Annotated in this window: 66 protein-coding genes and 4 pseudogenes (1 of these 70 running past the window's edge); 28 read left to right on the forward strand and 42 right to left on the reverse strand. The window is 71.2% G+C overall.

Annotated elements, in window-relative coordinates:
* Window positions 1-90: 90 nt before the first annotated feature.
* Window positions 91-276: a hypothetical protein gene (locus ABIA35_RS36750; protein ID WP_370361035.1), complete on the reverse strand. Its 186-nt coding sequence runs from the start codon at window positions 274-276 to the stop codon at window positions 91-93.
* Here ABIA35_RS36750 and ABIA35_RS36755 point away from each other — a divergent pair.
* Window positions 275-558, forward strand: a pseudogene (locus ABIA35_RS36755) (sensor histidine kinase); the annotation flags it as partial. The gene ABIA35_RS36750 and the pseudogene ABIA35_RS36755 sit on opposite strands and share 2 nt — an antisense overlap.
* Window positions 559-633: 75 nt before the next feature.
* Here ABIA35_RS36755 and ABIA35_RS36760 read toward each other — a convergent pair.
* The 6 genes from ABIA35_RS36760 to ABIA35_RS36785 all read right to left on the reverse strand — a co-directional run bounded on the left by ABIA35_RS36760 (window position 634) and on the right by ABIA35_RS36785 (window position 6731).
* Window positions 634-846, reverse strand: coding sequence for a hypothetical protein (locus tag ABIA35_RS36760; protein ID WP_370361001.1), 213 nt, complete (start codon window positions 844-846; stop codon window positions 634-636).
* A gap of 115 nt (window positions 847-961) precedes the next feature.
* On the reverse strand, window positions 962-2623 hold the full coding sequence (gene kdpA / locus ABIA35_RS36765; RefSeq protein ID WP_370361002.1) for a potassium-transporting ATPase subunit KdpA: 1662 nt from the start codon (window positions 2621-2623) through the stop codon (window positions 962-964).
* 1 nt (window position 2624) lies between these two features.
* Complete coding sequence (locus ABIA35_RS36770) at window positions 2625-3494, reverse strand: potassium-transporting ATPase subunit C (RefSeq protein ID WP_370361003.1); 870 nt, start codon at window positions 3492-3494, stop codon at window positions 2625-2627.
* The gene (gene kdpB / locus ABIA35_RS36775; protein WP_370361004.1) at window positions 3491-5656 is read right to left on the reverse strand and encodes a potassium-transporting ATPase subunit KdpB; all 2166 of its coding nucleotides are present in this window, start codon (window positions 5654-5656) and stop codon (window positions 3491-3493) included. Before kdpB ends, ABIA35_RS36770 begins: the two co-directional genes overlap by 4 nt.
* The gene (kdpF, locus tag ABIA35_RS36780) at window positions 5656-5745 is read right to left on the reverse strand and encodes a K(+)-transporting ATPase subunit F (RefSeq protein WP_370344813.1); all 90 of its coding nucleotides are present in this window, start codon (window positions 5743-5745) and stop codon (window positions 5656-5658) included. The genes kdpB and kdpF overlap by 1 nt, the downstream gene beginning before the upstream one ends.
* Window positions 5746-6017: 272 nt before the next feature.
* A complete protein-coding gene (locus ABIA35_RS36785) occupies window positions 6018-6731 on the reverse strand; it encodes a GNAT family N-acetyltransferase (protein ID WP_370361005.1) in 714 nt (237 codons plus the stop codon).
* 164 nt (window positions 6732-6895) lie between these two features.
* Between ABIA35_RS36785 and ABIA35_RS36790 the strand changes: the two genes are divergently transcribed.
* On the forward strand, window positions 6896-7867 hold the full coding sequence (locus ABIA35_RS36790; protein WP_370344815.1) for a magnesium transporter CorA family protein: 972 nt from the start codon (window positions 6896-6898) through the stop codon (window positions 7865-7867).
* 35 nt (window positions 7868-7902) lie between these two features.
* Here the strand turns inward: ABIA35_RS36790 and ABIA35_RS36795 are convergent, their stop codons facing one another.
* The 6 genes and pseudogenes from ABIA35_RS36795 to ABIA35_RS36820 all read right to left on the reverse strand — a co-directional run.
* Window positions 7903-8538 (reverse strand): hypothetical protein, encoded by a 636-nt coding sequence (locus ABIA35_RS36795; RefSeq protein WP_370361006.1) that lies wholly within the window; start codon window positions 8536-8538, stop codon window positions 7903-7905.
* An 87-nt stretch (window positions 8539-8625) separates the two neighbouring features.
* Window positions 8626-8910, reverse strand: coding sequence for a hypothetical protein (locus ABIA35_RS36800; protein WP_370344817.1), 285 nt, complete (start codon window positions 8908-8910; stop codon window positions 8626-8628).
* Window positions 8898-9998: a nitric oxide synthase oxygenase gene (locus ABIA35_RS36805; protein ID WP_370361007.1), complete on the reverse strand. Its 1101-nt coding sequence runs from the start codon at window positions 9996-9998 to the stop codon at window positions 8898-8900. Before ABIA35_RS36805 ends, ABIA35_RS36800 begins: the two co-directional genes overlap by 13 nt.
* Window positions 9999-10205: 207 nt before the next feature.
* Window positions 10206-10607, reverse strand: coding sequence for a hypothetical protein (locus tag ABIA35_RS36810; protein ID WP_370361008.1), 402 nt, complete (start codon window positions 10605-10607; stop codon window positions 10206-10208).
* Window positions 10608-10618: 11 nt separating this feature from the next.
* Window positions 10619-11293: a cation transporter gene (locus tag ABIA35_RS36815; protein ID WP_370361009.1), complete on the reverse strand. Its 675-nt coding sequence runs from the start codon at window positions 11291-11293 to the stop codon at window positions 10619-10621.
* Between the two features lie 76 nt (window positions 11294-11369).
* Window positions 11370-16016: pseudogene (locus ABIA35_RS36820) on the reverse strand (SDR family NAD(P)-dependent oxidoreductase); the annotation flags it as partial.
* Between the two features lie 299 nt (window positions 16017-16315).
* On the opposite strand from ABIA35_RS36820, the gene ABIA35_RS36825 reads away from it, so the two are divergent.
* The 4 genes from ABIA35_RS36825 to ABIA35_RS36840 all read left to right on the forward strand — a co-directional run bounded on the left by ABIA35_RS36825 (window position 16316) and on the right by ABIA35_RS36840 (window position 47438).
* Window positions 16316-22576 carry a type I polyketide synthase gene (locus tag ABIA35_RS36825; protein ID WP_370361010.1) on the forward strand — a complete coding sequence of 2087 codons (6261 nt, stop codon included), beginning with the start codon at window positions 16316-16318 and terminating at the stop codon, window positions 22574-22576.
* Window positions 22577-22616: 40 nt separating this feature from the next.
* Window positions 22617-27929: a type I polyketide synthase gene (locus ABIA35_RS36830; RefSeq protein WP_370361011.1), complete on the forward strand. Its 5313-nt coding sequence runs from the start codon at window positions 22617-22619 to the stop codon at window positions 27927-27929.
* An 11-nt stretch (window positions 27930-27940) separates the two neighbouring features.
* Entirely contained in the window at window positions 27941-44995 is a 17055-nt protein-coding gene (locus ABIA35_RS36835; protein WP_370361012.1) for an SDR family NAD(P)-dependent oxidoreductase, read from the forward strand.
* A gap of 103 nt (window positions 44996-45098) precedes the next feature.
* On the forward strand, window positions 45099-47438 hold the full coding sequence (locus tag ABIA35_RS36840) for an AAA family ATPase (protein ID WP_370344824.1): 2340 nt from the start codon (window positions 45099-45101) through the stop codon (window positions 47436-47438).
* A 61-nt stretch (window positions 47439-47499) separates the two neighbouring features.
* Here ABIA35_RS36840 and ABIA35_RS36845 read toward each other — a convergent pair whose 3' ends face one another.
* Genes ABIA35_RS36845 through ABIA35_RS36865 form a run of 5 tightly spaced genes read right to left on the reverse strand, consistent with a single transcriptional unit; the run spans window position 47500 to window position 69109 of the window.
* A complete protein-coding gene (locus ABIA35_RS36845) occupies window positions 47500-63063 on the reverse strand; it encodes an SDR family NAD(P)-dependent oxidoreductase (protein WP_370361013.1) in 15564 nt (5187 codons plus the stop codon).
* The gene (locus ABIA35_RS36850) at window positions 63060-64346 is read right to left on the reverse strand and encodes a methylaspartate mutase (protein ID WP_370344826.1); all 1287 of its coding nucleotides are present in this window, start codon (window positions 64344-64346) and stop codon (window positions 63060-63062) included. Before ABIA35_RS36850 ends, ABIA35_RS36845 begins: the two co-directional genes overlap by 4 nt.
* On the reverse strand, window positions 64333-64806 hold the full coding sequence (locus ABIA35_RS36855; protein WP_370344873.1) for a cobalamin B12-binding domain-containing protein: 474 nt from the start codon (window positions 64804-64806) through the stop codon (window positions 64333-64335). The genes ABIA35_RS36850 and ABIA35_RS36855 overlap by 14 nt, the downstream gene beginning before the upstream one ends.
* 2 nt (window positions 64807-64808) lie before the next feature.
* The gene (locus ABIA35_RS36860; protein ID WP_370344827.1) at window positions 64809-66053 is read right to left on the reverse strand and encodes a type III PLP-dependent enzyme; all 1245 of its coding nucleotides are present in this window, start codon (window positions 66051-66053) and stop codon (window positions 64809-64811) included.
* Window positions 66050-69109, reverse strand: a complete 3060-nt coding sequence (locus ABIA35_RS36865) for an AMP-binding protein (RefSeq protein ID WP_370344828.1) — start codon at window positions 69107-69109, stop codon at window positions 66050-66052. The genes ABIA35_RS36860 and ABIA35_RS36865 overlap by 4 nt, the downstream gene beginning before the upstream one ends.
* Before the next feature lie 76 nt (window positions 69110-69185).
* On the opposite strand from ABIA35_RS36865, the gene ABIA35_RS36870 reads away from it, so the two are divergent.
* Window positions 69186-69437, forward strand: a complete 252-nt coding sequence (locus ABIA35_RS36870; RefSeq protein WP_370344829.1) for an acyl carrier protein — start codon at window positions 69186-69188, stop codon at window positions 69435-69437.
* On the opposite strand, the gene ABIA35_RS36875 is transcribed toward ABIA35_RS36870, so the two are convergent.
* The 7 genes and pseudogenes from ABIA35_RS36875 to ABIA35_RS36905 form a co-directional block, all read right to left on the reverse strand.
* Complete coding sequence (locus ABIA35_RS36875; RefSeq protein WP_370344830.1) at window positions 69420-70397, reverse strand: ACP S-malonyltransferase; 978 nt, start codon at window positions 70395-70397, stop codon at window positions 69420-69422. The two genes, ABIA35_RS36870 and ABIA35_RS36875, sit on opposite strands and share 18 nt — an antisense overlap.
* Window positions 70397-71305: a proline iminopeptidase-family hydrolase gene (locus ABIA35_RS36880; protein WP_370344831.1), complete on the reverse strand. Its 909-nt coding sequence runs from the start codon at window positions 71303-71305 to the stop codon at window positions 70397-70399. Before ABIA35_RS36880 ends, ABIA35_RS36875 begins: the two co-directional genes overlap by 1 nt.
* 297 nt (window positions 71306-71602) lie before the next feature.
* Window positions 71603-71797: pseudogene (locus tag ABIA35_RS36885) on the reverse strand (thioesterase II family protein); the annotation flags it as partial.
* Window positions 71788-74973: an amino acid adenylation domain-containing protein gene (locus ABIA35_RS36890; protein WP_370361014.1), complete on the reverse strand. Its 3186-nt coding sequence runs from the start codon at window positions 74971-74973 to the stop codon at window positions 71788-71790. The gene ABIA35_RS36890 and the pseudogene ABIA35_RS36885, both read right to left, overlap by 10 nt.
* Window positions 74974-75103: 130 nt before the next feature.
* Window positions 75104-75520 carry a hypothetical protein gene (locus tag ABIA35_RS36895; protein WP_370361015.1) on the reverse strand — a complete coding sequence of 139 codons (417 nt, stop codon included), beginning with the start codon at window positions 75518-75520 and terminating at the stop codon, window positions 75104-75106.
* Between the two features lie 213 nt (window positions 75521-75733).
* Window positions 75734-76108 (reverse strand): hypothetical protein, encoded by a 375-nt coding sequence (locus ABIA35_RS36900; RefSeq protein ID WP_370361016.1) that lies wholly within the window; start codon window positions 76106-76108, stop codon window positions 75734-75736.
* A gap of 400 nt (window positions 76109-76508) precedes the next feature.
* Complete coding sequence (locus ABIA35_RS36905) at window positions 76509-76895, reverse strand: winged helix-turn-helix transcriptional regulator (RefSeq protein ID WP_370361017.1); 387 nt, start codon at window positions 76893-76895, stop codon at window positions 76509-76511.
* A gap of 110 nt (window positions 76896-77005) precedes the next feature.
* Between ABIA35_RS36905 and ABIA35_RS36910 the strand changes: the two genes are divergently transcribed.
* The 3 genes from ABIA35_RS36910 to ABIA35_RS36920 all read left to right on the forward strand — a co-directional run bounded on the left by ABIA35_RS36910 (window position 77006) and on the right by ABIA35_RS36920 (window position 80674).
* Window positions 77006-77683: an NADPH-dependent F420 reductase gene (locus ABIA35_RS36910; RefSeq protein WP_370361018.1), complete on the forward strand. Its 678-nt coding sequence runs from the start codon at window positions 77006-77008 to the stop codon at window positions 77681-77683.
* 125 nt (window positions 77684-77808) lie between these two features.
* Window positions 77809-79740 carry a Na+/H+ antiporter NhaA gene (gene nhaA / locus ABIA35_RS36915; RefSeq protein ID WP_370361019.1) on the forward strand — a complete coding sequence of 644 codons (1932 nt, stop codon included), beginning with the start codon at window positions 77809-77811 and terminating at the stop codon, window positions 79738-79740.
* Window positions 79741-80419: 679 nt separating this feature from the next.
* The gene (locus ABIA35_RS36920; RefSeq protein ID WP_370344838.1) at window positions 80420-80674 is read left to right on the forward strand and encodes a hypothetical protein; all 255 of its coding nucleotides are present in this window, start codon (window positions 80420-80422) and stop codon (window positions 80672-80674) included.
* Between the two features lie 334 nt (window positions 80675-81008).
* On the opposite strand, the gene steA is transcribed toward ABIA35_RS36920, so the two are convergent.
* On the reverse strand, window positions 81009-82205 hold the full coding sequence (gene steA / locus ABIA35_RS36925) for a putative cytokinetic ring protein SteA (RefSeq protein ID WP_370344839.1): 1197 nt from the start codon (window positions 82203-82205) through the stop codon (window positions 81009-81011).
* 292 nt (window positions 82206-82497) lie between these two features.
* Between steA and ABIA35_RS36930 the strand changes: the two genes are divergently transcribed.
* Both ABIA35_RS36930 and ABIA35_RS36935 read left to right on the forward strand, forming a co-directional pair.
* Entirely contained in the window at window positions 82498-82971 is a 474-nt protein-coding gene (locus tag ABIA35_RS36930) for a hypothetical protein (protein ID WP_370344840.1), read from the forward strand.
* Window positions 82972-82973: 2 nt separating this feature from the next.
* Window positions 82974-84365, forward strand: coding sequence for a sensor histidine kinase (locus ABIA35_RS36935; protein WP_370361020.1), 1392 nt, complete (start codon window positions 82974-82976; stop codon window positions 84363-84365).
* 67 nt (window positions 84366-84432) lie between these two features.
* On the opposite strand, the gene ABIA35_RS36940 is transcribed toward ABIA35_RS36935, so the two are convergent.
* On the reverse strand, window positions 84433-85059 hold the full coding sequence (locus ABIA35_RS36940; RefSeq protein WP_370344842.1) for a response regulator: 627 nt from the start codon (window positions 85057-85059) through the stop codon (window positions 84433-84435).
* A 56-nt stretch (window positions 85060-85115) separates the two neighbouring features.
* On the opposite strand from ABIA35_RS36940, the gene ABIA35_RS36945 reads away from it, so the two are divergent.
* Complete coding sequence (locus ABIA35_RS36945) at window positions 85116-86153, forward strand: LacI family DNA-binding transcriptional regulator (RefSeq protein WP_370344843.1); 1038 nt, start codon at window positions 85116-85118, stop codon at window positions 86151-86153.
* A gap of 63 nt (window positions 86154-86216) precedes the next feature.
* Here ABIA35_RS36945 and recN read toward each other — a convergent pair whose 3' ends face one another.
* From recN to ABIA35_RS36965, 4 genes and pseudogenes are all read right to left on the reverse strand, one after another.
* Window positions 86217-87959 carry a DNA repair protein RecN gene (gene recN / locus ABIA35_RS36950; RefSeq protein WP_370344874.1) on the reverse strand — a complete coding sequence of 581 codons (1743 nt, stop codon included), beginning with the start codon at window positions 87957-87959 and terminating at the stop codon, window positions 86217-86219.
* 181 nt (window positions 87960-88140) lie between these two features.
* Window positions 88141-89046 carry an NAD kinase gene (locus tag ABIA35_RS36955; RefSeq protein WP_370344844.1) on the reverse strand — a complete coding sequence of 302 codons (906 nt, stop codon included), beginning with the start codon at window positions 89044-89046 and terminating at the stop codon, window positions 88141-88143.
* Window positions 89047-89206: 160 nt separating this feature from the next.
* Window positions 89207-90007: pseudogene (locus tag ABIA35_RS36960) on the reverse strand (TlyA family RNA methyltransferase); the annotation flags it as partial.
* Window positions 90004-90318, reverse strand: a complete 315-nt coding sequence (locus tag ABIA35_RS36965) for a hypothetical protein (protein ID WP_370344845.1) — start codon at window positions 90316-90318, stop codon at window positions 90004-90006. The gene ABIA35_RS36965 and the pseudogene ABIA35_RS36960, both read right to left, overlap by 4 nt.
* A 360-nt stretch (window positions 90319-90678) precedes the next feature.
* Here ABIA35_RS36965 and ABIA35_RS36970 point away from each other — a divergent pair, with 360 nt between their 5' ends.
* The 4 genes from ABIA35_RS36970 to ABIA35_RS36985 all read left to right on the forward strand — a co-directional run bounded on the left by ABIA35_RS36970 (window position 90679) and on the right by ABIA35_RS36985 (window position 94231).
* Window positions 90679-92007: a glycosyltransferase 87 family protein gene (locus tag ABIA35_RS36970; protein WP_370344846.1), complete on the forward strand. Its 1329-nt coding sequence runs from the start codon at window positions 90679-90681 to the stop codon at window positions 92005-92007.
* Between the two features lie 10 nt (window positions 92008-92017).
* Window positions 92018-92347, forward strand: a complete 330-nt coding sequence (locus ABIA35_RS36975; RefSeq protein ID WP_370344847.1) for an alkyl sulfatase C-terminal domain-containing protein — start codon at window positions 92018-92020, stop codon at window positions 92345-92347.
* Between the two features lie 84 nt (window positions 92348-92431).
* Window positions 92432-93058, forward strand: coding sequence for a TetR/AcrR family transcriptional regulator (locus ABIA35_RS36980; RefSeq protein WP_370344848.1), 627 nt, complete (start codon window positions 92432-92434; stop codon window positions 93056-93058).
* Window positions 93059-93097: 39 nt separating this feature from the next.
* Window positions 93098-94231, forward strand: coding sequence for a CaiB/BaiF CoA transferase family protein (locus ABIA35_RS36985; protein WP_370344849.1), 1134 nt, complete (start codon window positions 93098-93100; stop codon window positions 94229-94231).
* A 4-nt stretch (window positions 94232-94235) separates the two neighbouring features.
* Here ABIA35_RS36985 and ABIA35_RS36990 read toward each other — a convergent pair whose 3' ends face one another.
* The 3 genes from ABIA35_RS36990 to ABIA35_RS37000 all read right to left on the reverse strand — a co-directional run bounded on the left by ABIA35_RS36990 (window position 94236) and on the right by ABIA35_RS37000 (window position 96101).
* Window positions 94236-94400 (reverse strand): hypothetical protein, encoded by a 165-nt coding sequence (locus ABIA35_RS36990; protein ID WP_370344850.1) that lies wholly within the window; start codon window positions 94398-94400, stop codon window positions 94236-94238.
* A gap of 193 nt (window positions 94401-94593) precedes the next feature.
* A complete protein-coding gene (locus ABIA35_RS36995; protein WP_370344851.1) occupies window positions 94594-95628 on the reverse strand; it encodes an HAD-IIA family hydrolase in 1035 nt (344 codons plus the stop codon).
* Between the two features lie 26 nt (window positions 95629-95654).
* Window positions 95655-96101 carry a tetratricopeptide repeat protein gene (locus ABIA35_RS37000; RefSeq protein WP_370344852.1) on the reverse strand — a complete coding sequence of 149 codons (447 nt, stop codon included), beginning with the start codon at window positions 96099-96101 and terminating at the stop codon, window positions 95655-95657.
* A 175-nt stretch (window positions 96102-96276) separates the two neighbouring features.
* On the opposite strand from ABIA35_RS37000, the gene ABIA35_RS37005 reads away from it, so the two are divergent.
* A complete protein-coding gene (locus ABIA35_RS37005; RefSeq protein ID WP_370344853.1) occupies window positions 96277-97548 on the forward strand; it encodes a DUF1015 family protein in 1272 nt (423 codons plus the stop codon).
* Here the strand turns inward: ABIA35_RS37005 and ABIA35_RS37010 are convergent.
* Entirely contained in the window at window positions 97526-98449 is a 924-nt protein-coding gene (locus ABIA35_RS37010; protein ID WP_370361021.1) for a PmoA family protein, read from the reverse strand. The genes ABIA35_RS37005 and ABIA35_RS37010 overlap by 23 nt on opposite strands.
* Window positions 98450-98528: 79 nt before the next feature.
* On the opposite strand from ABIA35_RS37010, the gene ABIA35_RS37015 reads away from it, so the two are divergent.
* Together ABIA35_RS37015 and ABIA35_RS37020 are read left to right on the forward strand one after the other, a co-directional pair.
* Window positions 98529-99749, forward strand: a complete 1221-nt coding sequence (locus ABIA35_RS37015) for a Gfo/Idh/MocA family protein (RefSeq protein WP_370361022.1) — start codon at window positions 98529-98531, stop codon at window positions 99747-99749.
* Window positions 99750-99792: 43 nt separating this feature from the next.
* Entirely contained in the window at window positions 99793-100989 is a 1197-nt protein-coding gene (locus ABIA35_RS37020; protein WP_370361023.1) for a hypothetical protein, read from the forward strand.
* A gap of 129 nt (window positions 100990-101118) precedes the next feature.
* On the opposite strand, the gene ABIA35_RS37025 is transcribed toward ABIA35_RS37020, so the two are convergent.
* The 5 genes from ABIA35_RS37025 to ABIA35_RS37045 form a co-directional block, all read right to left on the reverse strand.
* Window positions 101119-102159, reverse strand: a complete 1041-nt coding sequence (locus ABIA35_RS37025) for a LacI family DNA-binding transcriptional regulator (RefSeq protein WP_370344857.1) — start codon at window positions 102157-102159, stop codon at window positions 101119-101121.
* Window positions 102160-102224: 65 nt separating this feature from the next.
* Window positions 102225-102656: a VOC family protein gene (locus ABIA35_RS37030; RefSeq protein WP_370344858.1), complete on the reverse strand. Its 432-nt coding sequence runs from the start codon at window positions 102654-102656 to the stop codon at window positions 102225-102227.
* Window positions 102657-102788: 132 nt separating this feature from the next.
* Window positions 102789-105284: a glycoside hydrolase family 3 N-terminal domain-containing protein gene (locus ABIA35_RS37035; RefSeq protein ID WP_370361024.1), complete on the reverse strand. Its 2496-nt coding sequence runs from the start codon at window positions 105282-105284 to the stop codon at window positions 102789-102791.
* A 199-nt stretch (window positions 105285-105483) separates the two neighbouring features.
* Window positions 105484-105930, reverse strand: coding sequence for an SPW repeat protein (locus tag ABIA35_RS37040; RefSeq protein ID WP_370344860.1), 447 nt, complete (start codon window positions 105928-105930; stop codon window positions 105484-105486).
* A gap of 63 nt (window positions 105931-105993) precedes the next feature.
* A complete protein-coding gene (locus ABIA35_RS37045; RefSeq protein ID WP_370344861.1) occupies window positions 105994-106401 on the reverse strand; it encodes a PPOX class F420-dependent oxidoreductase in 408 nt (135 codons plus the stop codon).
* A gap of 62 nt (window positions 106402-106463) precedes the next feature.
* Here ABIA35_RS37045 and ABIA35_RS37050 point away from each other — a divergent pair, with 62 nt between their 5' ends.
* The 5 genes from ABIA35_RS37050 (at window position 106464) to ABIA35_RS37070 (ending at window position 111436) form a co-directional block, all read left to right on the forward strand.
* Window positions 106464-107138: a TetR/AcrR family transcriptional regulator gene (locus ABIA35_RS37050; protein ID WP_370361025.1), complete on the forward strand. Its 675-nt coding sequence runs from the start codon at window positions 106464-106466 to the stop codon at window positions 107136-107138.
* Window positions 107135-108091, forward strand: coding sequence for an NADP-dependent oxidoreductase (locus ABIA35_RS37055; protein ID WP_370361026.1), 957 nt, complete (start codon window positions 107135-107137; stop codon window positions 108089-108091). The genes ABIA35_RS37050 and ABIA35_RS37055 overlap by 4 nt, the downstream gene beginning before the upstream one ends.
* A 99-nt stretch (window positions 108092-108190) precedes the next feature.
* On the forward strand, window positions 108191-109645 hold the full coding sequence (locus ABIA35_RS37060; protein ID WP_370361027.1) for a GDSL-type esterase/lipase family protein: 1455 nt from the start codon (window positions 108191-108193) through the stop codon (window positions 109643-109645).
* A gap of 246 nt (window positions 109646-109891) precedes the next feature.
* Window positions 109892-110908 (forward strand): peptidoglycan-binding protein, encoded by a 1017-nt coding sequence (locus ABIA35_RS37065; RefSeq protein WP_370344865.1) that lies wholly within the window; start codon window positions 109892-109894, stop codon window positions 110906-110908.
* A gap of 90 nt (window positions 110909-110998) precedes the next feature.
* Window positions 110999-111436 (forward strand): hypothetical protein, encoded by a 438-nt coding sequence (locus ABIA35_RS37070; RefSeq protein WP_370361028.1) that lies wholly within the window; start codon window positions 110999-111001, stop codon window positions 111434-111436.
* 4 nt (window positions 111437-111440) lie between these two features.
* Here the strand turns inward: ABIA35_RS37070 and ABIA35_RS37075 are convergent, their stop codons facing one another.
* Window positions 111441-112289: a DMT family transporter gene (locus ABIA35_RS37075; RefSeq protein WP_370344867.1), complete on the reverse strand. Its 849-nt coding sequence runs from the start codon at window positions 112287-112289 to the stop codon at window positions 111441-111443.
* 205 nt (window positions 112290-112494) lie between these two features.
* On the opposite strand from ABIA35_RS37075, the gene ABIA35_RS37080 reads away from it, so the two are divergent.
* Window positions 112495-113478 (forward strand): MBL fold metallo-hydrolase, encoded by a 984-nt coding sequence (locus tag ABIA35_RS37080; protein WP_370361029.1) that lies wholly within the window; start codon window positions 112495-112497, stop codon window positions 113476-113478.
* A gap of 39 nt (window positions 113479-113517) precedes the next feature.
* Here the strand turns inward: ABIA35_RS37080 and ABIA35_RS37085 are convergent, their stop codons facing one another.
* Window positions 113518-114228 carry an HAD family hydrolase gene (locus tag ABIA35_RS37085; RefSeq protein ID WP_370361030.1) on the reverse strand — a complete coding sequence of 237 codons (711 nt, stop codon included), beginning with the start codon at window positions 114226-114228 and terminating at the stop codon, window positions 113518-113520.
* Window positions 114229-114383: 155 nt separating this feature from the next.
* Between ABIA35_RS37085 and ABIA35_RS37090 the strand changes: the two genes are divergently transcribed.
* On the forward strand, window positions 114384-114998 hold the full coding sequence (locus ABIA35_RS37090; protein WP_370361034.1) for a pyridoxamine 5'-phosphate oxidase family protein: 615 nt from the start codon (window positions 114384-114386) through the stop codon (window positions 114996-114998).
* A 56-nt stretch (window positions 114999-115054) separates the two neighbouring features.
* Window positions 115055-115343, forward strand: the 5' portion of a protein-coding gene (locus ABIA35_RS37095; protein WP_370344870.1) for a VOC family protein. 152 nt of this gene lie beyond the right edge of the window; only the first 289 of its 441 coding nucleotides appear in the window; it begins with the start codon at window positions 115055-115057; its stop codon lies off the right edge, out of view.

A 115343-nucleotide genomic window follows, 5' to 3' on the forward strand; every position in this document is an offset into this window, starting at 1 on the left:
CGCTCCAGGACGTCGGCAGCAACCGCAACGTGATCCACACACCGCTAACGAGCAGCAACGCCACACGTCACAACAAGTGCGGCTGCAGTACTAGGCTTCCGCCGAGGCCGAGCCCTTTCCCGAGTTCGCGGTGGCGGTCCCGCGCGGGGACGAGGCGATCGGTGCGCTGTCGAGGCGGTTCCGCGAGACGTTCGGGATGGAGTCGGCGGCGCTGCTGGAGTGCGCCGACCCGGGCGCGTGGCGCCTGGTCGCGGCGACCTCGACGACCGGCGCCATGCTGTGCGCCAGCGCTCACGGCGACACCGTCGATCTGCGCGTCATCGACCGTGGGCCGGGCTTCCCGCCCAAGGACTTCGGACGGATCTTCCCCCGTTCCAGCGCCTCGGCGACCGGGACAACACCACCGGGGTCGTCCTCGGCCCGGCCCTCTCCCGCGGGCTGGTCGAGGCGATGTCGGGGACACTCGTCCCAGAGGAGACGCCCGGCCGCGGACTGACCATGGTGATCACGCTGCCGAGATGGACCGACAGCGCACCAAGCGCACCGGGCGCGACGTAGCCGCCGGCCGGATCGACCCGCGCCGCGCGATCCGAGCGATCAGATCAGCGCGGCGTGGGGACGCGGTCCAAGCCGTCAGCTCACCAGGCGCATCCGGTCGGCCAGCCCGGTCGCGGCGGTCACCGCCTGGACGAGGGCGTCCGGCGAAGACCAGCCGTCGCGGTGCCACACCAGCAGCAGGCGATCCTCCACACGCAGGCTCGGATGCTCCAGGAGGCGCAGCAGCGCGCTGACGCCGTCCACGCTGAACACGCCGTCGGCCTTCCCGCCCCGGTCCGGCTGGTACAACGGCTCACCACGATCAGCGTGGCCAGACACAGCCAGGCGAAATCGCGCCTGAAAGGGAAATGCAAGCCGCCGTGTGGCGAGAGGCAATGAACTCTCGCCACACGGCCGCCCTTCGTTAGTGCATTCCGTCGGCGAGCGGCCCCAGGGAGAGCGCCGGCAGGAAGTTGAGCAGCGCCAGCAGCATCGCCGCGCCTGTGGCGAGCGCGACGAAGTTGAGCCCGGAGGCGCGCAGCGTCCCGGTGGTGACGGCGACCGGCTTCTGCTCGGCCAGCCGGCCGGCCAGCGCCAGGACGAACACCATCGGCAGATAGCGGCCGACGAACATGGTCACGCACATCCCCAAGTTGTAGAACGGCGTGTTGCCGGACAAGCCGCCGAACGCGCTGCCGTTGCTCTGCGTGGTGCTGGTGGCCGCGTACACGATCTCCGACAGACCGTGCGCTCCTGAGTTGCCCATCGCGGCCCGGCCGGCCGGCAGTGCGATCGCCAGGGCCGAGGCCGCGAGGATCAGAGTGGGGGCGACCAGCGCGTAGCACACGACGTACCGCATCTCGCCGACGCCGATCCGCTTGCTGAGGTACTCCGGCGTGCGGCCGATCATCAGGCCGCCGATGAACACCGCGATCAGCACGATCATGATCAGGCCGTACAGCCCCGAGCCGGTGCCGCCGGGCGCGATCTCGCCGAGCATCATCGCGGCCATCAGCGTCCCGCCGCCGAGCGAGGAGAAGCTGTCGTACGAGGCGTTCGCCGCGCCGTCGGCCGATCCGGTGGCCGCCACGCCGAACAGCGTCGAGCCCGGGGTGCCGAAGCGGACTTCCGTTCCCTCGACGTTGCCGCCGACGGCCTGCGCCACGGTGCCGGTGTGCGCGCTCTGCGCCAGGTTCGCGCCGAGCACCAGCAGGCCGAACAGGATCCCGACCACGGTCAGCAGTGTCCAGCTGTGCTTCAGCGAGCCGATCATGCGACCGAAGGTGCGGATGAAAGCTGTCGGGATCAGCAGCATCAGCAGGATCTCGATCGTGTTGCTCCAGGCGCTCGGGTTCTCGAACGGGTGCGCGGAGTTGGCGTTGAAGAACCCGCCGCCGTCGCCGGACATCAGCTTGATCGGCTCCCACGAGCCGATCGGGCCACCGATGATCTTCTGCGAGCCCGCGCCGCCGGTGAGGGTGTTCGACAGCTGCGTCCCGTGGAGGTTCTGCTCGACGCCGAGCCCGATCAGGACCAGGCCCGCGACGATCGACAGCGGGAGCAGGATCCGGACGATCGAGCGGATCAGGTCCACCCAGAAGTTGCCGAGGTCGCGGGTGCCGTGCCGGGTCAGACCGCGGATCAGCGCCAGCCCGACGCACAGACCGACCGCCGCCGAGGCGAAGGCCTGCACGCCCAAGCCGGCCATCACCGACAGGTGGCCCATCGTGGACTCGCCGGCGTAGTTCTGCCAGCTGGTGTTGGTGGTGAAGCTGACCGCGGTGTTCAGCGCCAGCTGCCAGGGCAGTCCGGGGTGGCCGTGGTCCCACGGCAGCCGGTTCTGCAGCATGAACAGAGTGAACAGCGCTGCGATCCCGATGAGGGTGAACGCCATCAGGGCGCCGAAGTACCTGCGCCCGTCCTGCTCACCGTCCGGGTTGACGCCGCAGATCCGGTAGATCGCCTTCTCCACGCGCCAGTGCTTCGTGCCGGTGTAGGCGCGGGCCATGTAGTCGCCGAGCGGCACGTGGACCGCCACCAGCACCGTGATCAGGAAGACGATTTGGAGCCAGCCGTAGACGGTCATGTCAGCTCGCCTTCACCGGGTAGTGACGGTCCAGGTCGACGTTGAGCTCCAGGACGTTGACTGCCGGGTTGCCCAGGAAGCCCAAGGCCCTGCCTGTCGTATGGGTTTTGACCAGGTCCAGAACCGTGGCCAGCGGGAGGTGCCGCGCGTTCGCGACCCGAGGCGCCTGCAGCCGTGCGTAGGCGGGGCTGATGTCCGGGTCCAGGCCGCTGCCGCTGGCCGTCACTGCGTCGGCGGGGACGGCGGGATCGGCCGGGGCGTCGCCGCGGATCGGCGTCACCACTGCCGCGCTGTAGTCCTCGCCGGGCTTGGCGCACTCGACCTTGACGCCTTGGTACGTCGCCAGGAACGGAGTGGCCGGGCACGCCTGATTCAGGCTGACGACCCTGGTCACCGTGCCGGCGTCGCCGCCGGTGTAGTAGACCCCGAGAACGGCGCCGACGCCGTCGGGCGTGCAGTACGGCCGTGCCCCGGACACTCCCTCCAGCGCTCCGGCCTTGAGGCTGCGGGTGCACACCGTCGTCAACAGGCTCGGCTTGCCGGTGTCCGGCTGTCCGGGCGTCGGCAGGGTGTCGACGATGCTCTCCGGGCCCTGGTTGCTCGCGCCGGAGGCGGTCGGGTCCTCACCGTCGGGGCGGGTTTGGAAGTGCTGCTTCAGGGCGTCGCCCTGAGCGTCGGTGAAGCTCTGGCCGATCAGCGAGCTCCCGACCTCGTTGCCCTTGGAATCGGCGATCCGCGATCCCTCGGCCGGATGGTGCAGCCCCGGCGTGTGCGCGAACGCCGTCATGCCCAGCGGGTAGAGCAGCCCGACCACCAAAGTGAGTACTGCGACCACGCGCAGTGCCGCAAAGTATGTACGCACCGTTCTCACATCCCGGGGAGGAACTGGACGAGGCCGAGATCGATCAGTTTGATCGCCAGGAACGGGGCCACCAGGCCGCCGAGCCCGTAGACCCACAGGTTCCGCGACAGCAGGGCCGAGGGGGACGAAGGCCGGTACCGCACCCCGCGCAGGGCGAGCGGAATCAAGGCCACGATGATCAGGGCGTTGAACACCACCGCCGACATGATCGCCGACAGCGGCGAGTGCAGCCCCATGATGTTCAGGGCTTTCAGGCCCGGATACACGCCGCCGAACATGGCCGGCAGGATCGCGAAGTACTTCGCGACGTCGTTGGCGATGGAGAAGGCGGTGAGCGCACCGCGCGTGATGAGCAGCTGCTTGCCGATCTCGACGATCTCGATGATCTTCGTGGGGTCGGAGTCCAGGTCCACCATGTTCCCGGCCTCCTTGGCGGCCGAGGTGCCGGTGTTCATGGCCACGCCGACGTCGGCCTGCGCCAGGGCGGGTGCGTCGTTGGTCCCGTCGCCGGTCATCGCGACCAGCTTGCCACCGGCCTGCTCGGCCTTGATCAGCGCGAGCTTGTCCTCGGGGGTGGCCTCGGCCAGGAAGTCGTCGACCCCGGCCTCGGCGGCGATGGCCCGTGCCGTCACCGGGTTGTCGCCGGTGATCATGACGGTCTTGATGCCCATCGTGCGCAGCTCGGCGAACCGGGCGGCCAGGCCCGGCTTCACCACGTCCTTGAGCTCGATGACGCCGAGGACGCGAGCCGTGCCGTCCACGGCCTCGGCCACGGCCAGCGGGGTGGATCCGTTGGCGGAGACGGCGTCGACCACCGTCTCCAGATCGCGGGGGATCTCCCCTCCGTTCTCGCGTACCCATGCCGCGATCGAACGGGCCGCGCCTTTGCGCAGCTTGCGCTCCTGCGGGTGTTCCAGATCGACCCCTGACATCCGCGTGGTCGCCGAGAACGGAACCAGGATTCCGCCGCTGCGATCCGAGGTGGTCCCGGCGAAGTCATGTCCCTCGCGGGCGTATTCGACGATGGACCGGCCCTCGGGCGTCTCGTCGGCGAGCGAGGCCAGCAACGAGGCTTCGGCCAGGTCACGCTCGCTGGTACCGCCCAGCAGGTGGAAGGCCGAGGCACGGCGATTGCCGAAGGTGATGGTGCCGGTCTTGTCCAACAGCAGGGTGTGCACGTCACCGGCCGCTTCGACAGCCCGTCCGGACATCGCCAGCACATTGCGCTGCACCATACGGTCCATGCCGGCGATGCCGATCGCGGACAGCAGCGCGCCGATGGTCGTCGGGATCAGGCACACCAGCAGGCCCACCAGGACGACGCCGGTGACGCCGTTCGCGCTCAGCGCCGCGGAGTCCGGGGTGGAGCCGACGGCCTGCTTGGAGAAGATCGCCAATGGCTGCAAGGTGATCACGGCGACCAGGAAGACGAACGTCAGCGCGACCAGCAGCAGGTTCAGCGCCAGCTCGTTCGGGGTCTTCTGCCGCTTGGCGCCCTCGACCAGGGCGATCATCCGATCCAGAAAGCTCTGACCGGGATCGGAGGTGACGCGCACGACGATCCGGTCGGACAGGACCCTGGTACCGCCGGTGACCGCCGACCGGTCCCCGCCGGACTCCCGGATCACCGGGGCCGACTCGCCGGTGATCGCCGACTCGTCCACGCTGGCCACGCCCTCGACCACGTCGCCGTCGCCCGGGATCAGCTCGCCGACGTCGCAGACCACGTGGTCGCCGCGGCGCAGGTGCTCAGCGGACACCTCCTCGGCGACCGGGTCGGTACCGGGCCGCCAGTCGACCAGCCGCCGCGCCGTGGTCTGCGTGCGGGTCCGGCGCAGGCTGTCGGCCTGGGCCCGGCCCCGGCTCTCGGCCACCGCCTCGGCCAGGTTGGCGAACACCACGGTCAGCCACAGCCACGCGGTGATCAGGGCCGCGAACCACGACGGGTGCCAGATCGCCAGGCCCGTGGTCAGCGCCGCGCCGACCTCGGTGACGAACATGACGGGGTTGCGGACCTGGATCCTCGGATCCAGTTTGCGCAGCGCCTCCGGCAGCGCGGTGACAAGCTGTTCGGGGCGCAGAGCCCCAGCCCCGACCCGATGAGACCGCCCGATATCAGGCGGTGCGCCGAGAGCCGCAGCCCCGGGTCTGTCAGTGGTCTGGAGGGTCATCAGAACTTCTCCGGATATCGGACGGCCAAGACGAGATAGACGAGCAGGCCGACCCCGACGATCAGCCCCACGACGGTGCCGGCGCTCACCGCGCAGCCCGCCGGAACATGTGTCCGCTCATGTGCTCAGCACAGCACCGCGCGACGGTTCCGGACCCGTCCCCCAACGCGATCCAAGCGTGACCCGGGCAATCGCCAACAGGTCACAAACGCATATCGACGGCCCCGTGACCTGCATCGTGACAGCGTTCACAAGTAACGCTTGCGAGCCGTGCGGATTCGGGCGCCGATGCTCGCGTCGCGGGTCGTGTGTTCCCCGGTCGGCCGTCACCGGCTCCCGGGCGTCGGTGTGCAGCTGGACGTCAAGCAATCTTCAGACGGATCTGCACTCCGAGTTCGGCGAACCCCAAAGCGCGAGCCACCTGCTGCGACGCCGGCACGCGCGCGCGCCACTGCGGCAGCATCCGGGCTGCGACGGCATGCGCGACGGCGCTGGAGGCGGTCACTTTGGCCAGGCCTTGTCCTCGGGCCCTGGGCGCGGTGAGGATGGCCATGTGGGCGGTGGCGCGCAGCCAGGCCACGTAGCCTGCGGCGGCGATGATGTCGCGGCCCTCGCGGATGGCGAACACCGGCGAGGTGAGTTCGCCGATGCTCGCCTCGTGGCGTTCCTCGGGGCTGCACTGGTTTTCCAGAGCCTTGAGGTCGGGGTGGTCGGCGGGAAGCTGTTCGACAGCAGGACCGGATGAGGGGCGGAACGAGTCCGATGCGAGATAAGCCAGGGTCACGGGCCCGAGCATCTCGCCCGCAGGAAGCACCTTGGCGGCCTCCGACGGATCACGGAGCCGTTCCGGCGGGCAGTCGGCGAGTGCCGTGCGGACTGCGTCGGCGGTCGCGTCATCCGGGGCCGTTCCGATTCCGGCGCCGGCCAGCAGCACGAGGCCGACCCATCCCGGCGGGCACATCCGCGACCGAGGGGAGGTCACGATGCTGATTCCGTCGTCCGGGAAGACGACAGGGGATGCGGCGATCTGGGCCCACATTTCCCGTACGCTCGGGAGGATCTGCGAATCCGGCATGGATCGATCTTGGCGAAGCGGCTCCACGGGGGAAAGCGGCGACTCGTGAGCGGTGGGTTTGCGATGCCTTGGCCGACCGCGGGCCGCCGCTGGGACGTCGTCATCCCGGCCGCACGCTGAGCTGCTCGCCGGCCCCGTCCCGGCGCCGGGTTAGGCTGACGCCCATGTCGCGCACCCGTCTGTACCGCAATGGCGTGCTGGAAGCCGAGAACTTCGACCCCGCGCAGATCTCCGAGCACCTGGCCGATCCGTCCTCCGTGGTGTGGTTCGACTTGTGCGAGCCCACCGAAGAAGACCTGGCCGCGGTCAGCGAGGAACTCGGCCTGCACCCGCTGGCGGTGGAGGACGCCGTCCACGAGCACCAGCGGCCCAAACTCGACCGCTACGCCAGCCACCTGTTCCTGACCGCGTACGCCGTCGACCTGGACGAGGTGTCCGGGCAGCTGGTCAAGCACGAGGTCGCCGCGTTCATCACCACCGGCGCCCTGGTCACCGTCCGCAAGACCGAGGGCTTCCGGATCGACAAGGTCGTCGAGCGCTGGGATTCCTCCCCGGACCTGGTCAAGTACGGCGTCGGATTCCTGCTGTACGGGCTGCTGGACTTCGTCGTCGACACGCACTTCGACGCCGTGCAGACCCTCGACACTCAGATCGAGGCGCTGGAGGAGCAGCTGTTCGACGGCGAGCCGAAGGACAGCGAGATGCAGCGGCGCACCTTCGAGCTGCGCAAGTCGCTGGTCACCCTGCGCCGGGTCGTCATGCCGATGCGCGAGGTCGTCAACGCCGTCCTGCGCCGCGACCTGCACATCGTCGACCCCGAGATAGTGCCGTACTTCCAGGACGTCTACGACCACGTCCTGCGCGCCACCGAGTGGACCGAGTCGCTGCGGGACCTGATCACCGCGATCTTCGAGACGCACCTGACGATCCGCTCCAACCGGCTGAACGTCATCATGAAACAGGTCACCAGCTGGGCCGCGATCATCGCGGTGCCGACCGCCGTCACCGGCTTCTACGGCCAGAACGTCCCCTACCCCGGCTTCGGCACGCACACCGGGTTCTGGACCTCCACCGGTGTCACCATCGGACTGTCCGTGATCCTGTTCACCGTGTTCCGCCGCAAGGACTGGATCTGAGGCGCGGCCCGGTCCCGGTGTCCCGCGTCCCGGCGTCAGGCGAGTACGGCCACGGCCGTGGTGACGTCCTCCTCGAGCGCCTCGGGTGACGACCAGCCGGGCGAGCGCCACAACAGCAGGCGTCGGCCTTCGGCCCGCATGCTGAACGGTTCGGCGACCCCGGTGAGCAACGCCGGCGCGTCCGGGGCGAGGACCATGCGGTCGTCGGTGCGGTCCGGCGTGTAGGTCTCGAAGCGCTCGTCGAACGCCGGGGTGCCGGTGCGGATCCGGTGCTGCGGCGGTGCGTCGATGACCCAGGCCGTGGCGAACGCGGGCCCGTCGCGGACCTCGACGCGCTCGACGTCGTGGTCCAGGCTCACGAGCGCCACGCCGTAGCGGTGGGTCTCGCCGTTGTAGTGGCAGGTGTACGAGCCCGTGGACACCGGCATGTCGCGCACTGTGCCGATGAGGTCGTCCTCGAAGTTGTGCGCGGTCCCGTAGTGGAAGGGGGGAGCGTGTTCGGCGGCGATCTCGTGCTCGATGTCGGGCGAGGCGGTGAAGCCCTCGGTCTGGACCAGGTCGCGGGCCAGCGCGTGCGCCTGACGGCGGGCCCGCCAAGGGCCGATGCGCGGGGCCGTGACGATGAGGGTCGCCAGAGCGAGGAACAGGATGATCGGGAGGGCGTATCTCATGTCTCCTCCTGGGAGGATCTCTCCTGCAATAGTACGCGGTATGCCCGGAATCAACGGGTTCGCGCGGCGCTCGAACACTCGACGAGATTACGTGGAATTTCGCGAAATAGACCCGGGCCGATCTCGATCCGGCGCCCTTGAGCGCCCGACCCGGCCGTACAGCAGGCTGACCAGGGAGACGGCGCACCAGACGCCTTCGAGCATCGTGAACCCCCACTGGTGCTGCGCGACCGCGATCTCGCACAGCACCCCCGACCCGGCGGCGTTGAGCACCAGGTAGCCCAGGGACTTCTGGCCTGCCTTCCCGAGCTGGTTCAAGGTGAACGCCGCGAGGATGCACAGCGCCGCGCCGATCTGTATCAGCTCTCCCACGAGGCTTCTCCCACCGAGGGGGCCGTCTGCGGAAAGAAGTTCGGGCACACCAGCGTCGGCTCGTAGCGGCGGTCCCAAACCGGAGTGGCCGATCCGCCGATCGGTGGGACGATGAGCTCCCAGTGCGCCGCGGTGTCCCGGCCGGCAGCCTGCTCGCGCTGTTCGTGCCGGACGAACTGCCGGGTCGCGAAGTGGTGGTCGATCACTGACACACCGGCCTGCTCGAAGGAGTGGATGACGGCCGCGGTCAGCTCGACCAGCGCACGATCCTTCCACAGCGTGCGATCTGTCCTGGTGTCCAGGCCCATCCCCCGGGCCACTTCCGGGAGCATGTCGTAGCGGCCGGTGTCGGACAGGTTGCGAGCCCCGATCTCGGCGGCGGTGTACCAGGCGCTGAACGGCGCCGCGGTGTAGTCGACACCGCCGATGCGCAGGCACTGGTCGCTGATGCTGGGGAAGGCGTGCCACTTCAGGCCCAGGTCGGCGAACCAGTCGAGGGTCGGGTGGGTCAGCGGTATCTCGTGGACGACGTCGGCCGGCAGGTCGAACAGCCTCGGGGGTTCGCCGGGCATCTGGATGACGATCGGCAGGACGTCGAAGCGTCCGGGCTTGCCGCGGTCCCAGCCCATCGCCGTGAACCGCTCGGTGAGGTCGGCGGTCTCCGGGTCGCCGAGCACCGAGCCGTCGGCCTGGCGGTACCCGGCGTACCGGACCAGCTGCGAGTTCCAGATCCGGATGCCCTCGCGACCGGGCTCGCGAGGCGCGAAGACGGTCATCAGCAGGCGCACCCGGCCGCCGTCGAAGGCTTCGCGCAGCTGTTGGACCAGCGCGGCGAAGACCTCCTCGGCGGTGGTCAGATGACGCATGTCGCAGATCGCCAGCGCCTTCCAGTAGAACTTGCCGATACAGCGCGGAGTGTTGCGCCAGGCGATGCGGGCTCCCCAGCGCAGTTCCTCGACCGTGTGCCGGTAGCTGCCGGTGGCCTGGATCTCGGACCGGACCTGGTCGATGCGGTCCGGGGCAAGGCTGATTCCCTCGGAGCGCAGTTGCAGCAGGAAGTCCTCAGCCTCCGTGGTGATGTCGGGCATGGAACCGCGCTGGGGCTTGTGGCCCGCGGCGGGGCAGGACGGCGAAAGAACGTTGTCAGCACTCACGTCAACCTTGCCTTCTTACAGCGAGAGCATTCGGTAACCCGGAAGTTACAAGGAGTTCCGCCCTCGCGGAAGATCGCTCATAGCGATCGCATAGGTCGCATATGACAATCAAAACCCTGCGGGAGTGAGAGTGAGGTCATCTCACGGCAGGGACCAGTACGTGCCGCCCGTTCCGTCGACGTGGACCACGTGCCGACCGACGCGGACGATCTGCGCGCTCGCGCTGAGCCACGCGCCGCCGGCGCAGCCGTCATCCGGCAACGGCCGCCAGACCTCGAAGAACGTACTGCCGTCAGGATTGGTGCCGGTCTCGATGAGGTGGTCTCCGGCCACAGCCAATCGCCCCACGTCCTCCCCCGGCGCGCCGACCTCGTGGCGGAAGCTCACGGCCTCGCCGTCGAAGGCGGTGGTCCCGGCGAAGCCGCGGCTGTCCGCGTAGAACTCGCCGATCTGAAGCCAGACCGCCGGCCCCTCGTCACGCAACGGACCGCCATTGCGGCCTATCCCGAGCCGCGTCCAGGCACCGCGTGCAGGAACGTTCATGTGAGTAAGCCTTATCCACGCATCGTCTTAACACCCTCGCGAACAAGAAAGCACGCGATCACGAGTGCCGCGACCGGGTTGCTCCACCACCACCCCCACCAAGATTGGGCCCCGGCGCCAGCCAGCGCGACGAGCGCCAATGCGGCCCCCGCAGCGCTGAGCACACCATCACCGCGCAGCGCCACGCTTTCCAACTCCCGAGCCAAACGCAACTTGTACACGCCCAACCCGGGCAACACGACCACCGACGCGGCCAGAAGGATCAGCGCGACCGGTTCAGCGCGAGCCGCCGACCCGGCGGCCAACACAGGGATCGCCTGCACCCCCACGTAGGCGGCAGCGGCCACCATCGCCGCTCCCACTGCCTTCGCCGCGACCCGTTCAACGCGAGCCGTGCGCGCAGCACTGCTTGGGTGGCGCAACTCGGTCCGCAGGCGCCAGACCAGCACCGCGGAAGCAGACCCGTCGATCACCGAATCCAGGCCGAAGGCGACCAGCGCCAACGCCCCGCTCGCCAGCCCGGCGACCACCGAAACGGTGCCTGCCAAACCAGCCCAAGCCACGGACAAGGCGCACGCAACCACGGCTCGACCCACCTCGGAGGTTCTCTCGGGTAGCGCAGCAGTCACGGCGGCCCAGCCCAGTGCGAAACGATCAGCGCAGGGAAGCCGGGCCGTGTCCCACACGCCCAGCCCGATCGCAACGCGCGGCAGATCGGCTTCGCTCCCCTGAATTCGTTGATCCAGGCCCGGCGAACGTGCCTCACCGTGCCTCGAGTTCGTCGTCGAGGATGTCGAACAGTTCCTTCGCGGTGGCCTGGTGGAGGTCGCCGGTCCCCGCCGGCCGGTCCGCCGCCGCCCAGACCGCGGCCAGCGAGCGCAGGCGCGCCGCGATCCGGGTGCGTTCGGCCTCGTCCGGTCGTGCCGAGGCCAGGGCGGACTCCAGCGCGGCGAGGTGTTCGTCCACGGACCTCGGTGCCGACTGCGCCAGGAGCTCGGCTCGCAGGTGGTCGGTCAGGGCTCTGGCCGAGGGGTGGTCGAAGATCAGCGTCGCGGGCAGGGGGTGGCCGGTCGTGGCGCTGAGCCGGTTGCGGAGCTCGATCGCGGTCAGCGAGTCGAATCCGAGGTCCAGGAAGCCCTGGTCGGGGTCGATCGCCTCGGCCCGCTCGTGGCCGAGCACGAACGCCGCGGTGCTGCGGACCAGTTCCAGGATGGCTCCGTCCAGTTCCTTTCCGGACAGCCGGGTCAGACGGGACCACGCCGTATCCGGACCGCCTCCGCCGCTGCCGACAGTGCCGTCGTCAGCCTCGGCACGCCGCCCCGGGGCCCGGACGAGCCCGCGCAGCATCGCCGGGATCCCTTCCGGACCGGGTCGCACGGCTGAGGTATCCAGGTGCATCGGCACCGTCATCGGCCGGCCGCTCAGGAGAGCGCGGTCGAACAGTGCCAGCCCCTCCTCGACGGACAAGCCGAGCACGCCGGAACGCGCCATCCGGATGACGTCGGTCTTCGACAGCAGGGCCGCCATCCCGCCGGACGACCACATGCCCCACGCCAAGGACAGGGCTGGAAGACCCCGGGCGCTGCGATAGTGCGCGAGGGCGTCCACGAACACGCTCGCCGCCGCCCAGTTGGCCTGGCCCGGAGCGCCGAGCGTGCCGCCGCCGGAGCCGAACAGCACGAACGCCGTGAGGTCGTAGTCGACAGTGAGCTCGTGCAGGTGCCACGCCACATCGGCCTTGGGCCGCAGCACGTCGTCCATGCGCTGCGGAGTCAGGGCCGTCAGGACGCCGTCGTCCACCACGCCCGCGGTGTGCACGACGCCGCGCAGTGGCGCGGCCGCCGGCACCGAGGCCAGCAACCGCTTCAGCGACTCACGATCGGTCATGTCGCAGGCGGCCACCGTGACGTGCGCGCCGAGTTCGGTCAGTTCCGCGTGCAGGGCGGCCGCGCCGGGGGCTGCGATCCCCCGGCGTCCGGCCAGCAGCAGGTGCCGCACGCCGTGCTCGGTCACCAAGTGCCGGGCGATGTGCCCGCCGAGTACGCCGGTGCCGCCGGTGACCAGGACCGTGCCGGCGTCGTCGAACCGGACCGGCGGCACCGCTTCGGCTTCCGAGGCCTCGCCCCGCGCCAACCGGGGAACAAGGATCCCGCCCTCGCGCACGGCCAGGCCCGGCTCCCCGGCGCGCACGGCGGCGAGCACCGCGGCCACGGGGACGTTCGCACCGTCGATGTCGAGCAGGGCCAGCCGCCCGGGATATTCGAGCTCTGCCGTACGGATGACGCCCCAGACCGGGGACTGGACGAGGTCGGCGATCCCCTCCCCCGGGACTGTCGCGATAGCTCCCTTAGTGACGAACACGAGCCGCGAGGAGGCGAAGCGCTCGGCGGTCACCCAGGACTGTGCCAGTGCCAGTGCCCGATTCGCTGCGGCGCGGGCGGTCGAGGCGACGTCAGGAGGCTGTGCCGGTGAAGTGACGCAGGGGACGAAAACGAACTCCGGCGCCGGTCCGGCTTCGGCGGCCGCGGTCAGCGACGGCCAGTCCGCATGCCGCCGCACGACACCGTTGACCGACTCGATCGCCGCGGCCAGCCCGAGGCCGTCCGTACCCAGGACCGCGCATCCCGGTACCGCCGGAAGCGGGTCGCTCCCGGTCCACGGACTCCAGTCGACGTGAAACAGGTGGTCCTGGTTCGAGGTGGGCTCCAGGCTCTGCGGGCCGACGGACATCCCGACATCGGTCCAGTACCGCTGCCGCTGGAACGCATACGTGGGCAGTCCGACTCGACGCGCACCGCTGCCCGCGTAGAACTCCGACCACCGCACCTCGGCTCCATGGGCGTGCGCGAGCGCGACGGCAGTGGTCACCTGCCCGGCCTCCGCACGATCCCGGCGCAGCACCGGAACGAAGGCGGCGCCATGGGCATCGGCCGCGTCGGCCAGGCAGTCCCGCGCCAACGCGGAGAGCGACCCGTCCGGACCGAGCTCGATGAATCGAGCGACGCCCTCGGCTTCCAGGCTCCGGATGCCCTCGCTGAACCGGACGGTCTCGCGCACGTGCCGGACCCAGTAGTCGGGAGTGCACAGCTCGTCGGCTCCGGCCAGCCTCCCCGTCACATTCGACACGACGGGGGTGTCCGGCGCCGAGTAGGTCAGCTTCTCGGCCACGGCGCGGAAATCGGCGAGCATCGGGTCCATCGAAGGTGAGTGAAAGGCGTGGGAGACCCGCAGTGGCCTGACCCGGTGCCCCTGCTGGACGAGTCGGGCCGTGACGACCTCGACCGCGTCCCGTTCGCCCGAGACGACCACCGACCGCGGGCCGTTCACCGCCGCCACGGCCACATCCGGCGGCAGCACGGCCCGGACCTCGTCCTCGGCGGCGGCGACCGCGCACATCACCCCGCCGGCCGGCAGCGCCTGCATCAGCCGGCCCCGGGCCGCGACGAGCGTGCAGGCGTCGGCAAGCGACCAGACGCCCGCGAGGTGCGCGGCGGCGAGTTCGCCGATCGAGTGCCCCGCGAGGAAGTCCGGCCTCATCCCCCACGATTCCAGCAGCCGGAACAAAGCCACCTGGATGGCGAACAATGCCGGCTGCGTGAAGCCCGTCGCATCGAGCGCGTCCGCATCGGTGTCGATCACTTCCCGGAGCGGGCGGTCCAGATGCCGGTCCAGTTCGGCGCACACCTCGGCGTATGCCCGCGCGAACACGGGATACGTCCCGGCCAGTTCAGCGCCCATACGCGGGTGCTGCGATCCCTGGCCGGAGAACAAGAACGCGGTCAGCCCGGCCGGGCGGGCGACGCCCCGAACCACTGCCGGGGACTCCACGCCCTCGCCGACAGCGCGAAGCCCTGCACGCAATTCGTTCCCATCCGCCCCCAGGATCACCGCGCGATGCGCAAAGGCGGACCGCGTGGTCGCCAGGGAGAAGCCGACATCGACCGGCGCCGGCTCCTGCTCGTCGTCCAGGAACGACGCAAGCCGCGCCGCCTGCGCCCGGAGCGCTTCAGGGCTGTGCCCGGACAACAGCCACGGCACGGTTCCGCCGGGCAGCCCCGTGCGCTCCGCCACCATCGCTTCGGAAGCCGGTGTAGCCACGGCAGCCGATGTGTGTTCGAGGATCACGTGGGCGTTGGTGCCGCTGATCCCGAACGACGACACTCCAGCGCGGCGCGGCTGCCCGGTCTCCGGCCACACGACCGGCTCGGTGAGCAGTCGGACCGCCCCGGCCGACCAGCCCACTTCCGGCGAGGGCTCGTCCACGTGCAACGTCCTGGGCAGCACACCGTGCCGCATCGCGAGGACCGTTTTGATCACCCCGCCGACACCAGCTGCGGCCTGAGCGTGCCCGATGTTCGACTTCAGCGAGCCCAGCCAGAGCGGACGTTCGCGCTCCCGGCCGTAGGCGGCGAGCAGCGCCTGGGCCTCGATCGGGTCGCCGAGCCGGGTGCCGGTGCCGTGCCCTTCCACCGCGTCCACGTCCGCCGGCCGCAACCCCGCGCTCCGCAGAGCCTGCTCGATCACCCGCTGCTGCGACGGACCGTTCGGCACGGTCAGGCCGCTGCTGGCGCCGTCGGAGTTGACCGCCGAGCCCCGCACCACGGCCAGCACCTCGTGGCCGTTGCGGCGCGCGTCGGAGAGCCGCTCCAGCAGCAAGACGCCGGCGCCTTCGGAACAGCCGACGCCGTCGGCCGCGGCCGCGAACGCCTTGCAGCGGCCGTCCGGGGCCAGACCACGCTGCTCGCTGAAGTACACGAACATGTCAGGTGCGGCCATCACCGTCACGCCGCCTGCCAACGCCAGAGAGCACTCGTCCCGGCGCAGCGCCTGCATCGCCAGATGGAGCGCTACCAGGGACGACGAGCACGCAGTGTCCACGCTCACCGCGGGGCCCTCCAGCCCCAGGGTGTAGGCGATCCGTCCGGACACCAGGCTGCCGTCGCTGGTCCCGGCGCCGTAGTCGTGGTACATGACGCCCGCGAACACCCCGGTGCGACTGCCCCGCAGTGAAGCGGGAACGATTCCGGCCCGCTCCACCGCCTCCCACGAGGTCTCCAACAGCAGCCGCTGTTGGGGATCCATGGCAAGGGCCTCTCGCGGAGAGATCCCGAAGAACGCCGGGTCGAAGTCCGCCATCCTGTCGACGAATCCGCCGTGCCGGGAGTAGCTGGTACCTGGTGTACCCGCCTTCGGCTCGTACAGCGAGGCGAGATCCCAGCCTCGGTCGTCCGGGAACAGCGAGATGGCGTCGCCACCGTCACAGACCAGTCGCCACAGGTCCTCCGGCGACGCCACGCCGCCCGGATAGCGGCACGCCATCGCCACGATCGCGATGGGCTCGGTGAACCGATCGTTCTCCCCGCGCAGCCGTTCGTTCTCCAGCAGGCTCCGGCGGAGAGCCTCGACGACCTTGTCCGCGGCAGGGGTCTCACTCATGCTGACCTGTTTCGGAGGGCACATCTGATCGTCGGCCGAGGGCGGACACCGGGACAACCCCTATCGCGGCTGACGGTTCAAGGCGCGATAGGGGCTCTGGAGTGCGGATAGGGGTTGGGAGCGGTACCGGGCGTGCCTAGAGTTCGAAACTGATCTATGGGTTCGGCGAAGGCCGCCCGGCAGATGGTGCCTGGCATTCGATCGAGGTGGCTGTGGCGAACGACGCTGTGTCGGACATCGCTGTATCGAACGACGCTGTATCGAACGACGAAGTGAAGCTTCTGACCTACCTCCGTCGCGCGACGACCGATCTGCGCGAGACGCGGCAGCGGCTGCGCGAGGCCGAGGAGCGGGATCGGGAGCCGATCGCCATCGTCGGCATGGGCTGCCGTTACCCCGGCGGGGTCGACTGCCCGGAGGCGTTGTGGCAGCTGGTGGCCGAGGGCCGCGACGCCACCTCCGAGTTCCCCGCGGACCGGGGGTGGGACCTGGACGCGCTCTATCACCCCGATCCGAGCCGCAGGGGGACGAGCTACACCCGCCGCGGCGGGTTCCTGCTGAACGCTGCCGACTTCGACGCGGCCTTCTTCGGGATCAGCCCCAACGAGGCGATGGCCACGGACTCCCAGCAGCGTCTGATGCTGGAGACCTGCTGGGAGGCCGTGGAGACGGCCGGCATAGATCCAGGCTCGCTGCGCGGCAGCCGCACGGGCGTGTTCGCGGGCGTGGTCTACAACGACTACGAGCTGACCGCCCCCGAGGATCCGGGCGAGCTCGAGGGCTACCTGATCAACGGCAGCTCCCCCAACATCCTGAGCGGGCGGGTGGCCTACGCGCTCGGCCTGCAGGGCCCGGCGATCAGCGTCGACACCGCGTGCTCCTCCTCAATGGTGGCACTGCATCTGGCGGTGCGTTCACTGCGCGGCGGCGAGTGCTCGCTGGCGCTGGCCGGCGGCGTGACCGTCATGTCCACCCCGCAGATCTTCGTCGAGTTCAGCCGGCACCAGGGGCTCTCGCGCGACGGGCGGTGCAAGGCGTTCTCCGACGACGCGGACGGCACCGGCTGGGGTGAGGGCGTCGGGGTCCTGGTCCTGGAGCGGCTCTCCGACGCGCAGCGCAACGGCCACCGGGTGCTGGCCCTCGTCCGGGGCACGGCGGTCAACTCCGACGGCGCGAGCAGCGGCCTGACCGCACCCAGCGGTCCCGCACAGCAGCGGGTGATCCGCGAGGCGCTGGGCGCCGCCGGACTCACCGCCGACGACGTGGACGCGGTGGAGGCACACGGGACCGGCACCCGTCTGGGAGACCCGATCGAGGCTCAGGCGCTGCTGGCCGTCTACGGCCGCGGCCGAGCCGCGGACCGGCCCCTGTTCCTCGGCTCGCTGAAGTCGAACATCGGGCACGCGCAGGCCGCGGCGGGCGTCGGCGGGGTGATCAAGATGGTGCAGGCGATGCGGCACGGACTGCTGCCCCGCACCCTGTATGCCGAGACTCCGTCCACCGCCGTGGACTGGTCGGCAGGACGGGTCCAACTGCTCACGGAGGCGGTGGACTGGCCGCGCTCGGCACGACCGCGGCGGGCGGGGGTCTCGAGCTTCGGCGTCAGCGGAACGAACACGCACGTCGTGCTGGAGGAGGCTCCGGCTTCCACGTCCGCCGACGACGCGCCCGAACCGCGCCGACCGGGCCGACCGGGCCGACTTCGTTTCCCGCTGCCCGTCATCGTGTCGGCGGCGTCCGAAGCGGCGCTGCGCGACCAGGCCACCCGGCTGCGGGCCCGGCTCGATCAGGCCCCTGACACTTCCGACCACCCTGACACCGGCCTGCTGGACGTTGCTTTTTCGCTGGCGACCTCGCGGGCGGCGCTCGCGTACCAGGCCATTGTGATAGGTGAGGACCGGAACGGGATCCACGCCGGGCTGGACGCGCTGTCGAGCGGTGACGATAGTGGCACGGCCGTGGTCCGAGGCACAGTCCGGCCGGGTCTGACGGCGTTCCTCTTTCCCGGCCAAGGGTCCCAGTATCCGGGCATGGGCCGTGACCTGGCCGAAGCGTTCCCCGCGTTCGCTGCGACGCTGGACACGGTCTGCGAGGCTTTCGGCCCGCACCTGGACCTCCCGCTTCGGGAAATCCTGGCCGCCGAGGACGGCTCGGAGCGTTCAGACCTGCTGGACCGGACCGAGTACACCCAGCCCGCGCTGTTCGCGGTGGAGGTGGCGTTGGCCCGGCTGCTGGAAAGCTGGGGCCTGGAGCCGGACCACCTCAGCGGCCACTCCATCGGCGAGATCGCGGCCGCGCAGGTGGCCGAGGTGTGGCCGCTGGAGGACGCCGCCGCGCTGGTCGCCGCTCGCGGACGGCTGATGCAGTCCGTGGTCGCGGACGGGGCGATGGCGGCGTTGCAGGCGAGCGAGTCCGAAGTCAGCACTCTGCTGGACGACCGGGCGACAGGCCGGGTGGCGATCGCGGCGGTCAACGGGCCGTCCTCGGTGGTCGTCTCCGGCGACCGCGCGGAGGTGCTGGAGATCGCCGAGCTTTTGGCGTCACGGGGCCGACGCGTGCGACGGCTGCGGGTCGGCCACGCCTTCCACTCGCCGCACATGGACGCCATCGCCGGGGAGTTCCGCGAGGCGGCGACGAAACTGCGAGCCTCGGCACCCCGGATTCCGGTGGTGTCCACCCTGACGGGACGTCCGCTGTCCGCTGCCGAGCTGGCCGATCCCGACTACTGGGTTCGTCAGGCACGGGAAGCTGTGCGCTTCCACGACAGCATGCTGTATCTGGCCGGTAAGGGAGTCGGCCGCTGGGTCGAGGTGGGGCCAGGTGGTGCGCTCACCGGCATGGTGCACGAGAGCCTCGGAGACGGCAGTTCGCGTCCACTGGCGGTGGACCTGATGCGCAAGGACCGTTCCGAGGCCCGAACGGTGGTCACCGGCCTGGCCCGGTTGCACGTGTCGGGTCTGCGCACGAACTGGTCGGCGTTCTACGCGGGCTCCGGCGCCGAACGGGTATACGACCTGCCGACCTACGCGTTCCAGCGCAGCAGGTTCTGGATGGGCACCGATCGGCGCCGGGGTGGCGGGGCCGAGGCTGGGATCGGAGCCGAGGGGTTCTGGCGGGCCGTCGAGCAGGAGGACACGGCCGGGCTGGCCGAACTGCTGCGGATGGACCGGTCACAGGGGCCTGCGTTGCTTGATGCCGTGCTTCCGGCGCTGTCCCGCTGGCACCGAGAGCAGCAGGCGAACGCGGTGCTCGACGGCCAGCGGTTCCACGTGGCGTGGGAGAAGGTGCCGACCGGTGCCGGCGACGCGCAAGTGCTCGGCCCGGGCTGGTGTGTGCTCGTGCCGGATTCCGTGGTCGGATCCGCGGACGGTCTCATCGCCGGGTTGACCAGTGGCGGCGCCCGGTTGGTGCGGGTCCCAGGGGATGTCTGCGATCCGGTCCGGCTCAGGCAGCAGCTCCGCGAGGGAAACAGCGAGCTGCCATACGCTGTGCTCTCTCTCCTGGCACTGGACGAACGTCCCGCCTCCGACCAGCCCTGGCTCTCAGCGGGCTTCAAGGCGACGTGCACATTGGTGGAAGCGCTGCGCGGCACTACGACCCGCGTCTGGTGCGCGACCATCAGCGACGCACTCTCGCAGGCCACGCTGGGGGGATTGGGCGCCGTACTGGCATCTGAGCAACCCGATCTGTGGGCCGGGTTGGTCGACCTGTCCCCCGAAGCCGACGCCGCGCAGTTGGCCGGGTTGGGCCGGCTCTTGGACGAAGGCACCGCGGAGAACGAGTTGGCGCTGCGGCCCACAGGGCTGTTCGCCCGGCGGCTGCACCGGGCACCGCTGGACTCCGGCGGCCCGCCGGATCGCGCTTGGACCCCGCGCGGGACCGTGCTCGTCACCGGCGGAACCGGAACGGTCGGCGGCCACGTGGCACGGTGGCTGGCCCGGAAAGGCGCCGCGCACATCGTGCTGGCCGGCCGGAGCGGTGACCTGGCGCCCGCTGCCGCGGCTCTGAAGGAGGAGATCACCGCGTCGGGCGCCGAGGTCACCTTTGCCCGGGTCGATGTGACAGACCGCGCGATGCTGAGTGAACTGCTGCGTACTCTGCCGTCGCAGCATCCGCTGACCGCCGTGGTCCACGCGGCGGGGTCACGCGCCGCCGCCAACGACGACGGCTCGGCGATGCGCGGTGCGGTGGTGCTGGACTCGCTCTTGGCGGACCGGGACCTTGACGCGTTCGTGCTCGTCACGGCGGCATCGGCGGTGTGGGGAGGTCCGGGTCGCGCGGCTGAGGCTGTCAGTGGTGCGTTTCTGTCCGCGGTGGCACGGCAGCGGCGGGAACGCGGCCTTCGGGCCTCGACGGTGGCCTGGGGCACTTGGGCGGCCGATGGCGTGCGAGCCGAACCTGACGGAGCGGGTCTGTATCGAGTCGCCTGGGTGCCGACATCGTCGGCCGCCTCCACCGCGTCTCCCGTCGGTCATTGCGCTGTGCTGGGTTCGGGAAGCGGGGTCGCCGATGTCCTGCGCACCGTTGGCATCCCGGTTCAGGAAGTCGTAGATCTCGCTTCGCTGCCGACGGTGCCGGACCTCCTGATACTGCCAGCGCCGATGGCAGGCTACGGACTCGACACGGTGGCGCGCACGCGTAGGTCGGTCGGCGCGCTCCTCGGCGTGCTGCGGCAGTGGCTGGACGACGAGCGGTTCGCCATGTCCAGGCTGGTCGTCGCCTTCCCCTATGACGGCGCCACCGGAGCGGCATCGGATGACGCGGTGGTCACCGGCGCCATGCGCGGCCTGCTGCGCTCGGCGCAGTCGGAGCACCCGGGCCGGATCACGCTGCTGGACTGGGAACAGGACACCACCGCTGCTCAGTGGCAGGCCGCGCTGGCCGACACGGAACCGGAGATCGCGGTACGGCGCGGCGCAGTATCCGTGCCCCGCCTGATACGCGCCGCGGCTGGTAGCGTCGGGAAGTTCTCATTCGCGGCGGGCGGCACGGTGTTGGTGACCGGCGGCACCGGCGGCCTGGGCGCGTTGACAGCGCGTCATCTCGTGCGGCGGCACGGCGTACGGCAGCTGCTGCTGGCCTCACGTCAAGGCCCTGATGCCGCCGGTGCCCGGGAGCTGAGAGCGGAGCTTGCCGCTCTCGGGGCGAACGCCGAGATCGTGGCCTGCGACGTGTCCGACCGTGCCCAGGTGGCCGCCGTGGTGGCGGCCGTCCCCGCCGAGCACCCGCTCATCGGCGTGGTGCACACGGCCGGCATACTGGACGACGCCACGTTCACGTCCTTGGATCCCGCACGGGTGGAGACAGCGTTGGCGCCGAAGGCGTACGCCGCGTGGCATCTGCATGAGCTCACCCGGGACCTATCGCTGTCGGCGTTCGTCATGTTCTCTTCTATGGCTGGCACGCTGGGCAATCCCGGACAGGCCAACTACGCGGCGGCCAACGCGTTCCTGGACGGCCTGGCCCGGTACCGGCAAGCCCACGGCCTCCCGGCGACCTCGCTCGCCTGGGGGGTGTGGGACGTCGACGGCGGCCTGAGCGGAAGGCTTTCAGTGGCCGACATCCAGCGGCTGAGTGCTTCCGGCCTGGTGCCGATGCCCGCCGACGACAACCTGGCGCTGCTGGACCTGGCGTTGACCGATTCCAGCTCCGCGGTCCTGCTGCCGCTGCGCCCGAACGCTGCGGCGCTATCAGCCCTCGGCGCCGATCTGTCCCCGGTCATGTCCGGCTTGCTGTCCGCGACGGCGATCGACAGACCTCTGGTTCCCGCGATCGCGGTCGAGGCGCTGGCCGCCGCAGCTGTGGCGGATGACCGGACTCAGCTGGTGGTCGGCGATCTCAACCCGGCCGCGCTCGCGGCGCGAAGCGCTTTCGGCGCGGGCCCGCTCTTCGCCGCGATCGTCGCCGAACATCACCGCTCGGCCGCGGGCGCCGCGGGATCTCCCGAGGGCCGATCCGCCGAGCCCTCGCTGCGGGAGCGCTTGGCGTCGCTGTCCGGGGACGGCGCGCGCGAGGGAGAACTGCTCAACGTCGTGCGCGGATGGACGGCCAAGGTACTCGGCCATGGGGACTCCGCGGCCGTGGATCCCGACCGCGCCTTCCACGACCTGGGATTCGACTCGCTCGCCGCGATCCAGTTCCGGAATCTGATCTCGGCGGAGACCGGGACAGCCTTTCCCGCATCCATCGTCTTCGACTACGCGACCCCGGCGGCCCTCGCCTCGCACGTGCTGGAGCGGCTGTTCCCGGAGTCGGCAGCGGCAGCGGCGGCGACCGGGGCCGGAGCCGTGCTGGCCGAGGTGGAGCGGCTGGAGGCGCTGGTGGCCGGCCTGCCGTCCGAGACGTTGACCGGTATCGCCGCGGATCCCGCCCGGGTGGCGAGTCGGCTCTCGGCGCTCGCCTCCCGCCTGACGGCGGCCATGAGCGCCGCCCAGCCCACGGCCGCGAACGCCGCGAACCCGTCAGCGGGGCTCGAGGAAGCGGACGCCGACGCGGTCTTCGCGTTCGTCGACAGGCAACTCGGCCGGTCCTGATCCGGAACGGCGTCGATCGGAAATCAGCGAGATGGCGGAAGTGGACAACGAAGCGAAGCTCCTCGACTACCTGAAGCGGGTCAGCACCGAGCTGGACCAGACCCGCGACCGGCTCCGGCAGGCCGAGCAGCGGGCCCGTGAGCCGATCGCCATCATCGGTATGGCCTGCCGGTTCCCCGGCAGGGTCGACAGTCCCGAAGACCTGTGGCGACTCGTCGATCAGGGCACGGATGCGGTGTCGAGTTTCCCCACCGACCGCGGGTGGGATCTGGACGCGCTGTACGACCCGGACCCCGACCACGCGGGGACCAGCTATGTCCGGACCGGCGGATTCATCGACGCCGCCGCGTTCGACGCCGGCTTCTTCGACATCTCACCCCGTGAGGCGACGGCGATCGACCCGCAGCAGCGGCTGCTGTTGGAGACCGCGTGGGAGGCGATCGAGCGCGCCGGTATCCGACCGGAGACGTTGCGAGGCGGCCGTACCGGCGTGTACGTCGGGACGAGCGGTCAGGACTACTGGGACGAGGTGGTCGCCGACGTCCCGGCCGAGTATGAGGGATATCTGGGCTTGAGTACGGCCGCTTCGGTGCTGGCCGGCCGGATCGCGTACACCCTCGGGCTGGAAGGCCCGGCGGTCACGGTGGACACGGCGTGTTCGTCGTCGTTGGTCGCGCTGCACCTGGCCGGGCAGGCCCTGCGCCAGGACGAGTGCGCCCTGGCCCTGGCCGCCGGGGTGAGCGTGCTGGCCACACCGGGGGCGTTCGTCGCCTTCAGCCGGCAGCGCGGCCTGTCCTCCGACGGTCGCTGCCACGCGTTCTCCGACGACGCCGACGGCACCGGCTGGGCCGAAGGAGTCGGAGTCCTCGTCCTGGAACGGCTCTCCGATGCGCAGCGGAACGGTCATCCGGTCCTGGCCGTCATCCGCGGCAGCGCGGTGAACCAGGATGGTGCCAGCAACGGGCTGACCGCACCGAACGGGCCGTCGCAGCAGCGCGTCATCCGACAGGCACTCACCAACGCCGGGCTCACAGCAGCCGACATCGACGCGGTCGAAGCCCACGGGACCGGTACCGCGCTGGGTGACCCCATCGAAGCCCAAGCCTTGATCAACACCTATGGACAGGGCAGGCCGGACGGCCGGCCGCTGTGGCTGGGCACTCTGAAATCCAACATCGGTCACACGCAGGCCGCCGCGGGCATCGCCGGCATCATGAAGATGACCGTGTCCATGCAGCACGGTGTGCTCCCCCGCACCCTCCACGTCACCCGGCCGACGACCAAGATCGACTGGACCGACGGCCACGTCAGGCTGCTGACCGAAGCCCAGCCTTGGCCGGTCGGCGACCGGCCCCGCCGGGCGGGTGTCTCCGCTTTCGGTGTCAGCGGCACGAATGCCCACGTCATCCTCGAGGATCCGCCTGCTCCTCAACCTCAGCTGCGACCGACGCCAGTCCCGACACCGTTCGAGCCCTCTGCGGTGCCGTGGTTGTTGTCGGCCAAGACCGCTGAGGGTTTGCGGGAGCAGGCGGCACGGTTCGCCTCGCACGTCAGCGCCCGCCCGGGATCGACGCCCGCGGACGTCGCCTGGGCTCTGGCCACCACTCGCACCCACTTCACTCATCGCGCCGTGGTGATCGGCCAGGACCGCGAAAGCCTGCTCGACGCCACCACCGCCTTCGCGCAGGGGACGCCCGCACCATCGGCGGTCGCCGGCGTCGCCCGCGCCGGCGGGAAGACCGTGTTCGTCTTCCCCGGTCAGGGTTCGCAGTGGGTTGGTATGGGACTGGATCTGCTCCAGTCCTCCCCGGTGTTCGCTGCTCGCATCGCCGCGTGCGATCAGGCTCTACGTCAGTACACCGACTGGTCCCTGCTCGATGTGCTCCAAGGCACCACCGACGCAGCGCCACTGGAACGCGTCGATGTGCTGCAACCGACCTTGTTCGCGGTCATGGTCGCCCTCGCTGACCTCTGGCAGGCCTGCGGCATCCGCCCCGACGCCGTCATCGGACACTCCCAAGGCGAGATCGCCGCCGCACACGTCGCCGGAGCACTCAGCCTCGATGACGCCACACGAGTCGTGGCCCTACGGGCTCAAGCACTCCAACAACTGTCCGGCCACGGCGGCATGGCATCCATCTCCCTGTCCGCCGACGCCACACGCGAACTCATCGCTGCCTGGAGCAATGATCTCTCCATCGCCGCGTTGAACGGCCCGGCCACCACCATCGTCTCCGGCGAAACCGAAACGCTCGACCAGGTACTCGTGCACTGCGAAACCACCGGCGTCCACGCCCGACGAATCAACGTCGACTACGCCTCACACTCGTCGCACGTCGAGACCATCCAAGAACAGATACTCAAGACGCTCACACCGATCACTCCACGCAATACCGAGATCCCCTGGTACTCCACCCTGCACAGCGCATGGATGACCGGCACCGAAGCCGACGCCACCTACTGGTACGACAACCTCCGCCACCCCGTCGCCTTCCACCCCGCCATACGCACCCTGATAGACACCAACCACCGCTACTTCATCGAGGTCAGCCCACACCCCGTCCTGACCACGTCCATCACCGACGCCGACGCCGCAGCCGTCGAAACCCTCCGCCGCGACCACGGCGACACCACCCAACTCACCACCGCACTCGCGCAGCTCCACATCCACGGCAGACCACTGGACTGGCAACCACTCCTCACGCCCGGACGATCCGCCGACCTCCCCACCTACGCTTTCCAACACCAGAACTACTGGCTCAAGTCTTCTCGCAACGCTCACAGCCTCTCGGCATCAGGGCTCGATCACAGCAGCCACCCGCTTCTGTCGGCGGCGCTGCCGCTGGCCGACTCCACCGGACTGGTCCTCACCGGCCGGCTGTCCACCGAGTCCGCCCCGTGGACCGTGGATCACGTCGTGGGCGGCGCCGTGCTGTTTCCCGGCGCGGGCTTCGCCGAACTCGCCCTCCACGCCGCCGCCCTCACCGGCGATGAGCACACCGTGGAGGAATTGACACTGCTGGCACCACTTGCGCTGCCCGCCCACGGCGGGACTCGGCTGCAGGTCCTGGTCGGCGCCGCTGCCGACGCCGCCCAACGCTCTATCAGCATTCACACGCGCGCCGAGACAGCCGACGCGGAGTGGGAGTGCCACGCCACCGGCTTCCTCGTTCCAGCGACCGAGACGGCTGTTCCCGACGAGCTCAGCACCTGGCCGCCCGTCGGCGCCAAAGCTCTTGACGTGACAGGGCTCTACGACCGACTCGCCGTCCGCGGATACGCCTACGGCGCCGCGTTCCAGGCGCTGCACGCCGCCTGGCGACACGGACAGAGCATCTACGCCGAGATCACGCTCGACGACCAAGCGGCTGATGAGGCCCGCGCCTTCACCATCCACCCCGCGCTCCTGGATGCGGCCCTTCACTCCGTCGCCCTCGACACCGAGACCGCGCACGACGACCCCGCCGGCACGATCCGGCTCCCCTTCGCCTGGAACGGCCTGCGTCTGCACACATCCGGTGCCACGGCTCTGCGCGTCCGCATGACCCCGACCGGCCCCGACGCGGTCACCCTCGAACTCGCCGATCTGGCGACCGGCGAACCGGTCGCCTCGATCGCCTCCCTGGTCACTCGGCCGACCGCCGCCACCACGGGTCCCTTCCGCTTCGACTGGTCCCCCGCGCCGATCGGCAAAGTGGGCGCGCTCGACACCGCCTCCGAGTGGTACGACGACCTGGACACGCTGCGCACCGCCACCGACCACGGCACCCCGGTTCCCACATGGGTGATCGTGCCTACGCACCCCGCGTTAGACGAGGTTCTGGCCACAGCCCAGGCCTGGATCGCAGACCCCCGCTTTGCCGCCTCCCGGCTCGTCCTCGTCACGGAGAACGCCGTCGGACCGCAGAGCGGTTCGTCGACGGACCAGGCGTCCGAACTCGCCGGGGCAGCGGTCTGGGGACTGATCCGCGCGGCCCAGTCCGAGCACCCCGACCGGTTCGTCCTGCTCGATGTCGACGACCGGCAGTCCCTCCCGCTCGCCGACGTCCTCGCCGCAGCAGCCAACGACGAGCCGCAACTCGCCGTGCGCAACGGAATCGTCCTCGCGCCCCGTCTCGTCCCGGTCGATCCGGACCCGGTCTCCACGCCGCCGGCCTGGAATCCTGACGGCACCGTGCTGATCACCGGCGGGACCGGCACCCTCGGCCGCATCGTCGCCCGGCACCTCGTGGACCACCACGGCATCCGCCACCTGCTCCTGGTCAGCCGCAGCGGCCCGCAGGCGGCCGACATCGACACCTTCGCCACAGAGATGGCAGGGGCAGGCGCCCACGTGACCATCGAAGCCTGCGACGTCGCCGACAAGGAAGCACTGGCCCGATTGCTCGGTACTGTGCCCCAAGAGCACCCGCTCACCGGCGTGATCCACGCCGCCGGAGTCCTCGACGACGGCGTCCTGACCGCCCTCACCCCAGAACGACTCCGCACCGTCTTCCGCCCCAAAGCCGACGCAGCCCGGAACCTCCATGCGCTCACACAGCACATGGACCTCACCGCATTCGTCCTGTTCTCCTCCGCTGCCGGCACCCTCGGCAACCCAGGCCAAGCCAACTACGCCGCCGCCAACGCCTACCTCGACGGCCTCGCCCGCCACCGACACACCCTCGGCCTGCCAGCCCTGTCCACCGCGTGGGGTTTGTGGGAACAAACCAGCACCATGACCGCCCACCTCACGGACACCCTCCAGGCCAGGACGACCACAAACGCGCTTCCCGCACTGACGACCGAGCGTGCCCTTAGCCTGCTCGACACCGCGCTCGCGAGCACCGAGCCCACCCTCACCCTCGTCGACCGGGTCCCCGTCAGCCCGCGCCGCACCGCGCGCTCCGGTCGGGCCGTGCCTGCCGGGACCAGCATCGTCACCCGCCTGACCGGTCAGACCACGGCCAGGCAGCACCAGCTCCTGCTCGACCTCGTCCGCACCCAAGCAGCCACCGTCCTCGGCCACACCACCACCGAACACCTCCCACCCGACCGCCCCTTCAAAGACCTCGGCTTCGACTCCCTCACCGCCGTCGACCTCCGCAACAGACTCACCACCGCCACCGGACTACGACTCCCCGCGACACTCGTCTTCGACTATCCGAAACCGCGATCGCTCGCCGACCATCTCGCCGAGCTGCTGCGGGGTGACGAGCCTGCCCCCGCAAGCGATGTCCCCGAGGAATCCGACCCCGACCGCTGGGGCCACATCGACGCCCTGGACGCCGAAAGCCTGATCAACCTGGCGTTGCACGGCGACACCGGCACCGGTACCAGCGCCGGTTTCGACGACGCCAGACGAGAGATGTGAGGCCTGCTCCCATGGCACCCTCCGACGACAACGCCACCAACGCCACCAACGCCCGACTGCTCGATGCGCTGCGCACCTCGGTGAAAGAGGCCGAGCGGCTGCGGGAGCGCAACGACCGGCTGACGGCGGCCCAGCGGGAACCGATCGCGATCATCGGCATGGCATGCCGACTGCCCGGTGGCGTGGACTCGCCGGAGGACCTGTGGCGACTGGTCGACGAAGCGGGCGATGCGATCGTCGCATTCCCCACCGACCGGGGCTGGGACATCGACGCCTTGTACGACCCGTCGGGCGAGCGGCCCGGTTCGACCTACGCGCGCCACGGCGGCTTCCTGCACGACGCGGCCGGGTTCGATCCGACGTTCTTCCATCTGACGCCCCGCGAGGCGGCCTCGATCGATCCGCAGCAACGGCTGCTGCTGGAGGTCTCCTGGGAGGCCATGGAGAACGCCGGAATCGACGCCACCTCACTGAGCGGGTCCAAGACCGGGGTGTTCACCGGGCTGATGCACCACGACTACGCCGAATCAGCGAGCGTCGGCAGCCTGGCCTCGGGCCGGGTCGCATACACCTTCGGGTTGGAGGGCCCGGCGGTCACCGTCGACACGGCGTGTTCGTCCTCACTGGTCGCGCTGCACCTGGCCGCGCAATCGCTGCGCACCGGCGAGTCCACACTCGCCCTGGCAGGCGGCGTCACCGTCATCGCCACACCCGAGGGCTTCATCGAATTCAGCCGTCAACGCGCCCTGTCACCCGACGGACGATGCCGCGCGTTCTCCGAAGACGCCGACGGCACCGGCTGGGCCGAAGGCATCGGCGTCCTCGTCCTGGAACGGTTGTCAGAAGCCCAGCGCAACCGGCATCCGATTCTGGCTGTCATCCGCGGCAGCGCCGTGAACCAAGACGGCGCCAGCAACGGATTGACCGCGCCCAACGGACCGTCGCAGCAGCGCGTCATCCGGCAAGCGCTCGCCAACGCCGGGCTCACCCCGAGCGACATCGATGCCGTAGAGGCGCACGGGACCGCGACCAGGCTGGGCGATCCGATCGAGGCCCAGGCGCTGCTGGCCACCTACGGCCAGAACCGGCCGGACGGACAACCACTCTGGCTCGGCTCGCTGAAGTCGAACATCGGGCACACCCAGGCCGCGGCAGGCGTCGCCGGCGTCATCAAGATGGTGCAGGCCATGCGGCACGGCGCCCTGCCCAAGACCCTTTATGCAGACACGCCCAGCACACACATCGACTGGACCAGCGGACAGGTCCGGCTCCTCACCGAAGCCCAGCCCTGGCCCGCGACTGACCATCCCCGCCGGGCCGGAGTCTCCGCGTTCGGCGTCAGCGGCACCAACGCCCACGTCATCCTGGAGCAGGCGCCCGCCGCGCGACCTGATTCGGAACGCACGTCGGCGGAAGTCAGGCCGGCTGCACTGCCGTGGGTGCTTTCCGCACACACTCCTCAGGCACTGCGAGCACAAGCCGCCCGGTTGCTCGACCACTGCGAACACGCGGGCGCGGACCCGCTTGACGTGGCCTACTCCCTCGCGACCGCCCGCACCGCGCTTCCCCACCGCGCGGCCGTCGTCGGCACCACCCTCGACGAACTCACCGTCGGCCTGCGGGCCCTGGCCGACGGCGCCGACTCCGCCAACCTGCACATCGCCACCAGCAGGTCTCAGCCGACGATCGCTTTCCTGTTCTCCGGCCAAGGCAGCCAACGCCCCGGCGCGGGCCGCGAGCTCTACAGCACGTACCCGGTCTTCGCCCAGGCCATGGACGCCTGCCTGGCGCTCCTCGATCCTGACGGCAGCCAGTTCCTGCGCGAGACCGTCTTCGCCGAGCCCGGTACGTCCCAGGCCTCCCTCCTCGACCACACGCGCTACGCGCAGCCCGCCTTATTCGCCCTCCAGGTCGCGCTGTTCCGGCTCGCCGAATCCTGGGGAATCACGCCCGACTATCTGGCCGGGCACTCCATCGGCGAACTCACCGCCGCTCACGTCGCCGGCGTCCTCTCGCTCGAAGACGCCTGCACCCTCGTCACGATGCGCGCGCGACTCATGGACGCGCTACCGCGAAGCGGCGCCATGTTCAGCCTCACCGCCGACGAAGCCGAGATCGAGCCGCTGCTGACCGCGTACGAGGACCGCCGGGTCGGCATCGCCGCGATCAACAGTTCCCGATCCCTCGTCATCTCCGGCGACGAGGACGCCGTGACCGACCTCGCCGCGCGGTTCGAGGCCACCGGCGCTGGTCGTGCCCGCAGGCTCAAGACGTCCCACGCGTTCCACTCCGCGTTGATGGAGCCGATCCTCGAGGAATTCACGCACGCCGCTGAACGTCTCGACTACGCCGCGCCCGAGATACCCGTCGTGTCCACGGTCACCGGCCAACTGGTCGCCCCGGACACGCTGACCGATCCCCGCTACTGGGCCGATCAGATACGCCGCACGGTCCGCTTCGCCGACGCCGTCCAGACCCTCGCCGCGGAACAGGTCACCGAGTTCTGGGAGCTCGGCCCCGACAGCACGCTCACCGCACTCGTCCAGCCGGAGCTGCCCGCCGGCGGAATCGCAGTACCCGCGCTTCGCCGAAACCAGTCGGAGCAGCACGCGCTCACCACCGCGATCGCCCGACTGCACGTGCACGGCACCTCACCGAACTGGACCGCCGTGTACCACGGAACCGGCGCACGGCGCACGGACAGCCTCCCGACCTACGCCTTCCAGCACGAGCGGTACTGGCTGACCGCACCTGCAGGCGGCGACGTGACCGCAGCGGGGCTTGAGCGAGTCGACCACGCGTTGCTCGGCGCCGGTTTGGAACTGCCGGGTACCGGCGGGTTCGTGTTCACCAGTCGGTTGTCGGAGCGGACGCATCCCTGGCTGGCGGGGCGCGGGGAAATGACAATGCTGCCGGAGACGGCATTCGTCGAGCTCGCACTGAAGGCCGGCGAGGGCGCGGGGACTCCGGTGGTACGGGTGCTGACCGTGGAGGCGCCGCTGCTCTTCTTTCCGGCCGACATCCAGGTCGTCGTCGACGCGTCCGACGCGGCAGGGCACCGAGCGGTGCAGGTGTTCTCCCGGATGACCGGCGACCAGGACGCCGAGTGGGTACGCCACGCCAGCGGTGTGCTCGCCGAGAGCGCAGGCCGTGACGGCCTGAGCGAGGATCTCGCGGACAGCGGCTTCGACGCCACGATCTGGCCGCCGACCGATGCGGAGCCGGTGGAGCTGGACGGGCCCGCGTCCCATGGGCTCACGGCGGTCTGGCGGCGGGACGCGGAGGTGTTCGCCGAGGTCCAGCTGCCGGGCTCGCAACTGGACACCGCCGCACGCTCGCGACTGCACCCGGCGCTGCTCGACGCGGCCTTGCACGCAGCCGCCTTCTCTTCCGGTATCGGCAATGACGCTGTGCTGGCGCCGGTTTCCTGGGGCGACGTCACCTTGTATGCGGCCGGAGCGACCTCGCTGCGAGTGCGTCTACGTACTCTGCGAACCGACACCGTGACTGTCGATGCCACCGATGGCTCCGGGCTGCCGGTGCTCTCCGTCGGATCCCTCACCATGCGCCCCCTGACGGGGCAGGCGGCGGTCGACAGTGACCGGTTCGCGCAGCGGTCGCTGTTCCGATTGGGGACGACGGCGCTGGAACCGCCGAGCGCCGACGCCGACGCCGACGCACCGACGCCGGAGTTCGTCCTGTTCCCGGTCACCGCGCCGGAAGGCGCCGATATCGACGTACCGGACAAAGCACGCGATGCGGCCCGCGGGGTCCTGGCCGCGATCCAGGGCTGGCTGGCCGACGACCGACTCACGGACACCCGGCTGGTTTTCTGGGTCAGCGGTGCGGACGAATCCGGAATCGCCGTGGCCGCCGCGCTCGGACTGATCCGTTCGGCGCAGCAGGAACACCCCGGCCGGTTCGTCCTGGTCGCCTCCGATGCCGCGGAGGGCACGGAAGTCACGCCAGATCTGCTCGCGGCCGCCGTGGCGTCGGGTGAACCCGAGGTGCGTGTACTCGACGGCGCGATCCACGGCGTCCGGCTCATGCCTCTGGACGTGACGGAACCGGCGGCGCCTGCAACATTCGACCCGGAAGGCACGGTCCTGCTGACCGGCGGCACCGGAGGGCTCGGCAGGCTGCTGGCACGGCACCTCGTGGATCATCACGGCGTGCGACACCTGCTCCTCGTCAGCCGCAGCGGCGGCCAGGCCGAAGGAGCACAGGCGTTGGCCGCGGAACTGGCCGCGGCTGGTGTCCACCTGACGATCGCGGCGTGCGACGTGGCCGACCGGAACGACCTGACGCGGCTGCTCGGCGAGATCCCGCCGGAGCATCCGCTGACGGGGGTCTTCCACACGGCCGGAATCCTGGACGACGGCACGGTCGAGGCCCTGACGCCGGAGCGGCTCGACACGGTGCTGCGGCCCAAGATCGGCGCCGCATGGCTGCTGCACGAGCTAACAGTGGACCGTGGCGATCTCGCCGCGTTCGTTGTCTTCTCCTCAGTCGCCGGCGTCCTGGGCTCCGCGGGCCAGGCGAACTACGCGGCCGCCAACACCGCCCTGGACGCGCTGGCCGAATACCGGCGGGCACGCGGGCTGCCCGGGCAGTCACTGGCCTGGGGCTCGTGGGCTCCGCAGGTGCGGGGGATGACCGCGTCGCTCGCGGACGCAGAGGTGCGACGGATGGAGCGCGGAGGTCTGCGTCCGCTGTCCGCAAAACGAGGACTGGCGCTGTTCGACGCCGCCTTGCGACGAACGGACGCCGTGCTGGTTCCGGTCGATCTCGACCTGTCCGCCGTCAGCACCGCGACCGCCGAAGTACCGCACGTACTGCGGGAACTGGTACGCCGGACGGCGCGTCGCCGAGGCACCGCCGGGAGCAGGCCCGCAGGCCTCGCCGCCCGCCTGGCCGACACCCCGGCCGCGGAACGCGGGCAGCTGGCGGTCGAGGTGGTGCGCGGCCATGCGGCCGTCGTCCTGGGAATGGCGGACGCTGCGGGAATCGACGTCCGGCAGGCGTTCCGCGATCTGGGATTCGATTCGCTGACCGCGGTGGAACTGCGCAATCGGCTGGCCGACGCGACCGGACTGCGCCTGCCCGCGACGCTGGTGTTCGACCACCCGAGTCCCGAGGCGTTGGGCGCCTATCTGCTGGACGAGTTGTCGGGTGCGGGAAGTGCGGCCGTCGAGCGGGTTGCCCGCACGACTGCGACTGCTGCGCCGGGCACGGCCGAGGACCCGATCGTGATCGTCGGCATGGCCTGCCGCCTGCCTGGTGGCGTGAACTCGCCCGATGACCTGTGGCGGCTGGTCGATCAGGGCGGGGACGCGATCGGCGGGTTCCCCACCAGCCGTGGCTGGGACCTGGACGCGTTGTACGATCCGGACCCGGATCACGCCGGGACCAGCTACGTGCGGACCGGCGGGTTCGTGCACGACGCCGCCGCCTTCGATCCGGCCTTCTTCACCATCTCCCCGCGCGAGGCCCAGGCCATGGACCCGCAGCAGCGCCTGCTGCTGGAAGTCACCTGGGAAGCCATCGAGCGTGCGGGGATCCAGCCCGACGCCTTGCGTGGCACTGAGGCCGGAGTGTTCATCGGCGCATACCAGCAGGGCTACGGCCACAACAGCCCTGATACGGGAGACGTCGAAGGCTACTTGAGCACCGGCAACGCCACCAGCGTCATGTCCGGACGGCTTTCCTACGCCTTCGGGCTGGAAGGCCCGGCGGTGACGGTGGACACGGCGTGTTCGTCGTCTCTGGTCGCGCTGCACCTGGCCGCGCAGTCGCTGCGCAGCGGCGAGTCGTCGCTGGCCCTGGCCGGTGGCGTCACCATCATGGCCACACCCGACAGCTTCATCGAGTTCAGCCGCCAGCGTGCTCTGTCCGCCGACGGGCGTTGCCGCGCGTTCTCCGACGGCGCTGATGGCACCGGCTGGGCCGAAGGCGTCGGAGTCCTCGTCCTGGAACGACTCTCCAATGCGCAGCGGAACGGTCATCCGGTCCTGGCTGTCATCCGCGGCAGCGCGGTGAACCAGGATGGCGCCAGCAACGGGCTGACCGCACCGAACGGGCCGTCGCAGCAGCGCGTCATCCGACAGGCACTGGCAAACGCGGGACTGGCCGCCGCCGACATCGACGCGGTGGAAGCCCACGGAACTGGTACGGCACTCGGCGATCCCATCGAAGCCCAGGCCCTCATCAGCACCTACGGCCAGGACCGCCCTGCCGGACAACCGCTGTGGCTGGGGTCGCTGAAATCGAACATCGGACACACCCAGGCCGCAGCAGGCGTCGCCGGCATCATCAAGATGGTGCAGGCGATGCGACACGGCACCCTGCCCAAGACACTGCACGCCGACACACCCAGCACGCACATCGACTGGACTGCCGGACACGTCGAACTCCTCACTGAAGCCCAGCCTTGGGCGGTCGGCGACCGTCTCCGCCGAGCGGGTGTCTCGGCGTTCGGCGTCAGCGGGACGAATGCCCACGTCATCCTTGAGCAGCCGCCAGCACTGCTATCCAAGCCACAACCGACGCCGGTCTCGGCGCCGTTCGAGCCGTCTGCGGTGCCGTGGTTGTTGTCCGCCAAGACTGCTGAGGGTTTGCGTGAGCAGGCAGTACGACTGGCCGCACACGCGACGCGTCATCCGGAGCTGGAGCCTGCGGACATCGCCTGGTCCCTGGCGACCACCCGCACTCACTTCACCCACCGCGCCGTGGTCATCGGCCACGACCGGGAGAGCCTGCTAGGCGCCACCGCCACCCTGGCGGAAGGTACGCCCGGACCGTCCATCGTCACCGGCATCGCCCGCAGCGGCGGGAAGACTGTGTTCGTCTTTCCCGGTCAGGGTTCGCAGTGGGTTGGTATGGGACAGGACTTGCTCCAGTCCTCCCCCGTGTTCGCCGACCGCATCAGCGAATGCGACCAGGTCCTCAGCAAGTACTGCGACTGGTCGCTGCTCGACGTCCTGCGGGGGAACGCGGGAGCGCCGCCTCTTGAGCGGATCGACGTCCTGCAACCGACTCTGTTCGCCGTCATGGTCGCTCTCGCTGACCTCTGGCAGGCCAGCGGTATCCACCCCGACGCCGTCGTCGGACACTCCCAAGGCGAGATCGCCGCCGCACACATCGCCGGAGCACTCAGCCTCGATGACGCCACACGCGTGGTCGCCCTGCGCGCCCAAGCACTCCAGCAACTCTCCGGCCACGGCGGCATGGCATCCATCTCCCTGTCCACCGACGCCACACGCGAACTCATCGCGCCCTGGGACGGAAAGCTTTCCATCGCCGCACTCAACGGTCCGGCCACCACCGTCATTTCCGGGAACACCGAAGCGCTCGACCAGGTACTCACGCACTGCGAAACCAGCAGCATCCACGCCCGACGAATCAACGTCGACTACGCCTCACACTCGTCGCACGTCGAGACCATCCAAGAACAGATACTCAAGACGCTCGCACCGATCACTCCACGCAAGGCCGAGATCCCCTGGTACTCCACCCTGCACAGCGCATGGATGACCGGCACCGAAGCCGACACCACCTACTGGTACGACAACCTCCGCCACCCCGTCGCCTTCCACCCCGCCATACGCACCCTGATAGACACCAACCACCACTACTTCATCGAGGTCAGCCCACACCCCGTCCTGACCACGTCCATCACCGACGCCGCAGCCGCAGCCGTCGAAACCCTCCGCCGCGACCACGGCGACACCACCCAACTCACCACCGCACTCGCCCAACTCCACACCACCGGCAGACCCCTCGACTGGCAACCACTCCTCACCCCCGCGCAACCCATCGACCTCCCCACCTACCCCTTCCAACACCAGAATTACTGGCTCAAGCCCTCGCCAACCACCGGCGACCTCGCCGCCGCAGGACTCGACCAGGCCCACCATCCGCTGCTGTCCGCGGCCCTCGGCCTCGCCGACTCCACCGGCCTGGTGCTCACCGGCCGGCTGTCCACCGAGTCCGCCCCGTGGACCGTGGATCACACGATCGGCGGCGCCGTGCTCTTCCCCGGCACCGGCTTCGCCGAACTCGCCCTCCACGCCAGCACGATCAGCGCGGCCGTCGTCGACGAGCTGACCTTGCACAGACCGCTGATCCTGCCCTCCCACGGCGCGGTCCGTCTGCAAGTGGTGGTCGGCGAGCCGGACGCCGAGGACCGACGTGCCATCGGTATCCACTCCCAGCTCGAGACCGCCGACGCGGACTGGGTGTGCCACGCCTCCGGCCACCTCGCCCCCGCAAGCGACCTCGGCACTCCCGTCGACTTCACGAGCTGGCCGCCTGTCGGCGCCGAACCCCTTGACGTGACAGAGCTCTATGACCAGTTCGCCACCGACGGATACGCCTACGGGCCGACCTTCCGGGCGCTACGGTCCGCCTGGCGACTCGGCACGCAGATATACGCCGAGATCGCGCTGGACGATCAGGCCGTCGTGCAAGCCGACCAGTTCCACATCCACCCCGCCCTCCTGGACGCCGCGCTCCACACGATCGCCCTCGGCACCGAGACCGCAACCGACGACCGCGCCGACACGATCCGGCTCCCCTTCGCCTGGAACGGCCTGCGCCTCCATACCCGGGCCGCTACAGCCCTGCGCGTCCGCATGACCCCGACCGGTCCCGACACGGCCGCCCTCGAACTCACCGACACCGCCGGCCACCTCGTCGCCACCATCGCCGCCCTGACGACCCGGCCGATAGCAGCCGGGGAACTCAGCGTCCCGGCGTCGGAGCCGGGACCCTTCCGCCTCGACTGGTCTCCAGCACGAGTAGCGGGCTCGGCGGCGCTCGGTCCGGTCGCGATACTCGGCACCGATGACCCGCTGAGCACCGGTTCGGAACCGTATGCCGATCTGGACGGTTTGATCGACGGCATCGACCGCGGTGCTCCCGTACCCGCCTGGGTGGTCCTGGCTGCCCCGACCGGCCTGGATGATGTCCTGTCCATCGCTCAGGCCTGGATCGCGGAATCCCGGTTCGCCGCAGCTCGACTCGTCGTCGTCACCGAGAACGCCGTCGGGCCGCAGACCGGAGCGACCGATCCGGCGTCCGAACTCGCCGGGGCAGCGGTCTGGGGGCTGATCCGCGCGGCCCAGTCCGAGCACCCCGACCGGTTCGTCCTGCTCGACATCGACGACCAGCCCGTCCCGCTCATCGACGTGCTCGCCGTCGCAAGCGGTGACGAGCCGCAACTCGCCGTCCGTGAGACGACGATCTTCAGTCCGCGCCTCGTGCCGGAGAGCCCGATCTCCGAGCCTCCGGCCTGGAACCTCGACGGCACCGTGCTGATCACCGGCGGGACCGGCACCCTCGGCCGCATCGTCGCCCGACACCTCGTGGACCACCACGGCATCCGCCACCTGCTCCTGGCCAGCCGCAGCGGCCCCCAGGCGGCCGACATCGACACCTTCGCCACAGAAATGGCCGCAGCAGGCGCGCGCGTCACCATCGAAACCTGCGACGCCGCGGACAAAGACTCACTGGCCGACCTGCTCAACACCGTGCCGGCCGAACACTCGCTCACCGCAGTGATCCATGCCGCCGGGGTCCTCGACGACGGTGTCCTCACCGCCCTCACTCCAGAGCGACTGCACACCGTCCTGCGTCCCAAAGCTGACGCCGCATGGAACCTCCATGAACTGACACAGCACATGGGACTCGCCGCATTCGTGCTCTTCTCTTCGGCCGCCGGCGTACTCGGCGCGCCAGGCCAAGCCAACTACGCCGCCGCCAGCGCCTACCTCGACGGTCTCGCCCGCCACCGACACACCCTCGGCCTGCCGGCACTATCGGCCGCATGGGGCCTGTGGGAACAAACCAGCACCATGACCGGGCACCTCACCGACGGCTCGCTCGACCGCATCTCCACCAGCCTCCCGACGCTCACCACCGAGCGCGCACTCGCTCTCCTCGACACCGCGTTCGCGAGCACCGAACCCGTCCTCATGCTCGCGGACCAGAACCCCCGCGCCGGACGTCGACCGCACGAGACACTCCCGCTCCTGCGCCCTCGCGCAGCACGCCCCCTTCCCCTCCAGCCCGCGCGTTCCCAGGAAACCCTGGTCACCCGCCTGGCCGGTCAGACCACGGCCAAGCAGTACCAGCTCCTGCTCGACCTCGTCCGCACCCAAGCAGCCACCGTCCTCGGCCACACCACCACCGACCACCTCCCACCCGACCGCCCCTTCAAAGACCTCGGCTTCGACTCCCTCACCGCCGTCGACCTCCGCAACAGACTCACCACCGCCACCGGACTACGACTCCCCGCAACACTCGTCTTCGACCACCCGAGCCCCGAGGCGTTGGGTGCCCACCTGTTCGACCAGTTGTCAGGTTCCGAAAGTGCGGCTGCCGAGCAGGCTGCCCGTTCAACCGCGGCGAGTGCGCCGGGCGCGGTCGACGACCCGATCGTGATCGTCGGCATGGCGTGCCGCTTCGCCGGCGACATCGCCACCCCGGAAGACCTGTGGCGGCTGGTGGATCAGGGCGGAGACGCGATCGGCACATTCCCCGACGACCGCGGTTGGGACCTCGAAGGCCTCTACCACCCGGACCCGGAGAACAAGGGCACGACCTATGCCCGGAGCGGCGGTTTCCTCCGCGACGCCGCGGCTTTCGACCCGGACTTCTTCACCATCTCCCCACGCGAGGCCCTTGCCATGGACCCGCAGCAGCGCCTCCTCCTGGAGGTCGCTTGGGAAGCCGTCGAACGCGCAGGGATCGACCCCACCGCTCTGCGCGGCACCGAGAGCGGAGTGTTCATCGGCACGTACCACCAGGGCTACGGCACCAACAGCCCCGACGCCGAAGATCTCGAAGGCTACTTGAGTACGGGCACTGCCACCAGCGTGATGTCCGGCCGCCTGTCCTATACGTTCGGGCTGGAAGGCCCGGCGGTCACCATCGACACGGCGTGTTCGTCGTCGTTGGTCGCGCTGCACCTGGCCGCGCAATCGTTGCGGACCGGCGAGTCCTCGCTGGCCCTGGCCGGTGGAGTCACCGTCATGGCCACGCCTGACGGCTTCATCGAGTTCAGCCGCCAACGTGCCCTGTCCGCCGACGGACGCTGCCGCGCGTTCTCCAACGACGCCGACGGGACCGGCTGGGGTGAAGGTATCGGCATCCTGGTTCTCGAACGGCTCTCGGAAGCCCAGCGCAACCAACATCCGGTCCTGGCCGTCGTCCGAGGCAGCGCCGTGAACCAAGACGGCGCCAGCAACGGACTCACGGCACCCAACGGACCATCGCAGCAACGCGTCATCCGACAGGCCCTCGCGAACGCAGGCCTGTCCGCCGCCGACATCGACGCGGTGGAAGCTCACGGAACGGGGACCCGACTAGGCGACCCCATCGAGGCCCAGGCGCTGCTGGCCACCTACGGCCAGGAACGGCCGGACGGACAACCACTCTGGCTCGGCTCCCTGAAGTCGAACATCGGGCACACCCAAGCCGCGGCAGGCGTCGCCGGCGTCATCAAGATGGTGCAGGCCATGCGGCACGGCACCCTGCCCAAGACCCTTTATGCAGACACGCCCAGCACACACATCGACTGGACCAGCGGACAGGTCCGGCTCCTCACCGAATCGCGCAACTGGCCGGAGCTCGGGCGACCGCGCCGAGCCGGGGTCTCGGCCTTCGGGATCAGTGGCACCAACGCCCACGTCATCCTTGAGCAGCCGCCGATCGAGCTGCCTCGACCGCTGCCGACGCCGGCCGCGGCGCCGTTCGCACCGTCCGTGGTGCCGTGGTTGTTGTCGGCCAAGACCGCTGATGGTCTCCGCGAGCAGGCCGCACGCCTGGCCGCGCACGCCGGCGCGCGCCCTGAACTGGCGCCTGCGGACATCGCCTGGTCGCTGGCGACCACCCGCACCCACTTCGCGCACCGGGCCGTCATCCTGGGCCACGACCGTGAAAGCCTGCTCGACGCCACCGCCGCCCTGGCGGACGGGACGCCCGCACCGTCTGTGCTCACCGGCATCGCCCGCACCGGCGGGAAGACGGTGTTCGTCTTCCCCGGTCAGGGCTCGCAGTGGGTTGGCATGGGACTGGATCTGCTCCAGTCCTCCCCGGTGTTCGCGGCCCGCATCACCGAGTGCGATCAGGCCCTGCGCCAGTACACCGACTGGTCACTGCTCGACGTGCTCCGCGGCGCCGCTGACGCACCGCCTCTTGAGCGCGTCGATGTGCTGCAACCGACCTTGTTCGCGGTCATGGTCGCCCTCGCCAATCTCTGGCAGGCGTCCGGCATCCACCCCGACGCCGTCGTCGGACACTCCCAAGGCGAGATCGCCGCCGCCCACATCGCCGGAGCACTCAACCTCGATGACGCCACACGCATCGTCGCACTGCGCGCCCAAGCACTACGAACGCTGTCCGGACACGGCGCCATGGCATCCATCTCCCTGTCCGCCGACGCAACCCGCGAACTCATCGCGCCCTGGAGCAAGGACCTCTCCATCGCCGCGCTCAACGGCCCGGCCACCACGGTGATCTCCGGCAACACCGAAACGGTCGAGCACGTACTCGAACACTGCGAAACCACCGGCATCCACGCCCGACGGATCGACGTCGACTACGCCTCACACTCACCGCATGTCGAGACCATCCGAGAGCAGATACTTCAAAGCCTCGCACCCATTTCTCCGCGCAACGCCGAGATCCCCTGGTACTCGACCATGAACGGTACGTGGATGAAGGGCATTGAGGCCGACGCCGCCTACTGGTACGACAACCTCCGCCAGCCGGTCGCCTTCCACCCCGCCATACGCACCCTGATGAACACCAGCCACACGCACTACATCGAGACCAGCCCACACCCCATCCTGACGGCCTCCATCACTGACACCGATCCCGACGCCATCGCCATCGAAACCCTCCGGCGCGACCACGGCGACACCACCCAACTCACCACCGCACTCGCGCACCTCCACATCCACGGCACGCCCCTCGACTGGCGAACGCTCCTAACCCCCGGCCAACCCACCAACCTCCCCACCTACCCCTTCCAACACCAGAACTACTGGCTCGCTCCGCGCATCGGCACAGCCGTTCCCCGCGCCGTGTCCCAAGAGGCGCTGTTCGAGCTGACGAGCACGACGCTTCCGGTGGAACGCAGCGGGTACGCCGAAAGCGTCGTCCTGGTAGGTGGGCACGACAACCTGGGGGTACCGGCAGATCGTTGCTACCCCGGCCCTGAGGACCTCGACGCGGCACTCGAAGCGGGTGCCGCCGCACCGACGACCGTACTGCTGACCGTCCCGGCCGCAGACGGATCGAACGACCTAGAGGACCTCCCGGACGCGCTACGGGAAGCCGTGGCACGGGCCCGGCGCCTTCTGGACTGGTTCGCTGCTCATCCTGCACTAACCAGAGCGCGGGCCGTATTGGTGACGCGGGACGACACAGGCACAGGGATCATCCAAGCGGCACTCGCAGGACTCGTACGTTCCGCGGATCCCGACCGGTTCGCTCTGGTGAGTTTCGACGGCACGCCAGCATCTGTCGGAGTCCTGCCGGCTGCCCTGGCCTCCGGAGAGCCCGAGGTGCACATTCGGGAGGGCGTGGCACAGGCCGTGCGACTCACCAGGGTCGCGGAGGATGACGGCCGGAACCACAAGGACGCGCTCGGCCTGGCCCGTGCCCCGCACGGCACGATCCTCGTGACGGGCGGCACCGGCGGCGCCGGAGCCGCCGTAGCCCGGCACCTGGCCGACATCGGCGCGCGCCACCTCCTCCTGACCCGACGGCCCGCCGAGCGGAACACGGACCCGGCGGAACTGATCCACGAGCTGTCTTTGCTGGGCGCGACCGTGACGGTGGTGGCCGACGAGCTCACCGACGCCGAGTCGGTGGCCGCGCTGCTGGCGTCGGTGCCGCCCGAGTATCCGCTGACGGCCGTGATCCACACGCTCGGCATGCCCGACGGCACACGCCCGGAGCCAGGTGACAGCGATGAGATGTCGTGGTCCGCAGTGAACACGACATGGCACCTGCACCGGCAGACTTGTGGTCTCGACCTGTCGGCCTTCGTGGTGTTCTCCGCGGCGGCAGGCCTGCTCGGCGATGCCGGCGACACTGGTGCAGCCGTCGCCGGGTCGCTCGACGCCATCGCACAGCACCGCCGCGATGCCGGTCTTCCCGGCCAATCCCTCGTCTGGGGCCGCTGGGCGCCCGAAGAAGACGTCACCGGCGGACCGGCAGCGGACCGCTCGTCGTACCTCGTCGGCTGGCGGCCGACGGACGTCCCGCCGAGCGCCGAGCTCACCGGCCGATGGCTGCTCGCCGCACCGGGCCGGGGCCATGAGGGGGCCGAGGAGTTGTCCGCGTCTGTCGCGGTGGCGCTGACCCGAGCGGGAGCGCAGGTCGAGCTGTTCACGATCGAAGCGGGCGAGGCGACGGACCGGCAGTCGCTGGCCGCCCGGCTGCGCACCGCGACGGCGGGCGTCCACGGGATCGTTTCCGTGCTCGCACCGGATGAACGGCCACACCCGGAGTACCCGGCGGTGTCGGTCGGCATGGCCTCCACGGTGGCACTCACCCAGGCGCTGCACGATGTGGACACGGCTGTTCCACTGTGGTGTGTGACGCAGGGGGCTGTGGCCGTATCGGACGGCGACCGGCCGGCCCGGTCGGCTCAGGCCCAGGTCTGGGGTTACGGAGGGGTCGTCGCCCTGGAATGGCCGCGCGGTTGGGGCGGCCTCGTGGACCTGCCGGGCACGGGAGACGGTCCGTGGACCGGCCCTGCTCTGGCCGCTGTGCTCGCCGGCGGCCACGGCGAGGATCAGATCGCGCTGCGCGCCGATGGCACCTACGCACGTCGCCTGGTTCGTGGCCTGCCACCCGGCGGAAGACCGCACGCGGCGGACCCGTGGCGGCCGCGCGGCACGGTTCTGGTCACCGGCGGTACCACGGGCGTCGGCAAGCACGTGGCCCGCCGCCTCGCTGCCGAGGGCGCGACCCGCCTGGTGCTGCTGAGCGACCGCGGTGCGGACGCGTCCGAGGCGGCCGGTCTGGTCGCCGACTTGGAGGCGTCTGGGACCGCGGTGACGTCGGCCGCGTGCGACCTGTCGGACCGGGAAGCCGTCGCAGCCGTGCTCGCGGCGGTCCCGGCGGATCAGCCGGTCACCGCGGTGGTACACGCCGCCGGGTCGCTCCAACCGGTCCCGTTCGCGGAGATCGACCTCGCCGGTTTCGCGGACGCGTTGTCCGGGAGGGCGGACGGCGCGGCGGTGCTGGACGAACTGCTGGGCGACCGGCCGCTCGACGCGTTCGTGCTTTTGTCATCCGACTCCGGTGTCTGGGGCCACCTGGGGCACGGTGCGCACGCCGCCGCCGACGCCCGGTTGGCAGCGCTCGCCGAGCAGCGGCTGGCGAGCGGACGGGTCTCCACCTCGGTGGCTTTGGGCGCTTGGGCCGGCAGCGGCATAGCGGGTGACGAGGCGTCGGAGAGGGTTCTGCGTCGCGTGGGCCTGATCCCCATGTCCGGCGACGGGGCGCTGGACGCGCTGCTGGCCGCTATCGGGCGGAAGGACGGCCGTGTCGGCCAGGTCGTCCTCGTCGCCGACGTCGACTGGGACCGCTTTGCGCCCGTCCTCACCTCCGAACGGCCCAGCCCGCTGATCGGGAACCTCCCCGAGGTGCAGCGGGCGCTGGCGCGTTCCGGTGCCCGGCCCACGGCGGCCGACGCATGGCGGGAGCTGGGCACGAATCAGGCGCTCGGCCTGTTCGACGCCGCACTCCGAAACGGCGCGGCGCGGCTCATGGCCGCCTCGTTCGACGAGGCAGCCGTGGTCGCCTCCGGCGAAGTGCCCGCGCTGCTGCGACGGCTGGTCACAACACGGCGCGCCGACAACGGGCGGCCCGCCGTCGAAGCACAGGCGAGCCTCGTGGAACGCCTCGCCGGCCTGGACGACGCGGCTCGCCGGCAAGCCGTGCTGGAGGTGGTACGCGGTCAGGTGGCCGGGACCCTCGGCCACAGCGGCACCACGCTGGTCGAGGGCGCCCGCACCTTCCCGGAACTGGGCTTCGACTCGCTCGCGGCCGTCGATCTGCGCAACCGGCTGAACCGGCTGACGCAGCTGAGCCTGCCCTCCACGGTGGTCTTCGACCATCCGACGCCGGCTGATCTCGCGAACCACGTCGCCGACCGGCTGTCCGGCGACATCCCGACCGGTCCGGAACCGGCCGGGGAATCAGAGACTTTCGATCTCATCAGTGAGCTGTATTTCACGGCGGTCAAGGAGAACAAGGCCGACACGGGTACGCAGCTACTGCTGAACGTCGCCCGGCTGCGGCGGATGTTCGCCGACGAGTCGCAGATCCCTGATGCGCCGGCCGCGATGCCGTTGGCCACCGGGTCCGGTGATCTCCGGCTGGTGTGCGTGAACCCGATATCCCCGGCCACCGGAGCCCACATCTATTACCAGTTCGCCGCGCTGTGGCCGGGCACGGAGCGGGTCTCGGCGCTGCCCGCGCCGGGCTTCACCGCAGGTGAGCCGCTGCCCGCCGACGCGGCGGCGCTCATCTCGCTGCAGGCGCGCACGGTGCTCGATCACGTCGGCGACGCTCCGTTCGTCCTGCTGGGCACGTCCTCCGGCGGAATGCTCGCCCATGAGATCGCCCGGCACCTGTGCGGACTCGGACGCCCGCCACGCGCTGTGGCGATGCTGGACACCTACACGCTGCGCCACGCCTATCTGGAGATCGGTCGCGAGGAATTCCTGGAGATCATCTACGATCGCTCATACAGCGTGGTGCCGGTCGACAGCACCCGGCTGTCCGCCTATATGTGGCTGACGGAGTTCTTCGCGGACTGGAGCCCGGAGCCGCTGCCGATTCCGACTTTGTTGGCGAGGGCGACCGAGCCGCTCCGGCCGGAACTGGGCACGGGAACCTGGCAGACGCGGTTGGACACGGTGTCCGCTGTGGTCGACGTACCCGGCAATCATTTCTCGATGATGGACGAGCACGCCGCGACCACGGCCCGTTCCGTCCATGACTGGTTGGGGATGCTTGATTCCCGTAGGCCGGATGCGTGATTCGCGCGCGGTCGATGACGGCGAGGATCCGGACGCTTGACACCTCATCACAGGGCTCGACAACAATGCCATGCGTGGGAACCTCCCTTCGCTCGGTGATCTGATGTCCTTGACTCACAGCAACCTCCTGACATTCCTCCAGGGCCAGCTCGCCGCGAGCGGCACCGAATCCGGCCGGACGATCGTGGTCAGCGGCGACCCCGGCAGCGGGAAGACCACCGTGCTGCGGGCGTTCGTCGACCACGCGGAGAACGCCGGAACCCTCACACTCAGCAGTTCCGGAACCCCAGATGAACAATCGCTGCGGGCCGGAATCCTGGAACAGCTGGTCAGCAATACAATGGTGCCGGAAAAGACACGACGGAGAATCACGCGTCTCGTTTCGTCGATCGACGGCGACGATATCCATTCCATCCACCAGGCAGGCGCGGCACTTCTCGATCTGTGTCGTGCGCAACCCGTGGTGATCGCCGTGGACGACGTGCATTTCGCCGATCACTGGTCGATCCGGCTGCTGTGCCACCTGCACCGTCGCGTCCGGTCCGCCCGGCTGCTCGTTGTGCTGACCCGATGGAGTCGCATGGAAACCGGGCCGTCGCCGCAGGCCGACCTGACCGCCCTGGCGTGCCGACAGGTGGAGCTCGCCCCGCCGCCCCCCGCCGTGGTGGCTGTGGCCGACCGGGAGTCGCCGATCGACGCGCTGCACGAGGCGCTGCGCCGGTGGGGCCCGCCGATGGCGGAGGTGAGCCGCGCGATGGCGGTCCTCGGCGAGCAGGCCGACGCCGAGTCGATCGCCCGGTTCGTCAGCGGTCCGATGGGTGTCGCCGAGGAGATGATCGGCATTCTGGAACAGACCGGTCTGGCGACGGACGGCCGTTACCGGCAGCCGCCCCTCGGCGGCGCGGTACTCGCCGTTCTCCCCGCCGACGAACTGGTTCGGCTGCATCAGCAGGCCGCAGCGGTGACCTACCGGCGGGGACGCGGCGCGCGGATCGTCGCCGGGCACCTTCTGGCCGCGGGACTGGCCGAGCCGGGCTGGCCGGTCGCGACGCTGCGGGCGGCGGCCGAGCAGGCCGCCTCGTCCGACGACGTCGGCTTCGCCACCCGGTGTCTCGAACTGGCGCTGGCCACGGTCACCGAGGCGCGGGACCAGATCCAGATCCGCGCGGCCGTGGCCCGCATCACCTGGCGCCGCGCCCCGGAGATCGCCTCGCGCAACGTGCCACCGCTGCGCGACGCCGTCCGGTCGGGCCTGCTGGTGGACGCCTCGGCACTGGTCCGCGACGCCCTGTGGCGTGGTGACCGGGAGCCCCTGCCCGACGCTCTGCACCGGTTGCGGTCCGCCGATCCCCAGACCCGGGCCGAGATCCGGCTCGCCGGTCTGTGGCACTTCGGCCCGAACGACCTCGCGCCCGCCCCCGCGGACCCGACCGACTCGCCCTGGCTGCGCGTGACCGAGACCCTGGCGGACGGCTGGCTGAACGGGGCCGACGACACCGCCGTGGCCGGTGCCGAGCTGGTGCTGCGCAACTGCCGGCTCGCCGACCTGTCGTTGGAGGCGCTGGCGATCGCCCTGTGCGTACTGCCGAACGGCGAACAGGCCGAACGATGGTGCACGCGGCTGCTCGACGAAGCAACCGAGCGCGGGGCGGACACCTGGCGAGCGCTGCTGGGCTCGGTCCGGGCCTGGCTCCGGCTGCGGACCGGTGATGAGGCCGCGGCGGCGGAGCAGGCCGCTGCCGCACTGCGGATGATAGGCGTCGAGGGTTGGGGCGCCGCAGTCGGCTTTCCGTTGGCCGTCCAGGTCCTGGCACACACCAGGGCCGGCAGGCACGACGAGGCGGCCGAAGCACTGCGCGTGCCCGTCCCAGCCGCGATGTTCGGCACACTCAACGGATTGCGCTACCTCCACGCCCGAGGACACCACCACCTGGCCACCGGTCGCGTCCTGGCCGCCGTCGGCGACTTCCAGCGCTGCCGCCGGCTGGCCAAGGAGTCAGGGCTGCGGCAGTCCGCGCTCGTGCCCTGGCGGCGGGACCTCGCCAACGCGATGAAGCGTCTGTCCACCCAGCTCGGCGACGCCGACCCGAGCCGAGTCAACAAAGACCCCGGTAAAGACAGCCGGACCACGCAGACGACGAAATCCCCGGCCAGCCGACTGACATTGCCGGCCGCCGCCACGTTCGACCACGCCGCGTCCCCGCTGACTTATCGGGTGCGCGAGAACACCGCTGAGCGCTTGGACGCCCTCGCGGTCGAACTGAGCGAGGCCGAGCGCAAAGTGGCCGAAATGGCCGCGGTCGGCATGTCCAACCGGCAGATCAGCGGAGACCTCTATGTCACGGTCAGCACGGTGGAACAGCATCTGACCCGGGTCTACAAGAAGCTCGGCGTCACCGGACGCAGGGCCCTGGCGGCGCGGCTCGGCGTGGCCGCCGGGTAGTTCGCGCCTCGCCGAGCCGCCGGGCTGAGGGATCAGCACCGACGGCTCGGGGTCGGGGGGATCACGCGGAGCCGTCGACCGGTGCCTCGCCCGCGAACGCGGCGCGCACCAGCGCGTCGACGTCCATGTCCTCGATCGCCGAACGCTCCTCCGGCTCCGACGGCTGCTCGGGGAACAGCTCGGTCAGCAGATGGTCGGCCAGGCGCGCCGGGTCGGCGTGGTCGAAGATGAGGGTGGCGGACAGGCGCAGGCCGGTGGCTGGGGCGAGGCTGTTGCGCAGTTGGAGCGCGGCCAGGGAGTCGAGCCCGAGGTCGGTGAATCCGGTCGCGGTATGGATCTGCGCGGGATCCTCGTAGCCGAGTACGGCGGCGGTGTGGGCACGGACCAGGTCAAGCAGAGCCCGCCGCCGTTCCTTGGGAGACAGCGGCGCAAGGCGTGCCGCAAGGTTCTCCGGCGCGGGTTCGGTCATCTGCTGCGCCCGGGCCGTCGTCGTCCGTACAGTGAACCCGCGCAGCAGAGCGGGCAGCTCAGGCCGTTCCCGCAGCGCGGCCGCGTTCAGGCGCACCGGGACGAGCACGCTCTCCTCGGCGTCCAGGGCGGCGTCGAACAGGATGAGTCCTTCGGCCGGGGTCAGGGCCTCGATGCCTTCGCGGGCGAGCCGGTCGAGGTCGACGGCGTCGTCACTGCCCTGCCACGGCCCCCAGGCCAGGGAAATGGCGCTCAGTCCTCGGGCACGCCGGTGTTCGGCCAGCGCGTCGAGGAAGCGGTTCGCGGCGGCATAGTTCGCCTGACCGGCCGTGAGCACCAGGCCTCCGACCGAGGAGTAGAGCACGAACGCGGCCAGGTCCAGATCGGCGGTGAGTTCGTGGAGGTGCCAGGCCGCGTCCGCCTTGGCCCGCAGGACGCGGTCGAACTGAGCGGAGCTCAGCTTCTGGAGCACCGCGCCGTCCATCACCCCGGCCGCGTGCACGACGGCGGTGAGCGGGTGCTGCCCGGGGATCTGCCCGAGCATTCCGCGCAGCGCTTCGCGGTCGGCCACATCACACGCGGCGAAGGTGACGTGGGCTCCGAGCCCGCGGAGTTCGGCGTCCAGTTCCTGCGCGCCGGGGGCCTGCGCTCCCCGTCGGCCGACGAGCAGCAGGTGCCGGACCCCGTGGACCGTCACCAGGTGCCGGGCCAGCGTCGCGCCGAGCAGTCCGGTGCCTCCGGTGATCAGGACAGTACTCTGCGGATCCCAGGTGGGGGCCTTGCCACCGGGTGCGATGCGTCGCAGCCTCGGCACGCGAACCTCGCCGGCGCGGATGGCGGCCTCGGGTTCGCCGGTGGCGACGGCGGCGGCGAGGCTGTGCCGGGAGGCTTCCGTCCCGTCTGTGTCTATCAGCTGGATCCGGTCCGGGTGCTCGGCTTGTGCGGCGCGGACAAGTCCCCACAGCGGTGCGTGAACCAGATCAGGGCTCTGCCCCGGCTCCGTGGCGACCGCGCCGTGGGTCAGGATCACGAGTCGGTCGTCCGCGTCCCGTGGTCCGGCCAGCCATGACCGCAGTGATTCCAGGTTGTCCAGCAGGGCGTGGCGCACGGCCCCGGGAACGTCATCGGTCGGTCCGGGAACCGCGCCGCAGTCGAGCAGGGTGACGCCTTCCGGGAGTTCCGCGGTGACAGCGTCCGCGATGGGCAGGGGATTCCACGCGATCTGATAGAGGTGCCGGGCCCCACTCGCGCCATCGGTCGGAACCGGTCGGGTCACCAACTCCTCAACGTGTGCCACCGGCGCGCCCGAGGAGTCGGCGATCCAGAGTTCAGCAGCGTTGTCCCGCGCTGGCGTCTTACGTGCGCGCACTCGCAACGCCGTCGGGCCCCTGCCGTAGAGGGTGACGCCCTTCCACGCAAACGGGATCGTGGCTTCGGTCAACGCCGCGGGGCCTCCGGCCAGGAAGTCCATGGCGCCGAGTGCCGAGTCGAGCAGGGCGGGGTGTATGCCGTACGACGCAGCATCGCCGACCGAGTCCGTCGGCGGGGCGATCTCGGCGAAGACCTCATCTCCACGGCGCCACACCGCCCGCAGTCCCTGGAACGCCGGGCCGTACCCGAAACCGAGTGCGGCCAGGTCCTCGTAGACCCCTGACAGGTCGAGGCGATCGGCGTCAGCCGGCGGCCAGGCACCCAGGTCGGAGAGAGCAGAGGAACCGCCGACCGCCAGAGTGCCGCTCGCGTGCAGGACCCATTCGGCACTGGTTCGAGACGGTTCATCAGGACGCCCGTACACCGAGATCCCGCGGCGCCCATCCTGGTCCGGGCCGCCGACCACGATCCGGACCGTGACCGCCCCGTCGCCGGGAAGGGACATCGGCGTGTGCTGAATCAGCTCCTCGATCACGGCGCACCCGACCTCCGCGCCGGCGCGCAGCGCGAGTTCCACGAAGGCGGTCCCCGGCAGCAGCGTGCGGCCGAGCAGCACGTGGTCGGCGAGCCAGGGCCGGCGCTCGGCCGACAGACTCCCGGTGAACAGCACCTCATCGCTGCCGGGCAGGTCGACGACGGCGCCGAGCAACGGGTGCTCGGCCGAGACCAGGCCGGCCGCGCCGACGTCGCCCTGCGCGGGAGTGGCCCGGAGCCAGTACTCCTTGCGCTGGAAGGCGTAGGTGGGCAGGTCGATCAGGGTCCCGCCGGAGCAGAACGGGGCAAAGTCCACCGGAACGCCGTGGACGTGCAGCGTCGCGGCGGCTCGGGTCAACGCGCCGGTCCCGGTCTCGTCACGATGCAGGGTGCCGGTGACCACCGCCGGGTGGTCGAGCTCGTCCAGGGTTTCCCGCACACTCGCGGTCAGCACCGGGTGCGCGCTGATCTCGACGAACGCGCCGAATCCGGCCTGGGCCAGAGTACGGACGGCGACGGCGAAGCGGCCGGACTCAGACTCGGGCTCGCGCAGGTTGGCCTGCCAGTACCGGCCGTCCACCTCGGGACCGTCCAGCCAGGCGCCGGTGAGGTTGGAGAACATCGGGACGGCGCGCTCCGTCGGGGTGACGGGTACGTCTTCGGCAGGCTCCGCGCCGACCGCCCGGCTGTGAGCCGCGATGATCCGCGCTCCGTCCGCCAGGCAGAGGATTCCAGCAACGCAGGCAGCTGCCACCTCACCGTACGAGTGGCCCACGACCGCGTCGGGACGCACGCCGTGCTCCTCCCACAGCGCCGCAAGGGCGACCATGACAGCCCACCGCACCGGCTGGACCACCTCTGGCCGGTCCAGCGGCGGCGCCCCGTCGATGCCGCGCAGCACGTCGGCGACCGACCACCCCACGTGGGCGGCGAGCGCCGCGTCGCACTCCGCCAGCCGCGCGGCGAACGGTGCGGAGGTGTCGAGCAGGCCGGCCGCCGTGCCGGTCCACTGGCCGCTCTGTCCGGGGAAGACGAACACTGTACCGCCGGTCACGTCCACGGCTCCGGTCACGCACTGCGCGCTGGTGCCGCCGTCAGCCAGGGCTCGAAGGCCCGCGGTCAGTTGTTTCCGGTCGGAGCCGAGCACGACGGCACGGTGCTCGAAGGACGACCGGCTGACGGCGAGGGTGAACGCGACGTCGGCAGGACGGGCGTCGGGATGGCCGTCGAGATGCGCGGCCAGGCGCCCGGCCTGGGCCCGCAGCGCGGCCTCCGAGCGGGCCGAGACGAGCCAGGGCACTGGATCCGTACCCTGATCACGCCGACCGCCCTCATCGCCCACGCCGCCTACGCCGCCTACGATCTCCGGCGCGGAGGGCGCCGCCTCCAGGGCGCCACCCTCTTCCAGGATCACGTGGGCGTTGGTGCCGCTGATCCCGAAGGAGGACACCCCCGCCCGGCGCGGACGTCCGGTGGCCGGCCACGCCCGGCGCCCGGTCAGCAGCGACACCGCGCCGGCCGACCAGTCCACGTGCGGTGACGGCGCGTCCGCGTGCAGGCTGCGCGGCAGCACGCCGTGCCGTAGTGCCTGCACCATCTTGATCACTCCGGCGACGCCGCTGGCCGCCTGCGTGTGGCCGATGTTGGTCTTCACCGAGCCGAGCCACAGCGGACGCCCCGGCTCGCGCCCCTGACCATAGGCGGCCAGCAGCGCCCGCGCTTCGATCGGGTCGCCGAGCCGGGTGCCGGAGCCGTGTGCCTCGACGGCGTCCACCTCCCAGGGCTCCAGCCCCGCCGCGGCCAACGCGGCCCCGATCACCCGTTCCTGGGCCGGGCCGTTGGGGGCGGTCAGGCCGTTGGAGGCGCCGTCCTGGTTGACGGCGCTGCCGCGCACGACGGCCAGGACCGGATGGCCGTTGCGCCGTGCGTCCGAGAGCCGTTCGAGCAGCACCACTCCGGCGCCCTCGGCCCAGCCCACACCGTCGGCGGAGGAGGAGAAGGACTTGGAGCGGCCGTCCGGTGCGAGCATCTGCTGCCGGCTGGAGTCGACGAACAGGTCGGGCGTCGAGAGCACGGTGACGCCGCCGGCCAGCGCCAGGCCGCACTCCCCCGCGCGCAGCGACTGGGCGGCCAGGTGGATGGTCACCAGGGACGAGGAGCACGCGGTGTCCACGGTGATCGACGGGCCCTGCAGTCCCAGCAGGTAGGAGACGCGTCCGGACACGATCGAGCCGGAGCTGCCGTTGGCCAGGTATGGGAGCACGTCCGGCGAGGGCTGCTTGACCCGGCTGCCGTAGTCGTCGTACATGGCGCCCGCGAAGACGCCGGTCAGCGTGGACCGCAGCGATCGCGGGTCGATGCGGGCCCGCTCGATCGCTTCCCAGGACACTTCGAGCAGGAGCCGCTGCTGCGGGTCCATCGCCAGGGCCTCGCGCGGGCCGAGGCCGAAGAAGGCCGGGTCGAACTCGGCGGCACGGTGCAGGAATCCGCCTTCGCGGGTGTAGGTCTTGCCCGGGCGGCCGGGTTCGGGGTCGTAGATGCCCCCGACGTCCCAGCCGCGGTTGACGGGGAATCCGGACACGGTGTCGCTCTCGTCCATCAGCAGCCGCCAGAGCGCTTCCGGCGTCTCGATGTCTCCGGGATAGCGGCAGGCCATGCCGATGACGGCGATCGGCTCGTCTCGGGTAGTCACGGCCGCAGCGGTACTCGTGGCCGGAGTCGCAGTCCCGACCGGCTCGGGGGCGCCGAACAGCGAGTGCTTGATGAAGTCGGCGACCGAGCGCGTGGTCGGATGGTCGAACACAAGCGTGGCCGGGAGCGTGGCCCCGGTCGCCGCGCTGAGCGCGTTACGCAGTTCGATCGCCGTCAGCGAGTCGATGCCGAGTTCGCGGAACGCGCGGTCCGCGTCGATCGCGCCGGAGGTGTGGCCGAGGGTCGCGGCGACGTGCGTGCGGACCAGGTCCAGCAGGTGCCGGTGGCCGTCGGACTCGCTCAGCCGGGCCAGCCGGCTCCTCAGGTCGGCGGCGGGGCACGAAGTGGCGGCCGCAGGTCGCGGGGGCGCGGTGAGGAAGCCGCGCAGCAGCGCCGGAACCCGGTCGGTGCGGGCGCGCAGGGCGGCCGTGTCGATCGGCAGCGGTACGAGCACGGGCTCACGGCTCCCGAGCGCGGCATCCAGGGACCTCAGACCCTGGCGGACGGCTATCGCGGGCATGCCGAGGCGGGCCATGCGGTGCAGGTCGTCCTCGCGCAGCGCGCCGCCGAGACCGGTGTCGTGGGCCCACAGGCCCCAGCCGAGCGCGGTGGCCGGCAGGCCGAGGCTGTGCCGCCGCGCCGCCAAGCCGTCGAGGAAGGCGTTGGCGGCAGCGTAGTCCCCCTGCCCGGCGGCCAGGACCGTGCCGCCGGCCGAGGAGAAGAGCACGAACGCGGCGAGGTCGAGGCCGCGGGTCAGCTCGTGCAGATGCCAGGCGGCGTCGGCCTTCGGCCCGAACACCTCCGCGAGCCGGGCGGCGTCCAGCGAGCCGGTCAGTCCGCCCCCGGCCACCCCCGCGGCGTGCAGGACGGCGGTCAGCGGGTGTCCGCCGGGGACGGAGGCGAGCACGCCGGCCAGGGCCGCGCGGTCGGCGACATCGCACGCGGCGATCGTCACGCGCGCGCCGAGGGCTTCGAGGTCGCGGCGCAGTCCGTCGGCGCCGGGGGCGTCCGGGCCTCGCCTGCTCAGCAGGAGAAGATGCCGGACGGCGTGTTCGGTCACCAGGTGGCGTGCCGTCAAGGCACCGAGGCCACCGGTGCCTCCGGTGATCAGGACGGTCCCGTCGGGATTCCATGGCTTGGCCGGAGACGGAGTCGCGCTCGACACACGCACGAGCCTCGGTACGCGCACCGTGTCCTCGCCGATGGCGGCCTCGGGCTCGTCCGAGGCCAGCACCGCGGGCAGCAGTTGCGGCCAGGTGTCGTCGGAGCGGTCCACGAGGACGAACCGGTCCGGATTCTCCGCCTGGGCGGCGCGGACCAGGCCCCAGACGGCAGCGTGATCGGGGCGGATGTCGTCGCCGATCGCGGTGGCGCCATGGGTGAGCACGACGAGAGGGGTCGCGGCGAAGCGTTCGCCGGCGAGCCAGGCTTGCAGCGCGGCGAGCACCGTCCCGGTCACGGCGTGCGCGGCGGCCGGAACCCCAGTGCCGCCATCGGGGCAGATCAGTACAGCCGCTTGGGGCGGAGCCGATTCGGCGTCGAAAGCTGCGATGAGCTCGGCGACATCGGCGCCGGACACGAACCGGCTCGAGTTCGCGGCGTTATCAATATCCTGATGGACGGCCACCTCGTGCCACGCCACGTGAAGCAGCGGAACATCCCCATCCCCGACGGGACGGGAGACGAGCGAGTCCACGGACGCGACCGCCCGGCCCGCCGCGTCGGCGACCTGGATCAGGCTGACCTCGTCGCCGGACAGCCGCACGATCCTGACGCGGAGCTCGCGAGCACCGGCCGCGTACAGCGTCACACCGTTCCAGGCGAACGGGAGAAGCGTCGGCCCGTCGGGGGCCGTGAGCAGGTCGGCGTGCATCGCGGCGTCGAGCAGCGCCGGGTGCAGGCCGAATTCGGCGCTGCCGACGGTCTCGGGCAGGGTGACTTCGGCGAACACCTCCTCGCCGCGCCGCCATGCCGCACGCAGGCCCTGGAATGCAGGCCCGTAACCGTAGCCACGCGCCGCGAGCTGTCCGTAGGCGTCGGTGACGTCGACCGGTTCGGCGCCGGCCGGGGGCCACTGCACGAACTCGAAGCCCGCGGCCCGAGGCGCGGCGCTGAGTACCGCGGTGGCATGACGGGTCCAGTCGGCCGCCGCGTCGTTGTCCGGGCGGGAGTGGATGGTCAGCGTGCGCCGTCCGCCCTCCACCGGACCCGCGACGAGTTGCAAGGCCAGACCGTCGTGCTCGGGCAGCGCGAGCGGATCGGTGATGGTGAGCTCGTCGACGCGCGTACAGCCGGCTTGCTCCGCGGCCCACAGCGCGAGGTCGACGAAGCCGGTACCGGGCAGCAGGACCGATCCACGGACCACGTGGTCGGCCAGCCACGGCTGCGTGCCGGCCGAGACCCGGCCGGTGAACACGAGCTCTCCGGTTCCGGCGAGCTGGACCACCGCACCGAGCAGGGGATGCGCGGCCTGCTGCAAGCCGACCGCGGACGCGTCGAGCGCGGGCTCGGCGTCGATCCAGTAGCGGGTGTGCTCGAAGGCGTAGGTCGGCAGGTCGAGCGCCGCGGTGCCGCCGCCGAGCACAGCGCGCCAGTCCACGACGGCTCCGTGGACGTGCAGCGTGCCCAACGCCGAGACCGCCTCGCGAACCTCGTCGCGGCCGCGGCGCATGAGCGAGGCGTACACGGCGTGCCGGATATCCGGGTCCTGATTCGGCCGACCGCGTTCGGCCAGGGCGGTCAGGACCCGGTCGGGACCGATTTCGAGGAAGGTGTCGGTGCCCTGTTCGACCAGGGCGGCGACCGCGTCGGCGAAACGGACGGTCCGGCGGACGTGGCCGACCCAGTAGGCGGGATCGCAGAGTTCTACCGAGGTCGCGAGGCGGCCGGTCACGGTGGAGACGATCGGGATGCGCGGCGCGTGATATTCCAGGCCGGCCGCGACCTTCGCGAAGTCGGCCAGCATCGGTTCCATCAGCGGCGAGTGGAAGGCGTGGCTGACCACGAGGCGGTGCGGCTCGGCGCCGCGAGTCCGGACGGATTCGGCGACCGCCAGGACGGTCTTCTCCTCGCCGGAGACGACGACCAGTTCCGGCCCGTTGACGGCGGCGATGTCGGCCAGCTGCTCGCGTCCGGCGAGGAGTTCTCTGACCTCCTGCTCGGTACCGGCCACGACGACCATGGCACCGCCGTCGGGCAGGTCGTCCATGAGCGCTCCGCGCGCGGCGACCAGCCGGGCCGCGTCGGCGAGCGAGAGCACGCCCGCCACGTGCGCCGCGGAGATCTCGCCGATGGAGTGGCCGGCCAGCACAGCGGGCCGCAGGCCCCAGGATTCGGCCAGGCGGAACAGCGCCACCTCGATCGCGAACAGCGCGGGCTGGGCCAGCCGGGTGCGGTTCAGCCGCGCGGGATCGTCGTCCTCGAACACGACCTCACGAAGGGATCGGGCGAGCAACGGGTCCAAGACCTCGGCCACCTCGTCGAAGGCCTGCGCGAAGACTGGGAAAGCCTGGTACAGCCCGCTTCCCATGCCCGCGTGCTGGGCGCCTTGGCCGGAAAAGAGGAACGCGGTCTTGCCGCGCTCGTGCGCCGTGCCACGAAGGACGACGGACGAGGGTTCGCCGTCGCGGAGCGCGTCCAAGCCGCGCAGAAGTTCGTCGGGCCCGGTCGCGACGATCACGGCGCGTTGCTCGAACGCAGAGCGCGTGTTCGCCAACGATCCGGCCAAGGCGCGCAATGAAATGTCTGCCCGCCGCGAGAAGTCGGCGTGCAGCCGCGTGGCCTGCGCCACGAGAGCGGTCGGGCTCCGCGCCGAGATCAGGAACGGCAGCGGCGTGGACGGTATGGACGGCGCGGGATCGGCATCGGCTTCAGGCTCCGGTGCGGTAGGCGCCTCTTCGACGATGACGTGCGCGTTGGTGCCGCTGATCCCGAAAGACGAGACACCAGCCCGACGAGGTCGCTCCCCGCGCGGCCACGGCCGCGATGTGGTGAGCAGTTTCACCGAGCCGGCCGACCAGTCCGCCTGCGGCGTCGGTTCGTCCACGTGCAGGGTCGCCGGCAGCCGCTCGGCGACCAGGGCCTGCACGGTCTTGATGACCCCGGCGACCCCGGCGGCGGCCTGTGGGTGGCCCAGGTTGGACTTGACCGAGCCGAGCCACAGCGGTCGGCCGGATTCGCGGTCGGCCCCGTAGACCGCTTGCAGAGCGCTGATTTCGATCGGGTCGCCGAGCGTCGTGCCGGTACCGTGGCCCTCCACGGCGTCCACGTCGGCGGGGCGCAGGCCTGCTGCGGCCAGCGCCTGGCGGATCACCCGCTGCTGGGCCAGGCCGTTGGGCGCGGTCAGCCCGTTGCTGGCACCGTCGTGGTTGACAGCCGAGCCGGAGACCACGGCGAGTACCCGGTGCCCGAGGCGCCGAGCCTCGGAAAGCGTCTCGACGGCCAGGACGCCGACGCCCTCGCCCCAGCCGGTGCCGTCCGCCGCGGCGGCGAAGGACTTGCACCGCCCGTCGGCGGCCAAGCCGCGCTGCCGGCTGAAGTCGACGAACGTGTCCGGGGTCGCCATCACCGTCACGCCGCCGACCAGCGCGAGCGTGCATTCCCCGGCCCGCAGCGCCTGGAGCGCCCAGTGCAGGGCGACCAGCGAGGAGGAGCACGCGGTGTCGACGGTCACGGTCGGCCCCTCCAGGCCGAGCGCGTAGGCCACACGGCCGGACACGACACTGGCGAGGCTGCCGTTGCCCAGATGCCCGGCCAGTTCCTCAGGCACCTGCCGGCCGAGCCGGGTCGCCCAGTCGTGGTACATCACCCCGGCGAACACGCCGGTCCGGCTGCCGCACAGCGTGTGCGGATCGATGCCCGCGCGTTCGAGGGCTTCCCAGGACGCTTCGAGCAAGAGCCTTTGCTGCGGGTCCATGGCCCGGGCCTCGCGCGGGCTGATGTCGAAGAAGCCCGCGTCGAACTCGGCGGCGTCGTACAGGAAGCCGCCTTCGTTCGCGTAGCTGGTGCCCGGCACCACACGGTCGGGGTCGTGGAGCGCGGCGAGATCCCAGCCGCGATCGGTCGGGAACGGGCCGACGGCGTCGACGCCGTCGGCCAGCAGGGTCCACAGGTCCTCAGGCGAGCCGACGCCGCCGGGGAAACGGCAGGCCATGCCGACGATCGCGATCGGCTCGTCGGTGCGGGCGGGGGCCGTGGGCGCGGTTTCCGCGACCGGCGCGGCCGACAACTGCTGCCCGAGGTAGTCAGCGAGAGAGCGCGGGTTCGGGTAGTCGAACACGAGCGTGGACGGAAGCGTCAACCCGAGCCGCTTCTGCAGAACGTTGCGCAGATCGACGGCGGCGAGGGAGTCGAAGCCGAGGTCGGTGAACGGCCGTCCCGGACTGATCGCCGCCGCGTCCTCGTGCCCAAGGACGCCCGCGATCAGCGATCGCACCAGATCGAGCAGAGCTGGCAGTGCGGGCACCGCAGTCGAGGACGGTGACGGCGCCGGGGCCGGAACGAGTTCGCGCAGCAGGGCGGGCACGCCGTCGGCGCGGGCCCGCAGCGCGGCGCGATCGACGGTGAGTGGAACGACCGAACTCAGCCCGCTGACGAGCGCCGCGTCCAGGGCCGCGAGACCCGCTTCGGGGGTCAGCGGCGTCAGGCCCTGCCGGGCCACGCGGTGGCGGGTGACGGCGTCCAGCCGAGCGGCCATGCCCTGCTCGCCCGACCAGGCGCCCCACGCGATCGAGGTGGCGGGCAAGCCCGCCGCAGCGCGTTCGGCGGCGAGGCCGTCCAGGTACGCGTTGGCCGCGGCGTAGTTGCCCTGGCCTGCGCCGTCCACCAGGGAGGCCGCGGACGAGAAGAGTATGAACGCGCGAAGGTCAAGATGGCAGGTCAGTTCGTGCAGATTCCGGGCGCCGACGGCCTTGGGGCGGCAGACGGCGTCGAACTTCTCCCGGGTCAGGTCGGCGAGCAGGGCGTCGTCGAGGACGCCCGCCGTGTGGACGACGGCGGTGAGCGGATGTTCCGCGGGGATCTCGCGCAGCGTCTCGGCCAGCGCGGCACGGTCGCCGACGTCGCACGACGCGATCCGGACCTGTGCTCCCAGCTCGCGAAGCTCCGCTGCGAGCGCGGAAGCACCGGGCGCGTCCGGGCCGCTCCGGCTCAGGAGCAGCAGGTTGCGCACCCCGTGGACGGCCACGAAGTGACGGGCCGCCAGGGAGCCGAGGCCGCCGGTACCGCCGGTGATCAGGACCGTGCCGTGTTCGGGCCAGGACGACGGCGTCTGCGCCACGGCAGCGCTGCGGACCAGCCGAGGCGCTGAGAACTCGCCACCACGCACCCGCAGTTCCGGCTCGCCGCAAGCAGCCGCCCGGGCAGCAAGATCCGGGGTCGGCTCGTCGGTATCGGTGTCGGTGTCGGTGTCCAGGAGCACGAAACGGCCCGGGTGTTCGGCCTGGACCGCCCGGACCAGGCCGCGCACGGCCGCCGCGTTCGCTCCCTCGGAAATCGCCAGGACGAGCGGAGACCTCGCGTCGCCGCCCTCGGCGAGCCGACCGCAGAGAAGGTCCGTGACGTGGCAGAGCGCGTCCGTCAACTCGCCTGGCGTCTCAATATTCACGAACGCCGCATCCGAGATCGAGCCGCGCGATACGACAGACCGCCACGCGATCTCGTAGAGCGGTTCGGCGCGCGGGCCGCCGAACGTGCCGTTCGGAACCGGCCGGCTACGGAACCCCGCGATCGAGGCGACCGGAGTTCCGGACTCGTCGGCCAGATCCAGGGCGACGCCGCCGTCGTCCGGATGCGAAGTGATGCGCGCGCGCAGCACGGAGGCGCCTGGGGCATACGCGGTCACGCCCCGCCAGGCGAACGGAAGCCGGATCTCGCCCGGCTCGCGGGCCTCACCCTCGGCGAAGTCGGTGGCGTGCAGCACCGCGTCCAGCAATGCCGGGTGCAGCAGGTGGGCGCTCGCTTCGACCGCTTCCGGCAGGGCGACTTCGGCGAAGACCTCGCCGCCGCGCTTCCAGACGGCGCGCAGACAACGGAACGTCGGACCGTAGCGGTAGCCCTCATCGGCCAGACTCTCGTACAGATCAGCGATGTCGACCGGCTCCGCACCCGTCGGCGGCCACTCGGCCAGGCCGACGTACGACGGTCCGGCCTGCGTGGTCAGGACGGCTGTGGCGTAGCGCGTCCACGGCGCACCCTCTTGCTCGCTACGCGCGTGGAACTCGACATTCGCGCGACCGTCCGGTCCGGGCGGTGCCACGACGGCCTGCAAGGCGAGACCGCCCGTCGCCGGGAGCACCAGCGGCGCGAGCAGCGTCAGCTCCTCCACCGCCGCACGACCGACGAGCTTCGCCGTGTGCAGCGCCAGGTCCACGAAGGCCGTGCCCGGCAGCACGCAGGAGCCTGCGATGACGTGCTCGCCGAGCCAGGGCGCGGAATCCGCCGAGAGCCGTCCGGTCAGCACGGTCGCACCGCTGTCCGCGAGCCCGACGGCGGCCGTCAGCAGCGGATGCCGGGAAACGCTCTGCCCGAACAGTGCCGCGTCCACGCGGGCCGAGGCCGAAGGGGCGAGCCAGTAGCGCCGCCGCTGGAACGGGTAGGTGGGCAGCTCGACGCGGCGCGCGCCGGTTCCAGCGTAGAACGCGCCGCGATCGACCGGCGTGCCGCGTACGTACGCGGTGGCCACGGCGGTGAGAACGGTCTCCGGCTCCGGGCGATCGCGACGCAGCATCGGCAGGAACTCGATGCCCGCATCCTCGACGCAGTCACGGGCCATCGCTGACAGGACCGCGTCCGGGCCGAGTTCGAGCACTGTGCGTGCCCCGGCGGCGGCCAGCGCGCCCACGCCTTCGGCGAACCGCACGGTCTCGCGCACATGCCGCACCCAGTATTCGGGAGTGCACAGCTCATCGCCGGTCGCCGGGCCACCGGTCAGGTTGGAGATGACCGGGATGCGCGGCGGGTGGTACTCGACGATGCTCAGGATCCTGCGGAAGTCGTCGAGCATCGGTTCCATCAGCGCCGAGTGGAACGCATGCGACACGCGTAGCCGAGTTGTCCTGCGCCCCTCGGTGGCCAAACGCCTCAAGACCATGTCGAGGTCGGCTTCGGGGCCGGACAGGACGACCGACTCGGGACCGTTGACCGCGGCGATGCCCACGCCGCCGGTCAAAAGAGGCCTGACATAGTCCTCGGTCGCATTGACGGCTGCCATCGCGCCGCCCTCGGGCAGCGCCTGCATCAGCCGCCCGCGCGCGGCGACCACGGCGCACGCGTCCGGGACCGACCACACGCCCGCGACGTGTGCGGCCGTGAGTTCACCGATCGAGTGACCGAGCAGGACGTCCGGGCGCACCCCCCAGGACTCGACCAGCCGGTAGAGAGCGACTTCGAGGGCGAACAGGGCGCACTGCGCGTAGCCGGTGAGCTGGAGCGTCGCGGCGTCCACGCCGTACAGCACCTCGCGCAGCGGCCGATCGAGCTGCAGATCGAGGTGGCCGACGATCTCATCGAAGGCGTCGGCGAACACCGGGAAGGCCTCGTGCAGTGCGCCACCCATGCCAAGGCGCTGCGAACCCTGCCCGGTGAAGAGCATGGCGAGCCCGCCTGCCGCGGCCATACCTTGGACCAGCCTGGTTTCGGCACCACCGGCCGCCAGCGCGTCCAGCCCGCTCAGAGCGTCCGCGCGGTCTGCGGCGAGGACGACGGCCCGGTGCACAAGCGAGGCGCGCGTGGTCGCGAGCGAGTATCCAACGTCCGCCAGCGCGTTGGCCTCCTCGCCCAGGACGGATGCCAGGGAGCGGGCCTGCGCACGCAGGGCCGAGTCGCTTCGTGCGGAAAGCATGATGGGCAACGGAGATACCGGCACGCCGGAGTCGGTCTCCGCGTCTCCATCAGTCTCCACCGCTGCGGGCGCCTGCTCGACGATGACATGCGCGTTGGTGCCGCTGATCCCGAAGGAGGAGACGGCGGCGCGGCGGGGCCGGTCCACGGTCGGCCACGGACGCTGCCCGGTCAACAGTCGTACTCCCCCGGCTGACCAGTCCACGTGCGGGGTGGGTTCGTCCACGTGCAGGGTCGCCGGCAACGCCGCGTTCCGCAGAGCCATGATCATCTTGGTCAGGCCCGCCGCGCCCGCGGCGGCTTGGGCGTGGCCGATGTTGGACTTGACCGACCCGAGCCACAGCGGGGTTTCCGGGTCGCGGTCCCGGCCGTACGTCGCCAGCAGCGCCTGGGCCTCGATCGGGTCGCCGAGCGTGGTCCCGGTGCCGTGTGCCTCGACGGCGTCCACGTCGGCGGCCGAGAGCCCGGCGTCGGCCAACGCGGCCCGGATGAGCTTGCGCTGCGCCAGGCCGTTCGGCGCCGTCAGCCCGTTCGACGCGCCGTCCTGATTCACCGCGCTCCCCCGGACCACGGCGAGGACCGGATGTCCGGCCCTGCGCGCGTCGGAGAGGCGTTCGAGGACGAAGATGCCGACGCCCTCGGCGAACCCGGTGCCGTCCGCGGCGGCGGCGAACGCCTTCACCCGCCCGTCGGCCGCCAGACCGCGCTGCCGGGAGAAGGCGGTGAAGGTGCCGGGACCGCCCATCACCGCGACGCCGCCGGCGAGTGCGAGCGTGCACTCGCCGCGCCGCAGCGACTGGACGGCCAGGTGCAGGGCGACCAGGGAGCCGGAGCACGCGGTGTCCACGGTCAGCGCCGGGCCTTCGAGCCCGAAGGCGTAGGCGACCCGGCCGGAGACGACGCTGGGCGCCGCGCCCGCCAGCAGGTAGCCGTCCAGACCGTCCGCCGCCTCGTGGAGCCGCGGGCCGTATTCCTGGGGCTCGGCGCCGATGAACACGCCCGTGGCCGAACCGCGCAGCGCACTCGGATCGATGCCGGCGCGCTCCAGCGCCTCCCAGGACGTCTCCAGCACCACGCGCTGCTGCGGGTCCATCGCGGCGGCCTCGCGCGGGGAGATGCCGAAGAAGTCGGCGTCGAACTCCGCGGCGTCCGCAAGGAACCCGCCGGTGCGCACGTACGCGCTTCCGGGGGTGTCCGGGTCCGGATCGTAGAGCCCTTCGAGGTCCCAGCCGCGGTCGGTGGGGAAGTCGCCGCTGACGTGCCATCCGTCGGCCACCAGCTGCCACAGGGCTTCCGGCGAGTCCGCCCCGCCCGGGAAGCGGCAGCCGATGCCGACGACGGCCACCGGTTCGTCGGACGCGGACCGGCCCGAAGCGGGGATACCCGTCTGCTCCGCGTCCACCTCCGTCTCCGTGCCGAAGAGCAGCGCGAGCAGGTGCCGGGCCAGATCGGCCGGCGTCGGGTGGTCGAAGGCGACGGCGACCGGGAGCGCCAGACCGGTGTCGGCGCTGAGCCGGCCGTGCAGGGCGACCGCGCCCAGGGAGTCCAGACCGAGGCTTTGGAAGCTGCGGTCCGGCTCCGCCGCCTCGGTGGCGCCCGGCCTGATCTCACGCACCACCGCGGTGACGCGGTCCTGGACGAGGCGGACGAGGTACCGTTCGCGCTCGGCGGCGGGGAGGGCGGCCAGTGCGGCGGTCAGGTGAACGGGATCCGGTGTGCTCATCGCCGAAGTGCTCCGCGGTTGTGGTGTGCGACGGGGACTGGACCGGCGGTCAGCGCCGCCGCGTCGAAGGTCTGCTGGACGTAGGAGAGCGAGGCCAGGAAATCGGCCGCGGTCCACGGGCCGTCGTCCGTGCGGGCAACGAGGCCGCCGAGCGGCAGCGCGCCGATCTCGGCCCACCCGAGCCGCCCGTCCGGGCCGATCCGGCCGCGCGCCCGCCCGGCGTTGTCGGGGTGGATGCAGTAGGGGACGTCGAGCAGCCCACGTGCGAAAGCGCGCAGGAGCGCATCGCCCAGATCGGCCGCCTGGTCCACAACGGCGTCGATGAGGACCCGCGCCTCCCGGTAGACCGGGCCGCCGTCGTGCGCGAAGTCCGGCGCCGGGGCCCCGGCCGCCCGGCGGGCCGCCGCGTCGGCGTATTCGAGGGCTGCCACGTTCTCCGCGATGGTCGGGATCCGCACGGCCTCGGCGACGGTCTTGACGATCAGGCGTTGCGCCCCGCCGGCCACGGCAAGCTCTGCGGCGCCGGCGAGCAACGCCCTGGCCCCTTCCGGGGTGCTGGGATAGCGGCCCATGTAGGCGTAGACGACGACATGCCAGTCGCCGGTCAGCAGCTCGGCGCACAGCCGCCGCAGCGCCGCCAGGGCCTCCAGATCCTGGCCGGGGTGGGTCTGCTGGGCATAGCTGACCGAGACGTCGGCGACACCGTGCTGCTGGAAGAACATCGCCTCCAGCACGCTGAGCGCGACCAGCTCGCTCGGCGGGCACAGCTGGCCGAGCATGCAGCCGCCGAACGTCTCCAGATGCGGCCGTTCGGCGGCGCCGGTCATCAGCTCGCAGACCTCCCGCCAGTTGCGGACGGACTCCGCGAGCGGGGTGCGCCCGTAGGGCAGACAGTAGGAGACCGGACCGCCCTCGGTGGCGTACAGCCCGGCCTCGATCAGCGCTTTGATGATCCGCCGGGGCCGTGCGGAGCCGTGCCGCACCTGGACCGGGAACCCCTCATCTCGGACCCCGTCGAGCATGGCGCGGGTGGTGGCGGCCGGGTGGCTCGCGATCGGGTATCCGTTGAGCGTGGCTCGGCTGCGCAGTGCCTCGGCGAGCGCCGCCATGTCGTCCAGCCGCGTATAGCTGTCGACGGTGATCGTGCCGACCGTGGCGGCGGCCGCGTGCCGGGTGGCGACCAAGCCGGCCCGCATGACCTCCGGCGATCCGAAACCCATGCGCGGCTGCACGACCAGCCGCCCGGCCGCGTGAGCGCGGCGGACGGCCTCACCGAAGCTCACGCGAGGCCCCCACCGTGAGTTCGTGCACGAACCGGCGCAGCAGCACCGGGCCGTCCGACGCGTCGTCGAAGACCGCGTCGAACCCGGCGGCGGCCAGGTCGGCGCCGATCCGCGGATCGGCGCCGCCGACACCGAGCTTGCCGCCGATCACCACCGGCAGGGTGCGCAGCGCGCCGTCCGCGCGCAGCTTGCGGATCAGCCGCAGTCCGTCCTGCCCGCCATGTCCGTTGATGCTGCTGAGCACCACGAAGATCGGCTGGAGCCGCAGACAGGTCGAGATGAGCAGTTCGTCGGGTACGCAGGATCCGAGATTGACGACCGGGTAGCCGAGTTCCTCGACGAGCAGTTGCAGGTAGACGAGGTTCCAGGTGTGCGCGTCCGAGGACGTGCCGCTGACGATCACGGGACCTTCCCGCTCCCGCTCCCGGTCCCGCTCCGTAGCGTCGAGCGTGAGCGCCATGTTCACCGCCGGGCCTGCTCGACGTGGGTGCGGCGCGGTTCCAGGCGCGTGGCCGAGACGACCTCGCCGCCGCGCAGCGTCACCTCGACGGGAGCGGGCCGGCTCAGGAAGTGCACCAGACTCGCGGACAGGCCATAGGCGCCGACGTTCGGGATCGTCACCAGATCTCCGGGCGCCAGCGACGGCAGCTCGACGTTCCGGCCGAGGCTGTCGCCCGGTGTGCACAGCGGCCCGACCAGGCTGCCGCGCTCGGCCGCCGGCTCCTGGCCCGGTTCGAACTGGACGGCGGCCGGCAGCAGGCGGCCGATCCCGGACAGGCCGCCCAGGACGTTGATGCCCGCGTCGAGCACGACGAACGGACCGCCGCGGCCCCGCTTGACGTTGACCACCCGGGCCACCAGGCACCCGCTCCCGGCCACGAGGTAGCGTCCTGATTCGCACACCGGCCGCGGCCGGCCGGCACGCCAGTCCGGCAGATGCAGGTCGAGCAGGCGGGCGAGTTCGGCGCGCAGCTTCGGATACGGCGTGCGGCGGCCCGGCACCGCGTACGGGGCGGCGAATCCCCCGCCGAGGTCCAGCAGCTCCAGCGGAAGGCCGTGATCGCGGCCGAGGGCGGCGGCCGTCTCGATGACGTGCTCGTACTCGGTGAGCAGGCTGTCGGCGTCGGCGGCGTTGCTCATGGTGAAGAAGTGCGCGCCGACCACCCGGGTGCCGGGCGTGCGCAGGAGCTCGGGCAGGATCTCGGCTATGGTCTCGCCGTCGATGCCGAACTGGGAGGGCCGCCCGGTCATCCGGATGCCGGTGGCCGCGCCGGCCGAAGCGATGTTCAACCGGAGCAGGCAGCGCGCGGTGACGCCGTGCCGCAGCGCCGCAGCGCCGATGTGCCGCAGGTCCGACGGGGACTCGGCGGAGAAGGTGCGCACGCCGAGGCTGATCGCCCGGTCGAGTTCGGCGTCGGTCTTGCCGGGCCCGGTGTACAGGCAGTTCCCGGCCGGGTGGCCGCCGGCCAGCGCCGCGTCCAGTTCGCCGGTCGAGCTGACCTCGGCCCGGCACACCCGCTCCGCGCCCTCGCGCGCCGCTCGGACGAGGTCGACATGCGGGTTGGCCTTCAGCGCATAGTAGAGCTCGAATCCTTCGGGCAACGACGCGACCAGCTCGTCGCGCGCCGTGGTCACCTCGTCGAGGTCGTAGACGTACAACGGGGTGCCGTAGCGTTCGGCCAGCTCGGCAACGTCGGGCGCGGTCATCGGCGGGCCCGGTCCGCGGTCGCGTGCGCCGCGTCGATCAGGCGGGCCAGTTCGGCGGTCGCGTTCTTTCCGTGCGCGGTCAACGGGAACTCGGCCACGACATGGCAGATCGCGGGCACCTTGGCCGGCTCCAGACGGCGCGCGAGTTCGCGGAGCACTGTGTGCCCGGGCAGGTCGGCTTCCACACACAGCGCGAGGTCGCGCTCCCCGTCCGGCGGGACCGCGCCGGCCGCGCGAACGCCGGGGATGTCCATCGCGGCGGCCTCGATCTCCAAGGTGCTCATCCGGATTCCCTTGCGTTTGAACATGTCGTCGCGGCGGCCCTCGAAGTAGAGGTAGCCGTCCTCGTCGAGGCGGCCGTAGTCGCCGGTGTGCAGCCGGGGCTCGCCGGTGGCCGGATCGCGGCGGAAGGCGCGGGCGGTCAGTTCCGCGGACCGCCAGTAGCCGGGCATCACGTGCCGGCCGGCCGCGACGATCTCCCCGGTCTGCCCGGGCGGCAGCTCGCGCCCGGCGTCGTCGAGGATCAGCACTCTGGTACCGGGCAGCGGCAGGCCCACCGAGTCGGGCCGTTGGTCGTCCTGGTCCGGGGGCATGATCGAGATGCGCTTGCACTCGGTCTGCCCGAACTGCCGCACCACGCGTGTCCCGGGGAACGCCGCCCGCAGCGCCTCCGTCGTGGACGCGGGCAGCGCGGCGCCGGTGTTGGTGAACAGACGGACCGGGGCGCGGCCGGCGGAGGAGTCCTCGCGGGCGGCGAGCGTGGTCAGCATCGCGGCGAGTGAGGGCACGATCGGCACGATCGTCGCTCCGACCTCGCGCATCCGGCGCAGCAGGGCGAGGTCGGACTCCTCTCCCGCGAGCACGATCTGCGACCGGCCCAGGCAGGCCAGCAGGACCTTGTAGAGGCCGTAGTCCCAGGACAGCGGGAAGCGGCAGAAGACCACGTCGTCCGGCCGGTAGCCGAGCACCGCCTGAATGGCGCGGGCGGCGAAGGTGATCTGGGCGTGCGGTTCGATCACGCCTTTGGGCTCCGCGGTGCTGCCCGAGGTGTAGACGAGTACTGCGACATCCTCCGGGTGCGCCCCGGCGGCCTTGGCCCGCGCGCCTTGCTCGCGCAGCGACTCGACTTCGCGCCAGACATCGTCGAAGCCGTGTACCGGGGTGTCGGTGAGCTCGCGCAGCCGCGGCGTCTCGGCGTCGGCGGCGACGATCAGCCGGGGCTCGGCGCTGTCGATGACCGATCCGAGATGGAAGGGCTTCATCGCCGGGTTGATCGGGACGAACACCGCGCCGTGCCGGGAGGTCCCGTAGAACATCGCGGTCTGCGGGCGCGCGGTGGGCAACTGGACGAGGATCCGGTCGCCGGGGCCGACACCGTGCCCGGCCAGCCAGGCGGCGAAGGCGTGGCTGTGCTCGTCGAGTTCGCGGTAGGTCCACGCGCCGACCGCGTCGCGCACCGCCGTGGCGTCGGGGACCTCGCCCGCGGCTTCGTCGAGCAGTGTGTGGACGAAGGCGGCCGGACCGTTCGCCACGAAAGGGGCCTCCGGCACGGCCGGGTGCAGCGCGAGCGCGTGTTCGGTCAGCCGGGCGCGGTCGATCTTCCGGTTGGCGTTCACAGGGAATTCCTCCACGTGGTGGAAGTGACGCGGCACCACGGTCTCGGGCAGCGTTTCGCGCAGTCGTACGGCGAGCTCGACGGGGCGCACGGTCTCGCCGGTGTAGAACACGACGAGTTCGGTGGTGCCGTGCTTCGGGACGCCGACCACGACCGCGTCGCGCACCGGGGTCCCGGTGCGCAGCGCGTGCTCGACCTCGGCGGGTTCGATACGCCAGCCGTGCACCTGGACCTGGGAGTCCGCACGGCCCAGGTAGGCCAGTTCGCTCCCTTCGATCCGGCGCACACGGTCGCCGGTGCGGTACCAGCGCCGGCCCTCGCGGTGCACGAACCGGCCGGTCTCGTCGGCCGGGTCGAGGTAGCCGGGGCTCAGCTGCGGCCCGGTGACGCAGAGCTCGCCCTCGTCCTCGACGGCCCGGCCGGCCTCGTCGAGCAGGACATGGTCGTGTCCGCCGTGCACGCTCCCGATGGGCACGACGCCGTTGACTGCCAGCGCGGCCGAACGCGGCTCCGACCACCGGTGTGCGGCGACGGTCACGGTCAGCTCGGTGGGTCCGTAAAGGTTCTCAAGGGTCGAATTCGACGCGGCGCGCTGCCAATCGGCGGCGTCGCGGCACAGCAGCGGCTCGCCGGCGAACAGGGACCAGCGCAGGCCCGGCAGGGAACCGGGGAACAGTCCGCTGGTGCGCCGGGCCAGCGCGATCGCTCCGGGAGTGGAGAACCACACGGTGACTCGCCGCTCGTTCAGGAACGCGGGCAGATCGCGGTAGGCGTACGGCGGCACGGTCTGCAGGCTCGCCCCCGCACCCCACGCGGTGAACAGATCGAAGACGGCGCAGTCGAAGTTCAGGTCGAAGGACTGCGAGAAGACGTCGCCGGGGCCGAAGTCGTAGCGGGCGTCGAGCAGCCCGAAGTAGTGCCCGGTCGCGCCGTGCGTGACAGCCACGCCCTTGGGACGCCCGGTTGATCCCGAGGTGAACAGGATGAAGGCGGGATCCTCGGGGCGGACGCCGCGGGGCTCGTCGAGCGCGGTCGACGCGGCAGTGAATCCGGGCCCGAACACGACGACATCCGCGCGATCGCCGAGCAGTTCGGATGTGAGCGCCGTACCCCACTCGTCGACGACGAGCGCGGTGGCGCCGGATGCTTCGAGCATCCGCCGGGTGCGGGCCGCGGGGAAGTCGGGGCGGAGCGGCACGACCGCGGCCCCGGCGTACAGACCGGCGAGGATGCCCGCGTAGGCGGCCGGTTCCTTGTCCGCGAGGACCGCGACTGTGCGGGCGCCGGTCTCGGCAAGGGCCCCGGCCTGCCGCAGTGCCCTGTCATGCAGCTCTTCGTAGGTGGCGGACGCACCGGCGCAGCGCACAGCCGGGCCGCGCGGGGTCAGCGCGAGCCCGCGCAGAAAGCGCTCGTGCACAGCGCCCGCGACTGCCCTTTCCATGTTCTCCTCTTTACCGCGAAGGGAATTCCTACCGAGCTATGTTGCGTCAGACCCACTTCTCGGTATGCTCCGGCTCATGTGGGATTCGCAATTCGAGCAACTCATCCGCAGCTACCTGCCGTTTCTCCCGGAACGCGAACCGCTTGAGGAGAACACCTCACTCCGGAAATACGGACTTGATTCCTTGGGCACGGTGGAACTCCTCTCCGTACTGGAATCCGAATACCAAATGCGTTTCCCGGAAGAGTCTCTGACTATGGAGACCTTTGCGACCCCGGCCGTTCTGTGGCTGGCGCTCGCGGCGGTGCGCTCAACGACCACCACCTGATCCGCCGGGTGCCGGGCCGGCCCGGCGGCGCGGCTGCAGGGCGAGCCAAGGGGTGGCCGAGACCACCTCGAAGGCCCTCGTCGTGCAGCCGACCCGGCCGAACAGGCTGTCCGGCCCGGCCACGCAGACCCGCTCGACACCGAGGCCGCGCAGCCCAGCGACGGCCTCGGGCCAGCGCAGCGGGCGGACGAAGCTGTCGAGCAGCATGGCCCGCACCCCCGCGCCGTCCTTCACCACGGATCCGTCCTGGTCGGCGATCAGCGGCAGGAGCGGGTCGGCGAATGCGAGTTCTGCGAAAACCCCCTCGGCGACCATGCGGCGCAGCCCGTCGAACGCGGAGGAGTGCATCGGCGGGCGCATCGTGTAGAGGGAGAGGCCACCGAGCGAGCGCACCGCGCGCTCAAGCCACTCCAGATCCGTCTCCCGCAGCGAGACCATGAACAGGTCACGATCGATGTAGCAGGAGACGTCAGACCAGCCGCCACGCGCGGCGTGCCCGTCGAGCAGTTCCCTGACCCGCTCCTCGGGAACCCGGGCGAACGAGTGGGTCACCACGTCACGGTGCTCGACGGCGAAGTACTCCTGAAGGCAGCGCGCGATCCGGGCCGTCATCCACACCCCGTCCTCGAAGGACAGCGCCCCGACGCGCACGGCGGCCGGTTTCTCACCGAAGCTCGGTCCGACGCAGGCGATCGGCTCGACGCCGAGCTCGTCCTCGGCCCACTCGGCGAGCGCGAGACAGGCCACGAAGAAGGACACCTGCGCGTACTCGGAATAGTCGCCTTCGGCGGCGGCGAAGCGGTCCGTCAGCGGGTAGCCGAGGCGGGCGTCGGCGGCGGCGGTCAGGCGCCGGGCGCGCCGGTCGAGCAGCAGGAACCTGCCGAGGTCGGCGAACCGGGTCGGCCCCATGCCGGGGAAGACCAGGGCGGTGCCCGGGCCGGGCAGGTCGTCGTCGCTCATCAGGATCGCGTCTCCAGGCCGGCGAGGAAACCGGAGACCACCGCGTGGAATCGCTCGGGCTCCTCCAGATGGGGCACGTGGCTGGAGTCCTCGAAGATCTCCCAACGGGCATCCGGGATCAGCTCGTCGAACGGACGGACCGTCACCGGGGTGGCCTCGTCGTACCGGCCGGACAGGACCAGCGTCGGCACGGAGATCTCCGGCAGCCGGTCCTCGACCGACCAATCCCGCAGCGTGCCGATGACGTGGAACTCGCTCGGGCCGTTCATCGTCCGGTAGACCGTCGGGTTGTCGGCCGTCTCCATGAAGGAGGCGAGGTAGTCCCGGGGCCACGGGTCGATGCGGCAGACATGCCGGCCGTAGAACACCCGCATCGCCTCGAAGTACTCGTCGGAGTCCGTGGTACCGGCTGCCTCGTGCCGCCGCAGTACCTCGTCCACGCCGTCGGGCAGAGCGGCGCGCAGCACCTCCATCTCGCTGCGCCACAACCGGTACGAGGCCGGGGCGTTGGCGATGATCAGACCCCGCAGTCCGGCGGGCCGGTCGGCGGCGTGCCGCGCGGCGAGCATGCCTCCCCAGGACTGCCCGAACAGCACGTAGCGCTCGGCGATGCCGAGCCCTTCCAGCAGGTTCGCCAGCTCGTCCAGGAACAGGCCGGGCGTCCAGAACTCCGCGCCGTGGTCGGGCAGTCGGGTGGATCCGCCGTTGCCGAGCTGGTCGTAGTGCACGACCGCCCGGCCGTCCTCGGCCAGCGAGCTCAGCGCGAGGAGGTAGTCGTGGCTGCTGCCGGGACCACCGTGCACGACGACCAGCGGCGGCGCTTCGCCGTCCAGCCTTCCGGTGACCCGGTACCACGTCCGGAACTCTCCGAACGGCAGCCAACCTGTGGCGACTGAGGCCACCGCCATGTTCGCTCTCCTCGCACGCGGGACAACCTCGATCATGCCCTCGGCCGCCTGCCGTGACAGCCCCTGAATGACATCCCGGGAACGGAAGGAAATTAGGGGTCGAAGGCCGCTTTGTCCGAATCCGGGGTAGCTAGGGGTCGGCCCGGATTCGGCAGCACGGCTGCCGCCAAACCGGTTCACTCCGGCTTCGATCCCGGGGTGAGGCGATCGAGTCGGTCCGCGATGTGCCGGACCACCTCGGGGGCGTGGTCGGCCAGGTAGAAGTGGCCACCGGGAAAGATCCGCAGATCGAAGTCACGGTTCGCCGCGGCGGTCCTGGCGTCCGGGATATTGCACGGCGAGCACTTCGACCTTCGGCGCCAGGGCCTGCGACACCGCGCGGAAGAAGGACGCTGATCCGCCCGCGTGCGGAAGGCACAGTAGGCGGACGGGAGCGTCCGGCGACGGGTGGTACCTGCGGATCCACAGGTCACGGTCAGTGGCTACAGACATGGTGTGCACTCGGTCTCCAGGTCGGGTCGTCGCCACAGCGCGCGCAGCCACGGGTCTGCCGACACCACCGTGTCCATCGGACGGTCGCCGTCCTGACCACAGGCGACGATGATCTCCCGCATCCGCCGCAGCAGGCCGTCCGCATAGTGCGCGGGGACGAACGACGTGTCGTATTGGGCGACCAGCCGCAGCGCGGTTCCCTCCTGCCGGGCTATCACGTTCAGCTCCACCGGCTGCTGGTAGTCCAGTCCCTCGTAGCCGTCCTGGAACTGTTCTCGGCGCTGGATCGTGCAGTCTGCCAGCTTCAGGCCGGTCACCGGCGCGATCGCCTCGAAGGTCACCCACTGGTTCTGAGACATCAGGGTCAGCAGGTCCGGTACCGCCTCGCAGAGCGTGGATGTATCGGCATTGGCATGCCGGTAAGTCGCGTTCAGCTCGTCGGCCGCGCACCGCAAGCTGTCCACGAAGGACATCCCGGCGCTAACCCGTTGCCGTAGCAGCACCACGTCGACGAACAGTCCGACCGTCCGTTCTTGCTCCGGAGTGCGCCGCGCCGCGTTGACGGTGTGCAGAAGCACCTCGGGATCACCGGTGTCGGCTGCTATGAGCGCGTGCATCATCGCGTAGAGCGCGGCTTGCAGTGTCGCCCGGTTCGCCCTTACCAAGCTCAGGAACTCCGCTGCGGGCACGACGAGGTTGCTCGCTCTGGTGCCCCGGTCCGCCACCTCGTCCGGGATCAGTCTGGTGCGCTGGTCCGCCGTGGCGTTCTGTATCCGTTGTCTGGGGATGAGCTCGATGGGCTTCGCGCCTCTGCACTTCTCGGCCCAGTAGGCCAGATCGGCCAAAGTAGGCGCCGGGACGGGCTGCCCGATCGCGGCGCGATAGTCGGGCACCGCCTCCAGTCCGGAGTCGCGGCCGAGCCGGAAGCCCTCGTAGAGCTGGGTCAGCTCACGCTCGATCAGTGCGATCGACAAGTCGTCGGAGATCATGTGATGCGCTCGCAGCGACAACGTGTGTTCGAGGTCGGAGGCGCTGATCAGGTCGGCCGCGAACACCCGCCCGGACGCCGGTTCGAGCGGCTCGGTACGCAGCAGATCCACCGGCTCCGTCCCGGGCCCCGCCGTCCGCAGCAGCCCCGTCTTCGCCGGCCGGATTACCTGGTAGCCCTCGCCTGGCCGCATATGCAGCGATGACCGCAGCGCCGCGTGCCGACCGACTAGTTCGTCCACCGCGTCGCCGAGCGCGGCGACGTCGAGCGGTCCGCTGATCCGATAGGTGACCGACAGGGTGAAATCCGGGCCGGCGACGATGTTCCAGCCCGCCGCCTGGTCCTCTTCCCAGGTCGCGTACTGCAACGCGCTGAACGGGAGCCGGTCGCCGACGTCCGGCTCGGGCGGGTCGGCAACCTGGTGGCTCCGGGGCGGTGCGGTGACCAGCCAGGCCGCCAGGCGTCCCACCGTCGGGTGGTCGAAGACGACCCTGATCGGCGCGTCCACAGCGAACTCGTCGCCGAGGCGGTGCGCGGCGCGGGCAGCCAACAGCGAGTCGCCGCCCAGCTCGATGAAGTCGTCGTGCAGACCGGCCCGGTCCACGCCGAGCAGTTCGGCGAAGATCGCGGCGACCCGCAGCTCGTCCGGCCGCGTCGCCGGAACGTAGGCAGTGCTCAGCTCCGGTCGCCGGACCGGCGGCTCGGGCAGCGCCGTCCGGTCGATCTTGCCGTTGCTGTTCAGCGGCATCCGGGGCAGCACGACGTAGGTCGACGGACGCTCGTACTCGGGCAACGACTTCTCCGCGTGGCGCCGCACCTCGGCCCGCAGCGTCTCAGCCGCCGACGCGCCTTCGGACGCCGACGTGACATAAGCCACCAGACTCTCCGAATCACGCTTCACGACGACCGCTTCGCGGACTCCGGACGCACCGCGCAACACCGCGGCGACACCGTCGAGCTCGATCCGGTAGCCGCGCACCTTGACCTGGTCGTCGATGCGGCCCCGGACTTCAAGCAGGCCGTCCGCGCGCCACCGTCCCACGTCTCCGGTGCGGTAGACCCGGCGCGCGGGGTCCGCCGGATGCGGCACGAACTTGGCCCGGGTCAACTCCGGCTGCCCGAGATAGCCTTCCGCGAGGTTGGCCCCGCCGACGCACAGCTCACCGAACTCGCCCGGCGGCAGCACCCGCTGGTCGGCGTCCAACACCAGGACTTCCGTGTTCAGCACCGGAGTGCCGATGACCACATCCTCACCGGGACGCAGGGTGGCGCCGGCACACCACACCGCCGCCTCGGTCGGACCGTACTCGTTGACCAGCTCGACATCGGGCATCCGCCGGTAGTGCTCCTCGACCAACTCGGCGGGAACGCTCTCACCGCCCAACACGACCATCCGCAGCGTCGGCGCCGGCTTGTCCACCGAGCATAGAACGGCTTGATACAGCGACGGCGTGATCTCCGTGTGCGTGGTGCCGCCGGTGGACAGTGCCTCCACGAGGTCGCCGAGGAGTCCGGCCGGGTCGGCCGCGAGCATCCTCAGCGTGCCGCCCGTGGCGAAAGTCCACCAGACGACTGCGACGCATAGGTCGAAGGTCATCGCGTGGGCGTACACGAACTCGCCGATCGAGCTGCCGTAACGAAGCAGGCGGGCCTGGGTGGAGTTGGCGATGGCGCCGTGCGACACCGCCACCGGCTTCGGCCGTCCCGTGCTGCCCGACGTGTGGATCACGTACGCCAGCGCACCCGCGGCCGGCTCGGGCCACCCCGGCCACCCCGCGTCCGGCGACGCCCGGCCGATCGCCGCGTCGCCGAACAGAACCTGACGGACGTCCCCGATAACGGTACGTTCCCGCTCCACAACAAGGAGCCGGGCACCGACGCCGGCCAGCATCTGCCGGACCAGCGCGTCGGGATGACCCGGATCGACGGGCACATGCACCGCGCCGGCGGTGAACACCGCGACCTGCGTCACCACCGCCGCGACACCGCGCGGCAGGCAACTGGCCACCAGCGCGCCAGGCCGGACACCGAGGCTCCGCAAATGCGAGGCGAGAAGGTGCACCTCGTCGAGGAGCTCCTCGTAGGTCAGCTCTCTACTCGCGTCTTTGACAGCGACGACCTTGGGGCGCTGCGCAGCACTACGGCGCAACATGGCGAGCACCGACGGAGCCTCGGCAGTAGGGATCACGTCGCCAGTGTGCTCACCCAGCCGCTGCCTTGCGAGACCCGGAATCCGTCCAGAACCATTCCTCACAACACACATGCGCCGTGCCATGAACTCGCACACGTTTGCCAGCCGGACGTGGCTTTGCCAGGTATCAGTTTCCGCAGACGCTCTTCACTGCCGCCGAATCCGACGTGACCTTCGCCGAGATGGTGGTGACGTCCGCTGCCGCCGCCTTGTCGCCGGCGTCAGCCTTTCCGATGGCCGAGACGAGTGACGTGTAGTCGGCGGCGAACGCGGTCATGGCCGTCTTGGCGCTCGGATCGGTTGCCGCGGCGGCCTCCTGGGTGAGGCTCTGGGCCAGCGCCTGCCCGTTCTTGAGGGTCGTGGCCTGGTCCGTGGCGCCGTTGTTGCCGCTGACCGCGGCCGCGATCAGCGTGGCGAAGTCATTGCAGGACGTGGTCTTGGCCGACACCGCCGGCGTCGATGAGCACGCCGACACACCGATTGCCCCGGACGCGAGCACGAGAACGAACGCCGCAGCGCGGGCGGTCTTGGTTCGGTGGGCCACTGGTCTACTCCCGTTGCTGATCCGGTGATCATCACCGGCCCCTTCACAGTAGACGGCAGCACCGAAACATCAGCTCCCATCGGCTCAGCGTCGGGCAGCGCTCACGAAATCCAAACGCCGGCCGCGGGCTGGCCCATGACGTTCACACAACCGTTCCTCGGCGCGGTCACGGACGGCGCGGCAGGCGCGGCATCACCAGGTCGCCAGGCCACCTCATGTCTCCAAGCCTGCCCGCTCGGAGACGGACCGCGACCGCGGCGCCCGGGGCGGCCCGGTGACCAGCAGGACCGGCTCGCGCCCTGGCCGGGGCAAGTACTTCACCGGCAGGTACCAACCGACGGCGCTGCTGTATCTGGGCCCCATGACCGTCGCCGTCAGCGCGTCCGCGTCGAGCCTGGAGATCCTTATGGTGAGCTTGACGACCGGATTCCCACGCCAGTCTGTCCGGTACCTCGCGGCATCCATCTCGGTGACCAAAGCCTCGGTCTCGGTTCCACCGCGCTTGAGCCGACGTCCGCGAACTGTCCCGGCGATGCCGACGGTGACCGCACGAATCGCGACGAATATCAAACCGACAAGAAGCTGCACCGCCAGATCCCTTCAAGCGTCCCGCTTGGTCTCAAGAACACCCGGTGGGAACGTTGGCGTTGATGGCACTCTCGCCAGAGCACGATCGACGAGACGGGTTCGCCCGACCACAAGCCAGCAACTCTCTCCGCACTGCGCAGCAGATACGAAGCCGTGGCCTCCGATATGAGTAAACAGCACCGAATCCGGGGCCTCGCATTGGGGCTCTAGAACGTTTGGGACCAGTCGCCCATCGGTGACCCATCTCGTGCTCCCCGCGCACGCGGGCTGATCCCTGCCCCCTGCTACAGCGGCCTGAGCAACCTTCTCTAGCGACTCGCACTTGCCAAACTCGCACTTCAGCGACTCGCACATTGCCAGCCGGGGCCGCACTGTTGGATATCGCGGCCCCGGCCGGCAGTCACCGGCGAGTCGATACCGCCCGCGCGGCGTTCTCCTGAGCTTCAAGGAGCTCGGCGCCGTGCTCGACCGTCCAGCGGCCCAACGCCTCCATCGGGTCGTCGACCAGGCTCCGCCCCAACGCGGTCAGGCCGTACTCGACGCGCGGCGGAGCCTCGGGGTGCGCATGGCCGTCGATCAGGCCGTTAGCGAGCAGACGGTGCAGCGCTTCGGTCAGCACCTTGTCACTGAGACCGCCGATCACCGTGCGCAGTTCGCGGCGCCGACGCGACCCCGGCCGGAGCGCCACCAACACGACCGGGTCCCAGGTATGCGCGAACAGCTCGGTCCCCGCGCGCAGTTGGCAGTCCACGACCAGCTCGCCCCTGTGGTCTTCGTGGTAACTCATGGCGGCTGCCATTATCGCGCGCCCGATACCTACCGATCGGTGCGCGCCGTCTTCCCTACCGTGGCTCGCGAACGATCAGCGTCAGTCCAGTACGCGAGAAGGGACCAGACATGAGAATCGGCATCCTGGGGACGGGAACACTGGCGGCGACGTTGGGCCAGGCCTGGTCACGCGCCGGTCACCAGGTGGTCGTCGGCGGACGATCTCTGGCCAAGGCGCAGGCCCTGGCCGATCGGCTGGGCCACGGGGTCCGGGCCGCCGCCCCGCGCGAAGCCGTCGCCGGACGCGACGCGGTGTTGCTCGCCGTGGCATGGGCCGGCGTGGAGGACGTGCTGCGCGAATCAGGGGCATGCGACGGCGCGCTGGAGGCGACGCCGTTGATCGATCCGACGAACGCCGTCGAGCACGGCGTAGGCGTGTTACTCACTGACGCGGGTGATTCGGCGGCGAAGCGGATCGGCCGGCTGGCGCCGGGAGCACACGTCGTCAAGGCGTTCCATCTCTTTCCCGCCGAACAGTGGTCCACGCCTGCCGCCGGCGGTGCCGCCTCCCCCAGTGCCGACTCCCCCGGCGCCGACTCCCCCGTCACGGTGGCCGTCTGTGGCGACGACCCGGCGGCCGTGCAGCTCGTCGGCCGGCTCGTGCGCGACGTGGGCGCGGTCCCGGCCGTGTTCGGGACGCTGGACCGGGTCCGGCAGCTGGAGGAGGTCGCGGGTTTCGTCATCGGGCTGGCGTTCGCCGGCACCGATCCGAACTCCGCCATCCCGCGCGTCGGCGGCGCGCGGTGACGCCACGATTGCCGGTGCCACGATTGCCTGTGCCGCGGCGCTGAGCCCGCGGAACTCGAAGAATTCGCATATCTCTCGCCTGCCTCCCCGAGCGCGCGGTACCTCCGATTCGGCAGAATCCCGGTATGGCGATCTTGCGCTCCTCCGCGCCGGGCCCGGAAGCCGCGATGACCTCGGCCGACGACCGGAGCACCCCGCGGCGGCGGTTCCTGCGCACCGAGACCGGTAGCGCCGCGCTGCTGCTGGCCGCCGCTGTCGTGGCGCTGACCTGGGCGAACATCGCCCCGGCCGGGTACGACAGCGTGTGGGCGACCCGGGTGGCGGTCACGGTCGGGCGCCACGGGGTGGACCAGGACCTGCGCGGCTGGGTCAACTCCGGACTGATGACGTTCTTCTTCCTGGTCGTGGGACTGGAGGCGCGCCGGGAGTTCGACATGGGCGAGCTGCGCCGCCGCAGCCAGCTCGCACTGCCGCTGGCCGCCGGGATCGGCGGGGCCGTGGTGCCGGTCGCCATCTACCTGGCCGTCAACGCCGGGCACCCGTCTGGGCACGGCTGGGGCGCGGCGATGAGCACCGACACCGCGTTCGCGCTGGGCGCGCTGGCGCTGGTCGGGCGGGGTCTGCCGCTGCGGGTGCGCACCTATCTGCTGACCGTGTCGGTCGTCGACGACATAGTCGGCATCCTGGTGATCGCCTTCGTCTACAACAGCCAGGTCGAGCTGGTGGCGCTGCTGGTCGGGCTGGTGCTGCTCGGCCTGGTCCTGGTGCTGCGGCAGCGGGGCGTGCGCTACGGGCCGCCGTACTTCGTGATCGGGCTCGCGGCCTGGGTCGCGTTCTTCAAGTCCGGCGTGGACCCGGTGGCCGTCGGGCTGGTGATGGGGTTGCTGACGTTCGCCCATCCCGCCGCCCGCGATGATCTACAGCAGGCCAGCGAGCGGTTCCGGAGCTTCCGCGAGCAGCCGACCGCCGAGCTGGCGCAGAGCGCGCGGCTGGGGGTGTCGGCCGCGATCTCTCCGAACGAGCGGCTGCAGAGCTGGTACCACCCCTGGACCAGCTACGCGATCGTGCCGCTGTTCGCGCTGGCCAACACCGGTATCCCCATCGACGCGCGCTTCCTGGCCGACGCCTACACCTCTCCGATCACCCTGGGCATCCTGATCGCCTACGTGGTCGGCAAGCCGGCCGGCACACTGGGCGCCGCGTGGCTGCTCACCCGGGCCAGCCGCAGCCGGGTCCGGCTGCCGGTCGGCTGGGCCGGGGCCGCCGGGGCCGGGGCGGCCGCCGGCATCGGGTTCACCGTGTCGCTGCTGATCGCCACCCTGGCCTTCCACGGCGTGCAGCTGGAGCAGGCCAAGCTCGGCGTGCTCACCGCGGCGCTGGCGTCCTCGGCGCTGGCCTGGGCGGTCTTCCGGATCACGGCGCTTCTGCCCAAGCCAGCGCGCCAGCGCGCACTGCTGGGCACCACCGAGTCGATCATCGACCTGGCGGTCCCGGTCGACGCACACCGCGACCACGTACGCGGCCCGGCCCAGGCGCCGGTCACGATCGTCGAATACGGGGACTTCGAGTGCCCCTACTGCGGCCAGGCCGAGCCAGTGGTGCGGGCCCTCCTGGCAGAGTTCGGCGACGTGCGCTACGTCTGGCGCCACCTCCCGCTCGACGACGTCCACCCGCGCGCCCGCCTGGCCGCCGAGGCCGCCGAGGCCGCGGCCCGCCAGGACGCCTTCTGGCCGATGCACGACCTGATGATGGCTCACCAGGACGCCCTGACCCCGGCCGACCTGCGACGCTACGCGACCGAACTGGCCCTGGACGTGGCACGCTTCACCGAGGACCTGCACAGCCACGTCCACGCCACCCGCGTCGCCGAGGACGTCGACTCCGCCGACCTGAGCGGCGTGTCCGGCACGCCGTCGTTCTTCATCAACGGCAGGCGCCACCACGGCGCATACGACATCGAGACACTCAAGACCGCAGTCAGGGCCGCCTATGCCAGGGCGCGGATCGTGGGGGCGTCGAGCCGAGGGAAGGCAGGCGAGGACAGAGGACGGCTGTGAAATTTCGGCGCGCCCACTCGATGTGTCGTGGATGCCCGTGTCGGGCGGGTTGCGGTTGGTGCGTGGTCAGGTAGTGCGACGTCTCCCGACGGTGTAGTCGGCATATCTGTTTCCAGAAGATGGTGGTAGCACGCGCACCGCTGTCGGCGCGCGGCACATACGCGGCACAGCCCATCCGCACGCCACCCGCGGAAATACTTAGCCGCAGCTCAAAGGCGGCATTCTACCGGCGTACATAAGGGACTCATAATCCCTTGGTCGTAGGTCGAGTGCGACCGGCGAGCACTGCCTGCCGCTCCGCCTCCGCAGCGCGGAGAGCACGCGGAACCGATTGAGCGCCCCGTGATTGGGGCCGCGCTACCTCCGCAGCGCGGAGAACACACGATCTCCTCGCGCGCCCCTTCCTGATTGGTCGCTCCACCTCCGCGTAGGCGGAGATGGTGCGATCGCGCGGGTGTAGCCGCCAGCTTGAGGTTCTCTCCGCACACGCCGGGCCCCGCAAGCCCGCGCACACCTTCCATGGCCAGCCCGCCTCGCCGCGCGGTTAGCCTCGGCCTTCAGCAGGCCAGGATCATGGCGGTCCTGCCCGAAGCCAAGGTGCCCGTGCGCCGCGGCGAACTGGTCTGCAGCACGCCCCTCCAACCGTCCCCGGCATGTCGGCGGTACACAGTTACGAGTCGTGTACCGCCACCGGTGCCGACCGTGTGTCACGGTCACGGACCCACCGCTGGAGCTCCATCCCGCTGGCAAGTGGCTGCCGCACGTCTACCGCGACGGCAACCTGTGCCTGTACCTGCCCGGTCAATGGCACGAAGAGATGCTACTCGCCGACACGATCCTGCCCTGGGCCTCCGAATGGCTCCTGCACTACGAACTCTGGCTGGTCACAGGCCACTGGTCCGGCAGCGGACATGACTGCCCAGTCACGCCGTAGGCTGCCGACCCGCGGCGCCTCCGGGAGAGAGGCAGCAGTAGCGACCGTCAGAACTTCGCGACCGGCACCATCCCAGCCATGACCTGTTGTGCAGGCAGCGAACATAGCGACCTCGTCCCACCAGGAAGGGTCCTCGTGTCCTTGTAGCGGTCGAAGTCCAGTCGGCGCCGAAGGGGCCGTTTTCACCGATGGGGCCGCCGCGCGACTCACCGCCAGCATCTCACCATCGCAGGCGGGCTGGTGTCCCATCGCGAAAACGGTCAGTCTAAGCGCAGCTACGACAACAACCACTCTGAGCTGGGATGACATCCGCTTCACGGGTCACGTAAACTCACTACGAAAGCCAACTCCGCACCCAGAACACGAAGTCGTCCCACACCGAGCCGAGCACGGTCAGGTAGCCCTTCCCGGCCGGGGAGACCAGCAGCGTGGCGATGATGGTGGTGAGCGCGGCCAGGACCAGGGCGGCCAGCGAGGCGTTGGAGATGCGGCTGCGGTACAGCCGGGACACGCCCTTGGCGTCCACCAGTTTGCCGCCCACCCGCAAGCGGGTCAGGAAGGTGGAGGCCATGCCTCCGCGCCCCTTCTCCAGGAACTCCACCAGGTTGCTGTGGCCGCCGACGGCGACGATCAGGGTCGCGCCCTTGTCGTCGGCCAGGAGCATCGCCACGTCCTCGCTCGTGCCGGCCGCCGGGAACACCGTGCAGGGCAGGCCCAGGGAGGTGACGCGGTCCAGGCCCGGGGCGGTTCCGTCGGGGTAGGCGTGCACGACCAGCTCCGCGCCGCAGGCCAGGGCCTCGTCGGAGACCGAGTCCATGTCGCCGACGATCATGTCCGGGCGGTGGCCGCACTCCAGCAGCGCGTCCGCCCCGCCGTCCACCCCTATGCAGACCGGCCGGTACTCGCGGATGTAGGGGCGCAGCACCGCCAGGTCGTCCTTGTGGTGCGTGCCGCGGACCACCATCAGCACGTGGCGGCCGTCGAGCTCGGTGGTGATGTCCGGGACGCCGACGCCGTCGAACAGCAGGTCCCGCTCGGCCCGCAGGTACTCCATGGTGTTCGCGGTGAACGCCTCGATCTGCTCGGACACCGTCGAGCGGGCCTCGGCCAGCGCCTCGACGACCTCCTCCAGCTCCACCGCCTTGCCGACCGCGACCGGCGTGCTGCCGCGCAGGACCACGTTGCCGTCCAGGCGCACCATGTCGCCCTCGGCGATCCGCTCCAGCACCGCCGGGCCCACCTCGTCGACCACCGGGATGCCGGCGGACAGCAGGATCTCCAGGCCCATGGCCGGATAGCGGCCGGACAGCGACTTGGCCGCGTTCACCACCGCCGCGGGCTTGCAGGCCAGCAGCGCCTCGGCGGCCGGGCCGTCGAGGTCGACGTGGTCGATCAGGGCGATCTCGCCGGCCCGCAGCCGCTTGGTCAGGTCCTTGGTGCGCCGGTCGACCCGGGCAACGCCGGACAGGCCCGGCAAGTCTGGCTGGCGGGCCTGGGCTCGGCGTCGGGGACGGTGCGGAGAGTGCGTCATCACTGGCGCTCATCGTCGCACGTCCGGCCCGGCCGGCGTTAAGGGATTGGCGGGTGCGCGGCACGGGGCGGGTGGGGGATGTCCGGGAATGGGCCGGACACGCAGTGTTCGGCGCCGACCGCGCGCTGAAGTCTCGTTCCGTACCAGCTCAGACCCTGCGCCCCGTTGTACCTCCCGTTCTACCTCCCGTTCCACCTCCGGAGCCTCCACCCGGCGCCACCACCGGATCTCCACCCCGTTCTCCACCCGCGCTCCGATCTGGAAAAGGCACCGGATCCATAGCGTCGTGGCCATGAACATCCTGCAGATCGTCCTCATCATCGCGGTCGCCGCGCTGGTCATCGGCAAGCGCCTGACCGGGCGCCCGGTCGACACCCGCCGCTCGGTCGTCATGCCGGGCGTCCTGGCCGTCTACGGCTGGGTCATCCTGCAGAAGAGCGGCACGCTCACGCACACCGACCAGGTCTGGCTCGCGGTGCAGGGCGCGGTGTCGATCGCGATCGGACTGGTCCGCGGCTCCTCGATCCGGCTGTACGAGCGCGACGGGGTCGTCTGGGCCCGGTACCGCCCGGTGACGCTGCTGCTGTGGGCCGGCTCCATCGCGGCCCGCTTCGGGCTGGAGGCCGTCGCGGTCGGGGCCGGAGCCGGGAAGGCCGCGATGACGTCCTCGACGATGCTCATGTTCGGCCTGTCGCTGGCCGCCGAGTCGCTGATCGTGCTGCCGCGGGCTCACGCCAGCGGGATCCCGGTCATGGCACGCTCATGAGTGTGAGCTCTGGTCCGAGCCTCCGGGACCAGCCGGCAGCGCACGGCGGCCACCGGCTCCGGGACGAGCGGGCGCGGGCGCTCGCCGCCCGCGCCCGAGCCCGCGCGGCGACCTGGACCGGGGCCATGGCCCGGCTGAGCGTGGCCGACGTGCTTTCCGCGCCGCCGGCCGGGCACACTGGCCTCATCATGAGCGGCACCGCGGACGACTTCCCCGACCTGCGCCGGTGGACCGAACGCTGGCCCGCCGCCGCCGTGCTGCTGCGGCTGCTGGCGGTCGGGGCGCTGTCGTTCACCATCGTGCACACCGGGCACCCGGCCGCGTGGGCCCTCGGCGGTGTCGCCGCGGTGGCGGGGGTCATGTGGGCGGTCTCGGCGGTGCGCCGCACGCCGGGGCTGGTGTTCGCCATCGGGGTGTTCGCCGTCTGCGGTGCGGTGCTGGCCGGCACGGGGCTGGCCGAGCCGTCGGGGCTGACGTACGTCTTCATGAGCCTGCTGTACCTGCAGGCCGTGGTCGAACCGCGGGTGACCGCGTTGTACGTCGGGGCCGCGGTCATCGTGGCCGGGGCGATCAGCGCGGTCGCCGCGCACAACGGCAGCCAGTTCCCGTGGATCATCGCGGTCTCGGTCGGCGGCTACGTGTTCGGCGACGCCCGCCGCTCCCGCCGCCTGGCCGTGGAACGCGCCCAGGACCTGCTGGTGATGACCCGCCGTGCCAACACCGAGCAGGCCCACGCCGCCGCGCTGGCCGAGCGCGGCCGGATCGCCCGCGACGTCCACGACGTGCTGGCGCACTCGCTGTCGGGCCTGGCGATCCAGCTGGAGGCCGCCGACGCGCTGCTGACCGACCACACGGACGTGGAGCGCGCCCACACCATGGTGATCCGCGCCCGCCGCCTCGCCCGCGAGGGCCTGTCGGAGGTCCGTCGCGCGGTGGCTGCGCTGCGCGAGGACGTGAAGCCGCCGCAGGAGTCGTTGGCCCTGCTGGCCGCGGACTACACCGAGGACACCGGCTGGCCGGCGACGTTCGAGGTCGCCGGCGGCCCGGTGCCGCAGCTGTCCGTGGAGACGGCGCAGACCCTGCAACGCGCCGCCCAGGAAGCGCTGACCAACGCGCGCAAGCACGCGCCGGGGGCGGCGGTGGCGCTGCGGCTGGCGGTGGGCACGGACGACATGGTCGACACGGTCACGCTCACGATCGAGAACGCGCCGTCGACGACCGGCTCGGCACCGCTGGCGTCCTCCGGCGGCGGCTGGGGGCTGGTCGGACTGCGGGAGCGGGTGGATCTGGTCGGCGGGTCGGTGGAGGCCGGGGCGACGGCGGAGGGCGGGTTCCGGGTCACGGTGGTGGTGCCGGTCGCGGAAGATGCGCAGGCAGCGGCACTCGGGGACTGAGCGGCTCCCGGGGGACTGAGCGGCACTCGGGGATTGAGCGGCTCCCGGGATTGAGCGGTTCTCGCCCTCAGTCCATCCCGTGCCGCAGCGCGTACCGCACAGCCTGAGCCCGATCGCGCACCCCGATCTTCGCGAACAAGTTATTGATATGCGTCTTCACCGTCGCCGCGGAGACGAACAGCTCCTCGGCGATCTCGGTGTTCGACTTCCCCCGCGCGATCAGCGTCAGCACCTCGGCCTCGCGCGGCGTCAGCTCGACCGAGGCCGGCACCTCGACCGCGGCGGCCAGCAGTATCGCCGTGACCCCGTCGTCCAGCACCGACTGGCCGGAGGCGGCGGCCTCGATGGCCCGGGCGATCTCGGCCCGGCCGGACTCCTTGGTCAGGTACCCGGTGGCGCCGGCACGCAGGGCTTTGAGGATCGAGGCGTCGTCGGCGTGCGTGGTGAGCACCACGACGCGCACGTCCGGGGCGCTCTCGGCGATCCGCCGGGTGGCCTCGACGCCGTCCACGCCGGGCATGCGCAGGTCCATCAGCACGACGTCCGGCCGCAGGCTCTGGGCCGCCGCCACCGCCGCCGCCCCGTCCGCGGCCTCCCCGACGACCTCGACACCGGGGGTCACGGACAGCAGCGCGACGAGCCCGTCGCGCACCGCCGCCTGGTCGTCGGCTACCACAACACGGATCACTGGCACGGCAGTATTCTCACATCCTGGGGGGAAGCCGTTCACCGACCGGTATCGGGGGCCGCATGTCGATCACCATCGCCGACGTCGCGAAACACGCCGGGGTCAGCAAGACCACGGTGTCGCGAGTCCTCAACGCCAAGAGCGGGATCGGCAGCCAGACCACCGAACGAGTACGGGCGGCGATCGAAGAGCTGGGATTCGTACCCAGCTCGGCAGCCGTCGGCCTGGCTCGCGGCCGCACCGGAACGGTCGGGGTGCTGGTGCCCTTCGGCAGTCCCGGCGCGCCGGCTCCGCTGCTGACGTCGCAATGGATGGCCGGGATCCTGCAGGCGGTCTCCGACACGCTGGCGGCGGCCGGATTCGGGATGCGGCTGTTCACGTGCGACGACAGTGAGCATTCCCTGGAGCGGTTCGCAGCGCGGATCTCCGCGCGGGAGGTCGACGGCCTGCTGGCGATCGAACCGGTGGGGATGGTCGATCACCTCGTCGGCGTCGACCAGCGCGGGCTGCCGGTCGTCCTGGTCGACGACCGCGATCCCCGGATCCCGCTCCCGACGGTGTCCACGACCAACAGCCGGGGCGGAAGCTCCGCGGCGCGCCATCTGATGGACCTGGGCCGCCACCGGCCTCTGGTGATCACCGGACGGCGCGAATACGGGTGCACCCGGCAGCGGCTCGCGGGGTTCACCCAGGTCTACGCCGACGCCGGTCTGCCCGTCGCGCCGGAGTACGTCATCGAAGGCGACTTCACGGTCGCCGGCGGCGTACGAGCCGTCCGGCACGCGATGCAGGACGGGATGGAGTTCGACGCCGTCTTCGCGCACAACGACCTGTCGGCGATCGGCGCGCTGCGGGCCATCCGGCAGGCACCGCTGCGCGGTCTGTCCGACGGCGACCTCGCACTGGTCGGGTTCGACGACATCCCGCTGGCCTCGCAGGCGGGCTATCCGCTGACCACCGTGCGCCAGCCGCTGCCGGAGATGGGCGAGGCCGCGGCGCGGTTGCTGGTGGCCCGCCTCAGTGAGACACCGGCCCCAGAGCCGGAGCCCACGGTCATCCCGACGGACTTGGTGGTCCGCAGGACCGAGGTGGCGGGCTAGCGCGGGAGACCCCAGGACTCCGACTGCCCGGCCCCGGACTCCGGACCCAGTCCCCGCCGCCCCCTAAACCTGCTGCCGATCCGCCGCGGCCGCCTGCAGCAGCTCGTCCGCGTGCGCCTGCCCCAGCTCCGACTCCTCCAGCCCGGCGAGCATCCGTGCCAGCTCCCGGCGCCGCGCCGCGTCGTCGAGCACGACCACGCCCGAGCGCGTCACCAGACCGTCGTCGGCCTTCTTCACCACCAGCTGCCGGTCGGCGAAGGCCGCCACCTGCGGCAGGTGCGTCACCACCACGACCTGCGCCGAGCGCGCCAGGCGGGCCAGGCGCCGCCCCACCTCCACCGCGGCCTTGCCGCCGACGCCGGCGTCCACCTCGTCGAAGACGAAGGTCGGGACCGGGTCGGAGCCGGCGAAGACCACCTCGACCGCGAGCATCACCCGGGACAGCTCGCCGCCGGAGGCGCCCTTGGCGATCGGCAGGAACGGCGCGCCGGGGTGCGGGGCCAGGCGGATCTCGACGTCGTCGATGCCGGTCGGGCCGAAGGCCACCGTGCGGTCCTCCACCTGAAGGCCGTCGGCGGCGTTCTTCTGCGCGACCGGGACCTCGACGCGGGCGTGCGGCATGGCCAGCTCGGCCAGCTCGGTGGTCACCGCCGCCGCGAACTTGTCCGCGGCCTGGGAGCGCGCCGCCGACACCCGGGCGGCGTGGCCGGCCAGCTCGGCGCGGGCCGCGGTGCGCTCCTCGGTCAGGGCGGCGATGCGGTCGTCGTCGCCTTCGAGCTCGGCCAGGCGCAGGGCGCCGTCGGAGGCCCAGGCGATGACGTCGGAGAGCTTGGGCCCGTACTTGCGCATCAGGCTGTTGAGGTCGCTGATGCGCTGCTGGACGTCGGCCAGCCGGCGCGGGTCGGCCTCGATGGAGTCGGCGTAGGCGGCCAGCTCGGTGGAGACGTCGGCCAGCAGGAACGAGGCCTCGTCCAGGCGCTGGGCCAGCTCGGCCAGGGCCGGGTCGTGCCCGCGCGCGGCCTCCAGGGCCCGGGTCGCCTCGGACACCAGCGACAGGGCGTTGATCGACGCCGGGTCGTCCGGGCTGCCGGCCAGCGCCATGTGCGCGCCACCGGAGGCGGTGCGCAGGGTGTCGGCGTGGCCCAGGCGCTCGGCCTCGGCGCCCAGCTCGGCGTCCTCGTCCTCGGCCGGCTCCAGGCGCTCGACCTCGGCCAGGCCGAAGCGCAGCAGGTCCGCCTCCTGGGCGCGCTCGCGGGCGCGGGTGGTCAGCTCCTCGAGCGTGGTCTCGATCTTCTTCAGGCGGTCGAAGCAGGCCTTGTACTCGGCCAGGGGTTCGGCCACGGCCGGGCCCGCGTAGCGGTCCAGCGCCTGGCGCTGGCGGGCCGGCTGCAACAGCGACTGCTGCGCGGACTGGCCGTGCATGGCCACCAGGTCGTCGGCCAGGCCGCCCAGGACGCCGATGGGGACGGCGGCGCCGCCCAGGCTCGCGCGCGAGCGCCCCTCCAGCGATACCGACCGGGAGATGATGAGCTCTGCCGTGTCCTTGCCGACGGGCTCGAGCTCGGCGCCGGCCTCGGCGGCGGCCAGACCCGCGGGCCCCTTGGGGTCCACGACCAGGCGGCCCTCGACCGAGGCCCGCTCGGCGCCGGGACGGACCAGCGCGGAGTCCGAGCGGCCGCCGAACAGCAGCCCCAGACCCGTGACCACCATCGTCTTGCCGGCGCCGGTCTCGCCGGTGACGGCCGTGAATCCGGGCGACAGCTCCAACACCGCGTCCTCGATGACGCCGAGGCCGCGAATCCTCATCTGCTCCAGCACAGGTACGACACTAGGTCTTCCCGGCCCGGAAGCGGTACCTGCGCGCCGGATTCGTCCGTTTAGGGGGCGAAGTTCACGGCGAAGTTCACGGCCCTGACACGATGTCAGGGGCCGCCTCGGGCCGCCTGGAGACTGCGGGGAGACCGATGGAGGCCGCGGGGAGACCGCGCTACTTCTCCACCCGCCAGCCGTCCACCGGCAGCGCGAACTTGGCCACCAGCCGGTCGCTGAACGGCGCCCGGTGCAACCGCGCGAACCGCACCGGCACGGCCCCGCGCCGCACCTCCACGCGCGCCCCGGCCGCCAGGTCCAGCACCCGGCGTCCGTCGCACCACATCACAGCGCCCTTGCTCCCCGCCTCGTCGCCGTTGGGCTGGAGCTCCAGCGCCAGCAGCGAGTGCGGGGAGACCACCAGCGGCCGGGCGAACAGCGCGTGCGCGCTGATCGGGACCAGCAGCAGCGCGTCCAGGTCCGGCCAGACGATCGGGCCGCCGGCGGAGAAGTTGTAGGCCGTGGAGCCGGTCGGGGTGGCGAAGATGACGCCGTCGCAGCCCCACTTGGACAGCGGCCGGCCGTCGATGGAGACCAGCACCTCCAGCATGCGCTCGCGCGAGGCCTTCTCCACGCTGGCCTCGTTCAGCGCCCAGGACCGGTCCACGACCTGGCCGTCCTGGCTCACCTCGACGTCGAGCGTCATCCGCTCCTCGACCGTGTAGTCGCGGGCGACGATGCGGTCCACGACGAAGGCCAGGTCCTCGTACTCGGCCTCGGCCAGGAACCCGACCCGGCCCAGGTTCACGCCCAGCAGCGGCACCCCGGCCGAGCGCGCCACCTCCGCGCCGCGCAGCATCGTCCCGTCGCCGCCGAGCACCACCACCAGCTCGATGTCCTCCAGCGCCTCGGCGCCGAGCGCGCAGACCGGGGCGTCGGTCTCCAGCTCCCCCGCCTCGCCCGCCAGCACCCGCACGCCGACCCCGCTGGCCCACAGCCGCGCCACCGTGTCCCGCGCGGCGTCCAAGGCCACCTGCCGGCCGGTGTGGACGACCAACAGCACGTTGCGCTCGCCGTGTCCCATCAGCTCAGTCCCCAGACCCCTCGTCGCTACCGTTACCGCCGTTACCGCCGTTGCCGCCGCTGCGGCCGCCGCCGTCGCTGTGGTCGCCGCCGTCGCCGCAGTCGCCACCGTTGCCGTTGTCGCTGCCCCCGATGTCGAAGCCGAACCGCCCGTCCCCGGCCGGCCCCTCCTTGATGGCCCGCGCCAGGTCCTCCTCCCGCAGCGGCGGCGCGTCGGCCCGCAGCCACAGGAAGTACTCCACGTTGCCGGCCGGCCCCGGCAGCGGGCTGGCGGCCACGCCGCGCACCCCGAGCCCGGCCAACGCCGCCGCGGCGGCCACGTCCCGCACCGCCTCGGCGTGCAGGGCCACGTCGCGCACCACGCCTCCGGATCCCAGCCGCTCCCGGCCGACCTCGAACTGCGGCTTGACCATCAGCGTCAGGTCCGCCTCCGGAGTCGCGCAGGCGGCCAGCGCCGGCAGCACCAGCCGCAAGGAGATGAACGAAAGATCGCCCACCACGAGTTCCACCGGCCCGCCGATCATCTCCGGCGCCAGGTCCCGGACGTTGGTGCGGTCCAGCACGGTGACCCGCTCGTCGGTGCGCAGCGACCAGGCCAGCTGGCCGTAGCCGACGTCGACGGCGACCACGTGCGCGGCGCCGTTGCGCAGCAGCACGTCGGTGAACCCGCCGGTGGAGGCCCCGGCGTCCAGGGCCCGGCGGCCGGCGAAGCTCAGGCCCTGGCCGGCGAAGGCGGCCAGCGCGCCGGCGAGCTTGTGCCCGCCGCGCGAGACGTACTCCGGGCCCTGATCCGCCTCGGCGACCACGATCGCCGCGGAGGTCTGGACCTGGGTGGCCGGCTTGGCCGCGGCCTGCCCGCCGACGCTGACCCGGCCGGCCTCGATGAGCTCGCGGGCCTGCTCGCGCGAGCGGGCGAGGTTGCGGCGGACCAGCTCGGCGTCCAGGCGGCGCCGGGCGGTCACCGCGGGCCCTGGGCGCCCGCGGGCTGCTCGGACAGGATCGCGCGCAGCTCGGTGTGGACGGCGTCGTACACGTCGGCGTGGCCCGGCAGCGGGGTGTCGGGCAGCCCGGCGAGCCGGTCCAGCGCGTCGTCCACGCGGCGGTCGCCGGAGTGCTCGTAATCCACTGGGAAGTCGGCGGTGTCCGCGGTCTCATGGAAGGCGGCCGCCGGCCCGCCGGCGGACAGATCGTCCTGCGCGACGCCCGCGTCGAACTCGCCGGAGTCGTTGTGGTCCATGCTCGCGCCGCTCGCCTTCGGTTGCCGGTTGTTCACCACGAACGCTATCGCGTCGGACCGGCTCGGCGCCGGTCCCGCCGCCCGCGCCCCGGCCGACGAACTACGACAAGCTGTAGCAGAACGGAAAGGTCGCCGGAAAGCCACCGCGGATTCACAATTGCCATCCGCGATATAGCGCAACTACCCGCCGTCATTCCTTCAGGAACCGATGAAAACCTGGTCAGAGCGTCTCCTGAATGGCATCCACCGTTAACTCGCTACTCTTTCGAGTGACATTCACGTGGTGCCCACATCCGCTAACATCTGCGGCTGTCGAGGTGATTCCCACGCCTCATCCGCGTGGGGAGCCTGAGGTCTGCCGCGTCGCCGGCGCCGATTCGTGAGGGGGTCGCCGGCATGGCGATGATGGCGGGCGACGGCCCGTGGATGGACCGCTTGACCACGGCCTACAAGCAGCCGTGGAGCCGCCGCAAGGCCGCCGCCTGGTGGATCGCCGCGGCCACGCTGGTCTTCGGCGTCGGGCTGATAGCCGGCAAGGGCGGGAACCCGCTGATCGACCTGAAGGTCTACCGGGACGGCGGGATCTCCTTCATGAAGGACCTGCCGCTGTACACGGCCCGCTTCCCGCACCCGCTGAAAGGCCCCGACCTGCCCTTCACCTACCCGCCGTTCGCGGCCGTGGTCTTCAGCGTGCTGGGCTTCGTCGGGTACTACCTGGCCGCGGTCCTGATGGTGGCGATCGGGTTCACCGCCCTGACCTGGACCCTGTACCTGGTGCTGCGCAGCCGCGCCGGAGGCCGGTTCCTGCCCGAACCCACGCCCCGGGTGCTGGTCACCCTCACGCTGGCCAGCCTGGTGCTGGAGCCGATCAGCAGCACCTTCCTGCACGGCCAGATCAACCTGCTGCTGATGGGCCTGGTCGCCACCGACGCCCTGGGCCCCAAGACCCGGCTGCCGCGCGGCGTGCTGGCCGGCATCGCCGCGGCGATCAAGCTGACCCCGGCGGTGTTCCTGCTCTACTTCGTGGCGCGCCGGCAGTGGAAGACCGCCTCCAACATGGCCGCCGCCTTCGTCGGCGCGACCTCGCTGAGCTTCATCCTGGCGCCCCGCGACAGCAAGGCGTACTGGACCGAGACGGTCTTCGACCCCACGCGCATCGGCGACCTCGGATACGCCGCCAACCAGTCCCTGCGCGGCGGACTGCACCGGCTCGGCGGCCTGCCGGGCATGGCCATGTCGATGAAGACCGAGGAGCACCTCTGGTTCGGGCTGTCGATGATCGTCATCGCCCTGACCTACCTCGGCGCGCGCCGCGCGATCCGGCGCGGGGACACGGTCTGCGCGCTGGCCGTGACGGCCGCCTGCCAGCTGCTCATCTCCCCGGTCTCCTGGTCGCACCACTGGGTGTGGATCGCGCCGATGCTGCTGCCCCTGGCGATCCAGATCGTGCGCGGCCGCGAGCGGCTGAAGATCGCGGGCCTGGTCCTGCTCACCGCGGTGTTCCTCATCGGCCCGCTACTGCTCTTCCCGGTGGACCACGGCCTGGAGATGCACTGGGGCTGGTGGGAGAACCTCATCGGCGACGCCTACATGCTCATCACGCTGTCGTTCGTGGTCTGGGCCGCGGTGGCGCGCCGGAGCGAGAAGGCAGCCGCCGACGCGCCGCTGCCGGCGCCGCGCGTGACGACCGCGAGCACCGCGCTCACACCGGCCGAGGTGCGTTAGGGTCACGCGCGTGGCCACCATCGAGGAATGCCGGGAAGCGCTGAAGGAGTTCGCCGGGAAGCTCGGCGACATGGACGAGTCGAGCAAGAAGCTCGTACGGACCGTGAGCCTGAAGGTCCCGGACCTGAACGTGACCTTCCACGGCACACTGCGCGAGGGCTCGCTGGAGGACGTCACCACCGAGCCCCGCGACCGGGCGCAGATCCGGCTCACGATCACCAGCGACGACCTGATCGCGCTGGTGGCCGGGGACCTGAACTTCGCCTCGGCGTGGGCTCGGGGCCGGGTGAAGCTGGAGGCCTCGATCTCGGACCTGCTGCGACTGCGCAAGCTGCTGTGAGGCCGGCGCCGGAGGCGGCGTCGGCCTCCTCGGCCCCTTCGACCCCCTCAACAAACCGGCAGAGCTGCCTGTAAGTTGGTGCGCGTGACATCCCCCGCGCGCCGCACCCAGGAGGAGCGCTCCGCCGCCACCCGCCGCCTGCTGCTCGACGCGACCGTCGAGTGCCTGGTGAAGCACGGTTACGCCGGTACCACCACCACGCGGGTCTCCGAGCTGGCCGGGGTCTCCCGGGGCGCGCAGGTGCACCACTTCGCGACCAAGGACGAGCTGGTGGTGGCCGCCGTGCGGCACCTGGCTGAGCAGCAGGCGCAAGTGGTACTTACGAGGCCGGATCTGCTTGCCGGCTCGGCCGACCCGGTCGGGGACGCGCTGGAGCTGCTGTGGAAGGCGCATCAGGGCCCGACCTTCGACGCCGCGATCGAGCTGTGGGTGGCCGCGCGGACCGATCCGGACCTGCGGGAGGCGACGGCCGCGTTCGAGCGGACGCTCACCGCGCGGCTCATGGAGGTCTCCGAGATCCTGTTCGGGGCGCGGGTGACCGGGCTGCCGGACTTCCAGCTGCGGCTGCTCACCGCGCTGGAGGCGATCCGGGGGCTGCGGATGGTGTCGTTCCTGCACCCGTATCCCTCGGCCCGGCTCGACGAGCGGTGGCAGAGGTCGAAGGCGCTGCTGCGGCCGTTGTTCGAGCAGGCGGATCGACGCTCAACCTGATACACCGTCAGATATGCCGTTGGACCTCCGGGAGGGCGCATGGCCGGGCCGCTGCAGGGACTGAAGGTCGTGGAGATCGCGGGCATCGGGCCCGGACCGTTCGCCGCGATGCTGCTCGCCGACCTCGGCGCCGAGGTGGTCCGGGTCGACCGGCCCGGCGGCGGCGGGCTGTCGCTGGGCGACAAGGACGTGCTCAACCGGGGCCGGCGCTCGGTGGCCGTGGACCTGAAGCACCCCGGCGGCGCCGAGGTGGTGCTGCGGCTGGCCGAGCAGGCGGACGTGCTGATCGAGGGCTACCGGCCGGGGGTGGCCGAGCGCCTGGGCATCGGCCCGCAGGCCTGCCTGGCCCGCAACCCGAAGCTGGTCTACGGCCGGATGACCGGCTGGGGCCAGGACGGCCCGCTGGCCCCGACCGCCGGCCACGACATCGGCTACATCGCCGTCACCGGCGCCCTGCACGCCATCGGCCGCGCCGACGGCCCCCCGCAGGTCCCGCTGAACCTGGTCGGCGACTTCGGCGGCGGCTCGATGTACCTCGTGGTGGGCATCCTGGCGGCGGTGTGGGAGGCGGCCCGCTCCGGGCGCGGACAGGTCGTGGACGCCGCGATCGTCGACGGCACCGCGCACTTGGCGGCGATCCTGCACGGCTTCGTCAGCCTGGGCCTGTGGCGCGACAAGCGCGGCACCAACCTGCTGGACACCGGCGCGCCGTACTACGACGTCTACGAGACCTCCGACGGGGAGTACATGGCGGTCGGCGCGATCGAACCCCAGTTCTTCGCCGAGCTGGTGAGCCTGCTCGGCATCGCCGGCCGCGCACCGGAGCAGAACGACCGCGAACGCTGGCCGGAACTGCGGACCCTGATCGCCCAGACCTTCCGCACCCGAACCCGCGAGGAGTGGACGGACGTGTTCGCCGGCAGCGACGCCTGCGTGGCCCCGGTCCTGGCCGCGAAGGAGGCGGCGAAGCACCCGCACCTGGCCGCCCGCGGCACGCTGGTGGAGCGCGACGGGCTCACACAGCCGGCCCCGGCGCCCCGCTTCTCGCGGACCTCGGCCGAGCTGGGCCTGCCGCCGTGCGGCCCCGGGGCGCACACGCGGGAGGCGCTGGCGGCGTGGGGGTTCGAGGACGTGGAGGCCTTGGTGGAGGCCGGAGCGGTAGTGCAGGGCTGAGGGTTCAGCCGAGGGTGACCTTGACGACCTGGGTCGAGGGGAAGGCGACCGTGCCGTGCTCGTTCTTGGCGAACACCCAGCCCTCGGCGAAGGCCACGGAGTTGGTCGGGTAGTCGCCCTCATCCACGAGCACGATGCGGATCGCCGGACGCCATTCGAGATCCTTCATGCCGCCAGCCTGGGCACAGACCGCCGGGGGTGCGACGTGGCAGGTCCAGGCAGGGGATGCCGGCGACCTGCGCCTGCCCTGCTGGCCGGTCGGCCTCGCGCACCAGGCCATAGGCCGACCCGACCCGCGAGCCTTCGCGCGCGGCAACCCCGGCGATCCCTGCCGCCGGCCAGCCCCCACTGCCCTACTGCCCCTACTGCAACTGCGCCAGCGCCTCCTCGGCGTCGACCTTCCCGCCGTAGTCCCACACCGCCGCGCACATCGCCCGCAGCCCGTCGATCCGGTCGCCGTGGCCGTGCAGCACCACCTGCTCGGACACCACCGCGGCGCTCCAGCGCGCCGAGACGAAGTTCACGCCCTCGCGGGTCGGCGCGACGTGCGAGTTCAGCAGGCCGCGCAGGTCCTCGGCCAGGTAGCTCGGGCGGCGCTCCGGCGGGGCCGCGAGCAGGTCGCGGGCCGTGGTCACGCCGGTGAAGACCAGCAGGCTGTCGGTGTTGCCGCGGACCGCGCCCTCGATGTCGGTGTCCAGGCGGTCGCCCACGATCAGCGGCCGGGTGGCGCCCGAGCGCAGGATCGACTCGCGGTGCAGCGGCAGCTCCGGCTTGCCCGCGACCTGCGGGATCACGCCGGAGGCGGCGCCGACCGCGGCGACCAGCGTGCCGTTGCCGGGGGCGATGCCGCGGGAGGTGGGGACCGTGGTGTCGGTGTTGGTGGCGATCCAGGGCACGCCGCGGCGCACCGCGTAGGTGGCCTCGGCCAGGTCCTTCCAGCCCAGGTCCGGGGAGTAGCCCTGGACCACGATGTCGGGCATGTCGTCGGCGGAGGCCACCGGCTTCAGGCCCAGCTCGCGCACCGCCGCCATCAGCCCGTCGCCGCCGATCACCAGGACCCGGCCGCCCTCGCCGACGCAGGCCGTCGCCATCCGGGCCGCGGCCTGCGCCGAGGTCACCACCTCGCTGGCGGTGGCCGGGACGCCGAGCTCGTTGAGGTGCTCGGCGACGGCCTCCGGCGTGCGGGAGGCGTTGTTGGTCACGTAGGCGCGGCGCATGCCGCGGTCGTGCGCGGCCCGCAGCGCCTCGGCGGCGTGCGGCACCGCGTCCGCGCCGCGGTACACCACGCCGTCCAGGTCCAGCAGGGCCGTGTCGTACGCCTCGGCGAGCGGCTTCTGCGACGTCAGGAAGGGCACGAGCCCGGCGCTGCCGGCGCCCTCGGTGGTCTCAGCGGTCACACCACTATCTGATCACATCCCGGTGCTCAGGTGTCGGCCAGCCCCTTCTTGCCGGTCTGTTCCCGCAAAGTGGACCTGGCAGCGCGCAGGGCGTTGGCATAGTGGCGGATTTCCGGCCGCATCGCGGCCGCGGCCGACAGGTGCTCGACGGCGACATCCATCTGGCCGAGTTTGGCCGCGGCCAGGCCCCAGCCGAACTGCGCGTAGTCGTCGTCCGGGCTCACATGCGCCAGCTGCGCGAAGCTCTCCACGGCCTGCTCGTACAGGCCGCCGTCGAAGTGGGCGCGGGCCAGTGCCTCCAGCACCGGCGCGGAGTCGGGGGTCTTCAGCGCGACCTTGGTGAGCAGCTGCGCCGCGGCGGCCGGATCGCCGGCCTCCAGCAGCTGCACGCCTTGCCGGTACCAGTCAGCGGCCTCTCCGGTGGGCTCGCCGACACCGTCCTCGGCGTCGTACTCACCGTATCGCTCAGACATAAGATCCTCCGTCGTCCTCGGCTCCCGCTACCGGCTCCCCATCCGTGACACCTTGTTGCCGTCTTTCCTTTCCACCCTCCACCCACGTCATGCGCCCACCCGTCACCCACCGCCGCCCGTTAAGGAAACGCTACGCGCTGCTGTATTGAATTGCTCCGAACCGTACGATGCGTGCATGGCACACAACGATCCGCAGGCACTCAGAATCCTCCCCTTCCGGGGACTGCGGTTCGCGCCGGACCGGGTCTCCGACCCGTCGGCGGTCACTTCGCCACCGTACGACATGATCGGTCCGGATGAGGCCAGGCGGCTGGCCGACATCGAGGAGCACAACGTAGTGCGCCTGATCCTGGCCGCGCCCGAAGAGCTGGCCGGCGGGCCCGGCGCACCGGTGCGCTACCACCGCGCGGCCACGTCGCTGCGGTCGTGGATCGACGACGGGGTGCTGCGGCAGGACAGCGAGGCGGCGTTCTACGTGTACGAGCAGACCGGCCGCGGCGGACGGCAGCGCGGACTGATCGCTCTGGTAGAGCTCGACGATGCCGAGCCCGCCCCGGCCCACCGCGCGATCCTGCCGCACGAGGCCGTGACCGACTCGGTGGTCACCGACCGCCTGGCGCAGATGCGCGCCACCGACGCCCACATCGAGCCGATCCTGCTCACCTACGAGGGCGACCGCACCGTCTCGGACCTGCTGGACGGCGTCGCCGACCGGACCGAGCCGCTGACCGCGGCCATCACCGCCGACGGCACCGAGCACCGCCTGTGGGCCCTGACCGACCCGGCGGCAACCGCCCGCATCGCCGCCGACCTGCTCTGGCACCGCGCCCTGATCGCCGACGGCCACCACCGCCACGCCGCCTACCGCCGCCTGCGCGCCGAACGCGGCGGCCCGGCGGCGTACGGCCTGGCCCTGCTGGTCGACACCAGCCGCTACCCGCTGAGCCTGCACGCGATCCACCGCGTCCTGCCGCACGTCCCCCTGAAGACGGCGGTCACGCAGGCCGGCAAGGTCTTCGCGGTCCGCGAGACCTCCGACCCGCACCACGCCCTGGACGCGATCCCCGCGGGCGAGCACGCCTTCGTCCTGTCGAACGGCACGACGCACTACCTGCTCACCGCCCCCGACCCGGCGGTCCTGGCCGAGACCGTCCCGGCCGACAAGCCGGCGGCCTGGCGCGCCCTGGACGCGACCGTGCTCCACCACGTCCTGGTCGAGGCGATCTGGCAGCTCCCGGACACCCCCGAGGAGGTCCGCTTCGACCACGACCCGGTCCACGCGGTCGCCGAGGCGGCGCGCATCGGCGGCACCGCCGTCCTGCTCCGCCCGACCACCGAGGACGTGGTGCGCCAGCTCGCCGGGGCCGGGGTGCTGATGCCGCGCAAGTCCACGGCGTTCGGCCCGAAGCCGGCGACGGGGCTGGTCATGCGGTTACTGGAGGAGTAGCTCCCCGATCGAGCAACTCCCCGATCCGCCCCCGCGACCAGGCGCCGTCCGCGATCACCACCCGGTACCCCACCGCCAGCCGCTCCCCCGCCGCCAGCACCCGGGGCTGCCGGAACGCCAGCGACGGGTTCACCCCGGGGTAGTCCTCGCTGCGCACGAACCACTCGGGCGCCGCGCCGTCCGGGACGAACACCAGCGTGGCGAAGCCGTCACGCTCGTCGAACTCCCCGATGTACGCCAGCCACCGCGCGCGCTCCCCCATCAGCGCCTCGGCGCCTTCCAAGCCGTTCGCGGCCAGCACCCGGCCGCCGGTGAACGACCGGGGCCCGCGCCAGAAGAAGCCGCAGTAGCCGGCCCGGTCGCGGCCGAGCACCGTCGGGCTCTTGAACGCCACCGGGCCGGCGCCGAGCGTTCGCAGTTCGCTGCGGAACTCCAACGTCCAGCAGCCCGCCTCGGGATCCACGGAGCGGACCGCGAACGTCCGCCGCTCGGCCAGGACCGGGGCTCCATCGGCGCCGATCCACGCCAGCTCTGCGGCGACCGTGCCGTCGGGAAGCACCTCGAAGGAGTTCGTGGCGATCCGGCCGACGTCGCCGAGGTCGACGTAGCCACGGCCGTCGACGTAGCTCGGGCCGCCCCAAAAGTTGGAGCCCGCCACATACGGCACCGCCATGGTCAGGCCTTTGTGCCACCGGTGGTCGTACGGACGGTGCCCGGTCACCACACCTCCGGCCAGTGTCCGTATCGGATGGAGATACGGGGCGCGGCACTCGCGGGCCGGGATCGCCTCGTCGGCGAACCGGGCACGCAGCACCTCCACCGCGCCTACACGGACGCTGACCTCGTCGCCGTTCGCGCTCACGACAGGTGCGGCCGGTAATCCGGAATCCGAGGCGGTCACTGGCCCTCCCGGCTTTGCTAGCCTTCCTGTGACCGTTCACGAGAACGATCCGCGACAGATCCTCAACGGAGGTGGTCCCGTGCGTCAACCCCCGGCCGTCGCCCCGAAGGTCGCACCGAAAGCCACCCCGACCGTCGCCTTGGTCGGCGTCCACGGCCACGGCCGGTGGCACGCGCAACGCATCGCCGAGCTCGAACGGGCCGGCCGACTACTGCTGACAGCGGTGGCCGACCCGCATCCGCCCGAGCCCGGCACTATCCCGGACGGCGTCGCCCGCCACGCGACCCTCGACGACCTGCTGGCCGCCGTGTCCCCGGACATCACGCTCATCGCCACACCCACCCCCACGCACTTCGCCCTGGCCGAAGCCGCCCTTCGCGCCGGCTCCGACGTCCTGCTGGAGAAGCCGCCGGTCACCGGCCTGGCCGAGCTCGCGGCCCTGCGCACGACCGCGGCCGAGACCGGCCGGATCGTGCAGGTCGGCTTCCAGTCGCTGGGCTCGGCCGCGCTGCCGGCGCTGCGCACGCTGATCGCGGACGGCACGATCGGCGAGGTCACCGGCATCGGGGCGGCCGGGGCCTGGTGTCGGCCGGAGACGTACTGGCAGCGCGCGCCGTGGGCCGGGAAGCGCTGGATGAACGGGGTGCCGGCGCTGGACGGCGCGCTGACCAACCCGTTCGCGCACGCGGTCGTCACCGCGCTGGCCGTCCTCGGCAAGGACGCGATGACGCAGGTCCCCGAGCGGACGCAGCTGGAGCTGTTCCACGCGAACCCCGTCGAGGCCGACGACACCTCCGCGGTCCGGATCGAACTGCCGGGCGCGCCGCCGATCGTGGTCGCGGTTTCGGTCTGCGCCCCGAAGGCCTCCGAGATCGATCCGTGGGTGCGGGTCCAGGGCACCGAGGGCGAGGCGGTTTTCCACTACACCGCCGGTCAGCTGACCGTCTCCCGTTCTACCTCTGGTGTGAGCACCGGCGTTGAGGAACTGAGCAAGACGGAACTGAACAAGACCTTCCCCGAGGCCGATCTGCTGGCGAACCTCCTGGACCACCGCGAGCGCCCCGACGAGGTGCCGCTGATGGTCCCGTTGGAGGACACCGTCGGCTTCACAGCCGTGCTGGAGGCGGTGCGGGACGCGCCCGAACCCCATGCGATCCCCGCGGAGTACGTCTCGTTCGAGCACTCGAAGGTAGGACGGGCGAGAACACTGGCCGGCGTCGTCGAACTCGTGCAGGCCTGCGCACGGGATCGACTGCTGTTCTCCGAAGCCGGTGCCCCTTGGGCACTTCCCGATCACTGAACGGACACCTCGCGGTCGGCGGCCTGCGCTAGGGTCGCCGGCCATGGGAATAGCCGAAAGACTGTTCGGGTCGGCCCGCGACCGGTTCGGCAAAGAGGTCGCGGCCCGGGTCAGAGCGGTGGACTCCGTGGCGTGCGCGGACTACGACCCGGAGAAGTTCCAGGTGGTGTATCAGGGGGCTCAGGGCGGCGAGCCGGCGGTCATCAACCTGGAGACGGTCTTCCGCGAGAGCCAGGGCGCCCCGGCCGCGGTGCGCAAGGCCGCCATCGGCCGGCTGGTCGACGTCGCCGCGCTGCCGCCGACGCCGGACGACTGGGCCGACGTGCAGCCCGCGGTACGCCCCGTCCTCCGTCCGATCCCGGCCGACCCGAAGTTCGACATCGTCAGCCGACCCGCCGGGCCCTACCTGGCGGAGATGCTGGTCGTCGACACCCCCTCGGCGATGCGCTACGCCGGCTGCGCGGACCTGGCGCGCTGGGGCGTCAGCGCCGAGGAGGCGTTCGACGCCGCGCACCGGAACATGGCCCGCACGGTCACCACGTCCCTGGACGAAGCACGCCGCCGCGAGGGCAGCACCGAGCCGACCCGCCTGACCGACAACGGCGACGCCTACCTGACCTCCCTGCCGCTGGTCCAGGGCTGGCTGGCGACCGTGCAGCGCATCGCCGGCGCCCGCCCCCTGGCCTTCCCGGTCAGCAACAACACCCTGCTGCTGGCCTACGAGACCGACGACGCCGAGGCCCTGACCAAGGCCTTCGAGGTGGCCGAGCACGAATGGCGCGAGGCCGCGCGCCCGATCAGCCCGGCCCCGCTGACCGTCGACGAGGACGGCACGGTGGTCCTGTACCAGGCCCCGAAGGAGCACCGAGCCCACGCGGCGGTCAAGCACGCGCAGATCCTGCTCGCCATGGACGCCTACGGCCCGCAGACGGAGTACCTGCGCGGCATAGCAGGCTCCGGCGACCCCTTCCCAGCCGCTCTGAAGGGCTTCCGCGACCCGTCCGGCGCCGAGGTCACGGCCGCCTCCTGGGCCGACGACGACACCTCGCTGCTGCCGGAGGCGGACCTGGTCGCGTTCCCGAAGCGCGAGCAGGAGATGCTGATGGTGCCCTGGTCGGTGGTCGTCGAGGAGGCGGGACTGACGCCCGCCGAGGGGTACCACCCGACGCGGTACCAGGTCGGCGGCTGGCCGGACGACGACGTGATGGAGCGCATCGCGAAGCTGGCCGCGGAGGCTTGAGCACGCCGGCTCGGGATATGCGATGCGGCCCGGGCGGGCCGGCACCGCGCAGGTAGCGCCTACAGCCAGCCGGTCAGCCAGAAATACCGGCTACCGGCTACCGGCACGCCACCCAGCCCGCGCCTGTCCCTACTCCCGCCGCACCGGCGCCGTCGACTCCCGCACGACCAGCTGGCTCGGCAACACCGCCGGCACCGGCGCCACCTTCGTCCCGCGCAGCATCCCGATCAACGTCCGGGCGGCGCGCTGGCCGAGCTCGGAGCTGAAGATGCGCACCGTGGTCAGCGACGGCGTCAGCAGCGCGGCGGTCGGGGTGTCGTCGAAGCCGACGACCGACACCTCGCGCGGGACCGAGATGCCGCGTTCGCGCAGCAGCCGCATCGCGCCGATGGCCATGGCGTCGTTGAAGGCCAGGACCGCGGTCGGCGGGTCGGGGCGGTCGAACAGGGTCTGGGCGGCCCGGTGGCCGGATTCCAGGGAGAACTCGCCAGCGGCGATCAGGTCCTCCTCCAGCGGCACGCCGGCATCCGCGGCCGCCCGGCGGCAGCCGCGCAGGCGCGCCCGCTGGGCCAGGTTGGTCGGATTGGTCGGGCTGCCGCCGGCGATCAGGGCGATGCGGCGGTGACCCAGCGCCAGCAGGTGCTGGGTCGCGCCGTAGGCGCCGCTTTCGTCGTCGGGCCGGACCGAGGGGACGGCCAGGGCCACGTGCCCGATGGCCACCACCGGGTAGCCGGCCTCGACCAGCAGCCCGATGCCCTCGTCGCCCATGCCCGCCTCGACGATGACGCCGTCCACCGCGCGGCGGCGCACCAGGCGGCGGTGCGCGGACAGCTCCAGGTCCTCAGCGTCGGGGCTGGAGATCAGCACGCTGAAGTCGTTCTCGGCGGCCACCCGGTCCACGCCGCCGACGGTCTGCACGAAGTGCGCGTTCGCGAAGGTCACCTCGACCGGGAACGGCAGCACCAGGCCGATCGTGTCGGTGCGGGCACGGGCCAGCGCGCGGGCGGCGAGGCTGGGCCGGTAGTTGAGCTCGCGCATCGCGGCCAGGACGCGCTCGCGGGTCTCCGGGGCGACGCCGCCGGCGTCGTTGATGACCCGCGAGACCGTCTGGTAGGACACGCCGGCCCGGTCGGCGACGTGCCGCATGGTGGTCTGTCCCGTGGATTTCATGTCGGCGTTCACGCTAGCGCACGAACATGTGACCGTTCACGAGGCGCCACACCACCGCCCGGCAATCACTCCTCCACGACAGTCCCGCCCCACTCGGCCGGATCCACATCCCGCACGCTCTCGCAGAACTCCCACCGATGGCCGGCCAGGTCGTCGACCGTGAACTGCAACTCCCCGAACGGCTGCTCGGCCAGGTCCCCGACGATCGAGGCACCGTGCGACTTCACCCGCTCGTACTGCGCCCGCACGTCCTCGACCCGGACCTTCAACAGATGGGTCTCAACACCGGCCTGCGGCGCCGTACGAGCTCCGCGCACGTCGGCGATGATGACGGCCCCGTCCTCCCCGATGCGCATCTGCGACCGGTGGTCCTCACCGATCCGGATGCGCTCGGCGAACCCGAAGACCTCCGTCAGCCACTCCACGGCGGCCCGGACGTCCGGATACACCAGCACCGGGATGACGGTCGCAGACGGGATCGAGCGATTTGTCTTCACGGGCTCACGCTAACCGCGCCCACTGACAAACGCGCGGCCAAGCACGCAGCCAAACACCCGGCCAAACGCGCGGCCGGTGCGGGCGACCCCTGTAGAAGTCGCCCGCACCGGCCGCTGGCTACCTGCTACCTGCTACCGACCACCGGTCAGCGTGAACGGCGCCGACAGGTCGACGTCGTACGGCGTGGTGTCAGCCTCCTTGTCGATCTGCAGCACGTACCCGCCCGGCTCGACGGTCGGCGGCCCGGAGGCGTCGATGTCGCCCTGGCTCCGGGCCAGCGCCGAGGCCGGGAAGGTGACCTTCACGGTCTGCGACGCCCCGGCGGCCAGGGTCACCCGGGTGAACCCGACCAGCCGCTGCGGCGGCTCCGCGGACGAGCTGACCGGCTGGGCCACGTACAACGGCACGACGTCCGTCCCCGATCGAGTACCGGTGTTGGCAACGGTGAGCGTCGCGGTGAGGCTGCCGCGCGCCGAGGCGCTCGGCGTCACCGACAGCCCCGAGTGGCTGAAGGTGGTGTAGGAGAGCCCGTACCCGAACGGGTAGAGCGGGTTGTAGGCGTGTCCGGGCCCTGAGCCGGTCCCGGGCAGCTGGTCGAAGAACTTCGGCTCGTCGCCCAGCGGGGACGGCGCGCTGCCGTCGAAGTCCCCGCCGACGGCCGGCGCGTCGGACGGCCAGCTGATCGACAGGTGCCCGCTCGGGTCGGTCTTGCCGAACAGCACGTCCGCCACGGCCTGCCCGGCCTCGGTGCTGCCCTGGTAGGCCATCAGCACCGCGTCGGCCTTCTCCGCCGAGCCCAGTCCGACCGGACGGCCGGCCTCGACCACGACGATCACCGGCTTGCCGGTCGCCTCCAGCGCCGAGATCAGCGCCTGCTGGTCCGGAGGCAGGGCCGGGGCCGGGTTGTCGCCGAGGCCTTCGGCGTACGCCTTCTCCCCGACCACAGCGACGTAGGCGTCGGTGTTGGGAGCGGCGGCCACAGCTGCGGCCTGGTCAGGGATGGAGGTGGCCTGTGTGTCGGCGCCCAGGATGCCGGTCTGCACCGTGGTGCCCGGCGGGATCTGGTCCGGGGAGCCCATGCAGCACACGTGCCCGGCACCGGCGACACCCTGCCAGCTCACGCTCCAGCCGCCGAGCTGGTTGGTCATCGAGTCGGCGCTCGGGCCGGTGACCACCACGCGGGCGCCCGCGGCCAGCGGCAGCACGCTGTTCTGGTCGCGCAGCAGCGTGATCGACTCCTGCGTGGCCTTCAGCGTCTGGTCGCGCCCGGAGGTCACCACGGCGTCGGCGGCCCCGGCGTTCAGGCACGGCTTGCTCGGATCGGCCACACAGGGCTGGTCGAACAGGCCGAGCTGGAACTTCATGGTGAGGATGCGGCGCACGGCGTCGTTGATCGTCGACATCCGGATCTTGCCGTCGCCGACGTCCTGGACGATCGCGCTCTGCCACTGGTCCGGGCCGTTGACCTCCATGCTCATGTCCAGGCCGGCGTTCACCGCCTCGGCCACGGCGTCGGGCAGGCTCCCCGCGATGTGGTACGAGGTCTGCAGGGCCTGCACGTCCTGGTAGTCGCTGATGATGACGCCCTTGAAGCCCATCTGGCCGCGCAGGATGTCGGTCAGCAGGTAGTGCGAGGAGGTGGCCGGCACGCCGTTGATGGAGCCGGAGTCGACCATCACCGCGTCGGCGCCGGCGTTGATCGCCCCGGCGTAGGACGGCAGGATCGTGCTCTGCAGGTAGTTCAGGGGCAGCAGGGCCTCGTTGCGGTCGTGGCCGTTGACCGACTCCGAGTACCCGGCGAAGTGCTTGACGGTCGCGCTGACGTCCAGGCCGCCGGCCGGGGCCGGGGTCTGCAGGCCGGTAACGTTTGCGGCGCCCATCGCGGAGGACAGCGCCGGCTCCTCGGCCCATGTCTCGTAGGTACGGCCCCAGCGGTTGTCCCGCGCCAGGTCCTGCACCGGGGCGAAGGCCCAGGTCCAGCCGGTCGAGCGCAGGGCCGCGGCGGTCATCGCGCCGCCGGCCTGGGCCTGCGAGGGATCCCAGGTCGCGCCCATGCCGATGGACTGCGGGAACAGCGGCGCCTGCCAGGGGTGGCCGAAGCCGTGGACGGCGTCGACGCCGAAGCTCAGCGGGATGTGCAGCCGCGAGTGGGCGATCGCGTACTGCTGGATGGTGTTGTAGTCGGCGGCCCAGTCCTGAGCGGTGTTGCCGCTGGTACCGCTGCCCGTGGTGTCCGCGGGGTTGTCGGTCCCGCCGGCCAGGATCGATCCGACGTTCTGGTCGATGATCGCCGACTGCATGCACGCCGGGGTCGGCAGGGCGAAGCCGGCCGACCCGCAGGCGCCGCCGGCGGAGGCGGTCGCGTTGTCGACCAGTTGCTGGTCCATCTGCCCGGCCTTCTCCGGCAGGGTCATGCGGCCGAGCAGATCGTTGACCCGCGCGGCGATCGGCGCGGTCTTGTCGAGGTACTTCGGCTGTGCGGCGTTGGCCGCGGCGCCGGTGGCGGCGACCGCGTCGATGGTGGCCAAAGTGAGCGCGGCGGCGACGGTGACGTGCACCAGGCGCCGCGTCGAGCGCGCCTGTGTACGGCTCCTGAGCGGCCGTGACCAGGGTGTTCGAGCACGCATCAAGGACACTCCCAGCTGTTACTAGCTTCGATGAGTGAGGTTTGGTGCGGCCGCAAACAATCTTGCTGATGGGGAGTCAGTCAACTGCGGGAACGCGGGTGCGTCAAGGCTCTGCCGACGGGCGCGCTCAAGCGGCCGCCGCGGCCGCTCCGGGAGAGGGGGGTGGGAGCGGGCCGCGGCGGCCGAGGGAGGGTGGCGGTCAGCGCCTGGTGCGCACGGCGCCCATCGTCATCCCCTGCATAGCCAGGCCCAACAGCACGGCCACGGCCCCGATCGCCACGTTGTTCCAGATGACGGCCATGGGCGCGCTGTGGCCCGCGGTCACCACCCACGGCGAGATGATCATCCACACCCCGACCGGCACGGCGATCCAGCCCAGCCGGTACAGCCGCTCGGGCTGCAACGCCAGGCCGAAGCCGAACGCGGCCAGGCACAGGCCGATCACCAGGTTGTTCACCCGCAGGTCGGACGAGATGGAGTGCACGACCCACGGCGAGATCGCCATGTACATCCCCAACAGGACGACCGCGCCGTCGAGCATCGAGGCACGGGGCCCCTGCACGACCTTGGCGAACCGCTCCCGCATTTCCTGCGCATCCGGGTGCGTGGTGATGTCCGACGCATGCCGTGGTGCGGTCTCGGACATGGCTCTCACTTCCCTTCCCGATCTCCTCACGTAGAGCCTTTTGTCACAAGTATCCGCTTTTGTTCACCCGGAAGCCACAGTCCGCTTGCCCGCCGCCGGATTCCCCGGATCGACGCCGAAGCTGATGATCCGCCGCGGATGCAGCCGGATGATCGGACCGCCCGTATTGGCTCGGGAGTCCACCGGGTCCTCGATCACCTCGGCCCGCCCCCGGATCTCCAGACAGCGCACGGTCCACGGCTGCGTGCTGACCACGTCGTCGACGACGAAGGCCGCCGCCCCGTTCGCGGCGACGTTGCGGTACTTGCGGCTCGCGGCCATGGCCCGGCCGCCGATGTCGATCGTGCCCAGCTCGGCGTTGACGCCGAACCCGACCGGGCTGACCTGGAGCGTGCCGTCGGGATGCTGGGTGGCCAGGCGGCCCAGGCGCTGGTGGCGCAGGTAGTCCAGTTCGACTTCAGTGAAGATCATCGCGACTCCCGGAGGATCGGAACGGTTGTCATTCATTCGATTGAATAATGTAGCCTGGCACCATGTCCACCGCGCCCGAACCGACACCACAGTCCTCCCCGCGCCGCGCCGCACCCCCGCGGTCCGCCCGCGGCACCTCGGCGCAGTCCCGCGAGAAGATCCTGGAAGCCGCCGTCGCCGAGTTCGGCGCGAAGGGCTTCGCCGGCGCCCGCACCGCCGAGATCGCCGCCCGGGCCGGGGTGAACCAGCAGCTCATCGCGTACCACTTCGGCGGCAAGCAGGGCCTGCTCGACGAGCTGCGCGCCCGGTGGGCCGCCGCCAGCGCCCAGCACGCCCCCGGACCGGCCGCACCCCTGGCCGAATCCGTGCGCTCCTACCTCGACCTGACGCTGGACCAGCCGGACTGGTCGCGCCTGGTGGTCTGGCGCGCCCTGGGCGACACCTCCGACGCCCCGCCCGACGCCCCGCCCGACGAGCAGTCCGAGCGCCTGCGGGCGGGCGTGGACGGCATCCGGCGGCGCCAGGCCGCCGGCGAGGTCGCCGAGGACCTCGACCCGGCGTTCGCCCTGCTGCTGTGCTACGCGCTCACCTTCGCCCCGATCGCCCTGCCGCACTTCGTCCGCGACATCACCGGCCTGGACCCGCTCTCGCCGGAGTACCGCGACCGGTGCGCCGCCGAGATCGTCAAACTGCTGGCCCCGCGCGGCCAGGACCCTGAGGAGGGACCTTCCGTATGAGTTCCGCGATCGTGTTCACCGAGTACGGCGGCCCCGAAGTCCTGCGCTTGATGCAGGCCGAGCCGCCGGCGCCGGGCGAGGGCCAGGTCCGAGTACGGGTCCGGGCCGCCGGCCTCCAGCCCGCCGACTCGCTGCTGCGCAGCGGCCGCTTCCGCGCCTTCATGCCGGCCCGGTTCCCGCAGCGGCTCGGCAACGAGCTCGCCGGGGTCGTCGACGCGGTCGGTCCGGGCGTGGCGCACCTCCGGCTCGGCGATGACGTCCTCGGCCCGGCCGCGGCCCCCGGCGCGCACGCCGACCACGCCCTGGCCGACGCGGCCCAGCTCGTGGCCAGGCCCGCCGGGCTGGACTGGAGCCAGGCCGGCGCGCTGTCCGCGTCGGGACAGACCGCCGCGACCTGCCTGTCCGATCTGGAGGTAGGACCGGGCGACACCATCCTGATCCACGGCGCCGCCGGAGGCGTCGGGAGCATGGCGGTGCAGATCGCCTTCGCGCGCGGAGCTCGGGTCATAGGGACCGCCTCGGAACGCAATCACGAGTTCCTGCGGGAGCTCGGTGCCGTTCCGGTCGTCTACGGACCCGGACTCGCCGAGCGTGTCCGCTCGGCCCTCCACACGCCGGTCGACGCGACGCTCGAAGCACAGTTCGACGCACGGGTCGACGCCGCCTTCGACACCGCCGGGACCCCCGACGCGCTGGAGGCCTCGACCGAGCTGGTCGCCGACCGGTCACGGATCGGCACGGTCGCCGCCGCGGCCGAGGTCGAACGGTACGGGATCCGCCGGATGAGCACGCGCCGGTCGGCCGAGCAGTTGCGGGAGCTCGTGGAACTGACGCGGGCCGGCCGGCTGAAGGTCTTCGTCCAGCGGACATTCGCCTTGGATCAGGCATCCGAGGCATATAAAGAGCTTGACGGCGGACACGTGCGTGGCAAGCTGGTGTTCCTCATGCCCTGAGCGCGCTGAGGGCTCCAACCGGGAGCGCTACAGTGAGGGCTGCACATACACGGGTATGCGGCTGCTATGTCCTCCGTCCGGTTAATGACAGTCACTGGTTTGCACAAGACATCCATAGCGTGGCGCCGATGGGCGCTCCGGGCTGCGATCCCGGTGGCGGCGGCCTTCCTGCTGCTCGCATCGTTGTGGATGGCCGTGCGCATCACACCGTTGCAGTCAGTGACGGCGGCCGGACAGACCGTCGATGTAGGCGCCGCGGCGCCGGGCCTGGGTTTCTCCGGCCCCGGCGAGATGGACCTGTTCGGCCAGACGATCGCCACCCAGCCGCAGTTCCCGGGACCGGTGCGGCCCCGGCTGCGGCTCACGCACATCACCGCGAACGCCGAACTGGAACAGCTGCTCGGCTCCAGCGACAAGAACAGCGCGGGCATCCTGGGCAGCCAGCTGTCCGCCGGGTGGCTGCGGTACGGGTTGTGGGAGAGCGCGGTGTCGGCGGGCATCGTCGTGGTAGTGCTCTCCGCTGTAACCGGTCTGCGGCGGTACTCCCTGCGCCGGACCGTGGCCGTGCTGGCCTCCGGGGTGGTGGCGATGACAGCCGTCAACGCGGTGGGATTCGTCCTGCTGGCCTCCGGTACTCCCACGGCCCTGCGGCACGTGCACTCCCTGTCCGACCTCGTCGGCCGCAACGCCGGCTACCCCGTCGCCCCGGCCGACGGGCCCTCGCTGAACGGGGTGCAGGCGGTGGTGATCGGCGACTCCACCGCGGCGGCGATCGGCAACCGGCCGGTGGCCCATCCCAGCGCCCTGGACAAGGCCTGCGGCCGCAGCGCCGACTCCTTCGCCGAGCAGCTGGCCGCGGTGAACAACTGGAACGTGCTGAACCTGGCCTGCTCGGGCGCGACCGTGCGCACCGGCCTGCTCGGCCCGCAGCCGGCCGGCTCGCTCAGCGCGCCGGCGCAGATCGCCCAGCTCCAGCGCGCGCCGAAGGCCCGCGTGATCATCGTCAGCGTCGGCGCCGACGACCTGCACTGGGCCGACCTGACCCGGTTCTGCGCCGCCAGCCCGGACTGCGACGACCGGGTCACCGACGCCTACTTCCAGCAGCAGACCGCCCAGTTCGTCATGGACTACCGCGACCTGCTCACCCAGCTCGCGGCCCTGCCGGGGCACCCGGCGGTGATCGTGAACCAGTACTACGACCCCTTCGGCCCCGACACCTCCTGCCTGGCCGCCGAGCACGTCGACGCGGCCAAGGCCAAGACCCTTCAGGGCCGCCTGGACCAGCTCAACACCGCGCTGCAACAGGGCGCCGACGCGGCCGGCTTCACCTCGGTGCAGCCCTCGTTCGCCGGGCACGCGCTGTGCAGCGCCGAGCCGTTCGTGCAGGGCCCGAAGGACAAGGCCCCGCTGCATCCCACGGCGGCCGGGGAGCTGGCCATAGCGCTGGCCGACCAGGGGGCGCTGTACGAGGCCGAGCGGTCGCCGTCCACCGGGCAGACGTCGTCCGGGGACTCGTCGTCGTCCGGGGAGACCTCGAGCACCGGCGGACCCTGAGTCCGGGGAGCACTGAGTCTGGGAAGAACTGAGTCCGGGAGGTCTGAGTCCGGGGAGTCCTGAGTCCGGGCTGTCCGGTTGCGCCCGGACCGATCCCCCTTTGCCTCCCTTCCAGTTCCTGCGCTGCCGTTTGGTGAACCGTCGCGCACCTGTCGCGGGCGCTCCGCCCCGGTGTCCACTGTGGTTCTCAAAGTGCTGACACCAAGCACTGAGGATCAGATTCCAGTGACCAGAAGGGAACCATTCGTGAGGTTCACCCCGAAGACCGCGGCGCTGGCCGTGGTCGGCGCCGCGGCCCTGGTGGCCACGGCCCCGGTGGCCGCGAACGCCGCGAACGCCGCGAGCGGCACCACGCACCAGGTGGTGGCCGCGGCCGCGGTCAAGCCCGCCTCCTCGATCAACGGCAGCATCTCGGCCTCGGAGATCCTGTCCCGGGCCGCGTCGTGGAACGGGACCCCGTACAGCACCACGACCTACAAGTACGGGCCCGGCAACGACGTCTCCTACCGCACCGACTGCTCCGGCTACGTGTCGATGGCCTTCCACCTGTCCAGCAGCCTGACCACGGTGACGCTGCCCTCGGTGGTGCACTCCATCAGCAAGGACGACCTGCAGCCCGGCGACATCCTGGGCGTGCTCGGGTCCGGCACCGGCGGCAACGCTGGGCACGTGCTGATCTTCGACGGCTGGGCCAACAGCGCCCACACCGAGTACAACGCCTGGGAGAACTCCGGCGACCAGGGCGTGCACCACGGCGCGATCCCGTACCCGTACTGGCCGAACACCAGCGGCCCGGCGGCCTCGCTGTACAAGCCCTACCGGTACAACAACGAGAGCGGCTCCCCGGGCGGAGGCGGGGTGCCGCCGTGGCCGAACCTGACGGTCAACGACTCGGGCACCAACGTCGAGGCCGCCCAGTACCTGCTGGACGACCACGGAGCCGCCATCGCGACCGACGGCTCCTTCGGCGCCAACACCGAAGCCGCCACCAAGTCCTACCAGTCCGCGCACGGCCTGGGCGTCGACGGCCAGATCGGCCCGCAGACCTGGAGCTCGCTGATCGTCCAGATCCAGCTGAACTCCTCCGGCGACGCGGTCAAGGCCGCGCAGCTGGAACTGAACAAGTACGGCTACGGCCTGTCGGTCGACGGCCAGTTCGGCGCCGGCACCGAAGCCGCGGCCAAGGCGTTCCAGTCAGCGCACGGCCTGCAGGTCGACGGGCAGATCGGCCCGCTGACGTGGGAGACCCTCGTCGGCGACTGACCGGCACGAGGTAGCTCAGGCCCCGGCCCGGATCCCCGAGCCGGGGCCCGGGTCTTCGAACCGATTCCGCCCCGCGCCGGTCAACTAGTTGTGACCCCGTCTGTACGTACCCGGATATCCACGACCGCCGGCTGCTGTGCCGCGATCCTGACCTTGGTCGGCGCGTGCGGCTCACGTTCCTACGAGCCGGTCGCACCGGCGGCCTCGGCCCTGCGGGGAACGACCCAGGTCGCCGTCCTGGTCGGCTATGACGCCAAGACCAGACTTCTCGCGTTCAGCCCGGCGGTGCTCTACGTCGGGAGCAACGGCAAGGGAACCTACGAGCCGGTCGCCGGAGCGTCGACCTACACGTTCCCGCTGTCCAGCGATCCCACGGTGCTGATAGGTACCACCCCGTGCTCGATCGAGCAGTTCGCCGACTCCCTGACGGCGCACCCCCGCACCGCGGACCCGATCGCGGCACAGCTCGCCATCGACCCCCGCGGGGAGATCACGAAGATCACCGAGGTGACCGCCCCCGGAAGCTGAACGCTCAGGCCCGCACCAGCGGAGACCGGCTCAGGATCACGATCCCGGCGACCGCGAGGATCCCGGCCAGGACCTGGACGGCCAGCGCCCGCCCGGTGGCCAGCGGCTCGGAGAACACGACCGCGCCCATCAGCACCGAACCGACCGGCTCCACGGTGTCGATGACCGGCAGGGCGACCGCCAGGGAGCCGGCGTTGTACGAGCTCTGCACCAGGAGCAGCCCGGTGATGCCGACGCCGATCAGCGCGTACGGCTCCCAGTGCCCCAACGTGGCCAGGCCGTCGTTGCGGAACAGGTCCGCCGTGCTCTTGGCCAGGGCGTCGAGCAGGGCCAGCAGCATCCCGGCCGCCGCCGCGTACAAGGCGGTCCGGACGTTGCCGGACCTGCGGACCCCCACCGCGAGCAGCGCGGCCGCCAGTGCCACCACGACAGCCAGCACCGGCACCCAGTCCTCCAGCGCCGGCACCACGGTCCCGTTCGTGGAGGGCAGCACCACCAGGAACGCGGCCATGCCGCCGACCGTGCACGCCGCACCAGCCGCCTCGGCCCCCGTCAGGCGCTGGCCCTGGCGCCAGGCCAGCAGCGGCAGCGCGAACACCAGGTCGGTGGAGGCCAGCGGCATCACCAGCACCAGCGGACCGAACGCGAGCGCCACACCCAGGATGATGAAGGAAGCGACGTCCAGCGCCATCCCCGCGACCCAGACCGGCCGCCGCACAAGCGAGGCGAACAGGCTCAGCCGCAGGGCCTGGTCTTCGGGCACCGACGCGGCTGCGGCCTGTTGAAGCACGGCAGCGACTGCGAAGGACAGCGCTGCCAGCAGCGCCGCCGTCACCGCGACCGCAATGGACATGGTTCACAGCATGGCGCTTGGCCGCACGGGATCTTCGCAGGACACGCGCTTGCCCAAACGCATGCCCAGACGCATGCCCAGCCGCACGGACAGCGCCCGCGTACGACGCCCCGCGCCCACGGCTGATACGTTTCCCAAGCAAGGCCCGTACACCGGCCACCCACGCCGGAAGCGGGCGAAACCGCCTCCCGACCAGGGGTTTCAGATGTCGAATCCGGTGAGTACAGATCTCGGTTCGCACACGCACCAGATCGACACCCTCATGTCCGGCCACACCGGCATCACCGCCGGCTACGCCATCCTCGGCGACCACCCGGCGCTGATCGAGACCGGCACGGCCAAGTCGGCGCCGGTGGTGCGCGACGCGCTCGCCGCGCTCGGGGTCGGCCCGCAGGACCTGCGGACGATCGTGGTCACGCACATCCACCTGGACCACGCCGGCGGCGTCGGGGACCTGGCGGCGATGTTCCCGAACGCCGAGATCGTGGTCCATGCCTCCGGCGCGAAGCACCTGGTCGATCCGACCCGGCTGATGTCCAGCGCCCGCCGGGTGTTCGGCTCGCTGATGGACGACGTGTTCGGGCCGCTGCTGCCGACTGAGGCCCGCCGGGTGCGCGCGGTGGAGGACATCGGCTCGATCGACCTCGGCGGCGGCCGGCGCCTGGAGACCCACCACACCCCCGGCCACGCCCGCCACCACGTCGGCCTGATCGACAGCCTCACCGGCGACCTGTACGTCGGCGACGCCGCCGGCCTCTACATCCCCTCGGACGACCCCGACCAGCCCGGCGACGTCCGCCCCGGCACTCCCCCGCCGGACTTCGACCTCCCGCTGGCCCTGAACTCCCTGGAGAAGTTCCGCACGCTGCGCCCCACCCGCCTGCTGTTCAGCCACTACGGCCCGGTCCGCGACGTCAGCGACATCCTGGCCCGCGCCGAGGAGGAGGTGCGGCTGTGGGTGGAGCTGGTGCGCGACGCCCGCACCAGCCGCCTGGACCTGGACCACGCGATCGAGATGGTCCGGGAGAAGACGGCCGCGCGCTACCCGGTGGAGCAGGCGAACGAGGAGACGCAGACGAAGTTCGAGGAGCTGTCCTCGTACGCGTCGAACATCGTGGGGATCAACAAGTACCTGGACAAGGCGGACGGCTGGGAGCATCCGATGGCCGACGCCTCGAGCGCCGGGTGAGGCACGCCGAGCCGACTGTCGTCAGATATACCAATCGGTTTATCGACAAGCCAGCAGGAGCGGGAACGCCTCGACGACGTCCTTGACCGTGGCGGTGGGGGTGGGGGTGGCGGTCGGGGTCGGGGTCGGGGTCGCGAGGGCAGTAGCAGTAGCAGTAGCAGTGGCGGCCGGAGCAGCGAACTCGCGGCCGCGATCGATCCAGACCGTCCTCAGCCCCACCGCCGCACCACCTCCGATGTCAGCACCGGAGTTGTCCCCGACCATCCAGCCGCCGTCGGCCAGAACACATCCCGCACCCTCGGCGGCGATCCGAAAGATCTCCGCATCAGGCTTGCGCACGCCCAGCGCCCCGGACACCGCCACCGAGTCGACCAGCCGGTCCAGCCCGGTGCGCTCGATCTTCCCGAGCTGATTGTCCGCCTCGCCGTTGGTCACGATCCCCAGCCGCCACCCGGCGCGCCGCAACGCGACCAGCCCGTCGCGCACCTCGTCCCGCAGCTCCACGAACTCTGGCATACGCGTGCGGTAGAGCCGCCACAAAACCTCCACAGGCTCGGTGAGCCCATAGCGTTCCCGCACCCTGGCGAAGAACTCATCGCGCCTCTGATACGGATCCCAGGCTTCGACCAGCCAATCCTCCGACCCTGTCGGCAACGCGAAGCCCCGGACGAAGTCCCGCGCGAAGCGCCGGAAGGCCGGTGCCAGAGCGATGAGTGTGTCGTCCAGGTCGAACAGCGCGAGCGGCCCCATGGAGCTGATCGTACTGAGCGCTACATTGGTACGGGCCCGTCAAGCTCGCGGGCCATTACCACTCCGGAAGGGCCGCCGCAGTGACCGAAGCCGCCGTCCAGACACACAATGAACCGACCGAACCAGTCATCGCCCCGGCCCCGGCCGAGGCCGCCATCACCACCGAGGCCGAGCTCCGCGAGCTGCTCGGCGAGCCGATGGAGCGCGCGATCAACAAGGAGCGCGTCCGGCTCAAGCCGATCGACCGGCGGTGGCTGGCCGCCTCGCCGCTGTGCTTCCTGGCCACCAGCGACGAGCTGGGCAACTGCGACGTCTCCCCGAAGGGCGACCCGGCCGGCTTCGTGAAGGTCCTGGATGACACCCGGCTGGCCATCCCCGAGCGGCCCGGCAACCGGCGCGCCGACGGGTACCACAACATCCTGCGCAACCCGCACGTCGGCCTGATCTTCGTGGTGCCCGGCCGCACCGAGACGCTGCGCATCAACGGCCGGGCGCGGCTGGTGCGCGAGGCCGCGTACTTCGACGACATGGTCGTCAAGGGCCACCGGCCGATCATGGCGCTGGAGGTCGAGATCGAGCAGATCTTCTTCCACTGCGCGAAGGCCTTCATGCGCTCGGCGCTGTGGAAGCCCCCGACGTGGGACCCGGACCAGCTGCCGCCGCACGCCGCCATCGTGAAGTCGGTGCAGTGGACGCGCGAGTCGCTGGAGGAGCTGACCGAGTACTACGGCGCCAGCTACGAGAAGAGCATCTACGTCACCAAGAAGTAGCAGCTCAGCGGGGTCAGCGGCGGCGCTTGTCGGCGGGCCCGGGTAGCGTCGGGACCATGGCCCTCACCTATCAAGTCGTCGTCGACTCCGCCGATCCGCACACCCTGGCCGACTGGTGGGCCGAGACGCTGGGCTGGGACCTGGAGCCCTCCAACGAGGGCTTCATCCGCCGGATGATCGCCGAGGGCCAGGCCGCCGAGTCCGACACCACGACCCACAACGGCGTCCTGGTCTGGGCCGCGGGGCAGGCCGTCGTGCACCCCGCCGGCCGGGACGCCGGCCCCGGCTCGCGCATCCTGTTCCAGGCCGTGCCCGAGCCCAAGACCGTGAAGAACCGCCTGCACC

The sequence above is a fragment of the Catenulispora sp. MAP12-49 genome, assembly GCF_041262705.1.
GTDB lineage: Bacteria > Actinomycetota > Actinomycetes > Streptomycetales > Catenulisporaceae > Catenulispora.

Excerpts from the sequence above, each read along its gene's own strand:
- ABIA35_RS36750 (WP_370361035.1), bottom strand. The coding sequence starts at position 276 with ATGGCGCCGGTCGTCGAGGTCGCCGCGACCAGGCGCCACGCGCCCGGG.
- kdpA (WP_370361002.1), bottom strand. The coding sequence starts at position 2,623 with ATGACCGTCTACGGCTGGCTCCAAATCGTCTTCCTGATCACGGTGCTG.
- kdpB (WP_370361004.1), bottom strand. The coding sequence starts at position 5,656 with ATGACCCTCCAGACCACTGACAGACCCGGGGCTGCGGCTCTCGGCGCA.
- ABIA35_RS36785 (WP_370361005.1), bottom strand. The coding sequence starts at position 6,731 with ATGCCGGATTCGCAGATCCTCCCGAGCGTACGGGAAATGTGGGCCCAG.
- ABIA35_RS36790 (WP_370344815.1), top strand. The coding sequence starts at position 6,896 with ATGTCGCGCACCCGTCTGTACCGCAATGGCGTGCTGGAAGCCGAGAAC.
- ABIA35_RS36795 (WP_370361006.1), bottom strand. The coding sequence starts at position 8,538 with ATGAGATACGCCCTCCCGATCATCCTGTTCCTCGCTCTGGCGACCCTC.
- ABIA35_RS36805 (WP_370361007.1), bottom strand. The coding sequence starts at position 9,998 with ATGCCCGACATCACCACGGAGGCTGAGGACTTCCTGCTGCAACTGCGC.
- ABIA35_RS36810 (WP_370361008.1), bottom strand. The coding sequence starts at position 10,607 with ATGAACGTTCCTGCACGCGGTGCCTGGACGCGGCTCGGGATAGGCCGC.
- ABIA35_RS36835 (WP_370361012.1), top strand. The coding sequence starts at position 27,941 with ATGGCACCCTCCGACGACAACGCCACCAACGCCACCAACGCCCGACTG.
- ABIA35_RS36840 (WP_370344824.1), top strand. The coding sequence starts at position 45,099 with ATGTCCTTGACTCACAGCAACCTCCTGACATTCCTCCAGGGCCAGCTC.
- ABIA35_RS36845 (WP_370361013.1), bottom strand. The coding sequence starts at position 63,063 with ATGAGCACACCGGATCCCGTTCACCTGACCGCCGCACTGGCCGCCCTC.
- ABIA35_RS36855 (WP_370344873.1), bottom strand. The coding sequence starts at position 64,806 with ATGGCGCTCACGCTCGACGCTACGGAGCGGGACCGGGAGCGGGAGCGG.
- ABIA35_RS36860 (WP_370344827.1), bottom strand. The coding sequence starts at position 66,053 with ATGACCGCGCCCGACGTTGCCGAGCTGGCCGAACGCTACGGCACCCCG.
- ABIA35_RS36865 (WP_370344828.1), bottom strand. The coding sequence starts at position 69,109 with ATGGAAAGGGCAGTCGCGGGCGCTGTGCACGAGCGCTTTCTGCGCGGG.
- ABIA35_RS36870 (WP_370344829.1), top strand. The coding sequence starts at position 69,186 with ATGTGGGATTCGCAATTCGAGCAACTCATCCGCAGCTACCTGCCGTTT.
- ABIA35_RS36875 (WP_370344830.1), bottom strand. The coding sequence starts at position 70,397 with ATGAGCGACGACGACCTGCCCGGCCCGGGCACCGCCCTGGTCTTCCCC.
- ABIA35_RS36880 (WP_370344831.1), bottom strand. The coding sequence starts at position 71,305 with ATGGCGGTGGCCTCAGTCGCCACAGGTTGGCTGCCGTTCGGAGAGTTC.
- ABIA35_RS36905 (WP_370361017.1), bottom strand. The coding sequence starts at position 76,895 with ATGAGTTACCACGAAGACCACAGGGGCGAGCTGGTCGTGGACTGCCAA.
- ABIA35_RS36910 (WP_370361018.1), top strand. The coding sequence starts at position 77,006 with ATGAGAATCGGCATCCTGGGGACGGGAACACTGGCGGCGACGTTGGGC.
- nhaA (WP_370361019.1), top strand. The coding sequence starts at position 77,809 with ATGGCGATCTTGCGCTCCTCCGCGCCGGGCCCGGAAGCCGCGATGACC.
- steA (WP_370344839.1), bottom strand. The coding sequence starts at position 82,205 with ATGACGCACTCTCCGCACCGTCCCCGACGCCGAGCCCAGGCCCGCCAG.
- ABIA35_RS36930 (WP_370344840.1), top strand. The coding sequence starts at position 82,498 with ATGAACATCCTGCAGATCGTCCTCATCATCGCGGTCGCCGCGCTGGTC.
- ABIA35_RS36945 (WP_370344843.1), top strand. The coding sequence starts at position 85,116 with ATGTCGATCACCATCGCCGACGTCGCGAAACACGCCGGGGTCAGCAAG.
- recN (WP_370344874.1), bottom strand. The coding sequence starts at position 87,959 with ATGAGGATTCGCGGCCTCGGCGTCATCGAGGACGCGGTGTTGGAGCTG.
- ABIA35_RS36955 (WP_370344844.1), bottom strand. The coding sequence starts at position 89,046 with ATGGGACACGGCGAGCGCAACGTGCTGTTGGTCGTCCACACCGGCCGG.
- ABIA35_RS36970 (WP_370344846.1), top strand. The coding sequence starts at position 90,679 with ATGGCGATGATGGCGGGCGACGGCCCGTGGATGGACCGCTTGACCACG.
- ABIA35_RS36985 (WP_370344849.1), top strand. The coding sequence starts at position 93,098 with ATGGCCGGGCCGCTGCAGGGACTGAAGGTCGTGGAGATCGCGGGCATC.
- ABIA35_RS36990 (WP_370344850.1), bottom strand. The coding sequence starts at position 94,400 with ATGAAGGATCTCGAATGGCGTCCGGCGATCCGCATCGTGCTCGTGGAT.
- ABIA35_RS37000 (WP_370344852.1), bottom strand. The coding sequence starts at position 96,101 with ATGTCTGAGCGATACGGTGAGTACGACGCCGAGGACGGTGTCGGCGAG.
- ABIA35_RS37005 (WP_370344853.1), top strand. The coding sequence starts at position 96,277 with ATGGCACACAACGATCCGCAGGCACTCAGAATCCTCCCCTTCCGGGGA.
- ABIA35_RS37020 (WP_370361023.1), top strand. The coding sequence starts at position 99,793 with ATGGGAATAGCCGAAAGACTGTTCGGGTCGGCCCGCGACCGGTTCGGC.
- ABIA35_RS37025 (WP_370344857.1), bottom strand. The coding sequence starts at position 102,159 with ATGAAATCCACGGGACAGACCACCATGCGGCACGTCGCCGACCGGGCC.
- ABIA35_RS37035 (WP_370361024.1), bottom strand. The coding sequence starts at position 105,284 with ATGCGTGCTCGAACACCCTGGTCACGGCCGCTCAGGAGCCGTACACAG.
- ABIA35_RS37040 (WP_370344860.1), bottom strand. The coding sequence starts at position 105,930 with ATGTCCGAGACCGCACCACGGCATGCGTCGGACATCACCACGCACCCG.
- ABIA35_RS37045 (WP_370344861.1), bottom strand. The coding sequence starts at position 106,401 with ATGATCTTCACTGAAGTCGAACTGGACTACCTGCGCCACCAGCGCCTG.
- ABIA35_RS37050 (WP_370361025.1), top strand. The coding sequence starts at position 106,464 with ATGTCCACCGCGCCCGAACCGACACCACAGTCCTCCCCGCGCCGCGCC.
- ABIA35_RS37055 (WP_370361026.1), top strand. The coding sequence starts at position 107,135 with ATGAGTTCCGCGATCGTGTTCACCGAGTACGGCGGCCCCGAAGTCCTG.
- ABIA35_RS37075 (WP_370344867.1), bottom strand. The coding sequence starts at position 112,289 with ATGTCCATTGCGGTCGCGGTGACGGCGGCGCTGCTGGCAGCGCTGTCC.
- ABIA35_RS37080 (WP_370361029.1), top strand. The coding sequence starts at position 112,495 with ATGTCGAATCCGGTGAGTACAGATCTCGGTTCGCACACGCACCAGATC.
- ABIA35_RS37085 (WP_370361030.1), bottom strand. The coding sequence starts at position 114,228 with ATGGGGCCGCTCGCGCTGTTCGACCTGGACGACACACTCATCGCTCTG.